94 protein-coding genes and 17 pseudogenes (2 of these 111 only partly in view) are annotated in these 113230 nt (G+C 69.9%); 57 read left to right on the top strand and 54 right to left on the bottom strand.

Features of this window, described 5'->3' with window-relative positions:
- The 6 genes and pseudogenes from OG568_RS49200 to OG568_RS49175 all read left to right on the top strand — a co-directional run.
- Positions 1 to 985 carry the 3' portion of a serine/threonine-protein kinase gene (locus OG568_RS49200; RefSeq protein ID WP_443077503.1) on the top strand. Its footprint begins 176 nt before the window's first position, so only the last 985 of its 1161 coding nucleotides appear in the window; the start codon falls outside the window, past its left edge; the stop codon is at positions 983 to 985.
- A 254-nt stretch (positions 986 to 1239) separates the two neighbouring features.
- Positions 1240 to 2523 (top strand): annotated as a pseudogene (locus OG568_RS49195) (DUF6777 domain-containing protein); the annotation flags it as partial.
- 743 nt (positions 2524 to 3266) lie between these two features.
- Positions 3267 to 3860, top strand: a complete 594-nt coding sequence (locus OG568_RS49190) for a hypothetical protein (protein WP_329529854.1) — start codon at positions 3267 to 3269, stop codon at positions 3858 to 3860.
- Between the two features lie 202 nt (positions 3861 to 4062).
- Positions 4063 to 4527, top strand: coding sequence for a DUF1153 domain-containing protein (locus OG568_RS49185; RefSeq protein WP_329529853.1), 465 nt, complete (start codon positions 4063 to 4065; stop codon positions 4525 to 4527).
- 160 nt (positions 4528 to 4687) lie between these two features.
- Entirely contained in the window at positions 4688 to 5332 is a 645-nt protein-coding gene (locus tag OG568_RS49180) for a hypothetical protein (protein ID WP_329529852.1), read from the top strand.
- Positions 5333 to 6009: 677 nt separating this feature from the next.
- The gene (locus OG568_RS49175) at positions 6010 to 7245 is read left to right on the top strand and encodes a PP2C family protein-serine/threonine phosphatase (protein WP_266578643.1); all 1236 of its coding nucleotides are present in this window, start codon (positions 6010 to 6012) and stop codon (positions 7243 to 7245) included.
- Between the two features lie 167 nt (positions 7246 to 7412).
- Here OG568_RS49175 and OG568_RS49170 read toward each other — a convergent pair whose 3' ends face one another.
- Positions 7413 to 10007 carry a SpoIIE family protein phosphatase gene (locus tag OG568_RS49170; protein ID WP_329529851.1) on the bottom strand — a complete coding sequence of 865 codons (2595 nt, stop codon included), beginning with the start codon at positions 10005 to 10007 and terminating at the stop codon, positions 7413 to 7415.
- A 307-nt stretch (positions 10008 to 10314) separates the two neighbouring features.
- Here OG568_RS49170 and OG568_RS49165 point away from each other — a divergent pair, with 307 nt between their 5' ends.
- Complete coding sequence (locus OG568_RS49165) at positions 10315 to 10545, top strand: response regulator transcription factor (RefSeq protein ID WP_060900198.1); 231 nt, start codon at positions 10315 to 10317, stop codon at positions 10543 to 10545.
- 606 nt (positions 10546 to 11151) lie between these two features.
- On the top strand, positions 11152 to 12420 hold the full coding sequence (locus OG568_RS49160) for a serine hydrolase domain-containing protein (protein WP_329529850.1): 1269 nt from the start codon (positions 11152 to 11154) through the stop codon (positions 12418 to 12420).
- A gap of 156 nt (positions 12421 to 12576) precedes the next feature.
- Here OG568_RS49160 and OG568_RS49155 read toward each other — a convergent pair whose 3' ends face one another.
- Positions 12577 to 14013, bottom strand: a complete 1437-nt coding sequence (locus tag OG568_RS49155) for a DHA2 family efflux MFS transporter permease subunit (RefSeq protein WP_329529849.1) — start codon at positions 14011 to 14013, stop codon at positions 12577 to 12579.
- Positions 14014 to 14126: 113 nt separating this feature from the next.
- On the opposite strand from OG568_RS49155, the gene OG568_RS49150 reads away from it, so the two are divergent.
- Together OG568_RS49150 and OG568_RS49145 are read left to right on the top strand one after the other, a co-directional pair.
- Positions 14127 to 14585, top strand: a complete 459-nt coding sequence (locus OG568_RS49150; protein WP_266658240.1) for a MarR family winged helix-turn-helix transcriptional regulator — start codon at positions 14127 to 14129, stop codon at positions 14583 to 14585.
- A 115-nt stretch (positions 14586 to 14700) separates the two neighbouring features.
- Positions 14701 to 16584: a glycoside hydrolase family 15 protein gene (locus OG568_RS49145; RefSeq protein WP_443077918.1), complete on the top strand. Its 1884-nt coding sequence runs from the start codon at positions 14701 to 14703 to the stop codon at positions 16582 to 16584.
- Between the two features lie 91 nt (positions 16585 to 16675).
- Here OG568_RS49145 and OG568_RS49140 read toward each other — a convergent pair whose 3' ends face one another.
- Complete coding sequence (locus OG568_RS49140; RefSeq protein WP_266638909.1) at positions 16676 to 17149, bottom strand: carboxymuconolactone decarboxylase family protein; 474 nt, start codon at positions 17147 to 17149, stop codon at positions 16676 to 16678.
- A gap of 373 nt (positions 17150 to 17522) precedes the next feature.
- Here OG568_RS49140 and OG568_RS49135 point away from each other — a divergent pair, with 373 nt between their 5' ends.
- A complete protein-coding gene (locus tag OG568_RS49135; protein WP_266578639.1) occupies positions 17523 to 18059 on the top strand; it encodes a hypothetical protein in 537 nt (178 codons plus the stop codon).
- A 96-nt stretch (positions 18060 to 18155) separates the two neighbouring features.
- Here OG568_RS49135 and OG568_RS49130 read toward each other — a convergent pair whose 3' ends face one another.
- Positions 18156 to 18986, bottom strand: coding sequence for a maleylpyruvate isomerase family mycothiol-dependent enzyme (locus OG568_RS49130; RefSeq protein WP_329529848.1), 831 nt, complete (start codon positions 18984 to 18986; stop codon positions 18156 to 18158).
- Between the two features lie 290 nt (positions 18987 to 19276).
- On the opposite strand from OG568_RS49130, the gene OG568_RS49125 reads away from it, so the two are divergent.
- Complete coding sequence (locus OG568_RS49125; protein ID WP_329529847.1) at positions 19277 to 20770, top strand: hypothetical protein; 1494 nt, start codon at positions 19277 to 19279, stop codon at positions 20768 to 20770.
- A gap of 55 nt (positions 20771 to 20825) precedes the next feature.
- Here OG568_RS49125 and OG568_RS49120 read toward each other — a convergent pair whose 3' ends face one another.
- Both OG568_RS49120 and OG568_RS49115 read right to left on the bottom strand, forming a co-directional pair.
- Positions 20826 to 21560 (bottom strand): hypothetical protein, encoded by a 735-nt coding sequence (locus OG568_RS49120; RefSeq protein WP_266578636.1) that lies wholly within the window; start codon positions 21558 to 21560, stop codon positions 20826 to 20828.
- Positions 21561 to 21623: 63 nt separating this feature from the next.
- Positions 21624 to 21796: pseudogene (locus OG568_RS49115) on the bottom strand (histidine phosphatase family protein); the annotation flags it as partial.
- Between the two features lie 383 nt (positions 21797 to 22179).
- On the opposite strand from OG568_RS49115, the gene OG568_RS49110 reads away from it, so the two are divergent.
- Entirely contained in the window at positions 22180 to 22449 is a 270-nt protein-coding gene (locus OG568_RS49110; RefSeq protein ID WP_443077502.1) for a hypothetical protein, read from the top strand.
- A 402-nt stretch (positions 22450 to 22851) separates the two neighbouring features.
- Here the strand turns inward: OG568_RS49110 and OG568_RS49105 are convergent, their stop codons facing one another.
- Positions 22852 to 24777, bottom strand: a complete 1926-nt coding sequence (locus tag OG568_RS49105; protein ID WP_329529846.1) for a multicopper oxidase family protein — start codon at positions 24775 to 24777, stop codon at positions 22852 to 22854.
- Between the two features lie 278 nt (positions 24778 to 25055).
- Here OG568_RS49105 and OG568_RS49100 point away from each other — a divergent pair.
- A pseudogene (locus OG568_RS49100) lies at positions 25056 to 25935 on the top strand (helix-turn-helix domain-containing protein).
- 32 nt (positions 25936 to 25967) lie between these two features.
- Here the strand turns inward: OG568_RS49100 and OG568_RS49095 are convergent.
- Positions 25968 to 27182, bottom strand: coding sequence for an RNA-guided endonuclease InsQ/TnpB family protein (locus OG568_RS49095; RefSeq protein ID WP_329529845.1), 1215 nt, complete (start codon positions 27180 to 27182; stop codon positions 25968 to 25970).
- 52 nt (positions 27183 to 27234) lie between these two features.
- Here OG568_RS49095 and tnpA (OG568_RS49090) point away from each other — a divergent pair, with 52 nt between their 5' ends.
- The gene (gene tnpA, locus OG568_RS49090; RefSeq protein WP_329529844.1) at positions 27235 to 27663 is read left to right on the top strand and encodes an IS200/IS605 family transposase; all 429 of its coding nucleotides are present in this window, start codon (positions 27235 to 27237) and stop codon (positions 27661 to 27663) included.
- Between the two features lie 66 nt (positions 27664 to 27729).
- On the opposite strand, the pseudogene OG568_RS49085 reads toward tnpA (OG568_RS49090), so the two are convergent.
- From OG568_RS49085 to OG568_RS49050, 8 genes and pseudogenes are all read right to left on the bottom strand, one after another.
- Positions 27730 to 27941 (bottom strand): annotated as a pseudogene (locus tag OG568_RS49085) (methyltransferase type 11); the annotation flags it as partial.
- 310 nt (positions 27942 to 28251) lie between these two features.
- Positions 28252 to 28923, bottom strand: coding sequence for an enoyl-CoA hydratase-related protein (locus OG568_RS49080; RefSeq protein WP_329529843.1), 672 nt, complete (start codon positions 28921 to 28923; stop codon positions 28252 to 28254).
- A 132-nt stretch (positions 28924 to 29055) separates the two neighbouring features.
- A complete protein-coding gene (locus OG568_RS49075) occupies positions 29056 to 30267 on the bottom strand; it encodes an acyl-CoA dehydrogenase family protein (protein WP_329538231.1) in 1212 nt (403 codons plus the stop codon).
- A gap of 99 nt (positions 30268 to 30366) precedes the next feature.
- Positions 30367 to 30453 (bottom strand): annotated as a pseudogene (locus OG568_RS49070) (3-hydroxyacyl-CoA dehydrogenase family protein); the annotation flags it as partial.
- 257 nt (positions 30454 to 30710) lie between these two features.
- Positions 30711 to 31478: a crotonase/enoyl-CoA hydratase family protein gene (locus OG568_RS49065; RefSeq protein WP_329529841.1), complete on the bottom strand. Its 768-nt coding sequence runs from the start codon at positions 31476 to 31478 to the stop codon at positions 30711 to 30713.
- Positions 31479 to 31509: 31 nt separating this feature from the next.
- The gene (locus tag OG568_RS49060) at positions 31510 to 32670 is read right to left on the bottom strand and encodes a CaiB/BaiF CoA transferase family protein (protein WP_329529840.1); all 1161 of its coding nucleotides are present in this window, start codon (positions 32668 to 32670) and stop codon (positions 31510 to 31512) included.
- Positions 32671 to 32966: 296 nt separating this feature from the next.
- Entirely contained in the window at positions 32967 to 33875 is a 909-nt protein-coding gene (locus tag OG568_RS49055; protein WP_329536673.1) for a LysR family transcriptional regulator, read from the bottom strand.
- A 221-nt stretch (positions 33876 to 34096) separates the two neighbouring features.
- A pseudogene (locus OG568_RS49050) lies at positions 34097 to 34219 on the bottom strand (transcriptional regulator); the annotation flags it as partial.
- A gap of 140 nt (positions 34220 to 34359) precedes the next feature.
- On the opposite strand from OG568_RS49050, the gene OG568_RS49045 reads away from it, so the two are divergent.
- Positions 34360 to 34866, top strand: coding sequence for a cupin domain-containing protein (locus OG568_RS49045; RefSeq protein ID WP_329529839.1), 507 nt, complete (start codon positions 34360 to 34362; stop codon positions 34864 to 34866).
- Positions 34867 to 34893: 27 nt separating this feature from the next.
- Here the strand turns inward: OG568_RS49045 and OG568_RS49040 are convergent, their stop codons facing one another.
- The 3 genes from OG568_RS49040 to OG568_RS49030 form a co-directional block, all read right to left on the bottom strand.
- Positions 34894 to 35397 (bottom strand): hypothetical protein, encoded by a 504-nt coding sequence (locus OG568_RS49040; RefSeq protein ID WP_329529838.1) that lies wholly within the window; start codon positions 35395 to 35397, stop codon positions 34894 to 34896.
- A gap of 784 nt (positions 35398 to 36181) precedes the next feature.
- On the bottom strand, positions 36182 to 36340 hold the full coding sequence (locus OG568_RS49035; RefSeq protein WP_329529837.1) for a hypothetical protein: 159 nt from the start codon (positions 36338 to 36340) through the stop codon (positions 36182 to 36184).
- A 54-nt stretch (positions 36341 to 36394) separates the two neighbouring features.
- Positions 36395 to 37003 carry a TetR/AcrR family transcriptional regulator gene (locus tag OG568_RS49030; protein WP_329529836.1) on the bottom strand — a complete coding sequence of 203 codons (609 nt, stop codon included), beginning with the start codon at positions 37001 to 37003 and terminating at the stop codon, positions 36395 to 36397.
- Positions 37004 to 37165: 162 nt separating this feature from the next.
- On the opposite strand from OG568_RS49030, the gene OG568_RS49025 reads away from it, so the two are divergent.
- The 4 genes from OG568_RS49025 to OG568_RS49010 all read left to right on the top strand — a co-directional run bounded on the left by OG568_RS49025 (position 37166) and on the right by OG568_RS49010 (position 40710).
- Positions 37166 to 38185: an aldo/keto reductase gene (locus tag OG568_RS49025; RefSeq protein ID WP_329529835.1), complete on the top strand. Its 1020-nt coding sequence runs from the start codon at positions 37166 to 37168 to the stop codon at positions 38183 to 38185.
- A gap of 270 nt (positions 38186 to 38455) precedes the next feature.
- Entirely contained in the window at positions 38456 to 38953 is a 498-nt protein-coding gene (locus OG568_RS49020; protein ID WP_266438656.1) for a winged helix-turn-helix transcriptional regulator, read from the top strand.
- A gap of 177 nt (positions 38954 to 39130) precedes the next feature.
- The gene (locus OG568_RS49015; RefSeq protein WP_329529834.1) at positions 39131 to 39655 is read left to right on the top strand and encodes an SRPBCC family protein; all 525 of its coding nucleotides are present in this window, start codon (positions 39131 to 39133) and stop codon (positions 39653 to 39655) included.
- Positions 39655 to 40710, top strand: a complete 1056-nt coding sequence (locus tag OG568_RS49010; protein WP_266438650.1) for an LLM class flavin-dependent oxidoreductase — start codon at positions 39655 to 39657, stop codon at positions 40708 to 40710. Before OG568_RS49015 ends, OG568_RS49010 begins: the two co-directional genes overlap by 1 nt.
- 50 nt (positions 40711 to 40760) lie before the next feature.
- On the opposite strand, the pseudogene OG568_RS49005 reads toward OG568_RS49010, so the two are convergent.
- Both OG568_RS49005 and OG568_RS49000 read right to left on the bottom strand, forming a co-directional pair.
- Positions 40761 to 41220, bottom strand: a pseudogene (locus OG568_RS49005) (SRPBCC domain-containing protein).
- Positions 41221 to 41509: 289 nt separating this feature from the next.
- On the bottom strand, positions 41510 to 41890 hold the full coding sequence (locus OG568_RS49000; protein ID WP_329529833.1) for a winged helix-turn-helix transcriptional regulator: 381 nt from the start codon (positions 41888 to 41890) through the stop codon (positions 41510 to 41512).
- Positions 41891 to 43114: 1224 nt separating this feature from the next.
- Here OG568_RS49000 and OG568_RS48995 point away from each other — a divergent pair.
- From OG568_RS48995 to OG568_RS48985, 3 genes and pseudogenes are all read left to right on the top strand, one after another.
- Positions 43115 to 45733, top strand: a complete 2619-nt coding sequence (locus OG568_RS48995; RefSeq protein WP_329529832.1) for a glycoside hydrolase domain-containing protein — start codon at positions 43115 to 43117, stop codon at positions 45731 to 45733.
- Positions 45730 to 46419: a hypothetical protein gene (locus OG568_RS48990; protein ID WP_329529831.1), complete on the top strand. Its 690-nt coding sequence runs from the start codon at positions 45730 to 45732 to the stop codon at positions 46417 to 46419. The genes OG568_RS48995 and OG568_RS48990 overlap by 4 nt, the downstream gene beginning before the upstream one ends.
- A gap of 330 nt (positions 46420 to 46749) precedes the next feature.
- Positions 46750 to 47196 (top strand): annotated as a pseudogene (locus OG568_RS48985) (metallophosphoesterase); the annotation flags it as partial.
- Between the two features lie 32 nt (positions 47197 to 47228).
- Here the strand turns inward: OG568_RS48985 and OG568_RS48980 are convergent.
- Positions 47229 to 48403 (bottom strand): IS3 family transposase gene (locus OG568_RS48980; protein WP_266421100.1). Its coding sequence is split into 2 segments (ribosomal slippage): positions 47229 to 48136 and positions 48136 to 48403, totalling 1176 coding nucleotides; the frame shifts between segments, so codons are not numbered across the junction.
- Between the two features lie 54 nt (positions 48404 to 48457).
- On the opposite strand from OG568_RS48980, the pseudogene OG568_RS48975 reads away from it, so the two are divergent.
- The 6 genes and pseudogenes from OG568_RS48975 to OG568_RS48945 all read left to right on the top strand — a co-directional run.
- A pseudogene (locus OG568_RS48975) lies at positions 48458 to 49531 on the top strand (metallophosphoesterase family protein); the annotation flags it as partial.
- Between the two features lie 546 nt (positions 49532 to 50077).
- Positions 50078 to 50941 (top strand): isocitrate lyase/PEP mutase family protein, encoded by an 864-nt coding sequence (locus OG568_RS48970; RefSeq protein WP_329529830.1) that lies wholly within the window; start codon positions 50078 to 50080, stop codon positions 50939 to 50941.
- On the top strand, positions 50938 to 51207 hold the full coding sequence (locus OG568_RS48965) for a hypothetical protein (protein ID WP_329529829.1): 270 nt from the start codon (positions 50938 to 50940) through the stop codon (positions 51205 to 51207). The genes OG568_RS48970 and OG568_RS48965 overlap by 4 nt, the downstream gene beginning before the upstream one ends.
- Positions 51208 to 51960: 753 nt before the next feature.
- Positions 51961 to 52554: pseudogene (locus tag OG568_RS48955) on the top strand (telomere-associated protein Tap); the annotation flags it as partial.
- A gap of 229 nt (positions 52555 to 52783) precedes the next feature.
- The gene (locus tag OG568_RS48950; RefSeq protein ID WP_266438639.1) at positions 52784 to 53401 is read left to right on the top strand and encodes a TOPRIM nucleotidyl transferase/hydrolase domain-containing protein; all 618 of its coding nucleotides are present in this window, start codon (positions 52784 to 52786) and stop codon (positions 53399 to 53401) included.
- Positions 53402 to 53682: 281 nt separating this feature from the next.
- Positions 53683 to 54141: a PPOX class F420-dependent oxidoreductase gene (locus tag OG568_RS48945; protein WP_329529827.1), complete on the top strand. Its 459-nt coding sequence runs from the start codon at positions 53683 to 53685 to the stop codon at positions 54139 to 54141.
- 175 nt (positions 54142 to 54316) lie between these two features.
- Here OG568_RS48945 and OG568_RS48940 read toward each other — a convergent pair whose 3' ends face one another.
- Genes OG568_RS48940 through OG568_RS48930 form a run of 3 tightly spaced genes read right to left on the bottom strand, consistent with a single transcriptional unit; the run spans position 54317 to position 56942 of the window.
- Entirely contained in the window at positions 54317 to 55519 is a 1203-nt protein-coding gene (locus tag OG568_RS48940) for a thiolase family protein (protein WP_329529826.1), read from the bottom strand.
- Positions 55516 to 56160: a CoA transferase subunit B gene (locus tag OG568_RS48935; protein WP_329529825.1), complete on the bottom strand. Its 645-nt coding sequence runs from the start codon at positions 56158 to 56160 to the stop codon at positions 55516 to 55518. Before OG568_RS48935 ends, OG568_RS48940 begins: the two co-directional genes overlap by 4 nt.
- Entirely contained in the window at positions 56160 to 56942 is a 783-nt protein-coding gene (locus OG568_RS48930) for a CoA transferase subunit A (RefSeq protein WP_329529824.1), read from the bottom strand. The genes OG568_RS48935 and OG568_RS48930 overlap by 1 nt, the downstream gene beginning before the upstream one ends.
- Before the next feature lie 417 nt (positions 56943 to 57359).
- Here OG568_RS48930 and OG568_RS48925 point away from each other — a divergent pair, with 417 nt between their 5' ends.
- From OG568_RS48925 to OG568_RS48910, 4 genes are all read left to right on the top strand, one after another.
- On the top strand, positions 57360 to 58415 hold the full coding sequence (locus OG568_RS48925; RefSeq protein ID WP_329529823.1) for a maleylacetate reductase: 1056 nt from the start codon (positions 57360 to 57362) through the stop codon (positions 58413 to 58415).
- 70 nt (positions 58416 to 58485) lie between these two features.
- Positions 58486 to 59355 carry a dioxygenase family protein gene (locus OG568_RS48920; RefSeq protein ID WP_266658192.1) on the top strand — a complete coding sequence of 290 codons (870 nt, stop codon included), beginning with the start codon at positions 58486 to 58488 and terminating at the stop codon, positions 59353 to 59355.
- 343 nt (positions 59356 to 59698) lie between these two features.
- Positions 59699 to 60187, top strand: a complete 489-nt coding sequence (locus OG568_RS48915; protein WP_329529822.1) for a flavin reductase family protein — start codon at positions 59699 to 59701, stop codon at positions 60185 to 60187.
- Positions 60188 to 60324: 137 nt separating this feature from the next.
- A complete protein-coding gene (locus OG568_RS48910; RefSeq protein ID WP_329529821.1) occupies positions 60325 to 62544 on the top strand; it encodes a LuxR C-terminal-related transcriptional regulator in 2220 nt (739 codons plus the stop codon).
- Positions 62545 to 62733: 189 nt separating this feature from the next.
- Here OG568_RS48910 and tnpA (OG568_RS48905) read toward each other — a convergent pair whose 3' ends face one another.
- On the bottom strand, positions 62734 to 63078 hold the full coding sequence (gene tnpA, locus OG568_RS48905) for an IS200/IS605 family transposase (RefSeq protein WP_329529820.1): 345 nt from the start codon (positions 63076 to 63078) through the stop codon (positions 62734 to 62736).
- Between the two features lie 33 nt (positions 63079 to 63111).
- On the opposite strand from tnpA (OG568_RS48905), the gene OG568_RS48900 reads away from it, so the two are divergent.
- Positions 63112 to 64191: an RNA-guided endonuclease InsQ/TnpB family protein gene (locus OG568_RS48900; protein ID WP_329536225.1), complete on the top strand. Its 1080-nt coding sequence runs from the start codon at positions 63112 to 63114 to the stop codon at positions 64189 to 64191.
- A gap of 57 nt (positions 64192 to 64248) precedes the next feature.
- Here the strand turns inward: OG568_RS48900 and OG568_RS48895 are convergent, their stop codons facing one another.
- Positions 64249 to 65763, bottom strand: coding sequence for a 4-hydroxyphenylacetate 3-hydroxylase family protein (locus OG568_RS48895; protein ID WP_329529819.1), 1515 nt, complete (start codon positions 65761 to 65763; stop codon positions 64249 to 64251).
- A gap of 159 nt (positions 65764 to 65922) precedes the next feature.
- On the opposite strand from OG568_RS48895, the gene OG568_RS48890 reads away from it, so the two are divergent.
- From OG568_RS48890 to OG568_RS48880, 3 genes are all read left to right on the top strand, one after another.
- On the top strand, positions 65923 to 68784 hold the full coding sequence (locus OG568_RS48890; protein WP_329529818.1) for a helix-turn-helix transcriptional regulator: 2862 nt from the start codon (positions 65923 to 65925) through the stop codon (positions 68782 to 68784).
- Between the two features lie 369 nt (positions 68785 to 69153).
- The gene (locus tag OG568_RS48885) at positions 69154 to 69672 is read left to right on the top strand and encodes a hypothetical protein (RefSeq protein ID WP_329529817.1); all 519 of its coding nucleotides are present in this window, start codon (positions 69154 to 69156) and stop codon (positions 69670 to 69672) included.
- 714 nt (positions 69673 to 70386) lie between these two features.
- Positions 70387 to 71970 carry an FMN-binding glutamate synthase family protein gene (locus tag OG568_RS48880; protein ID WP_329529816.1) on the top strand — a complete coding sequence of 528 codons (1584 nt, stop codon included), beginning with the start codon at positions 70387 to 70389 and terminating at the stop codon, positions 71968 to 71970.
- Positions 71971 to 72267: 297 nt separating this feature from the next.
- On the opposite strand, the gene OG568_RS48875 is transcribed toward OG568_RS48880, so the two are convergent.
- Together OG568_RS48875 and OG568_RS48870 are read right to left on the bottom strand one after the other, a co-directional pair.
- The gene (locus OG568_RS48875; protein ID WP_329529815.1) at positions 72268 to 72633 is read right to left on the bottom strand and encodes a hypothetical protein; all 366 of its coding nucleotides are present in this window, start codon (positions 72631 to 72633) and stop codon (positions 72268 to 72270) included.
- A 474-nt stretch (positions 72634 to 73107) separates the two neighbouring features.
- A complete protein-coding gene (locus OG568_RS48870; RefSeq protein ID WP_329529814.1) occupies positions 73108 to 75573 on the bottom strand; it encodes a penicillin acylase family protein in 2466 nt (821 codons plus the stop codon).
- Positions 75574 to 76266: 693 nt separating this feature from the next.
- Between OG568_RS48870 and OG568_RS48865 the strand changes: the two genes are divergently transcribed.
- Entirely contained in the window at positions 76267 to 76542 is a 276-nt protein-coding gene (locus tag OG568_RS48865; RefSeq protein ID WP_266438586.1) for a hypothetical protein, read from the top strand.
- Between the two features lie 261 nt (positions 76543 to 76803).
- Here OG568_RS48865 and OG568_RS48860 read toward each other — a convergent pair whose 3' ends face one another.
- On the bottom strand, positions 76804 to 77463 hold the full coding sequence (locus tag OG568_RS48860) for an MSMEG_1061 family FMN-dependent PPOX-type flavoprotein (RefSeq protein ID WP_266594434.1): 660 nt from the start codon (positions 77461 to 77463) through the stop codon (positions 76804 to 76806).
- Positions 77464 to 77546: 83 nt separating this feature from the next.
- On the opposite strand from OG568_RS48860, the gene OG568_RS48855 reads away from it, so the two are divergent.
- Positions 77547 to 77708 carry a hypothetical protein gene (locus OG568_RS48855; RefSeq protein WP_329529813.1) on the top strand — a complete coding sequence of 54 codons (162 nt, stop codon included), beginning with the start codon at positions 77547 to 77549 and terminating at the stop codon, positions 77706 to 77708.
- A gap of 520 nt (positions 77709 to 78228) precedes the next feature.
- On the opposite strand, the gene OG568_RS48850 is transcribed toward OG568_RS48855, so the two are convergent.
- Positions 78229 to 78846, bottom strand: a complete 618-nt coding sequence (locus tag OG568_RS48850; protein ID WP_329529812.1) for a hypothetical protein — start codon at positions 78844 to 78846, stop codon at positions 78229 to 78231.
- A 566-nt stretch (positions 78847 to 79412) separates the two neighbouring features.
- On the opposite strand from OG568_RS48850, the gene OG568_RS48845 reads away from it, so the two are divergent.
- Positions 79413 to 80114, top strand: coding sequence for a trypsin-like serine peptidase (locus OG568_RS48845; RefSeq protein ID WP_329529811.1), 702 nt, complete (start codon positions 79413 to 79415; stop codon positions 80112 to 80114).
- A 115-nt stretch (positions 80115 to 80229) separates the two neighbouring features.
- Here OG568_RS48845 and OG568_RS48840 read toward each other — a convergent pair whose 3' ends face one another.
- Positions 80230 to 80547: a hypothetical protein gene (locus tag OG568_RS48840; protein ID WP_329529810.1), complete on the bottom strand. Its 318-nt coding sequence runs from the start codon at positions 80545 to 80547 to the stop codon at positions 80230 to 80232.
- 350 nt (positions 80548 to 80897) lie between these two features.
- Here OG568_RS48840 and OG568_RS48835 point away from each other — a divergent pair, with 350 nt between their 5' ends.
- Positions 80898 to 81857: a DUF1152 domain-containing protein gene (locus OG568_RS48835; protein ID WP_329529809.1), complete on the top strand. Its 960-nt coding sequence runs from the start codon at positions 80898 to 80900 to the stop codon at positions 81855 to 81857.
- On the opposite strand, the gene OG568_RS48830 is transcribed toward OG568_RS48835, so the two are convergent.
- The 3 genes from OG568_RS48830 to OG568_RS48820 all read right to left on the bottom strand — a co-directional run bounded on the left by OG568_RS48830 (position 81854) and on the right by OG568_RS48820 (position 84503).
- Entirely contained in the window at positions 81854 to 82276 is a 423-nt protein-coding gene (locus tag OG568_RS48830) for a WD40 repeat domain-containing protein (RefSeq protein WP_329529808.1), read from the bottom strand. The genes OG568_RS48835 and OG568_RS48830 overlap by 4 nt on opposite strands.
- Positions 82277 to 82458: 182 nt before the next feature.
- A complete protein-coding gene (locus OG568_RS48825; RefSeq protein WP_329529807.1) occupies positions 82459 to 83097 on the bottom strand; it encodes a TetR/AcrR family transcriptional regulator in 639 nt (212 codons plus the stop codon).
- A 194-nt stretch (positions 83098 to 83291) separates the two neighbouring features.
- On the bottom strand, positions 83292 to 84503 hold the full coding sequence (locus tag OG568_RS48820; RefSeq protein WP_329529806.1) for an acyl-CoA dehydrogenase family protein: 1212 nt from the start codon (positions 84501 to 84503) through the stop codon (positions 83292 to 83294).
- A 176-nt stretch (positions 84504 to 84679) separates the two neighbouring features.
- On the opposite strand from OG568_RS48820, the pseudogene OG568_RS48815 reads away from it, so the two are divergent.
- Positions 84680 to 84968: pseudogene (locus tag OG568_RS48815) on the top strand (transposase); the annotation flags it as partial.
- Positions 84969 to 85086: 118 nt separating this feature from the next.
- Here OG568_RS48815 and OG568_RS48810 read toward each other — a convergent pair.
- Positions 85087 to 86004, bottom strand: a complete 918-nt coding sequence (locus tag OG568_RS48810; RefSeq protein WP_329529805.1) for a LysR family transcriptional regulator — start codon at positions 86002 to 86004, stop codon at positions 85087 to 85089.
- A 100-nt stretch (positions 86005 to 86104) separates the two neighbouring features.
- On the opposite strand from OG568_RS48810, the gene OG568_RS48805 reads away from it, so the two are divergent.
- Complete coding sequence (locus tag OG568_RS48805; RefSeq protein ID WP_329529804.1) at positions 86105 to 87121, top strand: NADP-dependent oxidoreductase; 1017 nt, start codon at positions 86105 to 86107, stop codon at positions 87119 to 87121.
- 182 nt (positions 87122 to 87303) lie between these two features.
- On the opposite strand, the gene OG568_RS48800 is transcribed toward OG568_RS48805, so the two are convergent.
- Positions 87304 to 88101 carry a maleylpyruvate isomerase family mycothiol-dependent enzyme gene (locus OG568_RS48800; protein WP_329529803.1) on the bottom strand — a complete coding sequence of 266 codons (798 nt, stop codon included), beginning with the start codon at positions 88099 to 88101 and terminating at the stop codon, positions 87304 to 87306.
- A gap of 199 nt (positions 88102 to 88300) precedes the next feature.
- A pseudogene (locus OG568_RS48795) lies at positions 88301 to 88510 on the bottom strand (aldehyde dehydrogenase family protein); the annotation flags it as partial.
- 315 nt (positions 88511 to 88825) lie between these two features.
- Here OG568_RS48795 and OG568_RS48790 point away from each other — a divergent pair.
- Entirely contained in the window at positions 88826 to 89668 is an 843-nt protein-coding gene (locus tag OG568_RS48790) for an alpha/beta fold hydrolase (protein WP_329529802.1), read from the top strand.
- A 124-nt stretch (positions 89669 to 89792) separates the two neighbouring features.
- Here the strand turns inward: OG568_RS48790 and OG568_RS48785 are convergent, their stop codons facing one another.
- Positions 89793 to 89996: a YlcI/YnfO family protein gene (locus tag OG568_RS48785; protein WP_266658166.1), complete on the bottom strand. Its 204-nt coding sequence runs from the start codon at positions 89994 to 89996 to the stop codon at positions 89793 to 89795.
- A 28-nt stretch (positions 89997 to 90024) separates the two neighbouring features.
- Between OG568_RS48785 and OG568_RS48780 the strand changes: the two genes are divergently transcribed.
- From OG568_RS48780 to OG568_RS48770, 3 genes and pseudogenes are all read left to right on the top strand, one after another.
- Positions 90025 to 91314 (top strand): RNA-guided endonuclease InsQ/TnpB family protein, encoded by a 1290-nt coding sequence (locus OG568_RS48780; RefSeq protein ID WP_329529801.1) that lies wholly within the window; start codon positions 90025 to 90027, stop codon positions 91312 to 91314.
- Positions 91315 to 91448: 134 nt separating this feature from the next.
- A complete protein-coding gene (locus OG568_RS48775; RefSeq protein WP_266658162.1) occupies positions 91449 to 91595 on the top strand; it encodes a hypothetical protein in 147 nt (48 codons plus the stop codon).
- Between the two features lie 44 nt (positions 91596 to 91639).
- Positions 91640 to 92089, top strand: a pseudogene (locus OG568_RS48770) (IS630 family transposase); the annotation flags it as partial.
- On the opposite strand, the gene OG568_RS48765 reads toward OG568_RS48770, so the two are convergent.
- Positions 92054 to 92845: a MerR family transcriptional regulator gene (locus OG568_RS48765; RefSeq protein WP_329529800.1), complete on the bottom strand. Its 792-nt coding sequence runs from the start codon at positions 92843 to 92845 to the stop codon at positions 92054 to 92056. The pseudogene OG568_RS48770 and the gene OG568_RS48765 sit on opposite strands and share 36 nt — an antisense overlap.
- A 47-nt stretch (positions 92846 to 92892) precedes the next feature.
- Here OG568_RS48765 and OG568_RS48760 point away from each other — a divergent pair, with 47 nt between their 5' ends.
- On the top strand, positions 92893 to 93372 hold the full coding sequence (locus OG568_RS48760) for a DUF6194 family protein (protein WP_329536224.1): 480 nt from the start codon (positions 92893 to 92895) through the stop codon (positions 93370 to 93372).
- Positions 93373 to 93678: 306 nt separating this feature from the next.
- Here OG568_RS48760 and OG568_RS48755 read toward each other — a convergent pair whose 3' ends face one another.
- From OG568_RS48755 to OG568_RS48730, 6 genes are all read right to left on the bottom strand, one after another.
- The gene (locus tag OG568_RS48755; protein WP_329529799.1) at positions 93679 to 94617 is read right to left on the bottom strand and encodes an LLM class F420-dependent oxidoreductase; all 939 of its coding nucleotides are present in this window, start codon (positions 94615 to 94617) and stop codon (positions 93679 to 93681) included.
- Positions 94618 to 95103: 486 nt separating this feature from the next.
- Complete coding sequence (locus OG568_RS48750; protein WP_329529798.1) at positions 95104 to 95541, bottom strand: hypothetical protein; 438 nt, start codon at positions 95539 to 95541, stop codon at positions 95104 to 95106.
- 2 nt (positions 95542 to 95543) lie between these two features.
- On the bottom strand, positions 95544 to 95837 hold the full coding sequence (locus OG568_RS48745) for a hypothetical protein (RefSeq protein WP_329529797.1): 294 nt from the start codon (positions 95835 to 95837) through the stop codon (positions 95544 to 95546).
- Positions 95834 to 96262 (bottom strand): ATP-binding protein, encoded by a 429-nt coding sequence (locus OG568_RS48740; protein ID WP_329529796.1) that lies wholly within the window; start codon positions 96260 to 96262, stop codon positions 95834 to 95836. Before OG568_RS48740 ends, OG568_RS48745 begins: the two co-directional genes overlap by 4 nt.
- A gap of 776 nt (positions 96263 to 97038) precedes the next feature.
- Positions 97039 to 97818, bottom strand: a complete 780-nt coding sequence (locus tag OG568_RS48735) for an anti-sigma factor (RefSeq protein ID WP_329529795.1) — start codon at positions 97816 to 97818, stop codon at positions 97039 to 97041.
- Positions 97819 to 97843: 25 nt separating this feature from the next.
- Positions 97844 to 98446: a sigma-70 family RNA polymerase sigma factor gene (locus OG568_RS48730; protein WP_329529794.1), complete on the bottom strand. Its 603-nt coding sequence runs from the start codon at positions 98444 to 98446 to the stop codon at positions 97844 to 97846.
- Between the two features lie 1033 nt (positions 98447 to 99479).
- Between OG568_RS48730 and OG568_RS48725 the strand changes: the two genes are divergently transcribed.
- From OG568_RS48725 to OG568_RS48705, 5 genes and pseudogenes are all read left to right on the top strand, one after another.
- On the top strand, positions 99480 to 99773 hold the full coding sequence (locus OG568_RS48725; protein ID WP_329529793.1) for a plastocyanin/azurin family copper-binding protein: 294 nt from the start codon (positions 99480 to 99482) through the stop codon (positions 99771 to 99773).
- Between the two features lie 80 nt (positions 99774 to 99853).
- Entirely contained in the window at positions 99854 to 100783 is a 930-nt protein-coding gene (locus OG568_RS48720; RefSeq protein ID WP_329538230.1) for a metallophosphoesterase family protein, read from the top strand.
- Complete coding sequence (locus tag OG568_RS48715) at positions 100780 to 101235, top strand: hypothetical protein (protein WP_329529791.1); 456 nt, start codon at positions 100780 to 100782, stop codon at positions 101233 to 101235. Before OG568_RS48720 ends, OG568_RS48715 begins: the two co-directional genes overlap by 4 nt.
- Before the next feature lie 113 nt (positions 101236 to 101348).
- Positions 101349 to 101834 (top strand): hypothetical protein, encoded by a 486-nt coding sequence (locus OG568_RS48710; protein ID WP_329529790.1) that lies wholly within the window; start codon positions 101349 to 101351, stop codon positions 101832 to 101834.
- Between the two features lie 132 nt (positions 101835 to 101966).
- A pseudogene (locus OG568_RS48705) lies at positions 101967 to 102566 on the top strand (MBL fold metallo-hydrolase); the annotation flags it as partial.
- A gap of 449 nt (positions 102567 to 103015) precedes the next feature.
- Here the strand turns inward: OG568_RS48705 and OG568_RS48700 are convergent.
- Positions 103016 to 103506, bottom strand: a pseudogene (locus OG568_RS48700) (nucleotidyltransferase domain-containing protein).
- Between the two features lie 577 nt (positions 103507 to 104083).
- Between OG568_RS48700 and OG568_RS48695 the strand changes: the two are divergent.
- On the top strand, positions 104084 to 104599 hold the full coding sequence (locus OG568_RS48695) for a hypothetical protein (protein ID WP_329529789.1): 516 nt from the start codon (positions 104084 to 104086) through the stop codon (positions 104597 to 104599).
- 302 nt (positions 104600 to 104901) lie between these two features.
- On the opposite strand, the gene OG568_RS48690 is transcribed toward OG568_RS48695, so the two are convergent.
- Entirely contained in the window at positions 104902 to 105078 is a 177-nt protein-coding gene (locus tag OG568_RS48690; RefSeq protein ID WP_266594409.1) for a hypothetical protein, read from the bottom strand.
- Positions 105079 to 105196: 118 nt separating this feature from the next.
- On the opposite strand from OG568_RS48690, the gene OG568_RS48685 reads away from it, so the two are divergent.
- Positions 105197 to 105898: a DUF6461 domain-containing protein gene (locus OG568_RS48685; RefSeq protein ID WP_329529788.1), complete on the top strand. Its 702-nt coding sequence runs from the start codon at positions 105197 to 105199 to the stop codon at positions 105896 to 105898.
- A gap of 23 nt (positions 105899 to 105921) precedes the next feature.
- Positions 105922 to 106083: pseudogene (locus OG568_RS48680) on the top strand (kinase); the annotation flags it as partial.
- An 88-nt stretch (positions 106084 to 106171) separates the two neighbouring features.
- Here the strand turns inward: OG568_RS48680 and OG568_RS48675 are convergent.
- From OG568_RS48675 to OG568_RS48650, 6 genes and pseudogenes are all read right to left on the bottom strand, one after another.
- Positions 106172 to 106375 carry a hypothetical protein gene (locus OG568_RS48675; protein ID WP_329529787.1) on the bottom strand — a complete coding sequence of 68 codons (204 nt, stop codon included), beginning with the start codon at positions 106373 to 106375 and terminating at the stop codon, positions 106172 to 106174.
- 270 nt (positions 106376 to 106645) lie between these two features.
- On the bottom strand, positions 106646 to 106819 hold the full coding sequence (locus tag OG568_RS48670) for a hypothetical protein (protein WP_329529786.1): 174 nt from the start codon (positions 106817 to 106819) through the stop codon (positions 106646 to 106648).
- Between the two features lie 904 nt (positions 106820 to 107723).
- Positions 107724 to 108422: a 2-phosphosulfolactate phosphatase gene (locus OG568_RS48665; protein ID WP_329536223.1), complete on the bottom strand. Its 699-nt coding sequence runs from the start codon at positions 108420 to 108422 to the stop codon at positions 107724 to 107726.
- A gap of 260 nt (positions 108423 to 108682) precedes the next feature.
- Positions 108683 to 109156 (bottom strand): suppressor of fused domain protein, encoded by a 474-nt coding sequence (locus OG568_RS48660; RefSeq protein ID WP_266594453.1) that lies wholly within the window; start codon positions 109154 to 109156, stop codon positions 108683 to 108685.
- 209 nt (positions 109157 to 109365) lie between these two features.
- Positions 109366 to 109859, bottom strand: a pseudogene (locus OG568_RS48655) (dihydrofolate reductase family protein); the annotation flags it as partial.
- A gap of 112 nt (positions 109860 to 109971) precedes the next feature.
- Complete coding sequence (locus OG568_RS48650; RefSeq protein ID WP_266594405.1) at positions 109972 to 110643, bottom strand: IclR family transcriptional regulator; 672 nt, start codon at positions 110641 to 110643, stop codon at positions 109972 to 109974.
- 403 nt (positions 110644 to 111046) lie between these two features.
- On the opposite strand from OG568_RS48650, the gene OG568_RS48645 reads away from it, so the two are divergent.
- Positions 111047 to 113230, top strand: partial view of an AfsR/SARP family transcriptional regulator gene (locus tag OG568_RS48645; protein WP_329529785.1) — the 5' portion only. The gene runs 693 nt beyond the window's last position; 2184 of the gene's 2877 nt are visible here — the first part of the coding sequence; it begins with the start codon at positions 111047 to 111049; the stop codon falls past the right edge of the window.

Here is a 113230-nt window from a genome sequence, read left to right as displayed (position 1 = left end):
GGAACTGGCCCGCAACGACACCTTCCGGCGCCGTTTCACGCACGAGTCGCGGGTGGCCGCCGCGATCGACCACCCGCACATCGTGCCGGTCTTCGAGGCCGGTGAGACGGACGGGGTCCTGTACATCGCCATGCGGTACGTCTCGGGGCTGGATCTGCGGGCCCTGCTCGACCGGGACGGCCCGCTGCCGGTGCCGACCGCGCTGCGGATCGCCGGGCAGGTGGCGTCGGCGCTGGACGCGGCCCATGAACACGACCTGGTGCACCGGGACGTCAAGCCCGGCAACATTCTGGTGGCCCGGGGCACGGACAGCGATCACCCCGAGTACGTCTACCTCACGGACTTCGGGCTGACGAAGAAGTCGCTGTCGCTGACCGGGTTCACGACCGTCGGCGAGTTCGTGGGCACGCTCGACTACGTGGCCCCGGAGCAGATCTCCGGCCGCCCGGTGGACGGCCGGTGCGACCTGTACGGCTTCGCCTGCGTCGTCTACGAGACCCTCGCGGGCGGCCCGCCCTTCCAGCGGGACGACGACATGGCGCTGCTGTGGGCGCACCAGTACGACCAGCCCCCGCCCCTGAGCGAGCAACGGCAGGGCATCGCGCCGGCGCTGGACGGCGTACTGGCCAAGGCTCTGGCGAAGGTCCCCGAGGACCGTTACGACTCCTGCCTGGAGTTCGTGGCGGCACTGCGGGCCGCCGCGAGCGGCGCCGGCACCGGCATCGCTCGCGGCAAGGACGTGCACGCGCCGACCCAGGTGGTGCCCATGGTCGCCGAAGCCGCCCCGGCACCCGCTCCGGCGCCCGGCCCGGCACCCGCTCCGGCGCCCGGCCCGGCACCCGCTCCGGCGCCCGGCCCGGCACCCGCTCCGGCACCTGGCCCGGCACCCGCTCCGGCACCTGGCCCGGCACCCGCTCCGGCGCCCGGCCCGGTGCCGGATCCGCCCCGGTGGGCCCGGCCGGTCTTCGGCCGTACCCCCGGTTAGCCGCGCGCCGTACCCCCGGTTGGCCGCGCGCCGTACCCCCGTCCGGCCGTGCGCCGTCCGCCTGGGCCGGCCGTGTCCGCTCCTGCCGGTGTGCGGGGCCGTCGGCTTGCGAGGTGTGCGGGAGGGCCGCACACAATGGGGTGAAGAGGAACCGGTGAGGCGGAGGGCGAGGGGGAGGGCGCGGGGCCGACGGCTGGAGGTTGTGTTGCGGGTTTCCTGAGGCTGTGCCGTCGGCCTGTGTGCCGCAGACCCCGATGCCGGGAGTGGAGCTCGTGAGCGTCCTACCGTCGCCGTCCGGACCGTCGTCCGACCGTCCCAAAGGTCCTCCGTCGGGGCCGCTGGCGGGTCCCTCCCAGCCGAACCGGCCCGCACCCCCGGACGCCGAAACCCGCCCCGGCGGCGGCGGGCGGTCGGGACCGCCGCCCCCGCCGCCCGGCGGCGGGGGCCCGGGCGGCGGCGGGGGCCCGCACCATCCGTGGTGGAAGTCCGCGCCCCGGGTGGCCGTGGTCGCCACCGCCATCGTGGCGGCGGTGGCCCTGATCCTCGTGTTCACCCGTTCCGACGGCACCTCGGACCAGCAGCGGGGCGAGGTCTTCCTGCAGTCCGCCGGGAGCACGGGCGCGGATCCGTTCACGGAGTCGACCGCGAAGGAGAGCGCCGCACCGACGGCGACGCCCTCGCTGCCCTCCACAGCTACGGGCAACGCGGCACAGAGCGTGAACGGCGACGCCCCCGGCCTCTACGGCGGGACACGCAACGTCGCCAGCTGCGACGTGGAGAAGCAGATCACCGCCCTCAGGGCGGCCCCGTCGAAGAACGCGGCCTTCGCCTCGGTGCTGGGCATCCAGCCCTCCGCCGTCCCCGGCTATCTGCGCACCCTCACCCCCGTACAGCTCCGGGCGGACACCCGGGTCACCAACCACGGCTACCGCAACGGCTCCGCCACCAGCTACCAGGCCGTGCTGCAGGCGGGCACCGCCGTCCTGGTCGACGACCGCGGAGTACCGCGGGTGCGCTGCGCCTGCGGGAACCCGATGACACCGCCGGCCGCGCAGCAGACCGACCCCAAGCCGGTGGGCGAGTCGTGGTCGGGCTACCGGCCCTCGCACGTCGTCGTCGTCGTGCCCGCGCCCCGCCCGGTGAAGAAGTTCGTCGTGGCAGGCCCGGAGAAGGGCGACTGGTTCACCCGCGACCAGGGCGACCACCGCGGCGAGCACGACAGGAAGACGACACCGCCCCCGCCCCCGCCTCCGACAGGGCCGTCCACGCCGGGCAAGGAACGGACACCCTCGAACGGCAAAACCTCGCCGGGACCGGGTACGCCGTCCAAGTCTTCCGAGTCGGGTAAGCCGTCCAAGTCGTCTGAGTCGGGTAAGCCGTCGAAGTCGTCCGAGTCGGGCAAGTCCTCAGAGTCGGGTAAGCCGTCGTCGTCCGAGTCGGGCAAGTCTTCTGAGCCGTCCGAGTCGGGTACGCCGTCCAAGTCGTCCGAGTCGGGCAAGCCGTCCAAGTCGTCCGAGTCGTCGAAGCCGTCGTCACCGTCGGCGTCCGACAAGGAGTCGTCGCCGTCGAAGGACAAGTCCTCGTCGGAGTCGGGCAAGCCGTCCTCTCCGTCGTCCGGGCCGTCCTCGCCAGGTTCCTCCGAGCCGTCGTCACCACCGTCGTCGCAGCAGTCGGCGCCGTCGTCCGGGGAGTCCTCGAAGCCGCAGGAGCCGTCCTCCGCCCCGTCCTCCTTAGAACCCGGGCCGAAGACGTCCGCGCCCCAGAACACGGCGCCTGAGAATTCCGGACCCGCGCCCGCCGATACAGGGCAGGAACAGCAGCAGGAACCGCAGGAGGACCAGCAGCAGGAACAGCAACCGCCCGGCCCGGAGGGGTCCTAGCAGCGCCGGTCGCCGCCCGGGCCCGAGGGGCCCGTGAAGTGCGGTGAGGCGGGGGGCTGTCGGGGGGCGGCGCGCATACGCCGCACGGTGTCCCAGGACCACCGTGCGGCGTCTTTTTTGCACGCTTTACCCGATTGATTCCGCTTGGTCAAGTCACGACTCCTCGGAACGTGACCGTGCGATGCCTGTGGGGCCTACTTGAAGTGCGGGCCTCACCGGAATGGAAATCCGGAAAAGAAATGAGGCAGGACGGTAGGACGGAAATCCTCGCGGAGGGTTGTCTCTTTCACCGAAACCGCAATTTGTCCCGGTGTGGCGGTCCCGGTAAAGCGGTCCGCCGATCGCCGTCCCGAATTCCCGGGGCGGGCAGAAGAGCCCCCTGTATCGGTAGGAGAAAACCCATGACCCGTATTTTTCACACCCAGAGCGATGTCCGTCCCAAGCGCCGGGGCTTCCGCCTTGCGACACTCGCCGCCTCGGCAGCGGTGATCACCGGGGGCATCGTCCTTCCGGCGTCCGCCGCGATGGCCGCCCCGATGCCCGCCGCGCATGTCGTGAGCTTCGTCCACGGTGGCGGCGCCGGCGGTGACGGCGGTGACGGAGGCGGTGGCTTCATCGGCGGCGGCGGGGGCTCCGGCGGCTCCGGCGGCGGCAGCGTCCTGGGCGTCGGCGGTGACGGAGGCAGGGGCGGCGACGGCGGCGACGGCATCCTGTCCGGCGGTGGTGGCGGCGGCGGTGGCGGCGGCGGCGACGGTGTCATCGGCGGTGACGGAGGCAGGGGCGGCGACGGCGGCACCGGCCTGTTCGGCGGCGGCGCCGGCTCGGGCGGCTCCGGCGGCGACGGTGTCATCGGCGGCAACGGAGGCAAGGGCGGCAACGGCGGCTTCGGTGTCTTCGAGGGCGGCAACGGCGGCAAGGGCGGCGCGGGCGGGCTCGGTGTCCTCTTCGGCGGCCTGGGCGGCGCCGGTGGCGCCGGCGGCGGCAGCATCTTCTGACCGTCCCGCCCCCCTGGTGGGGCGGAGGTCCGCACGGCCTCCGCCCCCACTCACCCCTCCAGGAACCCCACCCCCACCCCCACCCCCACCCCCACCCCTCACCCCTCACTCCCGTACCCCCATTGACCAGTGCGCGGAGCCGGACGGCCGGCGCGGCGCCCGCAGAACCACAGCCTTGCTTCAAGGAAAACGGAGAACCCCCATGTCCAGAACTCGCTGGCAGCGTCCGCTCGTCCTGGCGGTGGCCTCGGTGGCCCTGGCCACCGGCACCGCGTGCGCCGCCCAGGCGGCGCCGGGTGCCGTCACAGGCACCAGCCAGATGGCCCCGGCCGACTTGTCCCACTGCGGGAAGGGCGGGGAAGGCGGGAAGGGCGGGGAAGGAGGCAAGGGCGGTGAGCCCGGCCGGCCGGGAGAGCCCGGCAAGCCCGGCGGACTCGGCGGGCTCGGCTGCTTCACGTTCGACGACCTGCCCGACAAGCCCAAGTCGGAACTCACGGGCGTGGACAAGATACGGATCGTGCTGACCGTGGAGTCGGGCCAGGCGGAGAAGGACGACGTCGTCAAGAAGTACAAGATCTCGGAGAAGGAGTTCGACACCTGGGACAAGCAGGTCCGTGACGGGGACTGGGCCGCGCTGATGGGCCTGAATTCCCTCTTCGGTTCCTGAGGAAATTTTTGAACGCCCCGGCCCGGTGCGGGCCGGGGCGTTCCTGTCAAGCCCCGAATTCACGGGCCGTGACGGCGGGGCCTTCGGCCGGGTTTATTCGATACAGCGGAAACCGCGGTACGGAAAATTATTCTCTGGAAAGACTGGAAAGAGGAATGCCATGCGTATGCGTTCTTGGAAGGTCCGTCTCGGTCTCACGGTCTCGACCGCCCTGAGTGCCGGTGTGGCGGTCGGCGCGCTGGCGCCGGCCGCGATGGCGGCGCCGGTACCGCAGAGCCATACGACCGCGGTGGCCGCCGCCCGGCAGCTTCCCGCCGGCAGCGCCCAGCCGGGCGGCAGCACTCAGACGGTCGGCGGCACTCAGCCGGGCGGCGGCGGCCAGTTCGGCAGCGGGCTGTTCGGCAGTGGGTCGTTCGACGGTGGGTCGTTGGGCACTGTCAAGGTGGGCGACGGGAGTGTGCGGATCGGTGACCGGGTGTGTGCGGGCAACTGCAACGGGACCGTCAACGGGAGCAACGGCGGGCAGGGCGGGATCTGCGCCGGGCTGTGCAGCGGCAGCGCCAACGGCGGTACGGGTACGGCCGGCGCGCCGGGCCGTGAGGGCGGTGTCGGCGGGCAGGGCGGGATCTGCGCCGGGATCTGCGGCGGCAGCGCCAACGGCGGTACCGGCGGGACGGGCGGGGCCGCGGTGGGCACCGGCGACGGCGGCCGCGGCGGCAAGGGCGGCACCGGCGGGATCTGTCTCGGGCTCGGCTGTGAGAGCGGCGGCATGGGCGGCCGCGGCGGCACCGGCGGCAGCGGCTGACGTCTCTCCTGCCCCTGAAGCGGTGGGAGGGGCGGCGTTTGCGGGGTCATGGCGCGGGTCACGGCGCGGACAGGCCGAGCAGGTCCGCCGCGTGGTGTCGAGGATCATCGTGGCTTCCTGCGGGGTGAGCCCCGAGTCGGTGATGTGGTCCACGGCCCGCAGGAACACCTTCCCGTCCTCGTAGGGGAAATCCGTGCCGAGGACGAGGCGGTCCGCTCCCAAGGACGCCGCGGCGGCGGCCGGCGCCGGCGGATGCGCATGGCTGACCGTGTCGTACCAGAGGCGGCGGACGGCGGCCGAGGGCCGCTCGGGTGTCCCGGGGGACTCGAAGGCCAGGTGGTCGTCGAGCCGGCGCGGCAGCAGCGGCAGTGCCCCTCCCCGGTGCGAGGCCAGGATGCGCATCCGCGGATAGCGGGCGACGCGGTCCAGCCGGCGGCGGACCCGGGCCGGGCGGATCGGCCGGCCCGGGAAGACCGCGCGCGGCCGCCGGCGCCCTGCGGCCGCGCACCGGCCTGCGGCTGGTGGAGCTGATCCCGTCCAGGGCGGCGCCGCGGGTGTCCGCCGGCCTCACCGGCCGGCTCCCGCAGCGCGGCCGGCCCCGTGTCGTGGTCGAGTGGGTTCGTGGGCGGGGTGAGGACCGTGCCGTCGGGGCGGCCGGGCGGTAGGGAGAGCGTGTGGTGAGGGAGCGGATCGACTACCGGGGGCTGTTCGCCGCCACGCCCAGCCCGTATCTGGTGCTGGGCCGCGACCTGGTGATCGTGGATGTCAACCGGGCCTACCTCGTGGCGACCAACCGCACGCGGGCGGAACTGGTCGGGCGGTATCTGTTCGACGCCTTCCCCGACAATCCCGCGGACCCGGGTGCCGACGGGGTGCGCAACCTCAATGCCTCCCTGCACTGGGTGCTGCGTTCGAAGGAACCGGACACGATGGCGGTGCAGAAGTACGACATCCCCGTCACCGGCCGTCCGGGCGTGTTCGAGGAGCGGTGGTGGTCGCCGATCAACACCCCGGTGCTGGGGGCGGACGGGCAGGTGGAGTGGATCATCCACCGGGTGGAGGACGTGACCGAGTTCGTCCTCTCCCGCTCCCTGCGCGCGCCGAGGATCAGCGTGCTGGGCGAGCGGGAGGCGATGGAGGCCGAGCTGTATGCGCGGGCGCGTGAACTGCAGCAGCTGAACGAGGAGCTGCGCAAGGCGCACGCCCGGGAACGCCAGGTCGCCGTCACCCTGCAGGAGGCCATGCTGCGCTCGCCCGACCTGGCGGGCCACCAGGACATCGCGGTGCGTTACATGCCCGCCGCCGGGTCCCTGAACGTGTGCGGCGACTGGTACGACGTGGTCGATCTGCCCGACGGCTTCGCCGTGGCCGTCGGTGACGTCGTCGGGCACGGCCTGGAGGCCGCCGCGGCGATGGGCATGCTCCGCAGCGCCCTGTCCGCGGCGGTCCGCGCCCTGCGCGAGCCGGCCAGAGCGCTGGAGGTACTGGGCCTGTATGCCCGCTCGGTGGAGGGGGCGCTGGCCACCACCGCGGCCCTGGCCGTCATCGACAACCGGGGCCACCGCATCCGCTACAGCAGTGCCGGCCATCTCCCGCCCGTTCTGGTGCACCCCGACGGCTCCTTCGGCCTGCTCGACCAGGCCACCGACCCCCCGCTGGGAGCCCGCCCCCGCCACATGCCCCGTCCCCAGGCCGCGCTGCCCTACACCCCGGGAGACACCCTCGTGCTCTACACCGACGGGCTTGTCGAACGCCGGGGGGAGGACATCGACACCGGCCTGCGCCGGCTCACCGACGCCCTCGCCCGCCACACCCGTCTTGCTCCCGAACGCCTGGCTGACATGCTGCTCGCCCGCCTCGGTGTCAGCAGCGGCGGACGGGACGACGTCGCCCTGGTCGTCGTACGGCTTTGACGTGTTCTCCCCGCCGAACTCACCGGCACCGGCACCGGGGGCGGCACCGGCACCGGCACCGGGGGCGGCACCGGCACCGGCACCGGGGGCGGCACCGGCTCCGGCACCGGGGGCGGGGGCGGGGGCGGGGGCGGTCGTTTTCCGGGGTCGGTCGGCCGGGCGGGCGGTCAGCCGGGGGAGAGGGACTGTTCGGCCCAGACGGTCTTGCCGGTGAGGGCGTGGCGGGTGCCCCAGCGCCGGGCGAGCTGGCCGACCAGCAGCAGGCCCCGGCCGCCTTCGTCGAAGGTACGGGCGCGCCGCATGTGCGGGGCGGTGCTGCTGGAGTCGAAGACCTCGCAGGTCAGGGTGGATTCCTCATGGATCAGCCGCAGCTGGATGGGCGGCCGGCCGTAGCGGATGGCGTTGGTGACCAGTTCGCTGACCGTCAGTTCGGTGATGAAGGCGGCGTCGTCCAGTCCCCAGGCGGTCAGCTGGTCGGTGGCGTGCCGGCGCGCCCGGGCGACGATGGCCGGGTCGAAGGCCAGGTCCCAGGCGGCGACCCGGTCGGCGTGCAGGGCCCGGGTGCGGGCGACGAGCAGGGCGATGTCGTCGTCGGGGCGGTGGGTGAGCATGGCGGTGAGGACCCTGTCGCAGACCGTGTCGAGGGTCCGCGCGGGGCGGGCGAGCGCGGCGAACATCTTGTCCAGCGCCTCGTCGATGTCGTGGTCGCGGGCGGCGAGCAGACCGTCGGTGTAGAGGGCCAGGAGGCTGCCCTCGGGCAGGTCGGTCTCGAAGGTCTCGAACGGCAGGCCGCCCAGGCCCAGCGGCGGGCCGGCCGGGACGTCGAGGAAGCGGACGGCGCCGTCCGGGGTGACCGCGGCGGGCGGCGGGTGGCCGGCCCGGGCGAAGGCGCAGCGGCGGGAGACCGGGTCGTAGACCGCGTACAGACAGGTGGTGCCGATGCCTCCGGCGCTCTCGGCGGCGCCGTCCGTGCCGGCCTCGTCGGCGGACAGGTGCAGGACGAGGTCGTCGAGGTGGGTGAGCAGCTCGTCGGGCGGCAGGTCGACGTCGGCCAGGGTGCGCACCGCGGTGCGCAGCCGGCCCATGGTGGCGGAGGCGCGGATGCCGTGGCCGACCACGTCGCCCACGACGAGGGCCACCCGCGCGCCGGACAGCGGGATGACGTCGAACCAGTCGCCGCCCACGCCGGCCCGGGTGCCGGCGGGCAGGTAGCGGGTGGCGATGTCCAGGGCTTGCTGGTCGGGCAGCGTCTGCGGGAGCAGACTGCGCTGCAGGGTCATGGTGCTGGTGTGCTCCCGGCTGTCGCGGCGGGCGGTGTGGATGCCGACGGCCGCCTTGGCGGTGAGTTCCTCGGCCAGCCACAGGTCGTCCGCCTCGAAGGGCTCCGGGCGCCGGCTGCGGCCGAAGAGGGCCACGCCGAGCGTGGCGCCGTGGGCCCGCATCGGCACCACCATCACCGAGTGCGTTCCGTTGCCCAGGAGCCGGGCGGCCCCCGGGTCCTGCCGCGCCCACCGGACGAGGCCGGGGTCGGTGGCGTCGTACAGGGCGCCGTGGCCCTGGGCCAGGCAGCGGGCCACCGGTGACAGGGCCGGGTAGAGGGTTTTCCCGCCCGCCGCGGGGGCGGGGCGGTCCTCGAGGACCGAGCGCACCGCGGCGCGGGTCATGGACAGGGGCCTGGCCGGGGCGGCGGGGGAGGGCTCGCCGCCGTGCCGGGGGGCGTCCAGCAGGTCGACGGCGGCGAAGTCCGCGAGCCGGGGGACGGCGATGTCGGCGAGTTCCTGCGCGGTGCGCCCGCTGTCCGCGGTGGTGCCGATGCGGGCCGAGGCCTCGCTCAGCAGGAGCATCCGCTGCCGGGCGAGGTGCTCCTGGCGCCGCGGGTGCGCCGCCAGGCACACCGCGCGCACCCGGCCGGCGGGGTCCTTCAGCGGGACGAGGGAGGTCGACCAGCCGTGTTCCGCCCCGGTGCCCGCGGGGCCGGCGCCGGGGCGCAGGTGCTGCGGGCCGGCGCCCTCCAGCACCCGGCGCATCTTCGCCTCGGCCTCGTCGCTCACGGGATGCGGCGCGATCTCCGGCAGCCGCAGCCCGCGCATCTGGTCCTCGGTGAGGGACAGCGCCTGCTCCATACCGGCATTGGCCCGCACCAGCCGCAGGTCCGCGTCGAAGACGGCCAGGACGCAGGGCGCCTGACGGAACACCCATTCCCCCAGCTGACCGCTCCCGGGCGGCCCGCCCCCGTACGCCTCGCCCCCGTACGCCTCGCCCCCGTACGCCTCGCTCCCGGACGTCCCGCCCCCGGCTGCTGGTGCGCCAGGCGCTGTTCCTTCGGGTGTCCTTCCTCCGGGCGTAGGGGCAGACGCCTGCCCCTCGGGTGCGGCGCTCACGGCGGACACCACGAGCCACTCGGTGCCGGGGCCGTCCTTCGTACGGCGGTGCGCCAGCAGTTCTTGCCGGAGCCGGCGTCCGTCGCGGTGCCGCAGTGCCACGGTGCCGCTCCACCGCTCCTGTCCGGCCGCGTCCCGCAGCGCCGCCGCGCCGGTGCCGACGCCGGCACCGGCGGCGAGCAGGCGGGCGGCGGGCTGTCCCAGGATCTCCGAGGGCAGATAGCCCAGCAGCTGCCGGGCGCCTTCGCTCCACCCCGTCACGATGCCCCGCGCGTCGACGGTCGCCGTGGCCGTGGCCGTGGCGGTGGCCGTGCGGGCCGGACCGGGGGAGGCGTCCGACTCGTGTGGCCGCTCACCAGGATGGGTGGGAAGTCGCTCCATCGCCGCTCATCTCGTCCTTCGGGAACCTGCACGGCCGGGGCTCTCCTGACAAGCATGATCCCGGGGACCGTGGAGCACCAGCCCGGCGCTGCCGCCGGGGCGCGGCCCGCCGGTCCGTCCGTGACCGCGCCGCGGCAAACCCGCGAGGGTCCCGCTGTGACAGGCCTGTGACAGGCGGCGGACAGCGTCATGAAGTCCCCCGGCCAGCCTTTATGTAAAGCGGACAAAACGCCTTATTCGGTCATATGTCCCCTGCTTTCAAGGGTGTGAGCGGTGACGACCGAGCCGACACGTCGGAGGAAATCCCATGAGCCTCACACTCGCCACGCCGCACGCCGAAGCCCCCGTCCCGGCCCTGGCCCCGCGCGAGCAGGAGACGCTGCGGCATATCGCCGCAGGGCGCACCTACCTGCAGACGGCCCGCCACATGGGGCTCTCCAAGCACACCGTCGACGCCTATCTCCGCCGTATCCGGGCCAAGCTCAACATCAACAGCACGGCCGAACTCACCCGGCTGGCCATCTCCCTGGGCCTGTGACCACCACGCCCCCGCGCCCCCGGGGCTGTGACCGCCACGTCCCCCGCGCCGCCGGGACTGCGATGTGACCGCCGCGCCGCGCCGTAGCGCCGCTGCTCACCGGCCCGGGAACACCGGGCCGCAGACGATCGCGGCCAGGACGGCCGGCGGACAGAGCAGGAGACTCACTTCCTCTCCTCCCGGCTCTCGTCCTCAAGACGTATGTGACCTCGCAGGTGACCTCGCGCCACACGATCCCCCCGCCGCGCTTCCCCGGGGGCGGGGACATCAAGGGAGGGCGGGCGGTTGCACGGGGCGGGTCCGGCCGCCGGCAAGCGGCACCGGCCGCCCCGGCCGGCCCGCGGCAACATGGCTGACATACAGTCAGAAATGTGTGCCCGCAGCCGAGTTGACCGAACGGCCCGGCCGTCCGGACCGTGCCGGCCGCCCGGACCGTGTCGGCCGCCCGAGGGGCGGGGGAGGGGCCACGCTCCTATGCTGGTGAGGCAGGAGTTTGCGTGTGGTGTCCACGGCGCGGCTGTGTGACCTGCGGTGCGCCGCGCAGCTGTCCGGCGCTCTCGGCCGCCACGCTCACGGGCTCCGTCCCCGGCTGCTGGGAGTGGGGCCATGACGCACGCGTGCGGACGACTGCGCAGGGGGGCCGTAACGGCCACGGCGGTGGGGATGCTGACGGTGCCGGTCACGGGCCCGGCCGCGTCCGGGGCGCCGGTGTCCGTGCGCACCGCGTCCACCGCCCCGCAGCCGCTCCCGTCCACCGCCCCGCAGCCGCCCTCGCCGGCGGGCGAGGTCCGCACACTCACCCCCGCCGTGACCCGGCAGCTCGATGGGGCCGTGCGGCAGGTCATGCGCGAGGCGAACGTGCCCGGGGTGAGTGTGGGCCTGTGGACACCCGGCCAGGGCACCTACATACGGTCGTTCGGGGTCGCCGACAAGAGCGACGGCCGGCCCATGTCGCCGGATCTGTACACGCGGATCGGCAGCGAGACCAAGACGTTCACCGTGACGGCCCTGCTGAAACTCGTCGATGAGGGCAAGGTGGGCCTGGACGACCCGATCAGCAGGTACGTCGCCGGGGTGCCGGGCGGAGACGGGATCACCCTGCGCGAGCTCGCCGGGATGCGCAGCGGCCTGTTCAACTACACCGAGGACCCGGGCTTCTTCAAGGCCTTCACCTCCGATCCGCAGCGCCCCTTCACCCCGCGGCAGCTGCTCGCCTACGCCTTCAAGCACCCCGTGCTGTTCCCGCCGGGCCAGAAGTTCTCCTACTGCAACACCAACCTCATCCTGCTCGGCCTGGCCGTCGAGAAGGCCGGCGGGAAGCCGGTCCAGGACTACATCCACGACAACGTCCTCGCCCCGGCGGGCCTGCGCCACACCCTCTTCCCGACCGGCGCCGCCTTCCCTCGCCCGCACGCGCAGGGCTACAGCGACCAGACCGCGACCGGGAAGGTCGAGGACACGGCCGGCTGGAACCCGTCCTGGGCCTGGACGGCCGGCGCGATGATCTCCGACCTGGACGACCTGCGCGTGTGGGCGCGCACGGTGGCCACCGGCGTCCTGCCCGACGGCACCACCCTGATCAGCCCGGCCACGCAGAAGCAGCGGCTGACCACACCCCCCACCACGATCCCGGGCGCCGGATACGGCCTGGGCATCTTCGACGTCCAGGGCTGGATCGGGCACAACGGCTCCCTGCCCGGCTACGAATCCCTGACCGTCTACCTCCCCGCGGCGCGGGCGACCCTCGTGGTCCTGCTGAACACCGACATCGACCACAACGGCGCGGAGCCCAGCACCCTCTTCGGCGAGGCGATCACGAAGATCGTCTCCCCGGGCCACGTCTTCAGCCTGCCCGCCCAGCCCGCGGCCCGCTGACCGCCCCCGCGCGAGGCGCAGCCGGCACGCGGGGGACGGGCGCACGCGGTGCGGGTCTGCGGCCGTCGGAACGCGCACCGTACGGGCCTGCGGTCTGCGGTCTGCGGTCAGCGGTCAGTGGTCTGTGGTCTGTGGTCTGTGGTCTGCGGGCTGTGGTCAGTGGCGGGCGGCGGGCCGGGCGGCGCAGGCCGGTGCGGCGGCCGGGGTGCGGCGGCGCAGCGGCAGGCAGACCAGCGCCCCGGCGGCCAGTACGGCCAGCGGCAGGACGGCGGTGGTGTGCAGGGCGGCGGTGAAGGCGGCGGCGTAGGTCTGCCCGGCGGCGAGCCCGGCGGCGAGGCGGCCCTGCAGCAGGGCGCCGACGGCGGCGGCGCCCGCCACGGAGCCGATCTGGCGGACGGTGTTGTTGACGCCGGAGGCGGCGCCGGCGAGATGGGAGGGGATGGTGCGCATCGCCTCGGCGGACATGGGGGCGATGATGCAGCCCACTCCGAGCCCGGTGAGCAGGGTGGCCGGGACGAAGGCGTACCAGGCGGTGGCGGGCGAGGCGGTCAGGGTGATGGCGAGGATGCCGGCGCCGTAGCAGCCGAGCCCGGTGAGCAGGAGGTACCTGCCGCCGATGCGGTCAGCCAGGCGGCCGGCGAAGGGGCCGACCGTCATGGACACCAGGGACGAGGGGGCGAGCACCAGGCCGGCCTTGACGGCGCTGAGGTGCAGCACGGACTGCAGATAGAGGTTGAAGGGCAGGACCAGGCCGAGCATGGCGACGGAGACGAGACCGACCAGGGCGGTCATCGCGGTGAAATTGCGGTCACGCAGCAGCGCGAAGGGGATGAGCGGTTCGCGGTCCTGGCGGCGGCGCTGGTGCAGCACGAAGGCGGCGCCCAGCGCGCTCCCGGCGGCGAGCAGCGCCCGGATGCCCGCGCCCCACCGGTAGTTCTCGCCCTCCTGCAGGCCGAAGGCGAGGCAGAACAGGGCGGCGGCGGACAGCAGGAGGCCGGTCAGGTCGAACCGGTGCGCGCGGGCGGGCCGGATGTCGGGGACCACCAGGAAGGTCAAGACGAGCGCGGCCGCCCCGACCGGCACGTTGACCAGGAAGATCCAGCGCCAGTTCGCGGCAAAGACCAGGAAACCGCCCAGGGTGGGCCCGCAGAGGGTGGCCAGCCCGGCGACCATGCCCCACACGCCCATGGCCCTGCCGCGCCGTTCGGCGGGGAAGACGGCGACGACGAGAGTCGTCGTCTGCGGGGTGAGCAGGGCCGCGCCCAGGCCCTGGACGGCCCGGGCGGCGATGAGGGCGCTCGCGGTGGGGGCGAGCCCGCAGGCGACGCTGGCGAGGGTGAAGACCGCGAGCCCGGCCGCGAACAGGGTCCGCGGCCCGTGCAGGTCGCCGAGCCGGCTCGCCGTGATGATCAGGACCGAGAGGGCCAGGGCGTAACCGCTGACCACCCAGAGCGTCCGGTCGAGCGAGGCGTCCAGGCTGCTCATCATGTCCGGGACCGCGATGTTCACGATCGTCAGGTCCAGCAGGGTCATGAAGAACCCGAGCGAGAGGGTCACCAGGACGGCCCACGGGTTTGCTCGCCACGTCCGCACGGTCGGTGCTCCTTCTTCTCCGCCCCGGCGGTGCCCGGGGGCCTGCCAGGACAGTAACCCATCTATTTAGATGCATCAAGATAGATGCATCTCTCTTGATGTAATCTGGGGTCATGAACGGAGTCGACCTGTTCCTCCTCGGCCGCACCCTGATGAAAATCGGCGAAACCGCGATGCCGGAACCCGAAGGCGGCGCCGCCCGTCACGGCGGCAGCACCCGGTCCGTCCTCATCGTCGCCAGCGACCTCGCCACCCACCCCGACAGCGCCGTCGGTGAGATCGCCGCCCGCACCGGCCTGCCCCAGAGCCAGGTCTCCACCGCCGTCGCCCGCCTCAAAGAAGCGGGCGCCGTCATCACCGCCCCGGACCCCGCCGACCGGCGCCGCCTCCTCGTCCGCCAGGCCCCCCACCTCTCCGGCCGCGTCGCCGAAGTCCGGGCCACCACCATCGACGACGCCCTCGCCGCCGCCCTCGGCGACAGCACCCCCGAGCAGCTCGCAGAAGTCACCGCCGCCCTCGGCGTGCTGGCCCGCCACCTCTCCCCGCAGACCCCCGCCCGCCCCCGCCCCTGAACCCCCGGGCGTGCCGTCGCAGCCCCCGCTGCAGCCGCTCCGCAGGCCCATGAGGGCGACAACTCGCTAGCCTGGACACCAGGGGGCGGCTCGGGCGAAGCCCAAGGAGGCTGACGTGGCTCAAGCGACTCCTGAGGCCGGAGCGAAGAACACGGCACACACCGGCCCCGGCAGCTTTTTCGGCACCGGCGCCCACCGCTACCTGCCGATCGCCGAACACGGCCTGATCGGCGACCTGCGCAGCGCCGCCCTCGTCGGCACGAACGGCACCATCGACTGGTACTGCTGCTCCCGCTTCGACGCACCCAGCGTCTTCGCCTCGATCCTCGACGCCGAACGGGGCGGCTGTTTCGAACTCGCCCCCGACGTCCCCACCCGCACCAAACAGTTCTACTTCCCCGACACCAACGTCCTGATCACCCGCTTCTTCGCGGACGACGGAGTCGGCGAGATCCAGGACTTCATGCCCGTCGTCGACGACTCACGCGAGGCCGACCGCCACCGCCTCATCCGCCGCGTGGTGTGCGTGCGCGGAGCACTCCCGTTCCGCACCCTCGTCGCCCCCCGCTTCGAATACGGCACCGCACCCCACACCGTGCACGCCGAGGACGGCCAGGCCGTCTTCGCCTCCGCCTCGCTGCGCCTGGCCCTGACCTCCACCGTGCCCATCGAGGTCGCCGGCCCGGACGTGTGGGCCCTGTTCAAACTGCACGAGGGCGAGACGGCCGTCTTCACCATCGACCAGATCGGCGGTGACGTGGCACCCCGCTTCTGCGCCGTCGCCGAGGCGGAAAGAGAATTCAACGCGACCGTGCGCTACTGGCGCCGCTGGCTGTCCCAGTCCCGCTACCGCGGCCGCTGGCGGGAAATGGTCCACCGCTCCGCCCTCACCCTGAAACTCCTCACCTACGCCCCCACCGGCGCCATCATCGCCGCGCCGACCACCAGCCTGCCCGAACAGATCGGCGGCGAACGCAACTGGGACTACCGCTACGTGTGGATCCGCGACGCCGCGTTCTGCGTGTACGCGCTGCTCAGGCTCGGCTTCACCGACGAGGCCGAGGCCTTCATGGGCTTCCTCTCGGAACATGTGCAGTGCACCGGGTCCGGGCCGCCCGGGCCCACCGGCCCCCTGCAGATCATGTACGGCATCGACGGATGCCGTGACCTGCCCGAACGCGAACTGCCCCACCTCGAGGGCTACCGCGGCTCAGCCCCCGTACGCATCGGCAACGCGGCCGTCGACCAGCTCCAGCTCGACATCTACGGGGCACTCGTCGACTCCCTCTACCTCTACGACAAGTGGGGCAAGCCCATCTCCAGCGCCCACTGGGACAACATCAGCGCACTCGTCGACTGGGTGTGCACCCACTGGGACCAGCCCGACGAGGGAGTCTGGGAGACCCGCGGCGGCCGCAAGACCTTCCTCTACTCCCGCCTCATGTGCTGGGTGGCGATCGAACGCGCCATGCGGCTGGCCCGGCACCGCGGCCTGCCCGCCGACATGGTCCGCTGGGGCGCCGCCCGCGACACGATCTACCGGCGGATCATGAGCCACGGCTGGTCCGCCGAACGCCGCGCCTTCACCCAGTACGAGGACAGCGACATCCTCGACGCCTCCCTGCTGATGATGCCGCTGGCCAAGTTCATCTCCCCGACCGACCCCAAATGGCTCGCCACCCTCGACGCCCTCGGCGAGGACCTGGTGTCCGACTCCCTGGTCTACCGCTACGACCCCCAGGCCAGCCCCGACGGCCTCCAGGGCGAGGAAGGCACCTTCTCGATCTGCTCCTTCTGGTACGTCGAGGCACTCACCCGCGCGGGCCGCCTGGACGAGGCCCGCCTCGCCTTCGAGAAGATGCTCACCTACGCCAACCACCTCGGCCTCTACGCCGAGGAGATCGGCCACACCGGCGAACAGCGCGGAAACTTCCCCCAGGCCTTCACCCACCTCGCCCTGATCAGCGCCGCCTTCAACCTCGACCGCATGCTCGGCTAGGCGCGAGCGAACCAGTCACCAGGGCGCATGCCTCATAAATCCTCCTCGCCGCGCACACGCCGGCCGCCCCTTGTCATCCGGGTCATCCGGGTCATCCGAACTGGCCGGGCTGGTAGTCACCGGCGGGCTGCCGCACGATGACGTTCAGCCGGTTGAAGGCGTTGATGAGGGCGATGACCGACACCAGCGCGGCGAGCTGCTCCTCGTCGTAGTACTTGGCGGCGTTCGCCCAGGCCTCGTCCGTGACCCCGCCGGCCGCATCCGCGATGCGGGTGCCCTGTTCGGTCAGCTCCAGGGCCGCGCGCTCGGCGTCGGTGAAGACCGTGGCCTCCCGCCAGGCCGCGACCAGGTTGAGGCGCACCGAGGTCTCCCCGGCGTGCGCGGCGTCCTTGGTGTGCATGTCGGTGCAGAAACCGCAGCCGTTGATCTGACTGGCGCGGAGCCTCACCAGCTCCTGCGTCGCGGCCGGCAGCGCCGAGTCCGCCGTCACCCTGCCCGCCGAGACGAGGTGCCGCAAGGACTTGGTGACGAGCGGGCTGCCGAGAAGGTCCAGTCGGGCTTCCATGAGTGCACTCCTTGCCGTTGTGTGCGGATACACCTCCATGACGGGGCCGGCCCGGCAGGATGTGACATCGAGGACTGTGACGCGCGTCTCCCCGCCGCACTCACCCCGCGGCAAAGCCCCACGACGACGTGCCCCGCCCCCGCCCCCGCGCACCTGCCGGGCCGCCGCGAGCAGCACCACCCGCCCCCAGCGCACCGCCCCGGCCGCGCCGCGACACCGCACCCGGCTGTGACGCAGCTCCTGTCGCCCCCGCGGAAGGCCGCCGTACCGTTGTCCGCCACGCCCATCCCCGCCCGGGCGCGCAGTGCCCGCGACCGGATCACCCCCACCGGCACACCCAGGACAGGCGGGCACACGCACAGGACGGTCCACCATGCCCGCTGATCTCTCGCCCGTCATCACGGCCTCCACGCGCTGGCTGCTGTCGGCCTTCCCCCCGGCCGCCGGCCCGCTGAACCAGGCCCTGGCCGAAGCGCAGGCAGCGCACGCGGCCACCATCGCCGCCGCTCTGCGCTACCCCACCGCGCTGGACGCCGAACTGCTGGACCTGCTCGGCCCCGGAGGCTCGGGCCGGCTGGACTTCGTCACCGGCGCCGACGCACCCCCGCTGACCGACGCCACCCACACCTGGCGCACCCAGGTCGACGAGACCGTCGTCAGCTGGGCGGCCTGCCTGCTGGCCGACGCCGACCTCGCCGCCCTGGCCGCCGCCTGCCTGGCCGCCACCCACCACGGCCCCGACAGCGTGGGCGACGCACGCCGGCTGACCATCCCCAGCCCGCGCGACCACCGCGCGGCCCCCCTGCTGCGCCACCCGGACTTCCTCGGCCCGATCGCGGGCCTCCACCGCGAGACCCTCCTCGGCCTCCTCGGCGCCGCCCCGGCCGTCAGCGCCCCCGAACCCGGGTGAGTCCCGGGCGAACGCCGATCCCCTACGGCGCCAGAGCGCCGATCCCGTACGGCTTCAGAGCGCCGCCCCCGGTCCGGCCGCCGCGGCCCGTGGTGCTCAGGGCGCCTTGAAGAGAGCCGGGAAACGCGGAGCGAGCCAGGGCTTGCGCCCCCCGACCAGGATGCGGCCCTGAGCGAGGGCGCCCCACTGGCCACGGCGCCCGAGCGCCATCAGGAGAAAAGTGACCGGCTCGATGAGGATGGTGCAGTCCGCACGTTCCGGCAGCCGCTCATCGACCGACACCGCACCCCCGGCCACCCGCACACCGAACCGGCCGCCACCCCACAGGCGGATCGCATAGCAGGCGCTCAGCCCGGCCGTGCGGGCCGTGTCGGTCACCCGTGGCATCACCGTCGTCAAGAACGGCAGCGTCAGCCGCACCCGCCCGCGGTCGATCATGTGCGCACGCCCCAGCGCACGGGCGAGGTCGTAACCGTGTCCCAGCATGTGCGTGAGCAGATACGACCCCAGCACATCCGGTCCCATCGGACCCAGCGGAGTGACCACCGTCCCCTCCGCGCCCCGCTCCTCCAGCGCCCTCAGACACGCACCGGCCTGCTCCACGATCATCCCGGCCAGCGGCTCGGCCCCCCGCTCACCGAACGCGGCGAGCCCCTGCTCGTTGGCCGCGGCAAGACTCTGCGGCGTGCCGTCCCCGTACCCGCGCGCACGGCCCGCCGCGATGTCCGCCATCAGCTCGTTGGCCAGCGCCAGATGCGCCGCCGCCTCCCCGACGCTCCACTGCGAGTCCGGCACCCGAAGTTCCATGCCGGCGCCCGCGCGCAGCAGCGCGGCGATCTCCTCGGCCGTATCCCGTATCGCCACGCCGAGACCCTCGGGCACCGCGCCCCGCACGCCAAGCCCCGCCACTGATTCCACGCCGCCCATCCTCACTTCCGTCCCCGTGCCCGGGTCCGCCCGCAGCCGCCGGGCGAACACGCGTCACGGATCACCCGGCGTACAGAAGACCAGGTGACCAAGGCAGCGACAAGCCCCTGGACCACGAGGCCGGACGCGGCCCCGCCCGCAGCACCGGCTGCGCCGGCCCAGCACCTTCGTCCTCACCCGCTCCGCCCACCCGCTCCGCCACCAAGCCGGTTCGCCCCGTCGGTTCGCCAAGTCCGCCCGGCCCAGGCCGCGTTGAGGGGACACCGCAGGCGGATGGCATAGTGCCCCGCATGCCGATACGGACCGCACGCCCGCAGAAGGGCAGAGGGCAAGGAGCCCTCGTCGCACTCCTTGTCACACTTCTGCTCACGGCCGCCGCGCCCGCCCTCGCCGACGAGTCCGACGGGTCCGGCAGATCCGGCGGGTCCGGCGCGGTCGAGCTGCGGTTCGAGGCTCCCAAGACGTTCGTCATGTACAACGCCGACGTGGGCGCGAAGGCCACGAACAGCGGGTTCGTCCTGCCGGTCGCCGTCGTGCCCGGGAACACCGAACCGGCCCGGAACATCAAGGTCGTGGTGGACGCGTCGGGGCTGGCGGGGGTGGCCCGTGTGGAGAAGGGCAGCGGCAACAACTGCACCGGCGGGGGCCGGGTGTGGACGTGCCGGTACGGCACCCTGCGCAACGACGGGGAGAGCATGCCGCCCTTCACCCTCCGCGGCGTGGACGGGGCGAAGCCGGGCGACAGCGGGACCATCACGTACACCGCGAGCGCGGACAACGCGCCCTCCGTCACCGGCACCACCCGCATGACCGTCGGGGGGCCCACGCTGTACGGGCCCGAGGAGCCGGGGAAGATGACCGGGGTAAAGCCGGGGAAGCCCGCGTCGCTGACACCGAGGTTCTCCAACCCCAGCCGGTTCTCCACGCGGCGCGGCATCGCCCTGCGGATCACCGCGCAGGGCGGCCTGGTGCTGACGGCTCGCCCCCGCAACTGCTCCTACAACCCGGCGTTCACCGACGCCTGGTGCACGTTCCCGGCGAAGGCCGCCCCGCGCACCGCGTACCGCACGAGCTCGCCCTTCACCTTCACCTCCGCCCCCGAGGAACTGACCGGCACGCTGGAGTACTCCTGGTCGTCCGACCCGCAGCGGCCCGCCGAGCTCACCATGCGCGGTACGGGCGCCCCGCTCACGCTGACCAGGACGCCCGAAGGGGCCGTCCACGACGGCACCGGCGCGGTCACCGCCGTGGAGACCACCGTGCAGGCCGACTACGCGGCGGCCGCCGGGACCGTGCGGGGCCGGGTCGGCGACACGGTGGGCGTGACGCTCGGGGTGCGCGGCCTGGGCCCCGGCAGGCCGACGGAGGAGAGGGGCCGCTTCGAGGTGGTCCCGCCGGAGGGCACCACGGTCACCTCCATCCCCTACACCTTCGAGGACATGGACGGGAAGTGGGCGTGCGCGCGGCCCGAGAAGCCGGGCGGGGCCTTCGTCTGCGATCTCAACAGCGACGTGTTGTGGCCGGGGGCCGACGGGACGACCAGCGTGGGCTTCCGCTTCCGTATCGACCGGCAGGTGCCCGGCGCCCACGGCACCATCCGCACGTACAACCCCTACGACCGCACGCCCGGCAACGACACCGCCCGCATCCCGCTGGAGGCGTCACCGGCTCCGCCGTACCGGGCGGTCGCGCGGCCCGCGGTGCTGATCCCGGCGGTGCTGGCCGCCGTGGCGGCCGCGGCCGCAGGGGTGGCGTACCGCCGTCGCCGCCGGGCCGTGTCCTGAAACCGGTACCGGTACCGGTGATGCTGCTGCCGCTGACGGTCGGCGTCGCGCCGTGTCACTGCAGGATGTTGACGGCCCGGGCGACCACCAGCACCACCGTCACCAACGAGACCGAGGACTGCAGCATCATCAGCATCTTGGCCCAGCGCGACAGCGGCATCACATCGGTCGGGCTGAAGGCGGTGGAGTTGGTGAACGACAGATACAGGTAGTCCAGGAACGCCGGCTCCCAGTCCGGCGGCGCGGTCTGCGGGCTCTGCATCTGCACGAAGAGGAAGTCGGCGTACTGAACCTGGCCGCGGACCCGCGCCATCGGCCCGCCGCGGTCCCACTCCCAGTACCACAGGGCGAACACGATGACGTTCGTCAGCCAGATACCGCCGCCGGTCAGCAGCAGCGGCCCGGCCTCCGTCCCCTCGGTGCCGTTCACCAGACCCGTCACCAGCCGGACCGCCGACCAGCCGTTGGCCACACTGATCGCACCGGTCAGAGCCAGCCCCCACCCCCGCAGCCACCGGGTGCTCGGTTCGACCCGCCGGGGATTCGCCGCGATCAGGCCGGCCAGCAGCACCAACTCCAGGACCGGCAGAGCCCAGTACGGCTGGAAGGCGAGCCGGTGCGGCAGCATCCACTGCAGAGCGACCGCCACCAGGATCACCGCGGTCACCGCCCAGCGCGGCTCACCCTGCGTCGCCCGCCGCCACGCGGGCGCCACCTCACGCTCACCGCTCTCCAGCAGCCGCTCGATCCTCGCCAGGCGGCTCTCGGCATCACCCGTACCCTCACTCATGGCGACGATTGTCCTCGGCGCAGCCACCCCTTCGAACAGGCCCCGACACACCATCCGCTGCCCTCAGACGAGGAGGCCGGGCGGGAAGCCGGTCCAGCGAAGTTCTGTGGGGAGGCGCCCCAGGGTCGCTGTATGAAGAGCACGGAAGCGGGCCGGCCGGGTGCGCAGCGGATGACGGTGAGCGCGGCGTCGGCGTGGTTGAGGCCCGTCCAGCGCCACTTCGGGGCGTCGAGGGCGTGAGCAGGCTTGCCGGCGGCCGTTGTCCGTCAGGCTGCTTTCGTCCGGGGAAGCCTCACCGTGCCGCGTGAGGCAGAGGCAGCGGGCAGCTGTTCCAGTCATGGGGCGTGATCCTCTGTCAGCGCTCATGATCCTTGCGAACGTCTGGACGGACGCGGGCCCGCGCCGTGTCGTTCCGCCGCCGACGAACGCCTCGCGCAGAGGCAGCGGCCCAAGGCGCCCTTCCGCTGACGTCTCCTTCAGCGAAGTGCGGGGCTGTCCGCGGGTTCTACCTGGTACGACTTGACGTTGCCCCGGGGGGAAGGGTTTATAGCGGCCCATCGCAGGGGTGAAGGTCCGCTCGGTCATACGGCCAGTGTCGATCGCACGACGCAACCCGGTCTTGAACGAACCGCTTGCGCACCGCCCAGCCGCAGCCCGTCCGCGAAGCACCTGCGGAACACTGAGATCGCCTACCTGCAGGTACGCCGGCACAACGTCGCGCGGTACCTGCTCGCCCGTCTCAACCGCGAAGGCGGCCGGGGCCGACGACGACGGCCAGGCCCTCGACGACGCCTGGATCAACGACGCCTGGATCAACGAAGCCGTCGTGGACCTCGGCTCCCAGCGGGGCCGGTACGCATACGTCACCGCCATCGGCTTCGCGGCCTGACCTGCGGCACGAGTGGATTCTCTTCCCCTGGGCAACGCGCAAGGCGCTGCGGGAGGTGATCCGGGCCGACCCGCCCGCCGCGCACTTCGGTCTGGGAATCGTGGTCGTGGCCAGTGTGATCGTGGGCTATTTCTCAACTCCCGTCGCGGCGGCCCTCATCGCCGGAGCCTTCACCGCACTGTTCATCGCGGCGCTCGCAGTCATGTTCCTTCGAGGTGTCCGGGGTGCGGACGCGTGGCGCCGGGAGGGATCTTCCGGCAGTCCGACGGTGCCGGCGCAGGGCCTGGGTCTGGGTCTGGGTCTGGACGGTGTGGCTGGGGTGGGGGAGGGCCGGGGCACGGTGGTGTGTGCCGGTCCGGGCCGTCTGGGCGCGGGCCGGCACACACGGGTCGGTCGATCCCGTCAGCGGCCGTGGCCGCCGTTGCTGCTGCTGCGGCTGTCGTCACCGGGGCTGACGATCGTCCAGGGGCGCATCAGGTCGTCGTCTTCGTGTTCGAGGAGGTGGCAGTGGTGGATGTACGTCGCCGGGAGCGTGGCGCCGCTGTGGGGAATCGACGCGATCTCATCCGTCGGCGGGACGAATTCCTCGATGATGATTCTGGTGACCATCTGCGCGGGCGCCTTGACCGTGTCCTTGCGGGACAGCACTTCGTCCGGGTCCGGCGGAATCGGCGGGCCGGTGAAGTAGTTGGCCAGCACCGGGTGGTCCTGCGGTTTGCGGCCACCGGAAATCCACTTTTCGTAATCCGTCTGGTAGGCGGCCGCGTCGATCGGCTGCCTGTTCAGCACCTGGAAGTTGACGAGGTGGACATGCATCGGGTGGGCGTCGTGGTTGGGGTTGATGTACTCCCAGATCTCGGTCGAGCCCTCCTTGATGAAGTCCTGGGACGGCTCCATGTAGGGCACCGCGTTGAACGTCATCGTCCTGAAGAGCTGGTGCTGGTACACGACCCATTCCCGTCGGCGGGTCTGCGGTTTCACCTCGATGGGTGCGACCGCCGGCAGGCTGAGTTTCTCGGGCGGCGTGCTCTTGTCCCCGCCTCCGGACAGTCGCTTGGCGACCCGGAATTGCATGATTTCTGCGATTTCCGGTCCGCAGCCGGGGATGCCGGGGAAGTGGACCTGCGTCCCCGGGTAGTTCGTCAGTGTGACGTTCGTGCCCGCCACCTGACTGAAGTCGACGATCAGGTCGTACCGCTCGGCCGGACTGATCAGGAAGTCCAGCATGCGCAGCGGAGCGCGGAGGCCGCCGTCTGTGCCGATCAGCCAGAACGGCAGCTGGGGCTGAAGAAGCACGTCTCTGGGAACGTCGAACCTCAGCCGCCAGAAACGCTCGTTCGAAGCGTTGAGAATGCGCAGCCGGTAGCGTCGCGGCTCGACGGCCAGGAAAGGGTATGCCTTCCCGTTGACGACCGGGGTGTCCTCGCCTTCCCTGTCGACCATGGTGTAGGCGAGCGAGCCGTTCTTGTGGAAGGTTCGGTCCTGCAGGATGAGGGGGACCTCGAATTCGCCTTGCGGCAGCCCGAGCCGCTCGTCGGCGGGGTCATGAATGAGGTAGAGGCCGGCAAGGCCCGCATGGACGTTGAGAGCGCTCATCCCCATGGCGTGATCGTGGTACCAGAGCATGCACGAATGGTCGTGGTTGGTGTAGCCGTAGATCGCTTCGTTGGGTTTGGCCCGGCTCGGGTCCAGGGTGGTGTAGCCCTCGGCGTGGAAGCCCTTCGGGCTGAACGACTGCTCCGGCAGGCCGTCGGACTGTGGTGCTGTGTAACCGCCGTGCTGGTGTACGACGTTCCACACGTTGATGTCATCGGGGAACTGGTGTTCAGCCTTGTAGGGAGGCGGAGGGACCGGGGCGACGAGGGGGTTCCCGTCGCGGATCATGTCGATCACGGACTGGTAGATGTGGGTGGTCGGCAGCTCGTTGCGCCACTTGACGACCGTCGGATGGTCCCTGGTCACGCTGAGGGTCGGCCCGAGATAGCCCATGCCGATCGGCTTGTGACGACGGCGCGGGTCCGTGGCCCAGTAACCCCATACGGGTGACGGTCTGAGATCCCGGTGGAAGCGCCACCAGCCCTGCCGCATCGTGAGCTCGTAGTAGTCGGCGCCCGGGTAGACGGAAGGATCCGGGATGGCTGTCTTCGGCCGGGGCAGCGGGTCGACGAACTTCTTCAGCCGGGGGGTGTTCGGCGTCCCCGCGGGGTCCTCACACCCTGCCGGCGGGTGAGCCGGCGCCGCATACACCGGCGTTCCCGGACCGCCCTGTGGAAGCATGGCCGCAGCGCCCAGGCCGCCGGCCATGAGGAATTTTCTTCGCTCGATCATCGTTTCCAGCCTTCCCTCGCCTCGCGTAACGCTCAAGGGATACAAGGCTGGTTCGGCGCGATGCCGGGCAGCGCGCCGGTCCGGTCCGGGAACGCCACTCTTTGAGTCGATCCCGGCAGTAATTCGGCAGACATCGGAATTGGAATCGAATTATTATTCCCAGTCTGAATACATGCAGAATAGGCCGGTGATCTGCTGAGCGTTATTCTGGCGTGTCACATTCTGCTGGGCGGCGGACCGCGGGTCGAAGTTTCACCGCTTCTCTGTGCGCCAATTCAATGCTCGCTGCGGCTCTTTTTGGTATACCCGCAGAGCGCTGGTCGTCTCCGTTCGCCAGCAGCAACGCGCACCACAGCGAACTGGGCGCCTTCCTCACGGCACGGCGCACGGAGCTGAGTCCGGCCCAGGTCGGGCTGCCCGACTCGGCCGGCAGGCGCAGGGTCAAGGGGCTGCGCCGGGAGGAAGTGGCCTTGCTGGCGTCGATCAGCCCCGACTACTACACGCGCCTGGAGCAGGGCCGCCGCCAGGCTTCCGAACCGGTGCTGGACACCCTTGCGCGTGTGCTGCGGCTCGACGACGGCGAGCGTGCCTACATGTTCGAGCTGTCCGGCCGGGACGCCGCCCGGCCCCGCCGGCGCACCACGCAGAAGGTCCAGCCGCAGCTGCGGCGTCTGCTGGACGACCTGTCCACCACGCCGGCCGTCGTCCTGGGCCGGCGCACGGACATCCTCGCGTGGAACCCCATGGCGGCCGCCCTGTTCACCGACTTCGCGCGGATCCCGGAAAAGAAACGCAACTTCGTACGGCTGGTCTTCTGCGACCCGGCCGTCAGAGCGCTGTACCCGGACTGGGACTGGGTGGCACAGACGAGCCTGGCGCAGCTGCGCATGGAGGCCGCCCGGGACCCGAAGGATCCACGGCTGGCGGAACTGGTGGGCGAGCTGTCACTTCAGGACCCCGACTTCCGGCGGTGGTGGGGCACCCATCGCGTCGCGGTTCAGGGCACGGGCACGAAGGTCCTGCACCATCCGGTCGTCGGCCGGCTCACCCTGGACTGGTCCTTCCTCACCTGCACCGCCGATCCCGACCAGCAGTATCACCCTGACCGCCGGGCACGGCACCCCCAGCCACGACCGTCTGCGCATCCTCGCTTCGTGACTCCTCCTCGTCCTGAAGGACGGGGCTTCTCGTTACGCCGGGTTGGCGTAGCGACGGACCAGCCCGGCCCGCAGAACGTTGAGTGCGCCCACTGTGTCGGCGTGCGCGTGGTAGCCGCAGGCGACGCAGTGGAATTTTTCCTGTGTGGGCCGGTTCTCCTTGGCGGTGTGCGCGCATGCGGGGCAGGTGCGGGAGGTGTTGCGGGGGTCCACGGCGATCACGTCCCGTCCGGCGCTTTCAGCCTTGGCGTGCAGGATCGTCAGGAACACCCCCCATCCGGCATCGCTGATCGACTTGTTGAGCCCGGCCTTGGCGGCGGCCCCGTTGGGCAGGAAGGTGCCCGGCCGGCCGGGGTCGGGCTTAGGCGCGGGGGCCTTGCTCATGTTGCGGATCTTGAGGTCTTCGTGCGCGATGAAGTCATGCGCGCGGACCAGGCCGAGCGCGGTCTTGTGTGCGTGGTCGAGTCGCTGGCGGCGCACCTTGCCGTGCAGCTGGGCGACCTTCTCTACCGCGCGCCGGTGGTTGGCGGTGCGGTCCTTGGCCTTGCGGCGCGGGAACCGGGACAGGGCCTGCTGCGCCGCCTGGAGCTTCTCGGCGGCCTTACGCCCGTGGCGCGGGTTGGGCACGAACCCGCCGCCCGAGTCGGCGAGGAAGTTGGCGATGCCCAGGGCGATGCCGGCCACGGAGCCGGTCGCGGGCAGCGGTTCGGGCTGTTCCTGCTCGGCGGTGAGCACGACGAACCACTTACGGCCCTCACGCTTCACCGACACGGTTTTGACCCGGCTGGCCACCGGGCGGTGCTGGTTGACCCTGACGTGGCCGGCCCCCTGGAAGCGGACACGCGTGACGGGGTCGTGCGGGGTGGAGTCCCAGCGGCAGCCGTCCCCGTCCTTCGGGAAGTCCACCGTGTCGAACCAGTTCACCCCGCGAAAGCGCGGGTAGCCGGGACTGTCGCCGGACTTGACCCGGCGGAAAAACGCGGCAAACGCCTTGTCGAGACGGCGCAGGGTGGCCTGCGGCGAACTGAACGACCAGCGGCCCTGACGCTCCGGGTCGAACGCCCGGATGTCCTTGAGCTGCGAGGACTGCGTCCCGTACGTGACGGTGGTCTTCGAGACGTGCCGCCAGGCGTCGCGGCGTTCCTGTATCGCCGCGTTGTAGAGGGAGCAGTGATCCCGCAGCATCTCGCCGAGCGCCTGCTCCTGACGGACGGTGGGCCGCAGGAGGAACTTGTACGCACGGATCATCCCAAGCCCAACCCCTCCGGTTGAGTTCGCTTGATCTTACTACACTTGGCGTATGTCACCACGATGGGAACAAAACCCCGATATCCGACGGGAAAATCACGTCATCCACCACCTTCATGCCCACTTGGTGTTTGTCACGAAGTACCGGCGTGAGGTCTTCAACGACGACATGCTGACGCGCTGCGAGACGATCATGCGGGACGTGTGCGAGAGCTTCGGCGTCCAGCTGCACGAGTTCAACGGCGAAGGCGATCACGTCCATCTGCTCGTGCGCTACCCGCCGAAGGTTGCCCTGTCCAAGCTCGTCAACTCCCTCAAGGGCGTCAGCTCCCGGTACCTGCGGGCGGAGTACACCGGCCGGATCAACCGGACCGGGACGGGGTCCGTGTTCTGGTCCCCGTCGTACTTCGCGGGGTCCTGCGGCGGCGCACCGCTGAGCATCGTCAAGGACTACATCGACAACCAGAAGCGGCCGACCTGACCGGCACCCCCCAGACGCAGAGAACTCCGGCGCTTCGCGCCTCCAGGCCGAGGATCACATTCCCGCCCGGCCTGAAGGCCGGGATTCCCTGCGAAGAACAAGGGATGGATCGCGCGGGGCGAACACATTCAACCCCGCATCGGCCACCCGTCGGCCAGCGGGAAGGCACGAAAGACGTCCCAGGCGGCCACGGCGGCTCGCTCATGTGCTCGGGCCGCCGCGCGAAGCGTGCGCACAGAGGTGTCCAGTCCCAGCCCACGGCCACCGGGCAACTCGTCACGGAGGCATACCCGCCCGCGCGGTGATGGCCCGGTCGGCTGGGCCGTGTCCGCCTGGGCGGCGGCGGGCCGGGGCCTGCTGGCCCAGCAGGCCCCGGGGCCGGGTTTGCGCCGTGGCCGCCGCGGCGGGGCGGCCTGCAGGAGCGAGGTGGTGGCGGTGGTGGTGCCCATGAGGCGTGTGCCCCGTGGTCTTTCCCCGGAGCCGCCATCGGGAGGTTGGACCGGTTGGGCTGTCACCTCGTGGCGGCGCCGCCGTCGGTGTCCCGTGACCGCTCCGGGCCGGGTGGTGTTCCTTGTCCGCGCGGTGGTGTCAGCCGAGCGGGCCGGCCGCACCGCGCAGGACGGCCAGGGCCGGGGCGTACATGCGTGCCTTGATGGTGGCGAGGGTGTCGCCGGCCTTGCTCAGGTTCGCCTGGGCGATCTCCACGGCCGTGGGGCGCACGGCGTCCTCGTCCGTCGCACGGTCGACGATGCCGGCGGCCGCCGCGTCCGATCCGCCGTAGCGGCGGGCGGTGACCATGGCCTCGTGCGCGGTCTGCGGCGCCAACCGGGACTGGATCAGGGCGCACATGCCGGGCGTGAAGGGGATGTTGATGTCGGCCTCGGGCAGGCACCAGAAGCCGCGGTCGGCGCGCATGACACGGAAGTCGTGCGCGAGGGAGAACATCGCACCGGCGGCGAACGTGTGCCCCTGCAGGGCGGCCACGGTGATCACCGGCAGGGACAGCATGCGGGCGAAGAGTTCGTGGACGGAGCTGCGGTAGCTCTGCTGCTGGTCGGCGTGAGCGGACAGCCACTCCAGGTCCAGGCCGTTGGAGTAGAACTTGCCGGTCGCGGTGGTCACCAGGGCGCGTGGTCCTTCGGCCTTCTCCACCTCGCCGAGGGCGGCGTTGACGGAGGTGATCCAGTCGGGGTGGAAGCGGTTCTCACCGTCTCCGAGATCGAGCACGAAGACGTTGTCCTGGCGGTCAAGGGTGGGCATGGTGCGCTCCTGGGGGTTGTGCCGGCCCCATGTCGGGGCCGGACCTTGGTGGAATCAAGCCTGTGTGTTCCTGGCGGGGCCCGTGTGCCCTGTGCGCGAGTGGCCCCTGGCCCTGGGGAGGGCGGCCGTGTCTCACACGAAGGCGCTGTGGCCGGTGATGGACTTGCCGACGATGAGGGTCTGCATCTGGTGGGTGCCCTCGTAGGAGTAGAGGGCTTCGGCGTCGGCGAAGAACCGGGCGATGTCGTAGTCGAGGAGGATGCCGTTGCCGCCGAAGATCTCGCGGCTGAAGGCGACGACTTCGCGCATCCGGGCCGCGACGTACTCCTTGGCCAGCGCGGAGTGCTCGTCGCGGAAGATGCCCTGGTCCTGCAGCCGGGCGAGCTGGACCAGCATGCCCCAGGAGGCGGTGATGTTGCCCAGGCTCTTCACCAACAGGTCCTGCACCATCTGGAACCCCGCGATCGGACGGCCGAACTGCCGGCGCTCCTTGGCGTAGTCGAGCGCGAGTTCATAGGCGCCGATCATGACGCCCAGGGCCTGCCAGGCGACCCCGCTGCGCGTCTGGCGCAGGACCTCGGCGACGTCCCGGAAGCCGTTCATGTTCTGCAGCCGGTTCGCCTCCGGTACGCGTACGTCGGTCAGGGTGATCTCGGCGTTCTGCACGATCCGCAGCGCGATCTTGCCTTCGATCTTCACCGGCTCGAAGCCGGGGGCGCCCTTCTCCACGACGAAGCCCTTGACCTGGTTGTCGTCGGCGTCCCGGGCGAAGACCACGACGTAGTCGGCGAAGGTAGCGTTGCCGATCCACTTCTTGGCGCCGTTGAGGACCCAGGTGTCGCCCTCGCGCCTGGCGGTGGTGCGCATGCCGCCGGAGACGTCGGAGCCGCCGAGCGGCTCGGTCAGGGCGAAGGCGCCGATCTTCTCCATCGAGGCCATGGCGGGCAGCCACCGGTCGCGCTGTTCCTGGTCGCCGCCGTAGTAGATGGAGTAGAAGCCGAGCCCGTTGTGGACGCCGAAGAAGGTGGCGCACGAGGCGTCGACGCGGCCCAGCTCCGCGGCGAGCATGCCGTCGAGCAGGTGGCTGATGGCCGGCAGGTGCTCGCCGTAGCCCTCGTAGGCCAGGGCGGCCAGTCCGCTGCCGCGGAACCTGTCGATCATCTCCTTGGGCAACTCGCCCTTGCCCCAGGAGTCGTTGACCAGGGGCTTGATCTCATCGTGCAGGAAGGTGCGGGCCTTGAGCAGTATCTTGCGCTCCTCGTCCGACAGCAGTGCCTCGTAGAGGTAGAAGTCGGCGGTCAGCTGGTCGTCCAGCTTTGCGAGGGGGGTGGTGGTGGCGGTCATCTCAGTTCTCCTTGGGGTGCTGGTTGCGGCGGGTGTCTTCCAGGGCGGACAGGGCGGCGGGTTGCTTGCGGTCGCGGGCTTCGGCGAGTGGGTGACGACGGTGTCCAGGTCCTCGGGGGTCACGACGCCCTGCTGGACGAGGTGGATGGCCTGGCGGCTGAGCGCGTTCTGGAGCCGGTTGCCCACGAAGCCGGGATTTCCCGGCGTTCGACGACAGGGGCGGCCCACGGCGGTGCAGAAGCCGACGGCTTGTTCGGTAGTGCGTTCGCCGGCCACGGCCCGACCGTCCGTGTGAGTGACCCGTGCCCTGACCACGCCGGTGGTCTCGACGGACCGGCTCCAGGACGCGCGGGGCGCAGTCGTAGCCGGGGATGGCCTTGAGCGGGAAGGCCGGCACCGGTGATCTGCTCTTCGGCGTCGTACGTGCCGAACGCGTCCGCATGTCACTTCCCCGTCCACCGCGGGGCACGGCGCTCGGCGAAGGCGGTCATGCCCTCGCGTGCGTCGGCCGAGGCCGTCAGAGCGCCCATCTCCTTGCGCTGCACAGCGAACGCCTCGGCCTGCGGGACGCCGTCGGCGGCCCGCGTGAGGTTCTTCACCGCGGCCAGCGCGAGCGGGGCGTTGTGCGCGAGCCGCCCGGCCAGCTCGACGGCGACGGCCACCGCCTCGCCGGGCGCGGTGAGCCGGTTGGCCAGTCCCAGCTCCGCCGCGCGGCCACCGCTCACCGGCTCACCGGTCAGCAGCAACTCCATCGCCAGGTGGTACGGGATGCGCTTGGGCAGCCGGAGCACGCCGCCGCCTCCCGCGATCAGACCGCGCTTGACTTCGGGCAGGCCGAATTTCGCGTTCTCCGCGGCGACGATCAGGTCACATCCCAGGGCGAGTTCGAATCCGCCGCCCAGGGCGAAGCCCTCCACGGCGGCGATCAGGGGCTTCGTCAGCGCTGCTTCGGTCAGGCCGCCGAAGCCGCGGCCCGGGATCACGGGCGACTCACCCCGCAGGGCGGCCTTGAGGTCCATGCCGGCGCTGAAGGTGCCGTTCGCTCCGGTCAGGACACCGGAGCGCAGCGCGGTGTCGGCCTCCAGCTCGTCCAGCGCGGCGGCCAGGCCGGCGGCGGCCGCGGCGTTCACCGCGTTGCGTGCGTGCGGGCGGTCGATCGTGATCAGCAGGGTCGAGCAGACCCGCTGGACGCGCACTTCGCTGCTGTTCATGGCTGTACTTGCTCCTCAAACTGTCTGCGGCTCAGCGAGTGGCCGCCAGCTCGGCGAGGACCTCCGCGGTGTCCTGGCCGGGAACCGGGGCCAGGCGGCGGATCGAGCCGGGCGTGGCGGAGAACCTCACCGGGATCCCGATCGTGTGGACCGGGCCCTCGGTCGGGTGCACGACCGTGTCGAGGAGGTGGCCCTCACGGACGTAGGGGTCCTCGTGCGAGTGGTCCAGCTCCAGCACCGGTCCCATCGGGATGCTGTGCTTGGCGCACACCTCGGCCCATTCGGCCGTGGTCAGCGCAGGGGTGCACTCGTCGACCAGGTCGGACAGACCGTCCGCGTCGGCCGGGTTGAGGGCGGGGCCGTTGACGCGCGGGTCCGCGGTCAGCTCGGGACGGCCGGCGGCGGCGAAGAAGTCGCGGTAGTTCTGCGGGTTGTACGGGATCACGGCGGCCAGGCCGTCCTTGGTGCGCCGGGCCTTGTGGTGCTGCGACAGTGACCGCGGGTACCCGGTGGGGCCCGTCGCCGGCTCGAAAGTGTGCCCCGCGAGATGCTCGACCAGGTTGAACGTGATCAGCGTGTCGGCCATGGGGATCTCGATCTGCTGGCCGTGCCCGGTCCTGTTCCGGTGGACCAGGGCGGCGAGCACGCTGTAGGCGATGGTCAGCGCGGAGACCTTGTCGGCGAGGATGGTCGGCAGGTAGAGCGGTGTGCCCAGGGTGCGGTTGGCGATGTCGACCAGCCCGGAGGCGGCCTGCACGGTCTCGTCGTAGGCGGCGGCGTCAGCCCGGTCGGAGTCGCCGCGGAAGCCGGCGCCGTGCGCGTAGACGAGGCCCGGATTGGCGGCGCCGAGGTCGTCGTAGGCCAGGCCCAGCCGGGCGAGCGCGCGGGGACGCATGTTGGTGATCAGCACATCGGCGGTGTGGATGAGCTCCAGGGCCTGGGCGTGCTCGGCCTCGTCCTTGAGGTTGAGGGCCACGCTGCGCTTGTTGCGGTTGACGTTGAGATACAGCGGGGTCATGCCCGGCGTGTTGCGGTATTCGCCCACCCGGATGGTGTCCGCGGGGGATTCGATCTTGATGACATCGGCGCCCAGATCTCCGAGGATCTGGGCCGCGTACGGGCCCATGACCACGGTCGAGAGGTCGATGACCCGCACGCCGTCGAGCGGCCCGGGGGCGTGTGTGTCTGCCATTTTCGCGTCCTTTCATGCCCTTGTTGGGCTATGCCGAAGAACGCTAATGGTGAATTTCGGGCAAGGGAATTATCGTATTGCTAACGTCAGTGTGACCGCAGCGGTCACAGTCATGTCGCATTACTGAAACCGGCACCACTGGAGCGGTCTCGGCACTGTCCGCCGATGTTCGGGTGCCGGTGGACAGCGAAGAGGGCCGAATTCGTGGCAATCGCGAAAGACCGTGTACCCATGGCGTCGTGCTGCTTCAGGACGTCGAGCGTGAGCAGGGCGCCTGCCGGTCCGGCCTGCTCGGCTCAGACGTGAACCGGGTCGGCGAAGACCTCGCGGGCCGCTTCGATGAGTTCATCGAGGTCACCGCCGCAGGCGCGGTCGCGGCGCCAGATCAGGACAGTCTCCAGCCGGGGCTCGAAATCCGTGAAAGGCAGGACCTTCGTATTCTCCATCGCGTAGCGGTGCATGGGGCTGTCCGGGTCGAGTATGGAAAAGTAGAAAGCCATTCCGCTGGAAACTATTTGAGCGATTCCCGCGTATCCGGTATCCGTCAGCTTGATACGTTTCTTGATCCCCAGCTCGAACATTTCCCGGTCGAGCTGGTCGACATGAGCGGCACTGATTTCCTTGGGTGCGACGATGAGGGAGAGGTCGGCCAGGTCGGCCAGTGCCACGGAGTCCCGCCCGGCGAACTGGTCGGCCGGGACCACCGCTGCCAGCCGTTCCGACATGACGGGCAACTGGTCCAGAGCGGGGTCGCTGATCGGCAGCCGGGCCAGCGCGAGCGGAAGCCTGTCCTCGCGCACGCCGATGACCAGAGCCCTGGAACTGCCGGGCCAGCGCAGGAGCTCGCACCGCTTGCTGACGTGCTCGGCCAGCGTGTCGACGAGGCCGCTCAGCCGGGGGTGCACTCCAGGGGGAATGCCCACGAACACGGTGATGCGCCCGGGCCGGCTCACCTCGCGCAACCGCCACGGAATGGAATTGATCTGCTCCAGCACGTCTCGCGCTATCGGCAGCAGCGCCTCGCCTGCCGGTGTGAGCGTGACACGGCGTGTGTCGCGCTCGAACAGCCGGTGGTCGAGCTCCCGCTCGAGGTCCCTGATCCGCTGGCTCAGCGGCGACGTGGCCATATGCAGCCGGCGGGCCGCCGCCGAGAAGTTCAGCTCCTCCGCAACCGCAATGAAATACCGCAAATGGAACATCTCCACTCTTTTACGTTAACTCCGATAAGGGTCTGCGGAGAATCAACTTGCGGGCTTCAGGACCGACTTCGCAGGTCACCGCGCCGATCGCCGCATGCTGTTCCTCTGCGAGGCCGGGGTCCGGCAGCGGTTCGGGTGTCTGACAGTGGGTGGTCGAGCGGACATGCGCGAAGCGTCCCCAGCAGTTCAGCGAATTCTTGAGCCCGTCGCTTCAGTGACGGGTGGGTGACGAACCGGAACGGGATCTGCTGCGAGGAAGTGATGGCCTCGCAGGTGAGCGGACGGGCAGGTTCGCGGGCGAGCTCCAACGGGGTCCGCGTGGCGTAGTCCGCCTTCGCGGAGATATGCATGCGCGCATGCCTGTCCGGCCGGCTGCCCGGCGCGAGGGATTCCACCGGTTCCCCTCCTGCATTGCGGGAACATTGCCGCAGGTGAAGGCCAATGGACACCTCTTGACATCCTTTTATGGACCGCTTTAGCGTCCCCATTCATGAGCGAGCCGCTGACGACCCCCGGCGAAGGTTTCCACCCCCATCTCCACGACGCCGCAGGGCACTCGGCCACCCCCCTGCGCACCCGCCTGCATCACATCCGCGCCGACGCGCTCGACGGCGACACCGCGCAGACCGGAGGCATGCGCAGGTTCGCCGCCGTCAGCGGCAAGGCGGTGGGCTCCGAAAAGCTGTGGATGGGCCAGACCCACGTCGCGCCCTCCACCTCCTCCTCCGACCATCACCATGGTGAATCCGAGACCGCCATCTACGTGGTGAGCGGACACCCCGAGTTCGTGTTCCTCGACGCCGGCGGACCGCGGCCGCAGGAGGTGCGCCTGCGCACCTCTCCGGGTGACTACATCTTCGTCCCCCCGTTCGTGCCGCACCGCGAGGAGAACCCGGACCCCGCCGAAGAGGCCGTGGTCGTCATCGCCCGCAGCACCCAGGAGGCGATCGTGGTCAACCTTCCGCAGCTGTACGCGCTGCCGGCCGGGGACGTCTGACCAGACAGTTCCGGCGCGCGGCGCCGGTCAGGCGTCCGGGGCGGCAGGCTGCGTGCCGCTGCCGGCCGGGGCCCCGGCGGAGGGCCACTGCGCCAACGAGATCATCCCCGCCACCCGGCGGATGAGGTAGAAGGCCAGCGGCAGCTCGACACACGCCGCGAGCACCGCCGACAGCCACACCCCCGAGGTGCCGAAAGCGAGCGACACGTCGAACCACGCGTCGCAGATCAGCAGCACCGCCGTCGTGGTCCCCGCCACGATGACAGCGCGGTGCCGCAGCCAGCCGAGAAGCGCCGTGGACGCCATCGCGACCATGAGCAGGGCGTCGAATCCGACCCACGTCACGCGCCATTGGCGGACCTCGTACACGGACGGCAGCGTCGCCGCCAGCAGGACCGTCCACGGGACGAGACCGGCGGCGCAGACGGTGAGCAGCTTCAGCGTGCGACGCCGGTGCCCGCGTATCGGCTCGGGCAGATCGGCCGCCGGTACCGCGGCCCCTTTCCGGGTACTGGGTCGGGTGTCGCTCACGTCGGCTGCTCCGTTCTCGTCTGTCCCGGACGGACAGTGGCGGGGGTGTTCCGCCGGCGTCGGGCGGTCAGATGTCCGGTGATGATCCAGCCCAGAACTGCCAGGCTAATACCCGGCCCACCGCCGCCGGACGGCGGCCGAGACACCGCCGTGGCGCCTGGTCACAGACGGTTGCGCGCCGGTTTTCGGCGGGTGAGCACATCCGCGTCGCAGCTGCCGCGGTCCGTCAAGTCCCGAGTTTCCCTGCCACGCGTTTAAGGGGCATGACTCCTTCGTCTGCCGGTGCCTGATAGAGATGCGGGCCCGTTCAACAGCAACTGGCCCTCACACATTCCGGAACTGCTCGCGCAGTGCGAATTACCGGACATGCATCTCGTCACCGAAATACCGAATGGCTGCGAATCGGCAGAACTGTTCGGAAACCCTGATCATTTCTCACGGAGGAGAATTCCCATGACCCGTACTTCCCGCACCCAGCGCCTTGTGATGCTCGCCGCCTCGACCGCTCTGGCGGCAGGAGGCGCGTTGATACCCTCCGGCGCTTTCGCCGCCACCCCGGCGACACCGCACACCGGGACCGTGGCCACGGTCGTGGCAGGCCATCAGGGCCATCAGGCCGGCGAGATCACGGGGCTGTCCAGGAACAGCACGACCACCACCACCAGCACGACGGTCAAGAAGGAACTGACCGACGAGGGCCTCGTGGTAGCAGCCGCTGGGGCCGGTCGCGCTCACGGGGGCGCCGCCATAGGGGCGGTGACGGTCCATCCGGCCGCCGCCGCGGTCAGAGTGGCCGCGGCGGCGGCCGGTTGCCGTACGGGGGTGATCCGCGGGTGTCGAACTCGTCGGTCTGGCGGCCCGCCACGCCCGGACCGGCGTGTCCGGCCGCGTACGCCGAGCCGTCGGCGGGGGGAGTTGTCGACCCGGCCGGCTCCCGGAACATGGTTCCGGATGAGCGCGATGGGCGCCCCGGACGGCGTTCCGGTACGTGCGGTGGCTAGCGCGTCAGGCGCAGTCCCGCGATGAGGAGTTCGACCAGCCGGCGTGCGTCGTAGCGGGGATCGCTGTCCGCGCCGATGCAGAGGTTGCCGACGCCGCGCATGAGCTCGTAGGCGTCCGCGTCGGAGCGGATCTCGCCGGCGGCGGCTGCGGCGCCGAGCAGCTGGGCGCACACGGGCACGAGCCGGTCGAGGAAGTAGGCGTGCAGCGCGTCGAAGCCGGCGTCGTCGGACCGCAGCACGGCAGCCAGTCCGTGCTTGGTGACCAGGAAATCGACGAAGAGGTTGATCCACCGCCCCAGTGCGGCATGGGGAGTTGGGCAGGTCGCCAGCAGGGCGGGGCCGGCCTCGGCGCAGGCCTCGACCTGGTGCCGGTAGACGGCGATGATGAGATCCGCTCGCGTGGGGAAGTGCCGGTAGATCGTGCCCGTCCCGACGCCGGCCCTGGCCGCGATGTCGCGTACCGGCGCCTCCACGCCCGATGTGACGAAGACCGCGGCGGCCGCGTCGAGCAGGGTCTCCTTGTTGCGCCGGGCGTCCGCCCGCCGGGGCCGGGCTGCCTGCCCCGCGCCCCCGTCGCCGCCCCCGCTCCCGTTGCCGTCGTTCACCGCGCCGTCCTCTCCGCTGTCGGGCTTGTCAAACGGAACGACGTTCCGTATGTTCTTTCCGGAACAAGGTTCCGTTTGCTCATGATGTCAGAGCAGGGAGCCGGCAGCCAAGCCGCGCAGCGCCCTGCCGCCACGCTTCACCCGCAATGGAGGAACACGCTCATGCAGTACCGCACCTTGGGCCGCACCGGTGTGCAGGTCAGCTCCCTCGCGCTCGGCGCGATGAACTTCGGCGCGATCGGGCGCACCACCCAGGACGAGGTCACCGCCGTCGTCGACGCCGCCCTCGAGGCGGGGATCAACGTCATCGACACCGCCGACATGTACAGCGGCGGCGAGTCGGAAGAGATGGTCGGCAAGGCCATCGCCGGCCGCCGCGACGACATCGTGCTGGCCACCAAGGCGGGCATGCCGATGGGGGACGGGCGCAACCACCGGGGCGCCTCGCGCCGCTGGCTGGTCACCGAGCTGGACAACAGCCTGCGCCGCCTGGGCGTCGACCACGTCGATCTCTACCAGATCCACCGGTGGGACCCGAACACCAGCGACGAGGAGACGCTGTCGGCTCTGACCGACCTGCAGCGCGCGGGAAAGATCCGCTACTTCGGCTCCTCGACCTTCCCCGCGTACCGCCTCGTGCAGGCGCAGTGGGCCGCCCGCGAGCATCACCTGAGCCGTTACGCCACCGAACAGCCCAGCTACTCGATCCTGCAGCGGGGGATCGAGACCCACATCCTGCCCGTGACCGAGGAGTACGGGCTCGGTGTGCTGGTGTGGAGCCCGCTGGCCTCGGGCTGGCTGTCGGGCGCGATCCGCGAGGGCCGGGACATCACCACCAGCCGCTCGACGTTCATGCCGCAGCGCTTCGACACCACCATCCCCTCCAACCGGGCCAGGCTCGACGCCGTCGAGCAACTGGCCGAGGTCGCCGACGGGGCCGGCCTGACCATGATCCAGCTCGCGCTCGGATTCGTGACCGCGCACCCCGCCGTGACCAGCGCGATCATCGGCCCCCGCACGACGGACCACCTGCACGCGCAGCTCGCCGCCGCGGACACCGTGCTCTCCGCCGACGTACTCGACGCGATCGACGCCATCGTCGCCCCCGGCACCGACCTGGCCGCACACGAAAAGCACGACACCCCGCCCTCCCTGCTCGATACGTCACTGCGACGCCGCTGACCGCCCGCGCGGACGCCATGTGCTGCGGCGCTCCGCGCCGCCTGGCCAAGGACGCGGTGCCGGGCGCTTCGCCCGGCTGAGGGCGATCGTGCGCGGCCCCGCGGTTTTTCACGGGGCATCCCGGGCGCGCAGTGGGCGGGCGGTCCGGGCGACGCCGATGGCGGCGGCCGAGGCGTCGCGGACCAGGGCCACGGCGTCCTTGGGCTGGTGGGTGAGCAGGTCCGCCCCGGACTGCTGAGTCCTGTCGTAAGACCCTCGTATGCTGAGGGTATGAGGCGGACTTCCTTTGCGAACTGGCCCTGCTCCATCGCGCGCACGATGGATCTGCTCGGCGACTGGTGGACGCCGCTGGTCCTGCGGGAGGCGTTCTACGGGATCAAACGGTTCGACGAGTTCCAGCAGGAGCTCAAGATCGCCCGCAACACCCTGACCGACCGGCTCCGGCGCCTGGTCGACGAGGGCCTCATGGAGAAGAGGGCCTACCAGCGCGATCCGGTGCGCTACGACTACGTGCTGACCGAGAAGGGCCGCGACTTCTTCGGCGTACTGGCCGCCATGAACGCCTGGGGCAACCGCTGGCTCAGCGGTGAGCAGGGACCGCCGGTCGTCTTTCACCATGACCGCTGCGGCCACGAGAGCGCCGCCGAGGTGGTCTGCGCCGGCTGCGGGGAGCCCATGACGGCGGAGGACACCCACCCGCGCCTCGGGCCCGGCTATCCCGCGCATCTCGCCGAGCGGCCGGACATCCGGCGGCGCTTCACCGCCTGAGCACGGCTCGCCCCCGCCCCCGCCCCGGCCCCCGGGCTCTCGTCCTCGTCCTCTCGTCTCTCGGGCGTGCGCTTGGGGATCTCCCTTGACAGGTGAGTCTATCTACGCAACTCTCAAGGTCAGGGCCCACTTGAAGGTGTTTTCCGGTAGGGATGCAGAGGGAGGCCGAGCGAAGCCATGGAGTGGACGGGCGCACGCTATGCGGACAAGCCGACGGTCGAGGTGCGGACACGGATCGACGCTCCGCCCCGGCAGGTGTGGAGGCTGGTCTCGGACATCCGGCTGATGCCGGCACTGAGCGTGGAGCTGCAGTCGGTCCAGTGGCTCGACGGGGCGGCCGGCCCCGCACTCGGCGCCCGTTTCGTCGGCAGCAGCAGGCACGAGGCGCTGGGGGAGTGGGAAACCACCTCCTACATCGTCGAGTGGGAGCCGTACCGGGTGTTCGCCTGGGCGGTCGCCGATCCCGAACACCCCAGCTCCGTCTGGCGGTTCAGCCTGGAGGCGGCGGACGGCGGCACGGAGCTGACCCAGTGGATGCAGATGGGCCCCGGCCGCTCAGGGCTCTCCTTCGCGATCGACCGGATGCCGGAGAAGGAGCAGAAGATCGTGTTCGTACGGCTGCGGGAGTTCGAGCGGAGCATGGCCGGCACGGTCGACGCGATCAGGAAGATGGCCGAAGGCGCGGAAGGGGCCGGTGCGTGATGCGTACATCGACGACGATCGAGGCGTCGGCGGGGAACTGGCGGGAGAGCGTCGACTTCGTGGTGGAAGCCGAAAAGCTCGGGATGGACATCTGCTGGGTGGCCGAGGCCTGGGGGGCCGAAGCGCCCTCTCCGCTGGGCTACCTGGCGGCACGGACCGAGCGGATACTGCTCGGCTCCGGGATCATCCAGCTCGCGACACGCACCCCGGCCGCCATCGCCCGTGCCGCCCTCACCCTCTCCCACATCTCCGAAGGGCGCTTCCTCCTCGGCCTGGGACCGTCCGGACCTCAGGTGATCGAGGGACTGCACGGCGTGCCGTTCGCGCGGCCGCTGTCCCGGATGCGGGAGACCGTGGAGATCGTCCGGCAGGCCGTCGCGGGCGAGAAGATCGCCTACGAGGGGCGGGAGTTCACCATTCCGCTGCCGGGCACCGGCGCGAGACCCATGCGGATGTCGATACGGGCCGAGTACGACCTGCCCATCTATCTGGCCACCCTCTCCCCGAAGATGCTCAGGCTCACGGGGGAGGTGGCGGACGGCTGGCTGGGCACGAGCTTTGTGCCGGAGGGCGCCAAGGAGGCGTACTTCGACCACCTGGACACCGGGCTCGCGGCGGCCGGACGCACACGCGCGGACCTCGACGTCTGCCAGGGCGCCGAAGTGGCCTTCGCCGAGGACGAGGACGCGCTGCGCACGATGGTGGCCGGCCGGAAGAAGGAACTCGCCTTCAGCCTGGGCGGGATGGGGTCCGCCACGACCAATTTCTACAACAACGCCTACAGCAGGCAGGGCTGGGCGGAGACCGCCGCGGAGGTGCACGAGCGCTGGCAGGCCGGCGACCGGGACGGCGCGGCAGGTCTGGTCACCGACGAGATGGTGCTCGCCACGACACTGATCGGCACCGAGGACATGGTGCGTGACCGCCTTCGTGTCTGGCAGGCCGCCGGTGTCGACACGGTCCGCCTCTACCCCGCGGGCGAGACGCTCGACGCCCGGCTCACCACACTGGGGCGGGCGCTCGACCTCGTACGCGACCTGGGCAGCCCCGCATGAACGGCCCGCCGGCGCCCGGAGCCTGAGCCACCGGCGGCTGCCACGCTGGTCTAGCGCTTGCCCTCGACCAGCCGGGCGAGGTTGTCCAGGGCCATACGGGTACCCAACTCGTTGTCCTCACGGGGTACGTCATCGGGAATGCCCTCATGCACGATCACGACGTCGGTCGCGTCGCCCACCCGGGTGAGCGACGTGGTCATCGTCATCGTGCCGCGCAACGCGTCCTCGGACGTCTCGAACTCGAAGACCTCAACCACCAGTTCGCCGGGAACCAGTCGTGCGAAGCGGCCGTGGTAGGTGTCCGTGTGAGCGGCCGACTTCCCTGAAACGGCCGTGTCCTGGTAGCTGAGCGAGATGCGGAAGGCGCCGCCTTCGCGAGGGTCATTCGTGGACGCGGCTGGTCATGCCGGCGGGCACCCGCCAGGCTGCCACCGCGTCCGGGTCGGTCAACGCCTGATAGACGGCCGCCGGGGCTGCCTTCACGCGTCGCGAAACTCGCGTGGCGTACATGAGAGGCAACGTACTACTCCCGGGGCGGACCCGGCGCTGTTCGACAGGCAGGCTCCGGACCACACCGAGACCGCAGGGGCCCCGGCACGAGGCCACCACGGGCACCAGCCGGACGACCCGGTACGCGCCGCCGGGGCAGCACATCCGCGCGGCCAAGGCCGACGCCCCGCCCCGCTTTGCCTCGCCCCCGTCCTTTCGCCCGCCAGGTCCCGGCTTCCGCGCCTGGAGCGGTCCGACGAACCGCCGGGTGAGGCCCGGCCGATGGCGTCGCGCGCGAGTGCTCCACCCGTCAGGCGCCGAAGCGGCGGCGGGAGGCCTCGATGTGACCGAGGTACTGGTGGGTCCAGGCGCACATTCCGTCGACGGTCGCTCGCAGGGCTTGGCCCGGCCTGGTGAGGGTGTACTCGACCCGCGGTGGCACGACGGGGTGCACCTTCCGCTCGACCAGGCCGTTGCGCTCCAGCATGCGCAGGTTCTGGGTGAGCATCTTGTGACTGATGCCCTCGATCTCGTCCCGCAGCTCGCTGAAGCGCAGGGTGCGTTCGCCGAGGGACTCGATGATCAGGAACGCCCAGTTGTTGGCGACGTCCGAGAAGATCTCCCGCGCCAAAGAGTCCGCGCGCCTGAAGTCCGCTTCCTCGGGGGAGCCCCTGAACTGCTTGGTCACCATACGGTTCCCAGTTGACGAGATCCGGGGAATCGCCCAGGCCATGGATGCCTCACATGCTGTGACCGCGTCGGTCGAGGTCGTCGAACCGGACCAGCACGCCCTGTTCCGGCACGGGGCGAATCCAGTCATGGGACTCGGCACTCCCAGCCACCTGTGAGAGTGGAGTCGGCCACCGGCCAATGAGAATCGGACGATGACCGGGCTCACGTGGTCTACACCCTTCTCACGCGAACGCACCGTCACGTACGTTCCTCCGTGTTGATCATGGGCATGCGGACATGGCCACGGGAATCGGCTGATCGGCTCGGCGTGCCCGCCGGCGTTCTTGAACACCAGATCACGTAAGTGGGGGAAACTTGCCTGCCGTCGTCAAAGTCGCGATCCATGCCGATCCGGCCGTGTTCAGCCGTGCCGCGTTGCTCCTTGACGCGCCGTCGGCGTACGCTGCCGAGTCCACCGCCCCCGGTGTGCTGTGCCGGCCGGTGTGGGCCTCATCTCCGCAACGCGGTGCGTCTGTTGACGGATACCCGTCGTCAGGGCGCCTTTCCCATCTACAGCGACGGCGGCTCGGGGCCGGACAACTCGACCTGCGCCATCCTCGATAGCGACACTGGCGCTCCAACAAGCGGATGAAAACGCAGTTGTGTGAGGACAGAGTCACCAGTTCCCGTTGCTGAGTCGGCCAGGGGGCAGCGCGTACGCGGGGCCGGTCTGTATGCCGTTCGCCCCGGTGCCGCCGGGGATGCTCCGACGCGGACATGGGGAGAAAGACATGACGCCGGTGGCGGCCTCCAAGGGCGGTGTCAGGGTGCACTGACCCGTACTCATGGCTGTCGGTGACGCCTTCCGGGTGGGTGTGTGGATCACCCTACGACATCCGAGTCGGCCCCTGCGCATGCCTTCATCCGATTCACGCGCCCCTCGGTTACAACACCCTGGTCCAAGTGCGGACCGACGTGCTGGAGTCAGGAGTTTCCCGCGATGGCGCCTACTCCGCGCACGACGAAGCCGCAGGCGCGGTCGGTCATGACCACCGGACGGTCGTCGTGCCCGAAGTCACCCGCACTGCGGCGAAACCCGCCGCCTCACTGACTTCCATGTCTTCGCAGGACGCCCTCCGGCCCATCTTTGACACCTGCTGCCGGCGACCCGCCGGCGGCATCCGGGAAGCCACCCAAAAGAGAAGGATTCCGCATTGGATGCCATGGTGCTTGAGGCCCAGAAATGGGTCAACGCGACGTACAGCGGCGTAGCCGGGTACAACAGTGCTCCCGAGGACGGGAAGACCGGCTGGCTGACCATGTACTCGCTGACCCGGCGCTGCAACACGAGCTGGGGATCACGGCGCTCTCGGACAGCTTTGGCGCCGGTACGCTGGCTGCGCTGACCGCACACGGCGGTGTCCCCGCCAACGAGACCAACAAGAACATCATCAAAATCGCCCAGTGCGCCTGCTACTGCAAGGGTTACGACGGTGGGGGCATCGACGGTGACTTCGACTCCACGCTGGGCGTCTCGATCGCCGGGCTGATGAGCGACGCCGGCCTGAGTGGTTACAACGGGTCGATCCAGCCCAAGGTCTTCAAAGCCCTGCTGACCATGGACGCGTACGTCCTGCTGGCCGGTGGCACCGAAGAGGTCCGTTCGATCCAGCGGTGGCTGAACGGCCGCTACATCAACAAGTCGACGTTCTTCGTCATGCCCGCCGACGGCCACTGCACCCGCGATGTGCAGACGGGTCTGATGAAGGCCCTGCAGTACGAGTTCGGCATCCCGGAGGGATCGGCCACCGGCAACTTCGGCCCCGCCACCCAGCAGGGCTTGCGCGACCACCCCGTCTCCCAGGGATCCAGCAGCGTCTTCGTGCAGCTCTTCTCCGCGGCCTGCGTCTTCCCGGGTGACTACCAGACCTGGGCGCAGCTGCTGGTGTCGACCGGCGACCCGGACCGGCCGGCCAGCGCGTGCGACACCAGCAGACGGATCTCGGCGTCGCGGTCGAAGAGCCTGTACGACGCCGGATACCGTGTCATCGGCCGGTACCTCGCCGAGGAGCCGCAGTACAACACGGAGAAGCCCATCGCCCCCGGCGAGCTGGACGCCATATTCTCCGGTGGCCTCAGGGTCTTCCCGATCTGGCAGTACGGTGCCAGGACCCTCGGTGACTTCAAGTACACCGTGGGCTTCCAGCACGGACTGCTCGCCCACGAGAAGGCCGTCGCGAACGGCTTCAACAAAGGCACGGTGATTTACTTCGCCGTCGACTACGATGCGACCGACCCCGAAATCACCAGCAACATTGTCCCCTATTTCAATGGCGTGCAGTCCGGTCTCGCCAGCAAGGGGAAGCGGTACATCGCGGGTGTCTACGGATCCCGCAACGTGTGCTCCCGGGTCACCGACGAGGCGTATGCGCGGTTTTCGTTCGTCTCGGGAATGTCCTGGGGCTTCTCCGGAAATCTCGGATTCCCCATGCCGAGCAACTGGTCCTTCACCCAGATCAAGGAGTTCACGTTCGCGGCGGGCGGCGACAGCTTCCCGCTCGACAACGACGTGCTCCATCCGAAGACCGATCCGGGGGTGGGCGCCGACGGCGTCGGCGGCACCGAATCCCCGACGGATGCCTACCTCCAGTACATCGACGACCTGTACGCCTGCGCGGTCCAGTACAACAAGGGCAATCCGAGCCTGCGTGTCATGGAGTTCCTGCGGTACCCCAACTACGTGGATCTCTACTCCGGTTGGCAGACACTCATCGGCGACGTCGACCGCGACTGGATCGACTACGCGACCGCGAACGGCCCCAAGCGGGTGACCACCTTCAAGGACCCGTCGTACGGCACCAGGTATGGCGTCGACCACTTCGGAGCGACCGCCAACGGCTACTACCTCAAGGGTGCGGGATCGGGCACCGGCGCCAATCGCGGCGACTTCGCGGGCTGGGGCGGCGACCTGACCACGTTCTACGCGGAGTGGCGCAACAACGCCGACGAGTACGCGTCCGGTTACGAGTTCTGCACCGAACGTCTCGCGAAGATCAATGTCGACTCGACCTTCTCCTTCAACGACCTGATCGAGGACGTCGACGGCTACCTCGTCGGCATGGCGGTGCGGGACGGAGCGAGAATCAACGAGGTGATCCGCGCTCTCATCGGGGGGTACCGGCCACCTCAGCCGCTTCAAGGACTACTACACCAAGCGGCACGGCGGCAGCGTCGCGAACGTGGCGGACACTGCGCGCACCATGCTCATCGACGTCGGCGGCGACGACGTCCTGGACGCCATCCGCACGGCAGCCATCCGCAAACTCGCGGGCGTGGCCACCATGCTTCCCGGCTATATGCCCGACGACAAGCTCAACCCGTACCTCAACGGATACGCCGACACCATCCAGCGTATTGTGGGGAACGAGAATGCCAAGATGCGCGCCTACATGGCCAAGAACGGACTGAAGAGCCTGTAACGGGCAGTACGGAGGGCACGATGAAGCCCCGGAGATGGGCCATCGCGGCAAGCATTTCATTCGTCTTGATGGTCCTGATGTACGGATACGGCGCCTCGCACATGTTCTCGCTGGACAAGGAAGAGGAATGCACTGTCATCCTCCACCAGCGTTACGACGCGAAGTACGCCCACGCGAAAGAGCAATTTTTTCCACTGACGCAGAAATGCAACGCGTCGTACGACATGGTGCCTTTCTTCGTCAATCCGTCCGTCGTTCTCCTCCTGGGTGTGACGTTGGCCTGCGCGGGGGCGGCCGTGACCGCGACTGTCCGGCGCCGGCGTGCCGTGCCGCTCCACGCGAAGTCCCCACGACCACCGCACCCCTTGGAGAATCGATCATGACGGAACCCAGCACCCGGCCGGCTCGCCGCACTGTCCTGAACGCAGGCCTCGGCCTCGCGGGCGGGCTCACTCTGTGGGGCGTCGGCGTCCCGAGTGCGAGTGCCGCCCCCTCGGCCGACGTCCGCCACTGGACCGGGAGGAAGAGTGCCAACGGCTGGCCCGTCGTCCCGTCAGCTGCCGAGCACCGCATCGAGGGCAGCCCCGCGTCGCTGACGGCACTCGACGGCGATGTCGCCGCCGTGCTGCTGTACGTGGCCCGACGCTTCCACTACGAGGTCGACTCACTCGGAAGGGACGACGTCCACGGTCACACCACGCAGACATCAGTCGCCGCGGACTACGAGTCCAACTACCTGTCCGGCACGGCGATCTCGATCCGGCCGGAGATGTACCCGGTCGGTGCCGAGGACCGTCTCTTCCCCCAGGAGGTCGCGGTCGTACGGGACATCCTGACCGAGTGTGAAGGTGTGGTGCGCTGGGGCGGCGACGACAGGAGATCGCCCAAGCAGGGGCACTTCCAGATCGACGTTCCGCCCGGAAGCGCCACGCTGAAGAAGGTGGCTGGGAAGTTCAACGGCTGGGACGACAAGCCGGGACAGGGCGCGGGCACCCCTGAGGACATCTTCGGGAAGAGCCGCCGCACCGCGGCCAAGCGGCTCGCCGACCGTCAGCGGGCCACCGCCTGAATCGGCTGAACAGCCGGGCGTTCGGAGTTGCCGGTCACCAGCCAGGCCTGGTGACCGGCATGAATGCCCGGCGCCTCTATGTCTCTATAAGGTCCTCGTCGACGCCATCCGCACGGTGGGCTCCTGCGACTGACGCGCACGCCCCCGGCGTGCCCGCGCACAGGGACCTCCTGTGCGGCGGCACCGCCCGACCCTGTGCCATGGCTTGACATCCGCAGGGGCATCAAGCTCGCCGTCCGCTACGAGGCGACCGTGCTGGCCGCAGCCATCAATGAGTGGTTGTGACCAGCACTTTCGAAGCACACCCTAGATCGTTGCTACGGTTCACCGGTGTCTGACTCTTCACGCGATACCGCCGAAGGCGCCGGCTGGGGCACCCTGGAACACGGCGAGTACCAGCACCTCATGCCGCACCAGGTCGAGAAACTCTCGTGGCTCAACCCGAAGACCCTGTGGGCCGCACGCAACGGCGTGCTGGCCTCCTGGTTCGGAGATCCCACAGGCCACACCCGCAGCCGCTGGGCGGCACAGCGGACGGCCGCCGGAGCACCCGCCACCAAGGTGATCCGGCGCGAGGACCCGGACGAGTTCTCCTTCATGGTCATCGGAGACACCGGCGAGGGCGACGATCCCCAATACGCCGTCGTCCCCGGCTTCCTGAAAGTCAGTCAGGGAACACAATTCGCCGTCATCGCCAGCGACGTGATCTACCCCGTCGGCAGTGCGGACGACTACGGCACGAAGTTCTTCCGCCCGTACCAGAACTACCAGGCACCCGGGCCTTCACCCTTGATCGTGGACACCGGTTGTTATGCGGCGGTGGTCAGCGTAGTTGATCGCTGTTCGTAGTTGATCGGGCTCTGCTGACCGAGGGCTGAGTGCCGTCGCCAGGTGTTGTAGCGGGTGACCCAGCGGAAGACCGCAAGGCGGGCGGCGCGAGCTCCGGGCCAGCGTTTCGCGCCCTTGAGAGTCTCCCTTTTCATGCTGGCGTTGAACGACTCCGCGGCGGCGTTGTCCGCGCTGGTGCCGACGGCCCCGCGTGATCGGATCACGCCGAGGTCCTTGCAGACCTGGGCGAACTCCTTGGAGGCGTACTGGGCTCCGTTGTCGCTGTGGAAGATCGCTCCGCGCAGGTTCCCTCCCCGCGCGCCGGCGGCGGCCTTGAGGGCGTCGGTGACCAGTTCGGTCCGCATGTGGTCGGCGATCGACCAGCCCACCAGACGCTTGGAGTGCAGGTCCAACACCGTTGCCAGATAAAGAAATTGGCCGTCGCCGACCGGGAGGTAGGTTATGTCGCCGACGTACTTCTTGTTCGGCCCAGAGGCGGTGAAGTCCCGCTGGATCAGGTCCGGCACCGGGATGGCGTCGGCTGCGGGGACCGTGGTGCGGACCTTCTTGCGCAGGTGCAGCCCGACGATGCCGAACTTCCGCATGACGCGTTCCACCCGCTTGTGATTGATCCGCAGCCCGGCGCCCTGGAGCTCGGCGGTGACGCGCGGAGCCCCGTAGGTGCCGTCGGACTCGGTGTGGATCGACGTGATCCGCCCGGCAAGTTCGGCGTCCGCACGCGCCCGCCCGGCCCGCGCATCCAAGCCGGCCAGGTGCCGGTAAAACCCGGAACGGGAGAGCCCCAGGATCCGGCACAGCCGCTTCACGCCGAAGGCGTCATGGTGGTCGGCAACGAACTGGAAACGGCTCACCAGCTGGTCTCGCCCGCAAAATACTTCGCGGCCCTCCGCAGGATCTCGCGTTCCAGCTCGAGCTCCTTCACCTGGGCCCGCAGCCGCTTGTTCTCCTTCTCCAACTCGCTGGCCTCCACCGCGCCGGGCACGGCGGCCTGCTCGGCATCCCGCACCCAGGTGCGGAGCGTCTCGTGGTTCACCCCAAGATCCTTGGCCACCGACGCGTACGTCCGGCCCGGGCTGGAGCGGTACAACGCGACGGCATCGGCCCGGAACTCAGGCGAGTACTTCGACGTCCCCAACGGGAACTCCTGTCCTTCGGATCTTCACGATCCAATGATCAGGGTGTCCACGGTCAAGGGGTAACGCCCCCCATATACGCGATACCCGGCAACCACGACTGGTACGAAGACCTCGGCGGCTTCATGCGCGTCTTCTGCGACGACGCCCCGCCACTGGCCCCTGAGCCCGCGCCGCGCCCCCTCTCGCGGGCCTGGCTGCGGTCGCTGCTGTGGCACCGGCCGCACCCGTCCGGCGGACAACGCCTCACCGAAGCACGGAAGTTGCGCTCCGCGCCGGCCCAACAGGCCGTCCAGCCGGGCCCGTACTGGGCGATCGACGCCGGGCCGGTGCGGATCATAGGCATCGACACGGGACTGCTGGGGACCCTCGACGCCGAGCAGGGCGCATGGCTGCGCGAGGTGTCCAAGGGACCTCTCCCCAAGATCCTCGTCACCGGCTCGCCCCTGTACGTGGACGGCGAACACCACCCTTGCGCCATCGAGGGCGGCGGCACCGTCGACGACCTCGTCCGCGACCCGGACCACCGCTATGTCGCGGCCATAGGCGGCGACATCCACAACTACCAGCGCTACCCGGTGCAGGTGGACGGCCGCACCATCCAGTACGTGGTGTCGGGCGGCGGCGGAGCCTTCATGCACGCCACGCACACCATCCCCCGCGTCCGCGTCGCGAACGTCACCGAGCAGGAGTTCCGCTGCTACCCGCTGCGCGGCGACTCCCTCGCCTTCTACAGCAGGCTGTACGGACGCAGGCTCCGTCTGCGCCGCCTGTTCACCCTCACCGAGGCCGAGGCGACGGCCGTTGTCGCCGAGCGGCTCGGCATCCCGCCGACCCGCACCCAGGGCCCGCCCGCCCCCGTCACCCGGCGCACCCGTCTGATCGCGAGCCTGCTGGGCGCGGGCGGCCGACCCGACCGCACCTCGCGCTTCCGCCTGCCCGTGCGGAAGATCTACACCCAGCTCTTCTCGCCGAGCTCGGCGACCTACAGCCCGCCGTTCTTCAAGTGCTTCCTGCGCCTGGACGTCACTGCGGAGGCGGTCCGGCTGCGCTGCTTCGCGGCCACCGGAAACCGCGCGCAGGAACTCGAGCCGCCGGTCGAGGACGAAGTCACCATTCCGCTGCTCTGAACGCCCCGGGACGTCGGGACGCCGCGGCTGCGCTATCATTGATCTTGAGCAGGCCGCCCGAACATGTGGCGGTCGGCCTGGCGTTGGTGGTCCAAGGAAAGACGTCCCGCTTCCTGCGGGGAGATGCAGGTGCAAGGCCTGCCCGGCGCTCCGCACAGCCCCGCCTCCGGTATCCCGGAGGCGGGGCTGCTTTTTTCATGGCCGCTGCCCGCCTGCCGCGTACTGCCGTGTGTTCCGAGTGGCACGGCTCTTGCGCCGGCCTCCTGGGGGCACGGTGCGGGTGCTCGGCTCCGCCGGCGAACCACCGTACGCCGGTGGCGGCATGGGGTGAGCCCCCCGCGGTCTAGCCCGGCGGGATCAACAGGGCGCGGACGGGCGACGAGTGACGTTTCTCCGGTGAACCGCTTGCGCCATTGAGGTGAGTAAAGCCATTCCAAGGGGAGGGTCCAGGATCGATATAGGGATCCTCTTGTCCTGGCAAAGGACGGTCGTGTCGTGACAGTCCTTTCCGTGTGACGTGTTGAACCCCAAGGGAGGAGCCGGACATTGACTTACGGGAAGAAGCTGAGGGAGCAGATCGCCGAGCCGCAGGCCACTCCGCTGATCGGCGTGTACGACATGTACTCGGCGTCGATCGCGGCCGAGCACTACGACGGGATGTTCGTCTCCGGCTTCGGCTTCGCGGCCTCGTACTACGGGCTGCCGGACATCGGCTTCATCGCCTGGCCGGACATGGTGGCGTTCGTCCAGCGGCTGCGGGGCGCGTTCCCCCGGCACCACCTGCTGGTGGACATCGACGACGGATACGTCGATCCCGAGGTCACCTGCCATGTGGTGGAGGGGCTGGAGCGGATCGGGGCGTCGGGAGTGATCCTGGAGGACCAGAAGCGGCCGCGCCGGTGCGGGCACGCCGACGGCAAGCAGGTGCTGCCGCTGTCCGAGTACCTCGCCAAGCTGGAGATGGTGCTGGCGACCCGGCAGGACATGGTGGTGGTGGCCCGTACGGACGCCACCGACGAGCACGACATCCTGCACCGGGCCGAGAAGCTGGCCGCGACCGACGCGGACGTGGTGCTGGTCGACGGGGTGCGCAGCGTGGAGTGGATCCGGCGGATCCGCGAGGTGGTCGGCGACAAGCCCCTGCTGTTCAACCAGATCGCGGGCGGCAAGTCACCCAGGCTCTCCCTGACCGAGCTGTCCGAACTCGGCGTGGACGTCGCCATCTACAGCACGCCGTGTCTGTTCGCCGCCCACCGGGCGATGCACTCCGCGCTCGCCGACCTCAGGGCGGCGGACGGCCGGCTGCCCGTGGTGGACGCGGCGGACGGCGTCGGCGTCAAGACCGCCACCCAGCTTCTGGAGCGCAACATCGCGCGTCTGCGGCCGGAACCCCAGGGCGTGAGCGCGTGACACCGGGGCCCGTCCCACCACGGCGGCTGGGTAGGGCCGCCGTCCTGGCGGCGGCCCTGCTGGGCGCCGCGGCAGCACCGGCGGCCGCGGGCGACAGCCTGATCACCGTGCTCGACAACTCGCACGCCGACTCGATCCTCGAGGTGGACCGGACCGCGAACATCCAGCAGGGCAGCGGAACGGCCGGCAGCGACCACGAGGGCAGCACCGTCGACATGATCGAGGTCCTGGTCGCGGCACACCAGCGCAAGGAGAACGACGACTGACCCGCCGGGCGGCCGGCGACGGGACGGTGAGGACCTGCCGTGCGGGGCAGGCCGCAGGGAAGTGACGGTATGTGCCTGTCCGGGCCGGGTGAGCGGGGTCCGACAGGGACGGCGTGAGCGCGGGCAGCCGGCCGGGCGCGAGGGCGGAGATGTCGCGCGAGGTGGAGGGTGGTCGCACCTGTGCGGCCACCCCAGCCCGGCGTACACGGCTCGCCGGGCGTCTCCACCCGGTTCACGCGCGCTTCGACGGCACCGGAACTCCCTGACTCTCTCGGCGAACATCCTGACGCCCTCGTTGTCGGTGGCCGGCGTCATACTGCCGTGCATGACGACATGGCAGGAAGTCGCGAAGACCGACAGTCTCGTACGGGAGGCCTTACGCGCCGCGCTGCGCCATGTGTGGCTGCGCTTTCCGGAGGTGGTCCGTGAGCGGACGCAGGAGCAGTCCGTGATGGCGAAGGTCGAAGGCGCTTTGCAGCCTCGTATCGATGCAGCCCTCGGCGAGGGTTTCCGCGTCGACTCGGAGTACAACCGCTGGCACGACCGCGACCGCGAGGGCCTTGAGATTCTGCGGACCAAGTATCTCGAGGGATGGGGCGACGACGGCCAGGACCTGCAGGTTCGTCCCGACCTGATCGTCCACGACGGAACGGGCGACCTCAGCCGCAACCTGCTTGTCGTAGAAGCGAAGCAGGGCACCGTACGGGCCTGCGACCGTGCGGGTGACTACCGCAAGCTCGACGGTTTCCTGACCCTTTTCCAGTACCGGCAGGCCGCCTTCCTCGAATTCGACGGCCGGGGCGGACCGCCCCGCCTGCAATGGCTGACAGCCGCAGCACCACCGCCCGACCCGTCGCGTCAGGCGGCAGAGACGGTGCAGCTCTGACACTCCCCAAACCCTGTCGGGACGGCCGAAGCGGGCTCTTGGCTGTCGGTGGTCAGAACCTCCACCAGGGCCTCGACGTCGAAGACGGCAACGTCGTCGCGTACTGCGTCGACGGTCTGGTCCTTGACGTGCCCGCCAGGTCGATCCCGGCGCTGGCCGACTGGACGCTGAAGGAGGCGAAGCCGGGGCAGCCGAAGCCGTCCGGGCCGGGCAAGGACGCCGACCCGCTGCTCGTACGCACCGAGGCCGCGTGCGAGCGCTACGGCCTGCCGCTCACCCTCACCGAGAAAGAGCGGCTCGCCGGGCGGCTCCCCGAGGGGCACTAGGTCATCAGGCAGCTCCCGCCGGCCGAACTCGCCCGGCTCCTGGGCACGTTCGCGTCGCGGGTGATGACGCCGCGCGGCCCCATCGCCGTCACCGGTCTGGAGCTGATGACCGCACTGCACCCGCCGACCTGCGCGTGCGGCACGGTCGTCGGCCTCGGCGCGCCGACGCACGAACGTCGCCTGCCGCGGCGCTAGTTGGCGAGCCGGCCATTGCGTTGGCCAGAGAGCTGAGCCCTGTCTGCTCAAGCGCCATGACCCCGGGTGGGTGGTCAGGCTCAGGTGAGCACGAGGGGGGCGGGCGTGCCGAGTGGGTCCGTCGAAATATTCAGTGTCGTGCCGGTCGGCGGGAGTACAGACTCGCTCCATGGCGGACATGCACGTATTCCGGGACACGGTCAGCCGCTGGGCGGCCGGCGGCCCCGGTGAACCGGCGAGTGATCTGGCGGTGCGGCTGGGGCTGCGGACGGCGGTGCTGGTGGAAGGCCTGAGTGACCTCGCGGCCGTCGAGGCGCTCGCCGCACGGCGTGGCCGGGACCTGGCCGCCGAAGGGGTGTGCGTCGTGGCGATGGGCGGGGCGATGAGTATCGGCCGCTACGCCGGTCTCCTCGGGCCGCCCGGTCTTGGCCTGCGCCTGAGGGGACTGTGCGACGTGGGCGAGCAGCGTTTCTACGACCGCGGCCTGAAGCGGGCCGGGGTGCCGCACGAGGGCTTCTTCGTGTGCGTGGCGGACCTGGAGGACGAGCTCATCCGCGCGCTGGGCACGGCGCGCGTGGAGGAGGCCATCGGGGCCGGGGGCGACCTGCGGGCCTGGCAGACCTTCCTGAGTCAGCCCGCGCAGCAGGGCCGGCCCCGGCAGCAGCAGTTGCGGCGCTTCCTCGGCACGAAGAAGGGCCGCAAGATCCGTTACGGCCGTCTCCTGGTGGAGACCCTCGCTCCCGGACAGGTACCGGGCCCGCTGGAGGGCCTCCTCGCGAGTCTTTGACTGCTCCCCTCCCTGAAGGGAGGGGATTCCTTCCTTCAGGGCTGAGCGGGGATTCCTGGCTCAGGCTGCCTCCGGGAGCAGCGCTCCCGGTGGTCTTACGCCCTCGACACCAGCCGGGTTCAGACCTGCCGGCGGGGGCGTTGCCGGCACAGTGGCGGGAGCGCGGGGTAGCCCCGCAACTCGCGGTCGGGGCAGCGCACGTCCATGACGAGGGCCGGAAGTGGGCGTTGAACTTGCGGCGTTCAAGAAATTGCTGGGCAGCCAAGCGCGTTGATCACGTCATGACTCAAGGACCAGCGCCGCGTCCACTGGACGACGAAACTCTCTCCGACCTGCTTGGCAAGCAGCAGTTCGGTACGCTCGCCACGGTCAAGCGCAGTGGCCACCCCCACCTGACCACCATGCTGTACAGCTGGGACGCCGAAGCTCGCATCGTGCGGTTCTCGACGACAGCCGACCGGATCAAGGTCCGGCATCTGCGGCGCAACCCGCAGGCGGCGCTGCACGTACAGGGCGGCGACGTGTGGTCGTTCGCCGTCGCCGAAGGTGAGGCCGAGGTCTCCGGGATCACGACGGTTCGTGGTGACGCGGTGGGGCGGGAACTGCTCGGGATGATTCCGAAGGCCGCGAAGCCCGAGGATGAAGAGGCGTTCCTGGAGCAGTTGGTTGCAGAGCGTCGGGTGGTCATCCGGCTGAAGGTGGACCGGCTGTACGGAACCGCGCTCAACATCAAGGGCTAGGACATGCTGGGGCCGTGCTGGTTTTGCAGCCACTCGTCGAGGACTGCGACCAGCACGGTCGCCTCGCAGCGGACGGCGGGCTTGATGTCACTCCCGTCGAACAGTTCGCTGGTCTGGAGGCATGGGCAGAGCTGTCGCAGCCGGGATCGACGCCGCCGATGCGGGCGAATCCGTGTCAGCGTTCGAGGATGAGGGCGAGGCTCTGGCCGACGCCGATGCAGAGGGTGGCGATGCCGACTCCGCCGCCCTTGCGGGCGAGTTGGTGGGCGACGGTGCCGGCGAGGCGGGCGCCGGAGGCGCCCAGGGGGTGGCCGAGGGCGATCGCGCCGCCCTGCGGGTTGAGGATCGCGGGGTCGAACTCGGGCCACTCGGCCACACACCCGAGGACCTGCGCGGCGAAGGCCTCGTTCAGCTCCAGGACGGACAGGTCGTCGAAACTCTTGCCCGCCTTGGCGAGGGCCCGGTTGACGGCCTCCACGGGGGCGAGGCCGAAGTACTGCGGGTCGATCGCGGAGACACCGGTGGCCGAGACGCGGGCCAGCGGCTCGCGGCCGGTGGCCTTGAGGCCTTCCTCGTCGGTGAGGAGGAGCGCGGCGGCGCCGTCGTTCAACGGTGACGCGTTGCCTGCGGTCACGGTGCCGTTCTCGGTGCGGAAGGACGGCTTCAGCCTGGCCATCGCGGCCAGAGAGGCGTCCGGGCGGACGGACTCGTCGGCGGCGAAGAGGACCGGGTCGCCCTTGCGCTGCGGGATGGGCACGGGGGCGAGCTCGGGCTCGAACAGGCCGTCGTTGTGTGCCTTCGCGGCCTTTTGGTGGCTGCTGAGGGCGAACTCGTCCTGCTGTTCGCGGCTGATCTTGTGCTTGTCGGCGATGAGTTCGGCGGACTCGCCGAGCGGGATGGTCCACTGGGGGTCCATCTTCGGGTTGACCATGCGCCAGCCGAGGGTGGTCGAGTACAGCTCGGCGTGCCCGGCCGGGAAGGGCCGGTCGTTCTTGGGCAGCACGTACGGCGCGCGGGTCATCGACTCCACGCCGCCGGCGACGGCGATGGAGGCGTCGCCGACCGCGATGGCGCGGGCGGCCTGGATGACGGCTTCGAGTCCGGAGGCGCACAGCCGGTTGACCGTCACGCCCGGCACCGACGTGGGCAGGCCCGCGAGCAGGGCCGCCATGCGGCCGACGTTGCGGTTCTCCTCGCCGGCGCCGTTGGCGTTGCCGAAGTACACGTCCGCGATGCGCGCGGGATCCAACCGGGGGCTTCGGGCGAGGAGTTCGCGGATGGCGTGTGCGGCCAGGTCGTCCGGGCGTACCGAGGCCAGAGCGCCGTTGTGACGCCCGATCGGCGTGCGCACGGCGTCGACGATATAGACGTTCTTCACTTCAGGCCCTCCGCGACGGTCAGCTTGGCATCGGTCTTGGCGATGATCTCCCCGACGCCGACGCCCGGTGCGCACTCGACCAGCACCAGGCCCTCGTCGGTGATGTCGAGGACACCGAGGTCGGTGATGATCCGGTTCACGCAACGCTTCCCGGTCAGCGGCAGCACGCACTCGGTGAGGATTTTCGGTGAGCCGTCCTTGGCGGTGTGCGCCATCACGACGATGACGGTGCGGGCGCCGTGCACGAGGTCCATCGCACCGCCGATTCCCGTGATCATCTTCCCCGGGATCGCCCAGTTCGCCAGGTCCCCCCGCGCGGAGACCTGCATGGCGCCGAGCACCGCCACGTCGATGTGGCCGCCGCGGATCATCGAGAACGACAGTGCCGAGTCGAAGAAGGAGGCGCCCGGCAGGACCGTCACGGTCTCCTTGCCGGCGTTGATGAGGTCCGGATCGACCTGCTCCTCGGTGGGATACGGGCCGGTGCCCAGGATCCCGTTCTCCGACTCCAGGACCACCTCCACGCCCTCGGACAGATGGTTGGGGATCAGCGTCGGCAGCCCGATGCCGAGATTGACGTACTGGCCGTTCTCCAGCTCCCGCGCGGCCCGGGCGGCCATCTCCTCACGACTCCAGGCCATCAGCCGTTCACCGACCCTCGTGCCGCAGGCACGGACACCGTGCGCTGCTCGATCTTCTTGTCTGCTGCCTGTTCCGGCGTGAGAGCCACCACCCGCTGTACGAAGATGCCCGGCAGATGCACCGCGTCCGGATCGATCGCGCCGGGCTCGACCAGCTCCTCCACCTCGGCGATCGTCACCCGCCCGGCCATCGCGGCGAGGGGGTTGAAGTTCCGGGCCGACTTGTTGAAGACGAGGTTGCCGTGCCGGTCGCCCTTCGCGGCCCGCACCAGCGCGAAGTCGGTGCGGATCCCGCGCTCCAGCACGTACTCGGTGCCGTCGAAGTCGCGTACCTCCTTCGGCGGTGACGCGAGCGCGACCCCGCCGGAGCCGTCGTAGCGCCAGGGCAGCCCGCCGTCCGCGACCTGGGTGCCCACCCCCGCCGGGGTGTAGAACGCCGGGATCCCCGCGCCGCCCGCCCGCAACCGCTCCGCGAGCGTGCCCTGCGGGATCAGCTCCACCTCCAGCTCACCGGCCAGGTACTGCCGCGCGAACTCCTTGTTCGCCCCGATGTAGGAGCCGGTCACCCGCCCGATCCGGCCCGCCGCCAGCAGCACCGCCAGACCCGACTCCATCGCCCCGCAGTTGTTCGAGACGACCGACAGCCCCGAGACCCCCCGCTCGAACAACGCCTGGATCAGCACGTTCGGCACACCGCTCAGCCCGAACCCGCCCACCGCCAACGACGCACCCTCCGGCACGTCCGACACCGCGTCCAAGGCCGTGGCGACCACTTTATCCATCTTTATTTACTCTGCCTCTCGCCAACGTGGATCCATCGGACGCTGTTTCCGTAACGCAATGTCAAGAATTCGGCGAGTTCTTTAATGTTTTATGGGCGTTACGCGTGGTGCGGGCGTTGTGCGTGTTGTGGGTGCTACGCGTGTTGCGGGAGTGGCTCCGCCGCAGACACGTCCGTCTCGTCGTGTCTCACCTGGTTGACACCTGGGTCCACAGTCCAACGCCCCGGCATCCGCCGGCATCCCGCAGATGAGTGATATCGCAGGCGATCTCTATGCCGCTCTGTCGGTGTGCGTCGTGCGAACAAGGTATTCCCGCGCCGATCCTCGTTATCACTCACGGATTCCGTTGACGCGCATCATCCGAGTATCGAGGCTTCGTTCCAACAGCGGAGAAACGGCAGGACCGGGGAAATTCTCATGAAGACATTCGTGCATCGGGGACAGATCACCAAGGTGGTCTTCGGCAGCGGTACGCGCAGCCGCATCCCCGAAGAGGCCGATGCTCTCGGATGCCGTCGGGTGCTCCTCCTGTGCACACCTCATCAGGCGGACCAGACAGCGCAGACGCGCGACCTGCTGGGTGCGGCAGCCGTGGGGACTTTCGCGGAAGCGGCCCCGCACACCCCTGTCGAGGTCACGGAGAAGGCGGTCGCGTACGCCGGATCCGTGGGAGCGGACTCCGTGCTCGCCATCGGCGGTGGATCGACCATCGGCCTTGGCAAGGCGATCGCCGCGCGGACCGGCCTTCCGCAGCTGGCGCTGCCCACCACCTATGCCGGCTCGGAGATGACGCCGATCCTCGGCGAGACCGAAGGCCACAGGAAGACGACCCGGCGGCTGCCGGAAGTGCTGCTCAAGACGGTGGTGTACGACGTCGACCTGACGCTCACCCTCCCGGCGGCGACATCGGTGGTCAGCGGCATCAACGCGATGGCGCACGCCGTGGAGGCCCTCTACGCCCAGGACCGGGACCCGGTCGCCTTCCTGATGGCCGGTGAAGCGCTCGATTCCCTCACCCGGTCCCTTCCGGTCATCGCGCGACGTCCGGACGACGGTGAGGCGCGCGCGGACGCGTTGTACGGGGCGTGGCTGGCGGGCACCTGCCTGGGCACGGTGGGCATGGCCCTGCATCACAAGGTGTGCCACGTACTGGGCGGCACCTTCGGGCTGCCGCACGCCGAGACCCACACGGTCGTCCTGCCGCACGTGGTCGCCTACAACGGGCCGGCCGCCCCCGAAGCCATGGCACGCATCGCGCAGGCGCTGCCGGGGGACGACGCCGCGAGCGGTCTCTTCGACTTCGCCGGCGGGCTCGGCGCCCCCAGGGCACTACGGGACCTCGGCATGCCCGAGTCGGGGATCGGGCAGGCGGCCGAACTCATCGTGCGGGACGGCTACTGGAATCCGCGTCCAGTGGACCGGACAGCAATCCACGCCCTCCTGACCCGCGCCTGGGCCGGCGAGACACCGTGAACGTCACCGGGCGACGAACACACCCGGACCGACTCCGTCATCGAACACTCAATGACCAAGGGAGCGCGCCATGCGTGATCTGACCAGCGACACCATCACCGATGCCGTGATCTCGACCATGCGGGACACCAAGGATGCCCGTGTCGCGGAGATCCTGGAATCACTGGTACGGCACCTCCACGCCTTCGTCCGCGATGTCGAACTGACGGAGGAGGAATGGGCGCAGGGAGTGGACTTCCTGACACGCACCGGGCAGACGTGCACGCCGACGCGCCAGGAGTTCATCCTGCTGTCCGACGTGCTGGGCGTCACCATGCTGGTCGACGCCCTGAACAACCGACGCCCCGCCAATGCCACACAGAACAGCGTCCTGGGCCCCTTCTTCAGGGAGGACAGGCCGCAGCACGCCGACGCCGCCGACATCTCCGAAGGTCTGCCCGGCACCCCGCTGTTCTTCGAGGGACGGGTCGTGAACAGTGAGGGAGCACCGGTGACCGGCGCCGGGGTCGATGTCTGGCACAGTGACGCGGAGGGCCATTACGACGTGGATGTGCCCGGCCAGGTCGACCCGGCCATGCGCGCGCTGTTCAGGACCGACGAGAGGGGACACTTCAGCTTCCGCTCCATTCGCCCCTCCAGCTACCCGATCCCCGGTGACGGCCCGGTCGGCGAACTCCTGACCGCGACCAGCAGGTCGCCCATGCGTCCCGCCCATGTGCACCTGCTGATCGACGCCCCGGGATTCCAGCGCGTGACCAGCATGCTGTTCCCTTCGGACGACCCGTACCTGGATTCCGACCCGGTGTTCGGGGTCAAGGAGTCGCTGGTCGAGTCCTATGACACCTACGAGGCCGACGCAGGGCCCTGCCGCGGACTGACCGACGTGCCCTACACCCTGCTGCGCCACACCTTCGTCCTCGAGTCCCTCCCCGCGCAATGAGGGTGACTGGCGCCGTACGCGCAGTCGGTCCGGCGTAGGACGCGATTCCTCCGGCATCAACAGGCGGCGTTGCACGCTTCAGCACAGGCACCAGGGGCCCAGCACGGCACTGGTGCGGCCGGGCCCCGGATACGGGGCCGGCGTGCAACCCCGCCTCGGACGCGGCGAAGCGCGATCCGTCCGCCACGCGGGCGATGACCTCGCGTACGTCATGGGGCAGCCGCCCCGCCTTCCTGCCCAGCTCGAACGACATGCCCGCCAACGCACCCAGCGGCACGGTGAGTTCACCCGGTGTCCTGCGCAACAGGCCGAAGTTCTCCCCGACTTTCACGGAGGTCCTCCGATGGCTGAAACCCTTCACACGCCAGTCGATTTCCGAGCCACGATGAGCCGGCTCGCCACGGGCGTCAGCGTGATCACTACGCGCTCCGGAAGCACGCCCATCGGCATGACGGCGAGCGCCGTGTCCGCCCTCTCCCTGGACCCGCTCCAGCTGCTCGTGTGTATCAGCAACCACCTGTACACACGGACCGCGATCGCGGAACACGGCCGATTCGCCGTGAACGTCCTCGGCGAGGACAGCGAGCACCTGGCACGGCACTTCGCCGCCTCGAAGGCGGACAAGTTCGCGGGCGTCGAGACCATCGACGACCACGGCGTGCCGGTGCTGAAGGACGCCATCGCGGCTGTCGTGTGTGACGTCGCCGAGGCGCTCCCCGGCGGCGATCACACCATCTTCGTGGGTGAGGTCCGCTACTGCGAACACAAGGCGGACTCCCGGCCACTGCTCCACTTCGCGGGCGGCTTCGGCGCGCTCAGGGCTTCGCACTAGTCCTGGTGGCAGCGGTCCGGCGGAGGCCGCTACGGCGCTCGTGACCGGGCCGCTACCGCCCCCGACGTCCGGCTCCCGCGAGGCGAGCCATGGGTGTCGGGGGCTCCGCCCGTCCCGACGACTCGACGGAAAGTGCCATGACCAGCTCCGTTGCGACATTCAAGCTCCACCCTCCGGCCCAGCCTCCGCATCTGCTGACCCGCCCGCGGCTGCTGCGTCGGCTCGACGCGGCGACCGAGCCCGTGGTGGTGGTCTCCGCGCCGGCCGGCGCCGGGAAAACGGTGCTCCTGACCGAGTGGTCGCAAGGCCTGGCGGCTCGTGGAGAGTGCGCCTGGCTCAGCCTGGACGCGTACGACAACGCCCCGGGCCGGCTCTGGACCTGCATCCTGCGAGCGGTGCACCACGCACGACCGGATCTGCCCGCCCGCCTCGACAGCGACGGGTGGACGCTCGACGCATGGCTCGAGGACATCCTGCCGAGTCTGGTGGCCGGACTGGGCGGAGAAAGACCGCTCACGCTGATCCTCGACGGACTGGAATCCATCACGGACACCGACGCGGTGCGCAGCCTGGCGGACTTCCTGACAAGGCTTCCCGCCGGCTTCCGCGTCGTCCTGTCGACCCGGCACATTCCCGGAAGCCCCCTTCCGACCCTGCGCGCCCGGGGTCTGACCGCCGAACTCGACCAGCACGACCTGGCCTTCACCCCTGAGGAAGCACAGACAGTACTCACCGATCTGCTCGGGTCAGCTCCGAGCGCGGACACTTCGAGCGCGCTGTACGAGGCCACGGAGGGATGGGCGGCGGCGCTGTGCATCATGGGGCGCACCCTCGCCCGCTCGGCGAACGAGGCCGACACGGAAGGGAACCTGGCCCGCGGCAGGCAGGCGGTCACCGAGTATCTGGCCACCGAGGTGCTCTATCGGCTCACCACCGAACAGCGCGAGTTCCTGCTGCGTACCAGTGTGCTCGACGAGCTGAGCACCGGGCCGTGCCAGGCCCTCGCCGGGGAGCGGGCGGGTGTACTGCTGCGCGAGCTCGCACGGACCGTACAGCTGCTCGTGCCCGTCGCCGCCGATCCGTCGGCGTACCGGCATCACCGGGCACTGTCTTCGGTGCTGTCCGGCATCCTCAGGTCCGAAGGGTCGGACACCGTCGTGTCCCTGCACCGGGCGGCGGCCCGGTGGTACTCCCGGCAGGGCGAGACGACCGCGGCCGTACGGCACTGGACGCTGGGCGGCGACGAGTCCGCGGCCGTCGCGTCGGTTCTCGACGGCTGGGAGAAGGCGATCTCGGCGGGCCGTAGCGCGCAGGTCGCGCACTGGCTGGACCTCCTGCCGTCCCGCACCGTCGCCGTCGACGCGCGATTGTGCGTCGTGGCGGCGATGGCGGCTCTCTCAGGAGGCGCACCGGAAACGGCCCGGCGCTGGCTGGATGTGGCCCAGCTCAGGCAGACGGGAGCGGAGACGGTCGGCGAAGGCAGCACGGTGTCCGATGCGGCAGCCGCCGCGCAGGCCATGGCCTGCTGTCTGAAGGGGGAGGTCCTGACCGCCGGCCGGCTGGGCGAATCCGCCGTTGCCGGCACCCCGCCGCTGACGTCCTGGCGTGCCCTGGCCTGCACGGCCCGCGGTGCGGCTCTGCTGTGGGCAGGCCGCTACGAGGAGGCGGAGGCGCTGCTCGGCGAGGCGACCCGCGACGCGCATGCCGCCGGGCATGGCCTGGTGCTCGTACGCGCGCTGGGCTCGCGGGCGGTGTGCGCGCTGCTGGCCGGACGGCACGAACTGGCGCGCATCCTGAGCGACGAGGCCCTCGACGCGGTCGCGACGGCCGGCCTGGGCGGGCACTTCGTCTCCGTGCCCGCCTACATCAGCCGGGCCGGCCTGCTCCTCGAAGAGGGACAGGCGAAGGAGGCCGAAGGGGCTCTGGCCGCCGCGGAAGCGGTGCTGGCGGGCTCCTCCCGGACCGGAGGCGAACCCCACATACGGGCCTTGTGCCACTTCACACGGTCGCGACTTGAGAGTGCGCGCCGCAACCCGGACGCGGCGCGAAAGGCCCGCGAGGCAGCCGAGCGGACAGCGGCCCGGTGCGAGTCACCCGGGGTGCTGACGGACCTGCTCGGCCGGACCGGCGAGGACACCGTGGTGCCGTCTGCCGCCCCCCGCCCCCAGGACCTGTCGCTGGGGGAGCGCCGAGTGCTGCGCGCCCTGTGCGGTCCGCTGACACTGCGTGAGATCGCCTCCGAGCTCTATGTGTCCCACAACACCGTCAAGACACAGGTACGCGCGATCTTCCGCAAACTCGACGCGCACGACAGGAGCGAGGCGGTCGCCAGGGCCCGGGAGTGCGGCGTGCTCTGACCCGGGCCCTGGCATCCTGCTACCGGGATTCATTCGCAGCGGATCGGGCATCAGCCCGGTGGTGAAGCGAGTCTTGTCGTGGCGACGCGGAGCGTCGCGGATTCCGGGGCGGCGGAGCCGGATGGCCCGTGTTCACCACCCGTGGTGCAAAGCGTCGTGATGGCTGGTCCTGGCGGAGCCGGGTGATGCTCACACCGGCCGGTTCTGTTGCTGGATGTACTGCTCGACCACGGAGAGTGGAGCGCCGCCGAGGGTTCCTGCGAAGTAGCAACCGCGGGAGGAGACGCCCTTGCGGGAGTTGACGAGCTTGGTGACGGCGACCTTGGGCGGGAAGTTCACCAGGAGGTGGACGTGGTTGTCCTTGCCGTTGAACTCCACCGGTTCGCACGCGAAGTCCGCGCATACCGACCGCATGATCTCGTCCATGCACGTCAGGTGAGTGTCCGTGAACACCTTGTGCCGGAACTTGGTCACGAAGACCACGTGCACATGCATCACGAAAGCGTAGTGCCGGCCAGTTCTGATCTTCTGCATCTCGCACCAACCCAGGTACGTATCGTGGTCGCCCTGCAGCTTCGGTACAGCTTCCGCCTGTACCCGGACACGGCCCAGCGCATCGCCCTGGCCCAGGCGTTCGGGTGCGCCCGCGTCGTGTTCAACGACACGGTGCGCGCCCGTGAGGAAGCCCGGAAGGCGGGCGCGGCGTTCCCGGCGGCCGGTGAGCTGTCCAGGAAGCTGATCACCGAGGCGAAGCGGACGGTGGAGCGGTGCTGGCTGGCAGAGGTCTCCGTTGTGGTGCTCCAGCAGGCTCTGCGCGACGCCGAGGCCGCTTACCGCAACTTCTTCGCCTCCCTCAAGGGGGCCCGCAAGGGCCCCAGAGCTGGTGTGCCCCGGTTCAAGTCCCGCAAGGACAACCGTCAGTCGGTCCGGTTCACCGCCAACGCCCGCTGGTCGATCACCGGTTCCGGGAGGCTGAACCTGCCGAAGATCGGTGCGGTGAAGGTGAAGTGGTCACGCACCCTGCCCGCGCAGCCCTCCTCGGTCACCGTGATCAAGGACGCGGTCGGACGGTATTTCGCGTCCTTCGTCATCGACACGGACCCGGCCGCCGGCGCCCACCGGATGCCCGACAGTGACCAGACGGTCGGCATCGACCTGGGCCTGACGCATTTCGCGGTCCTCTCGGACGGCCGTGTGCGCCGCGAGTTCCACCACCAGCTCTCCACCAGGCTGATCCGCGAGAACCAAGCGATCGGTGTGGAGGACCTGGCGGTCAAGGGGCTGGCGCGCACCAGGCTGGCCAAGAGCGTGCATGACGCGGGCTGGGCGCAGTTCGTGGCCATGCTGGAGTACAAGGCGGTCAGGTACGGGCGCACCCTGGTGAAGATCGGCAGGTTCGAGCCGACCTCCCAGACCTGTTCCGCCTGCGGCGTCAAGGACGGTCCCAAGCCTCTCCACATCAGGGAGTGGACCTGCCCCGCGTGCGGCACGGTCCATGACCGGGACCACAATGCCGCGAAGAACGTGAAAACGGCCGCCGGACTGGCGGTCGCAGCCTGTGGAGCGCAGGTAAGACCCGGACTCCTCCTGGCACAGCGCGACGAAGCAGGAAGCCACGGATTCTCGCCCGAACACCGTGCCGCGTAGCGGCACAGGGTTCGGGCGAGAAGGCCAGAATCCTCGGGCTTCAGCCCGAGGAGCAAGTCAATTGGCGTCCTGGCGCCGGGCGTAGTCCGCCTGAGTCTTGTACGCGGTCTCCCCGTCGTCGCCCACGTTCTCGATGCCGCAGACCTTGCGCGCGAGGTCTGCCATGCTGCCGCTCGGGGACATCTCGGCGCGCTTCATGGTGAGGGTACGGATGGCCAGCAGGGGCGTGCCGTTGAAGTTCTCGAAGGTGGTGATGCGGTCGCCCCAGTCGGACAGGAACATGTCGCGGATCACCCGGCTGATCTTCAGCCGCTCGTAGGGCCTGCCGACCGGTCCGGTCTGCAACGCCTCCAGCCACGGCCGCAGTTCGGGCTGCTGCCACTGACCCTCGGTGGGGAAGATGAGCGCGGCACGACCGGACAGGTCGATGAGCTCGTGGGCCATCTCGGCGATGTGCTCGAGGTAGTACGCCCGCCCGAAGTCGAACATCAGGACGTTCGGCTTGTAGATGCCACCGGGGGTGAAGAACCCCTGGTCCTCCGAAGCGATCAGATGCGCCTTGAGCGTCTGGTGGAAGCCGGCGAACCGGGCGACCCGGGCCTGGACCGGCGGCAGCTGGTAGGTGCCGATGTGCTCGGTGATGAGCAGGGCCAGACCGAGCATCAGCTCGGCCTTCACCATCGCACGCATCGCCGAGTGGTAGTGCAGCCAGTCGAAGACGCGCTGCGGGTACAGCGACGCGTGCTGGGGGTTACCGATGTGGAAGACCCGGTTCCAGGGGATGAGCACGTCCTCGAACACGATGACGCTGTCCAGCTCGTCACCCTGCGAGGCGAGCGGGTGCTCCACCTCCTCGCCGTCCCGGACGTTGCTCTCCCGGCAGATGATGGTGACGCCGGGGGTGTCGGGCTTCACCGCCCCGTAGATGATCTGTTCCGCGATGATGCCGGGGCGGTAGAAGACGCCGATGTGGATCCAGTCCCCGAAGGCCGCGCCGGTGCTGATCGCCTTCACACCCCGCACGGTGATGCCCTCGTCCGAGGTGCCGACCACCTGCAGGGCAGGGGACTCGGCCTGCGCGGAATCGCGCGAGCGGTTCGCCTGCGGGTCGACGAAGGCCGGCGTCGCGTTGAGGTCACCGTCCCGCACCACGTTCCAGAAGTCGAGGATCCCCTCGGTCAGGTCCCTCCCGTCGGTCCCGACGGACTGGCTGCTCCAGGGCTCCGGGTCGTCGACGTAGGTCAGCAGGACGTAGTTGTTGACATCCGGCGTGCGCGGGATGGATCCGCCGCCGAGTTCCCGCTGCACCGTCTCCAGGTAGGTCCGCTTGCGCAGCAGCTCCTCCTTGGAGCGGTGCTGGAACCACGTCATGGACCGTCGGACGCCGTCCTCGTCCACGAACGTCATGACGTCCTGGAGGTCCGGGCGGTGGTGAAGGTCGTAGAACGCCGCGATGCTCCTGGCATACGCCCGGGTCTTCGGGTGCGTGGCCACGTTGTCGACGAGTTCGTCACCCACCCACACCTTGCGGCCGTCGTTCAGTGCCGCCAGGTATTCCTTGCCTGTACGCACGTCGTGCTCCTCTCCAGGGGCAACAGATCCGGATGGCACGGAGCATCCGTCGCGGCAGGGTGAGAGGACGGCGCGCAAGGGGCAATCACCCGGGTGAAAGCGGCGATCACCGGGGAATCCGCATTGAGGGCAGATGTGGCCGTGGGTCATGCTTGCCCCATGAGCAGCACAGACCCCGCTGACGGCCAGGCAGGCGGGCGTGGGCACCAGGCCACGGCCGGGCTGCGCCTGCGGGGGCGGGACCGCGAGATCGCGGCTGTGCGTGACGCGCTGGACGCGGTACGTGGCGGACGGGGTGCCTGTGTCGTCGTGGAAGGCACGCCCGGCGTCGGCAAGAGCCGGCTGCTCGCGGAGCTGGACGAGATGGCGCGGCGGTCCGGCTTCGATGTGGTGTCGGTACGGGCCGATGAGCTCGACCAGTACGCGGCGGGAGCCGCCCTGCAGTCCGCCCTGCAATCCGCCCCGCAGTCCTTTGACGGTTCCGACCGGGCCGCCGCAGCCGTCGACGACCAGCGGCTCTGGCTGCTGGACAGCATCACGGACGCTCTGGAGGACCGGGCTCAGCGCGCCCCGGTGGCCGTGCTCGTGGACGACGCGCAGTGGGCGGATCCGGCCACGCTCTTCGTGCTGCGCACCCTGCCCGGACGGCTGGCCGCCTCGCGGATCCTGTGGGTGCTGGCGGTACGGTCGGACACCGAGCGGCCGACCGTGGCCAGGGTGCGGGAGGACCTCGAGCACCTCGGAGCCCGATGGCTGACCCTCGGCCCCCTGCCACAGCAGGAACTGCAGCACATCGCGACCGACGTCCTCGGGGTGAGGCCGTCACCCGGTCTGGTCAGACTCCTGCGGGGCGTCGGCGGCAATCCCTTCCTGGCGATCGAACTGGTACGCGCTTTCGCCGACACGGACGCCGCCATGGAGGCGGGCGAGGCGAGCCTCCTGCACGACGGCATCCCCGCCAGTTTCCGGCGGAGTATCACCGCGCGCCTGGAACGGCTCCCGGAAGATGCCGTGCGCCTGCTGCAGGTCGGATCCGTCCTCGGCCGCGAATTCGACTTCGGCACAGCCGCCCGGATGCTCGGCAGGCCGGTCGGCAGCCTGCTGTCGGGCGCCGAGGCCGCCCTGAACGCCGGCCTGCTCTCGGCCGACGGCCCGCGACTCGCCTTCCGTCACGACCTCATACGGCAGGCCTTCCACGAGAACCTGCCCCTGGCCATCCGGACCGCCCTGCACCGGGAGGCGGCCGACAGTCTGCGGGGCATCGGGGCACGATCGGCCGAGGTGGCCTGGCACGTCGTCATGTCAGGAGGCCCGGTCGACGACGAGGCCGTGACCACGCTGACCACCGCCGTACGGGAACTGTCGTCGTCGGCCCCCGACGCGGCCGCGGACCTGGCCCAGCGGGTCGCCGGACTGCTGCCCCCACACGACCGGCGTCGCATCCCCCTGCTGACCGATGCCGCCGAGTACCTCGGCCGGACCCGCCGGGTCCACGAGGCACTCGACCTGGTCGACGCCACTTTGCCGGAAGGACTCGAGCCATTGCAGGAGGCATGCCTGCGCCTGGTGGCCGCCGAGATCCACCAGGCCGCGGGCGACGACGCCGCCGCGATGACACACCTCCAGCAGGCACTGGACCTCCCCGCACTGCCGGCCGACCTGCGCGTGCGGCTGCTGAAGACCAAGGCGACGGGCCACGTCTACCTCGGGGACATCACCGCTGCCGAACAGACCGGCCCCTGGCTGGTCGAGGCCTCCTACCGCAGCGACGATCCGGCCGTCGTCGTCAGCGCCATGGTGTTCCAGTCGCAGACGTCCTTCTACCGTGGGCGCCTGCCCCGCGCCCTCGAGCTCGCCGAGGAGGCCACCCGACGCGCCGGCACCCAGTCCGCCGCACTGTACCTGCGGCCCCCGCGGATCCCGGCGCTGTGGCTGGCCACCGTGCTGACCGCCACCGACCGGCTCGCGGACACCGAGCGCATCCTGCGGGAGGGACAGCGCGAAGCGGAGGCGATGGGCCTGGGCTGGTCACTGCCTCACTGGCATGCCGCCCGTGCCTGCGCACTACTCGAACAAGGAGCGCTGGACGACGCGGCCGTGGAGGCCGAGTCCAGTCTGATGGTGGCGGACGAACTCGAGATCACTCTGCCGAATCCGCAGGCCCGCTCCGTGCTGGCGATGGTGGAGATCAGACGCGGTGACCTCACCAAGGCCAGGGACCACCTCCGCGCCGCCGAAACCGCTCCCGGCACGCACACACAGCGCTACGGCCCGTGGGTGTCTCTCGCGCACGCCGCTCTGGCGGACGCGGAGGGCGAAGACGGCGAAGCGGCGGTGGCACTCACGGCAAGCTTCACAAGCCGTGAGCCGACGCGGCTGCTCGCGATACCTCCGTCCCACTGGCCCGGGATCGTACGCATCGCGCTCCGCGGCGAAGACCCCTCGGTCGCGCAGGCCGTGTCCGGCGCACTGCGCGGCCTGACCGCACAGGACGAGAGCCGGCAGATCATCGAGGCCGTCCGCGCCCACATCGACGGCCTGCTCCACCGCGACCCCCGTGCACTGGAGACCGCCATCACCGGCTACCGCAGCACCGGCAGGCCGTTGGCCCTGGCGGCGGCCTGCGAGGACCTCGGCGAGCTCATGACCGCATCGGGCGATACGACGTCGGCGATCCCGTACTTCGAAGAATCGGGTCACCTGGCGTCGGCCTCAGGAGCCGGGCGCGATCAAGAACGGATCAGGGGGCGCCTGCGCCAGCTCGGCGTACGCACCGCCCCCGTGCGCAACCACACGGCCGGCCCCCAGGAGTGGGGGAACCTGACCGAATCCGAGCGGAAGGTGATCCCGCTCGTCCTTGAGGGCATCACCAACCGGGCCATCGCCGACCGGCTCTACGTGTCCGTGCACACCGTCAACACGCATATGAAGCACATCTTCACCAAACTCGGCATCAACTCGCGGGTCGAGCTGACCCGGCTGGCGATCGAGCGGGGCATCAGCGTCGACGGAGCCGACTGAGCGGTGCACCGACCGCAGGACACGGTGGCAGGGATCCCTTGAATGGGTGACGCCCGGCTTGGGCACCACCCGTGATGCTGGATGCCACGGCGTGGCCTCCGCCACGGCACCGTCATTCATCAGGAAGTGACGCCTCATGAACACGATGCGCGCGGCACGCGCCCACCGATACGGAGGCACCGGACCCACCTGGACCGACAGCCTCGACGGATCCGGGCGTGAGTGGTCAGCCGTCATTCCCGCACACGAGGCGTCCGGCGTCGTGGCGTCGCTCCGCCCGGCCCCGGCGCACTCGACTCCACCAGCGAGTTGATCGTCCCCCTCGCACAACCCGCGCCGCGTACAAGGCGCCCGAGAAGGAGCACCGGCGTGACAAGGTCGTCATCCATGTCGCGGAAGGACGGTCAACCGCAGCCCAGGGCGGTCGGGCCCGATGCCCGTACGGGCCCGGAGCGCGGATACCGCGGCCGACTCCGGGCCGCTGTGACCGCGAGCGCGGCCCCGCACGGATACACCCTGGCGCTGTGGACCGCCACCGCGGTGACGTCGTCCGAACGGGGCGCCCCCAGGGCAGCCGAAGTCCTGGCGCTCCTTGCCGGTGCGACGCTCACCTTCGTCGCGCTGGCCGCCGTCGCACACGGCGGCGCCCCCATGATGACGGACAGATCCGCCCCGGCCGGTACGCGGATCTGGGCGGCCTTCCATCTGCCCATGGCGGCTTGCGCCGCGCTGGTCACCCTGTTGCTGACACGGTGTTGCTCAGGTCCCCTCCTGTGGGGGCTCGTCGGGACGACCACGACCGCCGTGTACCTGCTGGGTGTCAGCGCCCAGTTCCTCTGCTTCGCAGTTCGCCATGTCACCGAGAATCCACAGGACACTCAACCATAAGAGGTCCAGCGTCTCCCTCGCGCAATTTCGTCGCGTACCGAAGACTACGCTCTCGTGCTTGACGCCCAGGGTGAAGTGATCGGTGAGGGGTGCGATTTTTCCAGGTGTATAAGTGAATACCTGGGGAGAGAGGACCTCGAATAAGGCCGTGTCCTGTGTGCGGGCGAGTGGGCGGTCGGGATGGCGCCGCTGGTCGATCGCCGTGATGTGCTGTGACGAGCCGGGCGAGGCCTTCCGGCTGATCTGCCGGCCGTGCCGCCACCGTTAGCACCGAGGCAAAGGGCGCAATGCTGGTGGGGCCAGGTCAATCACTAGATTATGCGATGCGCCTCAGCGGCCATCCGGCGCACTCTGGGCGGATGGGGAATGCGCGCCGTTCGGGACGGATGCCGGTCGGAGCCGGCCCTTAGTGAGGGCGTCGACCGCGGCAGGCGGTGACGCGGTCCGGGAGCGGGCGGCCTTGCGGCGCTCGGGCCACGGACCACCGGAGCCCGAGATCGTCAACCGGCCGGCCTCGGGTCAGGGGCCGCGCACCCGCGGGTGGCGGCAGCCGCCCAGCCCTCTACCCCCTCCCCGCGGCCCGGATCTCGGCCCGCTCCACCCTTCGTGCAATCCGCGCACGTCGATCCGGCAGAGATTGCGTCCGCCAAATGTGCCGGATATCGCATCAGTTGGGCATTGTTGTGCATCCCGGGAAGGATGTATGTTCCATGCATGATCAGAATTGCAGTGATCGGATTCATCGGGGTCGTCGCAATCGCCTTTGGTGTCACGGCGTTGACCGTCTCACCCTGGTGGTGGCCGGTCGCCGTATTGTGCGCGGCGATAGCCGGAGTCGGCACTCATGATCTGCTTCAAAGACGCCATTCAATCCTGCGCAACTATCCGGTGCTGGGACATATCCGCTTCATGCTGGAGTCGATCCGGCCGGAGTTGCAGCAGTATTTCATTGAGCGCAATTACGACGGCCGTCCGTTCGACCGGGATGTGCGCAGTCTCGTCTACCAGCGCGCCAAGGGAGACGAAGCGGAGCTTCCGTTCGGAACCGAGCGGAACGTCTACGCCGAGGGCTACGAATACTTCGAATCGTCGATCAGGCCACTCGCGGTGGGGGTGGAGGAGCCCCGGGTCCGCATCGGCGGCCCGGACTGCACCAAGCCCTACGACATGTCCTTGCTCAACGTCTCGGCGATGAGCTTCGGTTCGCTGTCCGCCAACGCCATCCTCGCCCTGAACCGGGGGGCCGCCCTCGGAGGCTTCGCCCACGACACCGGCGAAGGCGGCCTGTCGGACTACCACCTGCGCCACGGCGGTGACCTGGTGTGGGAGGTCGGCACCGCGTACTTCGGCTGCCGCACCGCGGACGGAGGCTTCGACCGCGCGCGGTTCGCCGAAAAGGCCGCTCACGACAACGTGAAATGCGTGTCACTCAAGCTGTCCCAGGGAGCCAAGCCCGGCATCGGGGGAGTGCTGCCCGGAGAGAAGGTCACCGCCGAGATCGCCCGGGTGCGCGAGGTTCCCGAGGGGAAGACCGTCATCTCGCCCCCCTACCACCAGGTCTTCGGCACGCCCCGGGAGCTGATCCGGTTCATCGCCGAAATGCGCGAGCTGTCCGGGGGCAAGCCGGTCGGCTTCAAACTGTGTGTGGGCTCCCGGCGCGAGTTCCTGGCGGTGTGCAAGGCCATGGTCGAAGAGGGCACCGCGCCGGACTTCATCATCGTGGACGGAGCGGAGGGCGGCACCGGAGCGGCCCCGCTGGAGTTCGCCGACCACCTCGGCAGCCCACTCACCGAGGGACTCATCACCGTCCACAATGCCCTGGTCGGCGTCGGCCTGCGGGACCGGATCAAGATCGGTGCCAGCGGCAAGGTGGCCACGGGAGCCGACATCGTCAAGCGCATCGTGCAAGGCGCCGACTTCACCAATTCGGCACGCGCCATGATGTTCGCCATCGGATGCATCCAGGCGCAGAGCTGCCACACCAACGCCTGCCCCGTCGGCGTCGCCACACAGGATCCGCGCCGCGCACGCGCCTTGCACGTCGACGACAAGTCGGCCCGGGTCCACCGCTTCCAGTCCGCCACGGTGAAAAGCGCACAGCAGATCATCGCCTCGCTGGGCGTGAGCGAACCCGCCGAACTGCGCCCGCACATGCTGCGCCGGCGTGTGGACCCGGTCACCGTCCAGTCCTACGCGGAACTCTACGACTGGCTGGCTCCCGGGCAGTTGCTGATCGAGCCGCCCGAGTCCTGGGCAGCGCACTGGAAGGCCGCCGATCCCGACCGCTTCAGCGCATGACACGTCTCGCGGCGGTGAGAGGGCGGGGCCGCCCTCGGGACCCAGCACTGTGATTTCCCGGTCCGTCCGTGCGGGTCATGATGTCTGCGCGGACGAGGGCGGCCGGGTCGCTCGTCCAGCCAGGGCGTCGACGCACGCCGGACTGCTGCCGGCGCCTGTGCAGACGGCGGCGCTCGAGGCGACCCTGCGCGCGCAACGAGGCCGCCCCCTGAGTGAGCGAGGTCGCCTTCGTACGCGGGGAGTTCCTGGCACGCCGGCGGACGTGGCGTCGCACAGCCTGGGCATCCTGGAGATCGGCTACGGGCGGCCCGCGGAGGCGGTGAGGCATCTGCGGTTCGCTCTCACCACCCCCTGCTTCTTCGTCTCCACCCGCGTGCTGCCCGTCCGGCAGAGGCGGCGGCCCGGGCCGACGAGCCGGAACTTGCATGCCGCGCGGCGGACCAGCTGTCTTTGTCGACGCAGGCGAGCGGCACGCCCCTCGGCCTCGGAGTCGATGCCAGAACCCGCGCCCTGGTGGCCGACGACGCCCTCGCGGAAGATCTGTACGTGTCCGCTCTCGGCCATCTGCCCCAGACCCGCGCCGTGCCGCAGGTGGCCCGGACCCATCAGCTGTACGGCGAGTGGCTGCGGCGCCGGCGCGGACGCCGGGAGGCGCGTGAACAACTGCGCACCGCGTACGAGATGTTCTCCTCGCTGGGGACGAGAGGATTCGCCGAACGGGCCCGCGCCGACTCCCGCACCCAGCTCGCGTGCATCATGCTCCGCGCCGACTGCCATTGTTTGGTCGCCGGAACAGCCCTGCCGAACAATGCGCTGGCCGCTGAACTCGGTGTGACGAGCCGACGAGGACCCCGTCCGGCACGACGGACTGCCGGGCGGTCACGTGGCTCGGTTCAGGGGGACGGGGGATGGGGGGACGGGGGACGGGTGACGGGGGACGCGGATCGGTATCCGTCGTGCAGAGATGCCGACGGATGCCGATCCGCGGTAGGCCCCGTGATGCAGCAGGCGGAGGGGTGTTCCGGAAGGCCGACACCAGCAGGCCCGGCGGGAGTTGGGTTCGCGAACGCTTGCGCTCGGGCCGGTTCGGGTGCTGGTGGTCACCGCACCCGAACCGGCCCGCTTCACGTCGCTGGGTCAGCTGTGCAAGGTCGTCACCTTCAGGGCCGGGTCGCCGGCGATCTCCGCTTGTGTGAAGCGTTCGGTGACCCACTGCTTGCGGGAGAAGAGGCGGGTCTGGTCCGCATAGTGGGGTGAGGCCGGGTTGGCCGACTCGCCGTAGGTGAGGAGGGTGTGGGCGCGGGGACCGTCGGCGGTCAGTTCGACGGCCATCAGGAAGCTGGTGCCGAAGGCGCCGGCGGGCGGGGTGCCGGTGCCCGAGTCGGGGCCTGCCTCCACGACGTCGAAGCAGCCCACGTCGCAGCCGGGCAGCGGGATGCCCGCCCACTTCTGTACGGCGCCGAGTTCGGTGTCGACCGGGAGGTCACGGGCGGCGAAGTCCTGGACGGCGGAGGCCAGGGCGCGCTGGACGCGCATGTCGTCGCCGTTGATGCCGCGCGGCGTGGTGAGGGGCTGGGCGGGGTCGTAGGGGACGCGGTGCCAGGTGTCGGGCGGGCCTTCGCCCAGGAGGTGGGCGTAGAAGGTGATCCAGAGCGCGGCGCCCCGGCTGGTGGCGTCGGCGCGGGTGTCCCAGCGGGCGAGGGTCGTGCAGGCCTGCCGTACGTCGACCTCCTTGCCGTCCGCGGCCGTCAGGCTCGGGTGGGCGCGGCACATGTCGACCACGTCGTCGCGGCCCGTCTCGGCCGACAGGACACGGTTGCCGAGCATCGACGCGCGCAGGGTGTCCTCGGTGAAGCCCGGGGCGCCGAGTCCGTCCGTGCCGTCCCGGCGTTGGGCGATCATGCGGAGTCCGAGCTGGGGCCGCTGGTCGAGACGGGGATCGATGTCGTACACGCCGGGGAGGCCGGTGAGGGGCGCCTCGGGGTTGGTGTACTGGGGCCCGTTGTTGGAGTTGGCGACGTAGTCGGTGCGGCTCAGCTTCGGCTGGTGGGAGGGGCCGTAGACGCCCGGCACGAGCGCGTCGGGGTCGCTGCCCCAGGCGCAGGACGACGTCGAACCGTCCAGGGCGGCGGGCGTCTCCTCGCCGGCCGGAAGGGTGCAGCGTCCCAGCTGTGCGTCGGTGAGGTGCGGGACGGCCGAGGAGTCGGTGAAGTACGTGCCGCCGCTGGTGTCGGCCGCGAGGGTGTAGGTCCAGGGGATGCCCTGGTAGGTGTTCTGGGCGGTGCGCAGCTGGGCGAGGTTGTGGGCCTTGCCCATGGCCAGCCAGGCGTTCATGGAGCGCAGGTTGTCGGCGTTGGCGTCGCGGATGGCGTAGGCGGTCTTCGTGGTCCAGGCGGAGGAGAGGACCGGGCCGAAGCGTGAGGTGTACAGGGTGCGGTCGACGGTCGACAGCTTGCCGTTCTCATCGCGGACGCTGACCGGGACCGTGCGGCGTTTCATCCGCTCGGCCTTCCCGTCGACCACGTAGCTGGTCGGGTCGCCGGGCACGAGTTTCAGGGCGTAGAAGGAGGCGTGCTGGGCGTCGCTCGCGGTGTGCGTCCAGGCGAGGTTCTGGTTGTGGCCGATCTCGACCAGGGGAGTGCCGTACAGGCCGGCGCCGGACACGTCCAGGGTGCCGGGGATCGTCAACTGCACCTGGTAGAAGCGGAAGTTGCCGACGGTCCAGGGAAGGTGCGGGTTGGTGAGGACCATCGCGTTGCCGGTGCGGGTGGCGTCCCGGCCGAGCGCCCAGCCGTTGCTGCCGACGTCGGCCGTGGCGAGGCCCTGCGCGTCCGGGGCGCCCGGGGCGATGGGCGTCGCGGCCGTCGCGCCGGAGGTCTCGGAGGGCGCCTCGCCCTTGCTGTCCGGGGTGTTGGGGGCCTCCGTGCCGCCCGCGTCCGCCGTCGGGGGCTTCGCGTCGCCGATGTCCGGCGCCAGCGGCACCTCCGCGGTCACCTTGTTGACGTCGTACACGACGCTCCACAGGTCGAGCGGGGTGATCGGCCGCACCCAGGGCTTGCCCTTGCAGCGCGGGTCCGGCAGCTTGCCGACGTCCGTGTCCCGCAGATAGCGGTTGTACCCGGCGGCGTACCCCTCGACCATCCGGCGCAGCTCCGCCGTCGGTCCCAGCGGTGCCTTACGGTCGAGCAGCCGCTGGACGGTGCCCGCGCGCCGTTGCCCCTTGTAGTACGTGTCGCTCGCGAGGTTGGAGCCCTCGCCGGACTCCCCGTCGGGCCCGAAGAACCGGGACCGCTCGCCCCGTAATGTCACCACCTGGTCGGCGAGTTCGCACACGTTGTCCTGCGCGAACGCGTAGCCGTAGCCGTATCCGAGCCCGTCGAAGTCACGGGCCAGGATGTGCGGGATGCCGTACTCGGTCCGGCTGATTCGGGCCGTGTGCCCGCCCGCGGCCACCGTCTCGCCGCCCGGCCCCGTCGCGGCGGACGAGGGCGCGGGCAGCAGGGCCACGGTGGCCGAGGTGAGACAGAGGGCGGCCGCGACGGCCGCCAACCGGCCTGACAGAGAATATCTTTGATGCTTCGTCAGTGCTCTGGGTTCACCCATGGCTGCCACCCTTCAGGGTGAACCGACGGGTGGCATCGAGCCTCCGGCGGATTTCCGGGCGGCGTGTCAGTCCGGGGATGTACGCCTTTGGGCCCTGCCGGCCGTCCGGCCCGCTGTCTGTCGCGTCCTTCGGAATGTGGACTTGGACCATCGACGCGCCACCACACCGCGAAAGTCGGCGGTGGCGACGTTCTCAACCCAGCGTGAGCCATCGGATGTCGGGGCGGCTGACGTCCAAGGCTTCCTCCCTGGTGACCGGCTCGCGCCCCAGAGCGTCGGCCAGGTCCAGACCGTGCACGGCGACCTCGACCACGCGCGTCAGCAGGAACGCGCGAGGTGCCCCGACTCAAGACGAAAAGCCTCAACCACCCGCCCCTGATCCATGCCGGTCAGGCCACCCAACCAGAACTGGTGCAGCAGCAGATCGCACACGTGCTCCGTGTCCTCGATACGGCCGAGGTCGCGTCCGGTGCATGTCGGGGCTGGTCACTCCTCGCCGTGCGCCGGTTGACCGCGCGCGACCAAGGGGAGCTCAGTCAACCTCTGTTCCTGCAGTAATTGATGCTCTGGTCAGGAGGCTGGTATCAGGTCGTTCCCGTATCTGTTTTGAGACGTCACTATTCGTGTGAGTTTCGGACAAGACGGGTAATCCGTCGCTAGAGTGCCTGCGTTTCGATGCACCCAGGGGGACTCGTGGAACTACTTGTTCGATTTCTGATTGCGGTCATCGGTGGGCTTCTGTGCCTCTTCATGACGTGCTTGCTCGCCGCGAGCGGCTTCCTGCTTGCCGTCGCCTGCATCGTGTTCGCGTGCGTTGTCGGGGTCCTCGCCGGCGTTCTGGGCGGCAAGGGAGGGCGGGAGTTCGCGATGGACACGGCCCGGACTCCGATGAAGACTCTGCGGGCCACGGGCCGTGGAGTTGCGGGGATCTGGGAATTCTGGTCGGAAATGGTCTCCAACAATGGCTGAGTGCTTCTCAGCGTCACTCGTGTGAGAGCCACCCGGCCAGGAAGCCGCGCACATCAGGACGGTTACGTCCGCCACCCGTTCTGAGGCGGACGAGAAGTGCTCAGCCAACTGCGCAGGTACAAGACTGTGTGTCCGTGTCGGGCCCGGGTGACCAGCCCAGCGCGATGCAGGACGCCCAACGGGCTGCCCCGCGATTGATCTTGGGGCGTGCCGGCCTTGAGGTTCGGCCGGCTGGTGGTTCAGCAATCGCAGGTCGGCCCGTTACTCGTACCGGTACTTCAGCGAGTCCGCCTCCGCCTGCTCGATGTCGGCGATCGTCAGCTCCGGCATCCGCAGTTGGGCCAGGGTCACCTCGGCCGAGGCCGGCTGGGCGTCCGCCGGCAGCCACTCCTCCGGCTTCCAGGCCCCGCTGCGCAGCAGCGACTTGGGGCAGTGCGGGTAGACCTCCTCGATCCCCAGCACCAGCGCACTGGCCGGCGGCTTGCCCACGGCGGTCAGCTGCGACAGCAGCTCCGGGCGGGTGGAGACGCAGGCCCGGCCGTTCACCCTGAGCGTCGTGGTGCGCCCCGGAATGACGAACAGCAGCCCGGCCCGTCCGGTGGCGATGACGTTCTGCAGGGTGTCCAGACGCTTGTTGCCGGTCGCGTCCGGTATCGCCACCGTCCGTGTGTCCAGGACGGCGACGAACCCGGCGGGGCCGCCGCGCGGGGAGACGTCACAGTTGCCCTCGGCATCCGCGCTGGCGACCAGGACCAGCGATGAGCAGCCGATCAACCGCCGGGTCTGCTCGGTGAGTTCGGTCATCTGCTTGCGCACGGCCGCGGCGCCGGGGAGTTCGTAGACCCGGCGCAACGCCTCCTGGTCGGGCACGGCGTCGAGGCGGAGCGAGTCGAAGGCACTGCCGGCAAGAGGTGTCGTCATGCCTCCGACCCTAATGGGCCGACCCGCGATCGATCTTGGCCGGTGAGTGTGGGGACAGACATGCCGCGGCCGAGGACGTCTCCGTGCGGATCGACGGGATGCAGACCCAGGTCCGCCGCCCACGCGCGGGCCGTCCCGGCCGACGGCCCTTCGTCCGCGGCGAGCGCAGGCAGAACGCGAGCGACGAGGCGTCCCGGGTTCACGGCGCCACCCTCACCGTCGACGGCGGATTCACCGCGGGGTAGTGGCGCGGCGGTGCGGTGGGGAGGGCCGCGTGCGATCTCTCGGTTTGGTGTCAGTGGTGTCAGTGGAGTCATGACAGTGACGGCGTGTCAGGGATGGGTGCCGGTGCTGGTGGCGCGGTTGCTTGAGCTGGGGCGCGTGGCAGGAGGTTCCGCGTCTGTCCGGAGCGGAGACGGCGTCCGCGGTCGACCGGCTTCCACCCGTTGCGGGAACTGTCCCGGCCCAGGAACTCGAGCGCACCGGGCACCTGCCCGCTCCAAGCATCCCCGCTCCCACGCCGGTCCCGCCACGCGCCCAGCAGGAACGCGGCGTGACGCTTCCGCTGTAGTGCTCACTGTGAGTGAAGCGCCGGCCTTGGGGATTGCGCGCAGTTGCCCGTAGCGGTTGCCGCTCGACGGAACGCGCCACTCCGACGGCCCGGCCCGCGAGACGACGGAAAGGAGTTTGATCGATCCGGCAGGCCCAACCCGATCCACCTGTTCTATCGGCGCAGAACTGTCCTATCGGCACAAGACGCATGCGTCAGAGTCGCTTGACGGCGAGTCGTTGGTCATGGGCGTCGAGGACTATGAGGTTCCTTGCCGCTCCATCGCCGTCGTCCCCGTCCCACCAGTCCGCGAAGGCGGCGGCCAGCGCTTCCGCGCCCGCCTTGTTCGAGTCGGTCCGCAACTCGACGTCGTAGTCGGGATCCACGAGGTCGACGGTGGAAACCTTGGTGACGTGGCGGGCCGCATTCGCCTCGCCACCGTCGCGGGCCCATGCCTTGAAGTCGGCGAGGAGCCGACCGTTCGCCTCCCGCCTGGAGACGGCGTGCGCCGGGGGCCGCTTCGGGCTGTTGCTGACACCGTCATGGCAGCCCTGCACCCACGCCCCGCGGTCCATATCGCCGGCATCGTCGGCTTCCAGGGCCCGGTGGGCGCATCCTCCTCCGACGACCTCACGCACAGCGGCACCCTTGCCGCCCGCGTCGTAGATGTCCTTGCCCGCTTTGTACCCCGCGGCGTAGGCCACCTTGAAGTCGGGCGCGGCTGTGCTGTGTTCGGCGGGCGAGGACGAGGACTCCGAGTGCCCGGTGGGCGGGTTCGTGGTGCCGCAAGCCGCCGCGGTCAGGCAGGTCAGAGTGAGGGAGGCCAAGAGCACGCCTAGGCGATGAGGGTGATGGTGTCCCGATCGCTGATTCACTGTCTGGTCTCCATTCGACTCCGGCGCGCCTGGTTAGAGGGGGCTTGTCGTCCGGTGGTTGCCCCGGTGACCGAACTTGTTTTATTTCCCTCACGCCTTGGATCGAAGGCCATGTATGGTCCATGATCTGCCACTGCGGGCCGCCTGACCACGGTCCGCGGATCGCATCTTCAGTGGGGGAAAAATTGTGGTTGAAGAATGGCCTTCTTTCCATAGCCGTGGCTGTGTCCACGCTTGTTGTCCAAGCGCCGGCGTGGGCTGATCCCACGCCCACGGAAGCAAGTGCCGGCTCGGAGCTCGGGAGACCGTCCCCGGAATCCGGCGTTCCGGGGGCCGGTACACCGTCGACCGGCCAATCCGAAAGACCCTGGGAAACCGAGAATCCGTCTCCGGATGTCACGAACTCCCTGTCTCCGAGCCCGTCACCACCGACGACTCAGAGTGCCGCCCCCTCACCCACCGGACCGGCGCCCACGCCCACGGCTACGCCGAGCGTCGATGAAAGCAGCGCCCCGGCAGGTGAGTTGGAGAAGTTCTGGACCCCGGAACGCATGGCGAAAGCCCAGCCGGTCGAGGAACAGCAGGCAAGGGAAGCGCAAATACCGGAATCCGTCCGCAAGGGACTGCTCCGTTCCCCGGCGCATCCGTTCGAGGGCATCAAGGAAGTCGGTACCTTCTACTGGGCCGACCGGAATGCCGACGGCGAACTGTATTACCGCTTCTGCGCCGGCACGGTAGTGCCGTCGCCGGGGAAGAACCTGGTGTTGACCGCAGCGCACTGCTTCGATAGTGCCGATCGGCAGCAAAACATGGTGTTCGTTCCGCAGCACAGCAAGAACAAGCCCCAGCCGCACGGAATTTTTCCCATCGCAAAGGGGCAGATCTATGCGGACCCGCGCTACATGCGCAGGGGTGGTGACAAGGACTTCACCGATCTGGACTTCGCGATCCTGAAGACCGAGCCCCGGTCGGACGGCAGGGAACTCGACTGTGACGGCTACGTGTCCGGTACCTCCGGCGGCCCGTTCATCACCGCGGGCAGCGAGAACCCGCAGGTCGTCGGTGTGACCGGCGGCTGGATGACCGGCGGGCATTCCGCGGACACGTCGTACTCGTCGTACTTCGACGGCGATCTGAAGCGCATCTACGAAGCCGCGGTGGCCGGCAGGAAGCCGGCCCCCATGCGTCGCTACGACACCCCCATCTACAACGTCCACTGTGGCTGAACAACGCCGTCCGACCCAGCCCACCGCAGCTGCCCGTCGGCCAGCGCACCGGCCCTGCCGCCGTATCCAGTGGGACTGGCACGAACGCAAGGAAGCACAGGGCTACGACTCCTCCTCACCGGCCAGGAAGCCGGGTCGTCACCTCCCGCAGCACCCACCCGTTGCCGTCCGGGTCGCTGAAGGCGGCGAACGAGCCGTAGCTGGTGCGCTGCGGGTGCGGGCCGCCGACCCGCCCCTCTTCCGTGCCGCGGTGGAACACCCCGCCCGCGTCGTGGAAGATCTCGCCCATCGGGACGCCGCGGTCGGTCAGTTCGGCGTGGGCCGCCAGGATGTCCGAGACGATGAGGTGCAGACCCTGCACCGAACCCGGTGCGGCCGTGGTGACCCCGGTGCCGAAACGGAGGCGTGCGCGCCCCAGTTCGTCGCCGGTCAAGGAGGTGACGAGATTCCTGCGGGATCGCGTGCGGCGGGGCGAACGCCTCCCAGGTCAGGCCGTGCTCGCGCCGCTGATGCGGGACCCGCACAGCCACCTCCGCAACAGCCCCGTCCGAGAGGCCACTTGGCCGTCCTCCCGGGCTGACGGGGCGCGAGGTGTCCAGGCGACAACATTTATGCGAACTGCCACAGACGTCTCGTGAGCGGGCGCCGGCCAGGGCCCTCACCGCAACAGGTTGACTCCGGGCGGTCGAGGGTCGGAGGTCTTGATTCCGGTGGCTCCGTGGCTCCGTCGTCGCGTCGAGAACTCGGGAGCGCCCGGGGCCGGGTCCCCGGACAATGATCGTCATGACGTCCCTCCACTCCAACCCACTCTTCACCCGGCTCGCCGATGCCGAACGGATCCTCGTCGCGGGCGCGGGTGGCGGCTTCGACATCTACTCCGGCCTGCCGTTGGCTCTCTCCCTCCTGCATCAAGGCAAGCAGGTATATCTCGCGAACCTCTCCTTCAGCGCACTCGACGGTCTCCCGATCGATGACTGGGTCGCCCCCGACCTGGCCGCCGTCACTCCCGACTCCGCTTTGCACCAGATCTACTTCCCGGAGCGGACCCTCGCTCAGTGGCTGCGCCAACACGGCTACCCGTCCACCGTGTACGCCTTCCCCCAGACCGGGGTGCGCCCGCTGCGCGCCGCCTACGAAGCACTGATCGAGCTGCACAGCGTCGACGCTGTGGTGCTGGTCGACGGCGGTACGGACATTCTGATGCGCGGTGATGAAGCCGGGCTCGGCACTCCGGAGGAGGACCTGACGAGCGTGGCGGCGCTGGCCGCGCTGGAGGGCATACCGACCCGGCTCGTCGTGTCGGTCGGCTTCGGCGTAGACGCGTACCACGGCGTGAACCACGTGCAGGTATTGGAGAACATCGCCGCACTGGAGCGCGACGGCGCGTACCTCGGCGCGTTCTCGATACCGCGCGCCACTCGTGAGGGCGCCCTCTACCTTGACGCGGTGACGCACGCTCAGCACCACACCCCGGAGCACCCCAGCATCGTGAACGGTTCAATCGCGGCAGCCGTGCGCGGCTCGTTCGGCGATGTCCGGTTCACTGACCGCACCCGGGGCAGCGAGTTGTTCGTGAACCCGCTGATGTCCCTGTACTTCGCCTTCGACCTCCCGGGCCTGGCAGCCCGCTGCCTCTACCTGGACCGGATCGAGGACACCCACCTGATGCGCCAAGTCCACTCGCGGATTGCCGAGTTCCGCGAATCCACAGTCACTCGCCCACCCCGCAGCTTCCCGCATTAGGCCGTGTCCCACAGTTCCACCCCGCGGCCGAGGCTGCTGGTGGCGAGGGTGCGGCCGTCCGGGGTGAGCACCGTCGCACCGTAGGCGCTGTCCGGGAAGGTCTCACGGAGCCGGCCGGTACGGGGGTCCCGCAGACGTACCGTGCCGTCGTCGGCGGCACTCACCATGCGGCCGTCGGACCGGAACGCCACCGAGAGCACGGAACCGCGGTGGCCGACGAGACGATGACGCAAGGGCACGGCCAGGAGCACGGCGAGATCGGAGTCGGTGCCGATGAGGGCGTTGGACTGCGCGGCGAACTGCCGGGGCAGGGCGACCTTCCAGGCGGAATCGGCAGCCTGTCGCTGCTGTTCGCCGGCCCGGCTCTGCTGCCAGGCGACCAGGGCGGCGGTGAGGGGGAGGACGAGCAGGGCGGACAAGGCGGCATTGAGGGTGCGCAGACGCCGGGCGGTACGCGCTGCGGCGCGCTCTTCCTGATCATGTGCAGTTGTGCTGGCGGTGGGGAACTGGTGCTCCAGAGCGGTCAGATCCTCAGCAGGACCGCTGCTGAAGCGCTCCTCGGCAGGGACGAGACGACTTCCCCGGTACAGAGCCCCCGGGGTCAGTGGCCGGCTGCGGTGTCCCCGCGGAACGCCCCAGCCACCACGGGGACCAGTCGCCGCTCGATCTGCTCGGCTGACAGGGTGGCCAGCTCGGCGCCGATGGGTGCCAGCGCGAGCCAGTTCAGCAGGCCGGCCGCGCATCGCGTACGGAAGATCAGTTCCTGCTCGTCGATTCCGGGAAGGTTCGCTGTCAGCACCCGGAGAGCCTCCCGGCGACTCCGGTCGAACTTGCCGGCCAGCCGCTCCCACCCCTGGGGCGGCTCGATGCCGACGCGCGCCACGGTCCGCATCACGGCCAGGTCTTGTCCGCCGGCCGCCAGTGCGCGCACCATCGGCCGGGCGAAGGCTGCCGCCACCTCCTGGAGTGTCGAAGTGGAGTCAAGGGGATCGAGTGCCTGGATCTGCGCGTCCAGATACCGTTCCAGCGCGTGCTCGATCGCCGAGTCGCACAGCGCCTTCAGTGATCCGAAGTGGTAACTCACCGCGGCGACGTTGGCTCCGGCGCGGTCTGTGATCTCGCGGAGTGTCACGCCCTCCTGGCCTCGTTGCGCGAGCAACTCCAGGGCGGCCGTCTGCAGGCCGTCCCGCGTGCGCTGACCAGCCTCTCGGCGCAGGTCCGTCTTTTTCGCCTGTATCACAGCATGAACTCAAGCAGCCGCTTGAGTTGTTTGTCAAACAGCCGCCTCGCGGATCGAGCTGAAGCCGAGCGGATCCGGTCCCAGCGTGAGCGCGATGCCGAGCGCGGCACCGGCGCCATGTCGCGGCAGGGCATGTGCCGTCCGTGCTGTCATCGCGCGAGCGGCACACGCTTCCCCGGAGGCTGCCGGACGGCTTACACGAAGGCGCTGTGGCCGGTGATGGACTTGCCGACGATGAGGGTCTGCATCTCGCGGGTGCCCTCGTAGGAGTAGAGGGCTTCCGCGTCGGCGAAGAACCGGGCGACGTCGTAGTCGAGGAGGATGCCGTTGCCACCGAAGATCTCGCGGCTGAAGGCGACGACCTCCCGCATACGGGAGGTGACGAACGCCTTGGCCAGCGACGAGTGCTCGTCGCGGAAGATGCCCTGGTCCTGCAGCCGGGCGAGCTGTACCAGCATGCCCCAGGAGGCGGTGATGTTGCCCAGGCTCTTCACCAACAGGTCCTGCACCATCTGGAACCCCGCGATCGGACGGCCGAACTGCCGGCGCTCCTTGGCGTAGTCGAGCGCGAGTTCATAGGCGCCGATCATGACGCCCAGGGCCTGCCAGGCGACTCCGCTGCGGGTGAAGCGCAGGATCTCCGCGACGTCCCGGAAGGAGTTGATCTTCTGGAGGCGATTCGCCTCCGCCACGCGTACGTCGGTCAGGGTGATCTCGGCGTTCTCCACGATCCGCAGCGCGATCTTGCCCTCGATCTTCACCGGCTCGAAGCCGGGAGCGCCCTTCTCCACGACGAAGCCCTTGACCTGGTTGTCGTCGACGTCCCGCGCCCACACCACGACGTAGTCGGCGAAGGTGGCGTTGCCGATCCACTTCTTGGCGCCGTTGAGGACCCAGGTGTCGCCCTCGCGCCTGGCGGTGGTGCGCATGCCGCCGGAGACGTCGGAGCCGCCGAGCGGCTCGGTCAGGGCGAAGGCGCCGATCTTCTCCATCGAGGCCATGGCGGGCAGCCACCGGTCGCGCTGCTCTTGGTCGCCGCCGTAGTAGATGGAGTAGAAGCCGAGCCCGTTGTGGACGCCGAAGAAGGTGGCGCACGAGGCGTCGACGCGGCTCATCTCCATGGCGAGCATGCCGTCGAGCAGGTGGCTGATGGCCGGCAGGTGCTCGCCGTAGCCCTCGTAGGACAGGGCGGCCAGCCCGCTGCCGCGGAATTTCTCGATCAGCTCCTTGGGGAACTCGCCCTTGCTCCAGTACTCGTTGACCAGCGGCTTGACCTCTTCGCGCAGGAAGGTGCGGGCCTTGAGCAGTATCTTGCGCTCCTCGTCCGACAGCAGAGCCTCGTAGAGGTAGAAGTCGGCGGCCAGCTGGTCGTCCTGCGGTGCGAGGGGGGTGGCGGTGGTGGTCATCTCAGTTCTCCTTGTGGTGTCGGACATGGCGGAGGTCGTCCAGAGCGGTGATTCCCGGCAACTAGTTGACCGGCAAGTCACCTCCCTTGTGACGGCTGAGACTGATCCTTTGGAGTGGGCACCCTGACGATGGATCCTGATGGTCCAGGGAGGGATGTCCGGGGAGGGATGTCCAGGTGGGACGCAGGTCTTCGTATCCGGAGGAGTTCAGGAAGGACGCGGTCGCGCTCTGTCGCGCCGCGGGCGGCAAGCGCGCGCACATACGCGGCGGTGGCGGCGGACCTCGGCATCACCGCCGAGCCGCTGCGGACGTGGGGCCGCAAGGAGAACGAGTTCCAGGCACTGCCCGAGCGCCGCGAGGCCGGCGGGAGTCCGGCTGGGGAGCTGGCCCGGTTGCGGGCGGAGAACGCCCGGTTGCTGAAGGCGGAGAAGGAGTGGCGGCCGGGCGTCCGGGCCGGCGCGCCGGATGCCGTACAGGTCGCGGACCGCTTCCGTGCGTGGAAGAACCCGAGCGAGGCGGCTCACAAGACGGCCGTGGCACACCACGGCTGCCCACGTCAGGCAACTCGCCGAATCGACCTGGTCAAGCCTCGCGGCTGAGAAGGCTGACATCCTGCGGGAGCGTCGCCCGCAGTTCCCTCACCAAGGCGCGCACGACAGCGGATCCGGCCAGTTCGGACGTGGTGACATAGCCGACCTGGCGTGTCGGGCGCTCGGGGCCGAGATCAGTGATCCCGACCGAGTCCGGTGCTCCGACCAAGGAGAGCGCCGGCATGATCGCCATTCCGTGACCTGCGCTCACCAAGGAGAGCACCGCTCCGTCGTCCTCGGCCTCGACGGTTGCCTTCGGGATCCAGTCCTGCGCAGCCCACCAGTCGCGGGTGTACGAGCCGCAGTTCTCGGCCCAGTCGACCAGCGGCAGCGAGCGCGGGGCGGCGTGACCCGTCGCGTGCACCAGGGCATACGGCTCTTCAAGGAGTCCGTTCGCGACCAGACCTGGTGGAAGCAGCACGGAGCCGCCCAGTGTGGCGATGGCTATGTCGGCTTTCCCGTCGGCCACTTCGCCCGCTGTGCCGCGCCCCACCTCGCGTACGATCCGCACCCGCGGCTCGATCCCGGGGTGTCGGGCGCGCAGCCGCTGCAGGACGGCCGGCAGCAAATGGAGAGCCGCGCTGCGGAAAGCCGCGATCCGCAGCGGCCCCTCCGCGGCATCGGACCGGGCCGCGCCGCGCGCCTCGGCGGTCAGGACGTCCAGCAGGCGCAGGATGCGGCGGGCGTGCGCGACGGCCTTGTCTCCGGCGGGGGTGGGGCGGGCGCCGGTGCGGCCGCGTTCGAAGAGGACGGCACCGATTCTGCGCTCGCTGCCGCGAACCGAGTGGGAGACCGCGGACTGGGTCAGACCGAGTACGCCGGCCGCGGCCGAGAAACCGCCCGTGTCCGCGACCGCCACCAGGACGCGCAGTTCCTGCGGGGCGAGATCGGAGTCGGTCGTGCGGGCCACGGGGCGCTCACCTCAACGTATGAGAACTGCTCATGGAACGGTGTGTCGCATGAGCCCAACCGGCTGCCCGGGCGGCGCATTCCCGCCTTACGGTCCGGGCATGAACGAGACCGCGCTCACCGTGCACCAGACCGCCCGCCCCCACGGCTTTCCCACCGCCGAGCACTTCGCCTGCGTCGAATCCACGCTTCCCGACCCCGCGGCCGGCAGCGCGCTCGTGGAGAACCTCTACTGGTCCGTCGACCCCTACCACCGCGAGATGATGGACGACGTGCCCGGCGGCTTCGCACTCGGCGCACCGCTGGAGGGCCGCGCCATCGGGCGGGTGATCGCCTCGCGCACGCCTCGGCTGACCGAGGGCGAGATCGTGTTCCACCGGCAGGGCTGGCGCACGCACGCGGTGGTCACGCCCGAGGAGATCCGGCGACTGCCCCGGTTCGACGGGGTGCCCCTGACCGCGTACCTGAGCACCCTCGGCGGCACCGGCCTGACCGCCTATGTGGGCCTGACCCGGATCGCCCGGCTCCAGGAGGGGGAGGACCTGTTCGTGTCGGCCGCCGCGGGCGGGGTCGGCACGGCGACCGGGCGGTTCGCCGGACTGCTCGGCGCCGGACGGCTCGTGGGCAGCGCCGGCTCGGCGGCGAAGGCCGGCCACCTCATACGGGAGGTGGGCTATGACGCCGTCTTCGACTACCACGACGGGCCCGCCGCCGACCTGCTCGGCAAGGCCGCGCCGGGCGGCATCGACGTGTTCGTCGACAACGTCGGCGGCGAGCAACTGGCCGCGGCGGTGGGAGCGCTGCGCGAGTTCGGGCGCATCGTCCGCGTCGGCACGATCAGCCAGTACAACACCCCCGACGCGCCGTCGCCGCGCTTCAACTACGCGGACATCGTGGAGAAGAGCCTCCGCATGGAGGGCTTCCTGGTCAGCAACTACCGCGCCGTGCAGGAGGAGTTGTACGAGTTCGCGGTACCGCATCTGCAGAGCGGCCGGCTCGCTCTGGACGAGACGGTGGTCGACGGTTTCGAGCACATCGTGGACGCGTTCCTGGGAATGCTGCGCGGCGAGAACACCGGCAAGATCATCGTGCGGGACCGCACGCAGGCCCGTCCGTAAGACGGGCACCCGAACTCCGGTGTCATGAAGGGAATCCGTGCGCGTGGGGCTGGTGCGAGCGTCATCACGAGGTCGAGGTCACAGCGCGAATCATGCGGGCAGCGTATCGGGGCCGGCACGCTGCACGCCCGCCGCCCGGACGGGCACCCAGCCCGAGTTCGTCTCACCGCACAGGACATCGTCTAAATGATGTTGAGGCGGTCGAGGAACGGTGTCGCGGCGGATGTGTCCCCCGTGATGCGGCAGTGGTCGCGCCAGGGTTTGCGGGTGGTGGCCCAGGCGATGAAGGCGAGTGCCGTGCTGTGGACCCGGGTGGTGGCGTCCGCACCGGGTGCCACGGTCAGCTGCCCGTCCGGCTCGGTCGCGGGGAGGAGGGTGACGGTGGTGGCGCCCGGCCCGGTCAGGTCGAGGACGAGAGGCCTGCGGACGGTGGCGGTGAGTTCGGGCCCCTGCATCTGGGGGAGGCTGGCGCGCATGAAGTCGACGGCGAGGGCGACCTGGTCGTCGGTCGGTTCCGGCAGGGTGAACGGGAGCGGGCCGTCCGGGGCGAGCATGTCGTTGCGGAGGTGACAGAAGACGTTGAAAGCCATGGTGTTCGCCAGGAGGTGGCGCGGATACGTCCCGAGCCCGGCCACCTGGACGGCCTCGTCGGCCCCGGGTACCTCCTGGGCCGCTTCCAGGAGGTCCAGCTGGCGAGGTGTGCTGCGCCGCCACTCGTCGAGGACTTCCGCATGGCTCCAGCCACGGCGTTCGTCGACGCGCAGGTCGTGGTAGCGCTCGCGGTTCTTCGGCAGTGAGGGGTCGGGCGGTGGCGGGTCCACCGCCTCGGAGGCGAGGGCCGCGAGGTGGGCCAGCACGTCGATCACGCGCCAGCCGTCGCATGCGGACGGCAGGTCCCATTGCTCGTCGTCCACCTGGGGAATGATCTCCGCCAGTTGCGCCGTGCTCGAACGCGCGGCGGCGATGCCGGCACGGGTCATCGTTCCTCCCTCGCCTCTCTCGAACGGGACGGCCCGGTCAGGATGCGGCCCGGCGGGACATTCGGTAGGTCGCGGCGACATCCGCGCGGCCCAGTCCGCCGTCGGCCGCGAGGTGGAGGCGTTCGCGTACGACTTCCGCGATGCCCAGGCGCAGGCCGGCGGCACGGGCGGTGTCGACTGCCGCCCGCTATCGGGGGGTTCAGGCGTCCTGGCCGATCCAGACGGTCTTGGCGTTCATGAACTCCCGCATGCCGAGGTCGGACAGCTCGCGTCCGTAGCCGCTGCGTTTGACGCCCCCGAAGGGGATCTCGGGGTAGCTGGCCGTGTTGCCGTTGATGAAGGCCATGCCTGACTGCAGGGTCAGCTCGGCGAACCTCCTGAGGACCTCACCGGTCACCGGACTCGTCGTTGCCATAGCCATGAATCCACGCTAAGACCGGCCGATAAGACCTGCAATTCACCCATGTGCACCCCTCCTGACCTGCGAAGCGGCGCGCTCGCCATCGGGAGCCGTACCTTCCGCTGCCGATCACCCAGCAGGGCACCGGATGCGCGGAAAACGCAGACACGCGAACATTGTGATATCCGAAGCGGCGGCAGCGGTGACCGCGGCCGCCACCAAGTACCCACCGTCGGCTCTCCGCGTTCCGCGCCGCACGATTCTTACTGTGCTCAGTCGCCGAAGAAGCCGAGTTCACCTGGTACGCCGAGGAAGGGGAAGCGCGTGACCGCCTCTGGGATCTTGAAATCAGGCAAGGGTGGACTGGCCCTCGGAGCGGCGGTGCTCTCCGTCCTGACCGTGGTGCCGGCTCACGCCGCAGACGACCTCGGCAGGGCCCCGGGGGGCCAGAAGCCGACCGTGGTGCTCGTACACGGAGCATTCGCCGACGGGTCCAGCTGGAACGCAGTGGTGCAGCGCCTGCAGCGGGACGGCTACCAGGTCATCGCCCCGCCCAACACGCTGCGCGGCATACCCCAGGACTCGACGTACCTGAACAGCCTCCTGAAAACCATCAAGGGGCCGATCGTCCTCGTCGGACACTCCTACGGCGGCGAGGTGATCTCGCAGGCGGCCGCCGGGCTCGACAACGTCAAGGCGCTGGTGTACGTCAACGCGATCATGCCGGACAAGGGTGAGTCGTTCGCCAGCCTCTCCGGCAAGTTCCCGGCCGCCCCGCTCACCAAGGCGCTCCAGCAAGTGCCCTTCCGCAACGGCGACGGCACCACGGGCACGGACATGTACATCCAGGCCGCCAAGTTCCACGCGACCTTCGCCCAGGACCTCCCGCAGCAGCAGACGTCCGTCATGGCGTCGACGCAGCGCCCGATCGCGCAGTCGGCGTTCACCGACAAGCTCACCGCAGCGGCCTGGCGCGACAAGCCGGTCTACGTGCTCGTCGGCAGGCAGGACCGGGCCATCGACCCAAGCCTTGAGCGGTACGAGGCCAAGCGCGCACACGCGCGCAAGACGGTGGAGATCAACTCCTCGCACGTGTCCCTGGTCTCACACCCCCAGGCGGTCACGGATCTCATCGTGAGCGCGGCCCGCGACTCCGGTCACCAGTAGGCGAACAGACATCTTGCTCAGCTGCCCCTCTACAGACACGGGCACACGAAAGGGCCCCATGCAGCGGATTGCGCCCTATGAAAACGGCTCATCCACCTCGTTTTCGGGCAGGGTGCCCGGTCCTTCAGGGTCGGGGTGAATGCTCGCTCCCGCGGAGCGGGGCAGGGGTGGCCGAATCGCCTTCAGGGCGATTCGGCGTCTTGCCCGGGGTGACGGCGCGTCGCACGGCGGCGATCAGCCAGGAGTTCAGGGAGCGGTCGTCGGCCTCGGCGGCGGCTCGGGCCTGTTCGTGCAGGTCGTCGGGGAGTCTCAGGTTTACATGCTTCATGGGACCATGATTGAGCTAGATTGGTCCTATGGCAAGGTTTCGGATGTACCCCACGGGCGAGCAGGAGCAGCAGATGCTGCTGCACTGCGCGCACGCCCGGTACGTGTGGAATCTGGCCGTCGAGCAGCATTCGTACTGGTACAGGGGCAGGAAGGCCGCGCCCGGTTTCGCCGAGCAGTGCCGCCAGCTCACCGAGGCCCGCACCGCCAGTGAGTGGCTGCGTGAGGGCAACGCGGATGTGCAGCAGCAGGCGTTGAAGGACTTCGGAAGGGCCAGGCAGGCGAGGTTCACCTCCGGGTTCGGCGAGCCGACCTGGCGCAGGAAGCACCGGCACGAGGGCTTTCGCGTCATCGGCACCGACCGCGTCCCGGAGTTCGACACCGACGGCGGCCCGAAGCTGAACGCGAAGACCGGCAGGCAGGTCATGGGCCGCTCGGTGGTGGTCCAGAGGCTGAACCGGCGATGGGCGCAGGTGATGGTGCCGGGCTGCGGCTGGGTCCGCTTCCGCCTCACCCGGACCGGGCTGCCGCAGGCGAAGACGTTCCGGGTCACTTGGAAGAACGGGCAGTGGCACATCGCCTTCGCCGTCATCCCCGCCCCGGTCACGGCGCCGGGCACCGGCGAGGTCATCGGCATCGACCGGGGCGTCACGATCACCGCGGCCCTGTCGGACGGCCGGATGCTGAACTGTCCCCAGCTCACCACCCGTGAGCGGGCACAGATCCGCAAACATCAGCGGCGCGGCGCCCGCGCGCCCAAGAACAGCTCGCAGAAGACGACCGAGTACGCGAAGGTCGCCGAGCTCAAGGCCCGCGAAGCCGACCGGCGCAAGGACTGGTGCGAGAAGACCTCGACCATGCTGGCCAGGTCGTACGACCTGGTGCGGTTCGAGAAGCTGAACATCAAGAACATGACACGCTCGGCGAAGGGGACCAACAAGGAGCCGGGCAAGCGGGTCGCGCAGAAAGCAGGGCTGAACCGGGCGATCCTCGCGCAGGGCTGGGGCCTGCTGCGCCGGCGCACCGAGCACAAGGCCCCCGGTCGGGTCGAGGACGTACCCGCCCCCTACACCAGCCTGCGGTGCAGTGCCTGCGGATGGATCGACAAGAACTCGCGCAAGAGCCAAGCCGAGTTCGTCTGCTCCTCCTGCGGCTTCACCTGCAACGCGGACACCAATGCAGCAACCAACGTCGCGGCAGGACAGGACGGCGATAGCCGCCCCGGGTGCCAAGCCCGTGCCGGAGGGACAACACCGCCCAGACAGCGGTCGAGTGTCCGTGAACCGCAACCCACCCGGGTTGGAATCCCCCTCTTTTAAGAGGGGGAGGATGTCAATGTCAGAGACAGGAAACCGCCTGCCCCAGCTACATACATCGACGTATCGCGTGCCACGAGGAGGCCGGCCCCGACGGGGAGCGGCAAGCGCACACGTGACTCGGGTGCCGAGGGGGTGTGCAGGATCAGCGTGTCGCCCAGCAGATGGGCCGTCAGAGCGCGGCCGTGACGGTCACGTACCGTACGCGGACAACGGGCCTCGCCCTCGCCGGAGCAGGTGTGCTCGTGGCGCAGAAAGCCGGTGCGCGCGTCCCGGACACGTAGGGCCGCCCCGTCTGGGAAGACATGCGTAGGGGTGAGCACGGGTTCCGGACTACGCGGCCAAGAAGGCGCGGGTCGAGCACCTGTGCGCGATCGCTGACTGCGAGGTTGTACCCGACGAAGACGAGCCAGAAGTGGTGTTTCGCCTGGACGAGTTCCGTCCGCTCAACCTCCAGTCGCGTCCGGGTCGGCAGTGGGCCGAGCGCGGCGGCAAAGGCAAGGATCCCGACCGTGAACCCAGGCCACGGCGGCGCGCGACCTGCACCCGACCGTACGACATCCGGCGCCTGCTCGCCGCCTGCACCCCGACCAACTCCTCATGGTTGAACCGCATCGAGGCCCAGTTCACCGCGCTGCGCCACTTCACCCTCGACAACACCGATCACGCCAGCCGCAAAGAGCACGGCAGCATGATCCGCCTCTACCTCATCTGGCGAAACCGCCACGCTGACGACCGGCGCCTACGAGCCGAGGTCGCCAGGGCAAACGTTGCCTGATACGGACTGGGTGGCCGTCGGTTCCCGGGCGGCCGTAACGACGGCTGTCAGGTCTGCGCCCGCTCGGAGCAGTGCCACGGTCCGTGTGGCGATCTGGTCAAGACGCTGTTGCAGGATGCGTTGGGTCTCTCCCAGGCCGTCGAGTCGGTGCAGGGAGCCCATGATCTCGCGCACTGCGGGAATGCCGTAACCGGTGTTGCGGAGGGCCGCAACGATTCGGGCCGCTCTGGAGGCTGAAAGACCGTAGCGGCGTGCTTGCAGTGACGTCACTCGCTCGGGGGTGACGAGCCCTTCCTGCTCCCAGAACCGCAGGGTGGAGGGACGTACATTGAGCGCTCCGGCGAGCTCTGTGATCGTCATCGCGTCACTGTCCTGCTCGAACTCGGGTGCGTTCGCTTCGGCCTGGATCGCACGCAACGCTTGTTGAGCGTGCAGGGCCTCCTCTCGTTCCCGCGCGAGTCGAACATGGACCGTGTTGATCGCCGAGGCTGCCTCCGCGAGGGTTTCTGTCCGCAGTTCCGCGAGCATCTGCCGGGCTGTGACAGGGCCAACAGCACCTGCGAGTCCCCGGTAGGCGCGAAGGGCGTGGACGTGCAGCGGTGTGTAGGAGCGGTAACCGTTGCTCGATCGAGCGGCTGGGGGAATGACTCCCAGCCGCTCCAGGTCGCGAACCTGTTGCACCGAGTACCCCGACTCCATGGCGACGTCGGTGGTTCGGAGCGGTACCCGTTGCGAACCGCTCACCAGCTCGCCCATCAGCCAACCCCACATAAGCACTTGAAGGTGATGCTTGAACCATGAGTATGGAACAGATCATCGCGACCGTGCGAGGCTTCGCCGGCGCGCTCGTGGTCGTCCCGGGGCCGGGCGGCGACTTCCCCGAGCTCGCGTGGGGGGATGCGTTCTTCTACTACGCCCCCGACGGTCGGATGCCCCAGAACGTCCAGCCTTACGGGACGATCGTCATCAAGAACTACCCCGACGACGCCGCCTCCGACCTTGACCCTCCGGGCCGCTGGCGCGTGAACATCCACGCCGACCGTGCGACGTTCCGGGCGCTCACGGGGGAGGAGTCGCGCAGCCTCACCCGGCCTCGCGACTACGCAGCCGTCGACAGCGTGATGCCGCACCCGGTGTACGGGGTACTCGGCTGGGTCTCTGTCGTCAATCCTGGTGAGAGGACAACGGACACGGTGGTGCAGCTTCTGCGCAGCGCCCACGGCGCTGCTTGTGCCAGGTTCGCGCGGCGACATGAACCGGGAAGGTCTCTGGAAAATGACTGACACGGTTCCAGGCCAAGCGGACTTGAGGGCGAACGTTGCCCGATGCGGCACTGGCGGGCGACGAGACGGGGCCGGGTGTAACCGCGAGGAGCGTGTCCCGCGGCGTCGAGACCCGGACGGCGGGGAGTACGACGCCCACGTATACGGCGGTGAAGACGTACCCTTCGGAGACATCTGCCGAACCGCACCGAAGGGGTCGGGAGTTGGCCGTACCAGCGGTAGGTCCGATCGCGGACTTCCGCGCAGAGCTTCGGCGCCTGGTCCGCGCAGGCAAATTACCTGCTCTGAGTACCTCAGGAGCGCAGGTCAGTCATCTTTCCTTTGAGGACGCCTTGCGGGCGTGAACCCATCGGCCGGGGCCCCGGCCGGCCCTGGCTGTTGCTCCGGGCCAATCCAGGTTCGGGCGATTTCCGCGACCCAGGTGGCCGCCGCCTCCGGAGCGGGTGGGGGTGCGCCGACGACGACCAGTTCGGTGACGCCTGCCGCACCGAGTGCGGGGAGGTGCTCCGGTGTCCCGTCGCTCAGCGCGACGGCGACTGTGAGCTCGTCAAAAGCGCGACCGTGGCGGGCGCACTCGTCGGCGAGAACGGCGATGCGCGCCGGGACGTCGGCCGCCGGGACGTTGAAGCCGTACCAGCCATCGGCGAGCGTGACCGCGCGGCGCAAGGCGGCGTCGCTGTTGCCGCCGACCACGACCGGGAGCCGGCCGCCGCGCAGCGGCTTCGGGTTGACCCGGATCGCGTCGAAGCGGGTGAACTCCCCTGAGAAGGAGGCCGGGTCCTCGGCCCAGAGGGTGCGCATCGCGGCGAGGTACTCTTCGGTGCGCTGCCCGCGCCTGGCGAAGGGGACCCCGAGCGCTGCGAATTCCTCGGCCGACCAGCCGACTCCGACCCCGAGGCTGAACCGCCCGGCGCAGAGCACATCGAGTGTGGCGGCCTGTTTGGCGGCCAGGACGGGGTTGTGCTCAGGCAGCAGGAGTACGCCGGTGGCGAGCTCGATGCGGCTGGTGACCGCCGCCGCGAAGGCCAGGGCAAGCAGCGGGTCCAGCCAGTCCGCGTCCGCGGGCACGGCGATCCGGCCGTCCACGGAGTAGGGGTAGCGGGAGGCCGGTTCATCCACGAGTACCACGTGCTCGCCGCACCAGAGCCTCGCGAAGCCGTGCGTCTCCGCGGCTGCGGCCACCGCACGGATCACCTCGGGACGGGCACCGTCACCGATACCGAGCGCGTGCAACCCCACTCGCATTCTCCACCTCCGGGCGTCACCTTAAGCACGAAGCCCGGACGCGCTCGGGTGACGTGGCGCGCCGCGCGCGGAGCCGGCGGGGCGTGTCGTCCGGACGAGTGAGACCACCGCCCCCGTACCGGCGCTGTGATGCTTGCCCGACTCCGGTCGTCTCCTGGGATGTTGAGCCCGTAGGTCAGTCTGGTGCGGGGGCTGTCGAGGGGCCACGCACTGTTGCTTCGAGCACGCCGGTCAGATTCTCGTCTCCCCTCGGCCCCTACGGGCGGGCACCGCTTCGCGGTTCCGGTTCCGGTTCGGGAGTCGGGAGTCGGGAGACGAGCAGGTCCCTGGCCTCTGGTCGACGGCGGCGTTGCGGGTGAGGGTGGACAGGGAGCTGCGCGGGGGACTTCGGCGCCGTGGAACGTTCCCGCGGCAGAGGCATCCAGCGCTCACGAACGCCGGACAGGACGTCCTCGGCGTTGTGCTTGCTGAAGCCGAACTTGTACATCAGCAAGCGGCGCAGCCGCGGTTGGGCGTCCAGCATCTCCTCGACGGCCTCGGGCACGACGACGTCGCATCCCCGGAGCGTGGGCGGGTTCGCGTCCTGGGCACCGGCGAGACGTTCGCTCGCAGGCATGACCACCAGCCGAACGCGAGCCGGCGCCCGCCGTTCCTCCGCTCGAGCGCCACCCGCTCGGGATGGCGGCGGTCGTGCAGTACGCGTTGTCCGGCGGTTTGTGCGGCGGCGCCGACCGGGCCGGGGCCGGGGCCGGGGTCGTGCAGGGCCATCCGGGCCATGAGAGCGACCCTGCGCAGCAGCCAGGCGCGTTCGGCCCCGAGGGCGAGCACCCGGTGCATCTCGCGGCGCAGGTCGGGGGCGTTCGCGTACGCCTCGTGCGGAGGCGGCGCGTCGATGACCTCGGCGGTGTTCGGGGTGAGCCCCACGCTCACACCTCCACCGGTACGCCGGGGCCGGCGCCGCAGCGTTTGCAGAGCACCGTGTCGGGGCCGGGGCCGGGGTCGCCGTGGTTGAGGGCCGACGGGTTCGCCGGGGAGGGCACGCGCACCTGCGCCGGGCCCGGGCAGACGTCGATGGGGCACGGCTTGTGGGTCGCGAAGGCCCACTCGGTGGGGTCGTCGGGTGATCCGGCGCCGCAGCCGCCCCCGGTGGCCGGTCGCCGTGCTGTGGTGCCGGGCCTGGCGAGGGGCCGCAGCTCGTACGGAACGCCGGGGCTGGTCATGCCGAGCACCTCAGGCAGGCGCGGACTTCGCGGCCGCTGCGTGTCTGGTGGACCTCGGTCGACTGTGCGAGGTACTGGACGATGCCGGTGCCGCGGCCGTGTTCGTCCGGGGCGATGTCGGGGCGAGGGTGCTCCACGGCCATTCCGGAGTCACTGACCACTATGTGCAAAGTGCCGTGGTCGAGGACGAGCTGCAGGGTCATGTGCTCGCGGCCGTACTGGGCTGCGTTGGCGGCGAGTTCGTCGACGATGAGAACGGCGGAGTCCCGTTCGCTCGCGGGGACACTCCATGTCTCCAGCAGATCGGCCGCGAAGTGACGGGCGGCGGAGACGTGCGCCTCCTGCGCAGGCAGGGTGAGCAGCGCCTGGTGGCTGCAGTGCCGGGAGAGCAGCGAGCTCGGGCGGGGGGAATCGGTCACAAACATGGTCTTCTGGCCATTCTGTGGATGTGCGGAGACCGGAACGGGGGAGACCGCCAACGATTTCGAGGGGTGGTCGGTATGCCGGATCCTGCATGGGAGCGCTCATTCAATTCCACGGGCGGCGCCTGCCGAACGGTTCGAGTTATGCGCGGCTTTTGTTCAACTTCTTGCGGGTCAGGTCAATGCCGATGGCAGGGCTGGGCTCACTCGCCTCTGGCAGAGCTCGATGCCGTACCCGGCGAGCCGGGCGGCGCAGTTCGGCTCCCCCCACGTCCGTGGTCTTCTTGGCGGCCCTCGGCGTGCAGATGCCCTGGATCCCCTTCTCCGCTCCGGGCTGCACGGACTTTGGAAGAGAGGGAGAGGCGGGCCGAGGGATGGGCGCAAGCAACTGTCCGGGCGATCCTGCCGCTGTGGTGCCGCACGTCCCCAGGGCCGGTGAGGTGCTGCAGCTGCTTCGCCTGTACAGCTGTCGTCAGGGGACTGTGTCGGCACCAGGGGCAGTCCTGCGGCTCGGCCGCGGGGGCCACCGCGGGCATCCGCCGGGCGCCCTTGTCGGACGATCTTGATCTCGCCGATTCCGGAGCCGTACGGCGTGGTGGGGTCGGTCGGCGACGGTGACCACGGGCGCGTCTTTGCGGCCGATGCGACGAGCACTGGCCGCCTCGATGACCATCGGCCGGACGCCCCGTGCGTGCTCACCAACGTGATCCACCGGCTTTGAGGACGGTCGGACACGCCGGAAGCCGGCCCGCCGCGGCGTCGGGCCGGCTCCCGGCACCTCATGCCCGGATCGTGACCAGCTTCTGACCGTTGTCCGCGTAGATCTCGAAGTGCTCGATGGCTGCCGGAGACATGGCAACCGCCCCGGGGATCGTGGTGCCGGGAGGGTACTCGCCCGCCCGCCAGGTAGCGGCGTCCGCCCGGGCCCCGCCGGGCCCGACCGCCTGCAGCCGGCAGGTGATGCCGGCGGGTGCCCCCTTGGCGGAGACCTGCAGGACACTGCCCCAGGCAGAGGGTGAGACCTTCACCGAGGCGGTGACGCCAGTGGCGGGATCGCTTCCGGAGAAGGTGCGCGTTGCGGCCGGTGCGGTCGGTGCGGGCCGCGTCGCCTGAGGGCCCACGGATCCGACGACCGCCAGCCATGTGCCGCCGGCCGCTGCTGCGATGAACATCAGGGAGGCGGCGGCGCCGGCCAGTTGCAGACGCCAGGTCCTGCGGCGCCGGGCCGCGGCTCGCTGGAGCAGCCCCTCCAGCACACCCGACTCGGGCGCCTGCGGCACCGCAGGCCGTGCGGGCGGGGAGCCCTGAGCGCTCTCGGCTGCCCGCGCCACCAGTCGATCGGCCAGGTCCCCGCCGACGGCCGGCACCGTCTGACCTGCGGCTTCTGCTGCGGTCACCGTCGCGAGCAGTGCGGGCAGCCCCGCCAGCTGGGCGTGTTCTGCCCGGCACTCGGCGCATCCCGCGAGGTGGGCGCGCACGTGTTCCATTTCCGCCGGGGGCAGCGTGCCCAGGACGTATCCTCCCAGCGCCACCCGGAGGGCGTCGTGCTCCGCGCTCATGGTCGCCACCTCCTGCATGCCGCGGTCATGGCTCGATGCCCCGTTCCTGCAGCACCAGCCGCAGGGCGTGCAGGGCGTAGTACGTCCGCGACTTCACGGTGCCCAGCGGGATGCCCAGCACCCGGGCGGCCTCCGCCATGGTCCGGCCCTGGTAGTAGGTCTCCAGCAGGACCGCGCGGTGGTCCGGGGACAGCGTCCGGATGGCATCGGCCACCGCCCAGCTTTGCAGTGCCTGCTCGATCTCGTCCTCGCCCGGTGCCTGCTCGGCGGCTCGCTCCAGCGCCTCGCCGCCGGCCTCGGCCGGTCTGGCCTGCCGGGCCCGGTGGGCGTCGATGACCAGGTGCCGGGCGACCGTGCACAGCCATGCCCGCGCCGGGCCGCGTGCCGGGTCGAACGCGGCGGGATGCTGCCACGCTCGCAGCAGCGTCTCCTGCACGACATCCTCCGCCCACTGCCAGTCTCCTGAGGTCAGTCGCAGCACGTAGTGGAACAGGGCTCCTGCGTGCTCCGCGTACAGAGTGCGCAGCAGTTCCTCGTCTGCGGTCGAAAGGGTCCCTTTACCGGAGACACGGTGCGCGGAGCGATCCGGATCGGTCCTTGGACCACGCTTTCGGGAACTCCAGGACATAAGTCGATCATCGCTCATATGTATTGCTTTGTCGTGCAACGTACGGCGTGGTGCAGGTGACGCTCTGCGAGCACCGCGGGCGCACGCCCCTGCCGGGCCTGACGGCACCGCCAGGGCCAAGCCGGGCGGAGCGCCGGGGGCCGGCTGGGCCGCGGCGACCGCCAAGAAGAATCACAAAAAGTGCATATCTTCCGAACCGGTCGCCCCTCGCCGCCCGTGGAGTCAGACAAGAGCCGGCTTACGCGGCATTCCTCCGCTATTCCGCTGTTCCCCGCGCGACAAGGATGGATCAGAGGTGACCGAGATAGGCAACGCGGCGCACGCGCTCACGGTGTCGGCCACGCCCGCGCCGCCCCGGCGCACCGGGCTCGGCACCACCGGGCAGCCCCGTGCCGGGCCCCGCGCACACCACGGCGACGGCCCTGCGGAGCGCTCGACGCGTACGGCGAGACAGCGATCGAGGGCTGCGCAACCACCAGGGCGGAACTCCACCCGCCCAGTGAGCGCAGCACCTGCACAGGCACCGCCGCACGGCGATACGTCACTCGCGGCCCCGGACGGGGAACTGCCGCATGTCGCCTGCGACTTCGCGGCATGCAAGGGCCGATGCGCAGCGCGGGGCCTGTCGAGGCCACCGGCCGGCACAAGGACAGCACCAGCGCTCGTTCGCAGGGGCCGCCAGGGGTACGCGGCCGTGACACGGCATCCACCACGCATCACTGCGGTTGCGTGTGCTCAGCCGGCGCATTCCCCATCTCTGCCTGATCAGTGAGGAACGAACACCATGTACCTGAACTTTCGTATGCCAGGCCGGCGATCACGCGCCGCGGCCGGGCTGGCCGTCGCCACCGCCGGCGCGTTGGGGCTCCTTGGCGCATGCGGCCAGTCGTCGCATTCCTCGTCCACCGGAACCGGTGCCATCAAACCCGGTCCAGGTCAGCACCAGACGGCCGGGATGCCCGGTGCCACCGGACCGGGGAATGCGGCGGGCTCCGCTCCCGGCGCCTCGCCGATGCCCGGCATGAGCATGCCCATGAGCCCCCCGAGCACGGGCACGTCGGCCGCGCCGGTGACCGGGGACGCCGTGGCGATCAAGAACTTCGCATTCTCCCCGGCCGCGCTCAAGGTCAAAGTGGGCACGACGGTGACCTGGACCAATCAGGACACCGATGCCCACACCGTCACCAGCGCGGGATCCGGCGGCCCGTTGCATTCGACAGCCCTGAACACCCACGCGACGTACAGCTACACGTTCACCAAGCCCGGCACCTACTCCTACCTCTGCACCATCCATCCGTTCATGACCGCCACCGTGGAGGTGACCTGATGACCAGCTACTACGACAGCCACGACAACCACGACAGCGCACCGGCCGGCGATGCCGAGCAGCCCGCCACGGAACACGGTATGACCCGGCGCCAACTCCTCCGCCACGCGGGCTGGTTCGGCGGCGCCGTGGTGCTGACCGTGGCCAGCGGAGAGGTGATCAGCCACATCGCCGACTCCCGGGAGACCAACTCCGTGGCCGCCGCCGGCGCCGCCGCAGCGGCGAACGGCTCGCTGCGGTTCGTACAGGTCTCCGACAGCCATATCGGGTTCCAGGGCCCGGCGAACATGGACGTGACCGGCTCATTCACCGAAGCGATCCACCAGGTCAACTCGCTCGGATTCAGACCCGACTTCGTCATGCACAGCGGCGACCTGACCCACCTGTCCACGGCCGGGCAGTTCGACCAGGTCAAGCAGCTGATGACTGGTATACAGACAGACCGCGTCTTCACCGTACCGGGCGAGCACGACTCCATCGGCGATGCAGGCCGCGCCTACCGGCAGACCTTCGGCAGGGGCACGCTCGGTGATGGCTGGTACAGCTTCGACACCCACGGCGTGCACTTCATCGCCCTGGTCAACACGATGAGCCTGGAGAAGCTCGGCCATCTCGGCAACGACCAGATCGACTTCGTCCGCAAGGACATCGCCGGACTGTCGTCGGACACCCCCATCGTGGTCTTCAGCCACATCCCGCTGTTCGCCATGTACCCGCAGTGGGGCTGGAGCACCGATGACGCCCTCAAGGTGATCGCCCTCCTGCGCCGCTTCTCCTCCGTCACCTGTCTCAACGGGCACGTCCACCAGCTGTTCACCAAGACAGAGGGCAACATCACCTTCCACTCCGCCACCACCACCGCCTACCCCCTGCCCAAGCCGGGCCATGGCCCCGCCCCCACTCCGCAGGTCGTCCCCGCCCGTCAGCTCAAGGACGCACTCGGCATCCGCACCGTCGGCTACCGCCAGGGCGACCGCGAACTGGCCATCAAGGATCGGAGGCTGGCATGAACACCCACAGACTCCTCGCCCCCACCCTGCGATCGGCGAGCGCCGCCACCCTCGCCGCCGGCGGATACATACACGCCCAGCTCTACGTCGACGAGTACCGCTTCATCCACATCATCGGCCCCCTGTTCCTGCTCCAGGCCAGCGCCTCCTTCGCCCTCGCCGCCCTGCTGCTGATGGGGACGCCACCCCTGCTGCTGAGAGCCGCCGCAGCCGGCATTGCGCTCGGCGCCCTCGCCGGCTTCACCGCCTCACGCACCGTGGGCGTCTTCGGATTCACCGAACACGGCCTGCAGCCCGCCCCACAAGCACTCCTCAGCCTCCTCACCGAGACCGGCACGCTGCTGCTCCTCGCGATCTGGCAGATGACCGTGACAAGACAACACCGCGCTGCCCGAACACCCGTCAGGACACCCGTCTGGGACCGGGCCACCATCCGCACACCACCCAACTGAACCACCACCGCCAAGGCGCCCGGGACGGCAGCGTCCTGGCTCGGGGGGCCCCTATGTCTTTGGCCAAGGGAAACGGGAGTGCGTTGGGCCGGGGAGCCGGGGAGCATGGTGGGGTGGCTGATCTGCTGTGGGATGACGTGAGCTGTTTCTTCGACCCGGACTTGATGGGGTCGCTGCCGGACGTGCGTGTCCCGAATGCCTCGGTGGAGGACTGGCAGGCGATCCTCGATCTTGTCGTGGAGCGGGGCTGGAAGTGCCAGTACTCCGAAGGAGAGACGGTGCTTGCAGTGCCCCGAGCAGAGGCTGTGCTGGGCCGCCCGGCGGATGCCGAGTGCCCGGAGTTGCGGGTCTGGCCGACTGCCGATGTGTTGGCGATCTTTCGTTTCGGTGCCGACGATGAAGTCGACTTCGACGTCGACCTGCGGGAGTTGCAGGGCCAGGAGCGACTTGATGTGTTCTGCGACTTCCTTCGCAGGATCGGGCGGCGGTTGGGCAAGCCGGTGCTGATGGATCCGGAGGGCGACTACGGGCATCCGGTGCTTGGCTTCGATGTCGAGACCGATCGCGTCGTGCTCCTCGCTGAGCCGCCGGTCAGGTGACTGCGGTGGGCGGCTGGGGTTCGTAGAAGGTGCCGTCGCGGAGCATGACGAAGAGGCCGTCGGCCCGACGCCTGGCGAGGCAGAGCAGGGCCTGGTGCTGCCGTCGCCGACCTCGATGAGGATGCGGGCTCCGCCCGGGCAGGCGTTTGCCCGCAGGACGTGGACACGGTGATCCGCGCCCATATCCACGGCGACCACGTCGGCTGGAACAGCCGCCTGACGGACGACGGAGAGTGGCGGCCGACCTTCCCCGACGCCCAGTACGTCATCCCGCGCGCCGGCTTCGACTCCTGGAACCCGGCCAACGGACACCGGACCCGCTCCGGCCCCCGGATGGCCAACGTCTTCGAGGACAGCGTCGCCCCCGTGCACCGGGCCGGACAGACCGTGCTGTGGGAGGGCGACCACTACGACATCGACGCCCAACTCCGTATCGAGCCCGCCCCCGGCCATACGCCCGGCTCCTCCGCGGTATGGCTGCGGTCGGGTACGGACCGGGCGGTGTTCGCCGGGGACCTGCTGCACAGCCCACTGCAGATCTCGGAGCCGGACGACTGCCCCAGCTTCGACGAGGACGAGCCCCGCGCACGGGACAGCCGGCGCCGGGTGCTGGGGGAGGCCGCGGACCGGGGCGCCCTGCTGCTTCCCGCGCATTTCCCCGGGCCGGGCGCAGCCGAAGTACGACGCGTCGGCGACCGGTTCGCGGTGAAGGAGTGGGCGGCATGGCGATGAGGGCGTTCTGCGGCACCGGCATCCCGGAGCGCACCGGCTGGTGAGCCTTCCCGAAGAGCCCGCGGGTACATCTGCCCGGGTCCCTTCTCGCTGAGCTTGGATGAGTCTCACTGACCTGAGCGGGGGAGCCTCGAATCTCATGTCCGAGGGCTGTTGTCGAGGGGGCGGTCACCCACTGGGGTGACTCGCGTCCCGCTCCATGTGGCTTGTCTCCCGGCATCCGTGATGGTCGAGCCACGGGTGGGGCACCAATCCTGCGGGGTGGGGCTCCGCCGGAGGTCTCGGGTTTCGATCTGGCCTGGCTGGAGCGTGCCCCACGAGATACGGAAGCCGTTGGGGTACGCGGTGGAGGTGCTTTCGAGGCCGTTGCTCCGGTCCGGGACTTCCCGTCGTACCGGAGAGCACAGCCACCTGCCCGCCGAAGCGGCACGGCGGCTTGGCCTTGCTCCTCAGAAGTGGGTGGGATCCCGAAGACTCGGCGGAGTCGAGCCATGTCGTGCCGATCGCGGTCCGTGGGCGCGTATCCCTGATGGAAGTAGACCTGCTGCTCGGCGGACAGACACGGGACAGCCGTCCTCTTGATGGTGCCTGTCACGAAGCATGAGGAGGGATAGATGAAAGGACGCTCCGCTTCGGGCGACGCCTGCACCGCCGAGCCGTCATGGGCGAAGGCCAGCGGATGGAGGTCGATCTCGCGCCCATCCGGCGCCGTCATGACGAATCGGATCGGCCTCCAGTCAAGGCTCTCCACGAAATTCGCGTCGGAGAGGGCCGCCACCGCAGTGTCCTCCTGGTCCTGCCGGTGCATCAGATCCAGGTCGCGATGGTCTCGGGTCTGCTCGCCGACCAGAGCGTCGATCCCCCACCCTCCACCGATCCAGACATCCACCTCTGCCCGTCTCAACAGGGCCAGGACGAACAACACGTCGTCAGCTGTCATCACCTGAGGCAGGCTAGAAGCGGTCACCCCGGACAGCGAACGGTTTCCTTCCGCCCGCGGCCGGCGGGCGGTGGGCGGTGGCTGGGGTGGTCATCCGCTCGTGGAAGGCGCGGGGAGTGGGTCGAACAGGGCGCATTCCTCGGGCGTAGGCCGCTGAAAGAACCGGATTGCGTCATCAAGCCGCGAGTCCGTGATGTGGAACGTCCCTGACGGCAGTGGGGCGTCCAGCACACGTAGGGCGACGCTCCACCGCACCCGCTCGACCGGACTTGGGCGGCACGCGGCGAGGTTCACCGGCGCGGGCCGGCTCTCGCTGAACGTCAGACCTGACCTGGAAACCGCCCCCTCCCATGAGAACTCTGGAAGCAGGCATCTCAGCAGGGGCGGCCTTGACGGTGACGGTGGTCCAGCCGGCGGGCACGGCCGGCTCGGGGCGTGCCCCCGACTCCAGTCCGTTGAGCAGCTGATCACGGTCGATGCCGGCGGCGGCGTATCGCCGCACCGGTTTCACCACCGCCGGCACCCCTGAGAACGCTCTGAAACCGCGCTGAATGGGGGGTCGGCCACGCTCCGCGGCATGACGACGACGACCCCGCCAGGGGCAGCGGACCGGGAGGGGATCACCATGAACGGCCTGCGACTGATCCGTCGGCACGCGGCGGCCTTCGGGCGCTTCGCCGGGCTGGGCAGCGGGATCACCCTGGCTGCCTCGGCGACCCTGGTCCTGCTGTCGCAGTGGATCCCGTGGATGGCGGCGAACGCACTCACCACCCTCGCCTCCACCGTGGTCGCCACCGAGCTGCACGCCCGCGTCTCGTTCGGCCACGGACGGCCCGGTCTGGCCGGCCACCTGAAGAGCGCGGCCACCATGGCCCTCGGCTGGCTGCTCACGTCCGCCGCGGTCGGCTCGCTGGCCGCGCTCCGCCCCGGCGCCGGACTCGTCCTGCAGCAGACGGTGTACCTGTCGGCCACCGCGCTCGTCGGGATCGGCCGCTATCTCGTGCTGCGTCTGACGGTGTTCGCGGAGCGCGCCCCGCGGCCCCGGACCGGCGGCGGCCTCCGGTTGCGGGCCGCGTACGACGCGGCGGCGTGAGGGCCGGCGGAAAGTACCGCGGCCCGGGGTCGGGGCGGGCTGTGTGTCCCTCGGGGGTCGGCAGGAGCGGATGGACGTGCGGCTGGCCGTCGGCCTCGTGGGTCGACGGCCAGGCCGGACACGTCGGCCCGCTCTGCAAGGCGGCGGCTGTCGGGGGTGGATCAGGTCGCGGGTGCCGGCGAAGACGAGAATTCCTGAGCCACTTCGAACGGCGGCGGGTTGCCCTCGGCGACTGTGGCAGATCCTATTCGGCCCCGTGCATTCATGAGCACAACTGTCTTCGCTGCCCCCTGCTCCACCCCTCACCGACCCAGCGGGCCCGCACCCTCCAGATCCGTGACAACCTGCCCGCCCGGATCGCCGCAGCGGAACGCGAAGGACGGACCGGTCAGGTCGAAGGGCTCAAGGTCAGCCTTGCGGGCGCGAAGGAGAAGCTCGCCCAGCTCGGCGAGATGGCCCGGCGAGCGAGCACCGTCCACCTCGGTATCCCCGAGTTCCGCGCTATCGCCGGCCGCACTACCGAGCTTCCGGGCACCCGCCCATCGGCCGCGGCCCTGAGGTGTGCTCTGCCACAGGCCCCTGGCAGCATGGCCGCTCATGAACATTGAGTCGTCCGATCGCTCCTGGCTTCGAGACTTCCACGGTGGTTACCTGCTCGAGGGATACACCCTGACGCTGGTCCGCGGGCTTTCCCCGCAAGAGTTCCTCGACCGCATCGGCGCTGACCCGACAGGAGACTTCACCGGTTTCAAAGCGTTTGCCGCCCGGGATCGTGAGTTCCAGGGGGATCAGACGGACTGGGGCGACTTCATGTTCGTTGGCGCCACCCACGTCCGGGGCAAAGACGCTGACTGGGTCCTCGCCTTGGAAATCAACGGCGGCATCGAGATCCAGACCGACGGCATGAAGAACGCTACCCGTGGCACCCGGGGCGTCTCCCACTTCCGCAGCCCTAACGCCATGACCCTGTTCTCCTGGTGGGAGGACGGCGAACTGCGCACCCGGTTCGAAGGTCCTCTCCACCGCGACGGCACCACTCCCGACGAGCTCGTCGACCTCATGCACCAAGTGGGCTTCGACTTCGAAGACGGCGGATGTGGCCTCGAGGAGTACGTTGCACTCGCCGAAGAGCTCACCGGGGTCCACGTGACCCCGGGCATGCTCGAAAACGGCACATACTCCACGGGCATCGTCGAGGTGCCCACCGAAGACTGGACCCGTGTCATCGTCGACGTCACAGACGCCCATGGCACCAGCACCTACGTCGAAATCCCCAACCCCTCGCATGATCAGCGTTAGATCATGCGGTAGTTCAGAGCATGAACGCCGGGTACCACGACGTCGTCGTCGAAGGCACCCTCTACGCCGACCGCTACGGCGACATGCTCGCCCAATCGCGCGCCGACCACCGTGGCCCGACCCACGGCTACTACCTGGACGTGCCGTTCGCCGAAACTCTCGCCCGGCACGCCACTGAACCGATGCTGCTGCTTTCGTCCCTCCCTGCTGGAGTTGATGGAGAGGGAGGGCGGGATGGGCGGCGCGGGTCGCGGCCGGGGATCGGGGCCGCGCTCAGCCGGCTGCGCGTCGGCCGGGGCTGTCGCGCTCGGGCCGCACCAGCGCGACGTTCAACGTCTTCCTGGTGCCCCACCCTGTGGAGAACGCCCAGCCCGTCCAGGGATGGCCGCGCCCGGCCCGAGCGAGCAGGCCGACGAACGTGCTTCTGGCCGTCCGGGTGGGATCGGTGGTACGGCCGCGGTGTACTGGGGCCCCCATCGTCGTCGTACCTGCCGAGCAGCAGACTGCGAGGAGCGGCCACAGGGCCGGTGACCGCACCGACGACCGCCTGGGCACAGCGCGCAGCCGGTTCTGCGACCGTCCGGAGGCGAGTTGACCCTCCTCCCACACGATCAGCTCACCGTTTGTGCGAGTTACCACGGGAGTTCTGGCATGCCGACGAAGGTCGCACAGAAACAGCAGGGGACGGTTTCCCACCGGATGAACTTCTGGGGACCACCCGGCAGGCCCGTCCACCGTGGCATGGGACTACGGGGGCATGCCGTGGGAGATCGTGCAGCCCGACGACGGGCTCTCGGCGGCCCGGCGATCGGTGCGCTGCCGGGCGTGCGGCAAGGAGCTGACCTTCACCGTGTACAGCGTCACGGGTACCGGACGACGGCAGGCGCGCTGGCGGGCGTTGGCCAGGGGCGGTCTTGGCACCGCTTGGAGCGGGAGTCGCGGTCTTGTTCAGCGGCGCCATTGTCGGTGTGGGAGTCGCGCTTGTGATCGCGGGTCCTATCCTCGGGTTGGTGTTCGGGATGGCCGCCTCGGATATGTTCGGGAGCAGTACGAGGCAGCAAGAGACCGGTTCGCGAGGCACGTCTGCCTGGCTTCGGGTGGTACCGGTCCGAAGTAGTGACGAACGCCTTGAGAACGATCAGTCCCGCTGGGCCTCGCGGGGTGGTCCGTGCAGGGGCCTTTGCGGGTGAGGCGCCTGCTCATGAGGGTAATGAGTGACCAGGTCAGTTGGGCTTCGCCGTAACGACAGCGCCTCGCCGCGCGCGCCATTGAGGACGAGCTCTGGGCGGAATGTGCCGCACGCCCTGGAGCCGCCGGCCGGCTCCGGCTGAACGGCTACACCCCGGACATGCTCGACCGTGACATCAATGGCAAGACCGCGCCGATCAGATGCTGCGCGAGGGGCGCTTGAGCGCCGGCCCTGTCCAGATCGTCATCAACACCTTCCGCGAAGCCGACATCTGAGAACAGTGGTCCCCCCGGTCGAAAGAGCCGCTTCACGCATCAGCCAGGGCTCAGCCCGACGAGAGCCGGACGGGCGACTGGCGGCATCGATGCTGACCTGGGGTGACGCGTTACGTGAGGCGTCCGGGACGCACTCAGACGGTTCAGAAGCTGTGAATGAACTGTCTGCGAGTGCGGCGATGGATTCAGGACTCACCCCCGATCCACGGGCGGGGGCGATGGGTTGGGACGCGCTGGGGCTATTGCCAGGGCAGCATCATCGACACCGGCACCGGCATTGGATCCTGGCGACTGGCGCGGGCGGCAGAGCCCGCCCGGACCGGGTGAGATCTGCCGCCTGAGAGTCCAAAGTTCCAGCAGGTCAGCGGAGACTGGACGGGATGTCAGGCACCGCAACGGGACGGAGCACCGTGAGAGAGTCTTCCTGACGAGCCATCATCGCAAAGGAGAACTTGTCGATTTCCAAGCAGAGATCGACATCGTCTGGGTGGTATCCGCTCCGCAGCCCGCCGGCGAGGTCTGCCGCGGCACGAGAAGTCCTCGCGCGGTGGAGATACGGGGCCGCCTCAACTTCGCCTCCGGCCATACATTGACCAATGTATTCAGCGCAGGCCAGGTCCTCGTCGGCCTGGCCTCCCTCACCGGTGACAACGAACGTCACCGGACCGGAATCCTTGGCCTGCAGGAACCGCGCGGTCGGGCCGGCCACTACGAAGCTCGCGCACAAGACCAGCGGCGCGTTCGCGACGGCCAGCGCGCCCACGGTTCCTGCCGTCGTCTTCTGCACCAGCGTGCGGCCAGCGAAATCGCATGACCTGAGCAAGCCAGGTGAGTTCACCGCGTCGAAGCCCTCTGCTGGAGCTCCGTCCTTCAAAGCCAGCCAACCCGAGCGGCTCTCCTTCAAGGCAAGTGCCTCACTCTCCGTCGAGGCCAGGATGATCCTCTCGACTCCACGCGAGAAGGCCCAGGCAGCCACGGTGAAGGCGCGCATGACGTCGATGACGACTGCAACACGGGGAACGCCGGTCAACTCCGGGATGCCAACGAAGTGATGGTCCATCGCATTATTCTGACGCCCCTGGATCATCCGAAGGGCACGATAGATCGGGCTGCCGTCGGGATGACGGTCAGCGAAGCGGTTCTGGCACCAGCCGAATCCCGTCGTCAAGACGAGCAGTGGGAAGAGTAACTGGGCCGACAGTTCGGGGCTGTGAAAGAGGTCTTGCTCCGGCTGGAGGAGTTGCTGTTCCAAGCGGGTCCTGCCCGCCTGGCATTCCCGGCGAATGAGTCATCCAGATCAAGGCTGGTGTACCACTGAGGTCAGACCGCGGGGCGGCGCAGCACGTCCGTGGGCTCCCAATCGCTCTTCCAGAAGGCTTCGAGCCCGTGCTCGTTGATGAACTGCCGCTCAATCTCGTGGATGGGGTACATCCCTTGGATGTTGATCACGTCGTGACCCTCGTGTCCCGGAACGCCAACGTCAATGCCCAGGTAGTCATCTCTGTCGAGGACCATCGGCGCGAAGACGCAGAACGCCGTCATCTCCGACTCTGGCACGATCCGCTCGCCGAAGTTGATGGTGCTGCCGTAGCTGAAGGGACAGGTGCCACGGAGCTGCTCGGCAAGGAAGCCCACCGCGTGCGCCCAGATCACGTTGGTCGAGTTCACGCTGAGACAGAGTTCCGGCGAGCCGTGCTGCCAGTCCGGATGTTCCGCCAGCGACAAGCCGTAGGTGAGCGTCGTGAGAAGTCCATCCGGCAGGTCGTCGTACACGATCTCTGTCACGCCACGCATGCCCTGTTTGGTCGACTCGACAGGGAAGAACCGAGGCTCCCTTGCCCCCGAAAGCCGATCAAGATGGGCGAGGTACTTCTCTACGCGACTGACCATGCAACCAGCCTGCACCATCACTCACAGGTGGACGCCACCTGGGGCGTCACCAGTAACGCTCCGCAACGGGTCCACAGAACTTGAGCCAGAACCCGAACTCCTGCGCAGCGGGGGATGTGCAGAGACAGTGTGTCGACCAGCCCGGCGTCGAGTGCCGAGCGATCGTGGCGCCGCCGCCCATGAGGACGACGTCGAGTTCCTTGCCGCTGTCCGACGACGCCGCCTCGGAGCGCTCGCGGGCGGCGGTGACGGCGTCGGGCAGACCGGTGGTGACGAACGTCCAGCCGAGGTCGGTGAGCCGCACCGGCTTCGGCGGCGAGCTCGTCACGACGACGAACGCGGGCTCGCCGACCTCGTCGGCGCCGTAGCCGGTCGTGTCGTCCCAGCCGTTCGGTCCGTCGACCACGTCGAGGAGACGGCGGCCGAGGACGACGGCGCCCGAGCGTGCGGTGCCCTCGCGCAGGACCCAGCGGTCGTCGCGGTCGTCGGAGAACGCCCAGGTGTGCGGGGCCTCGCCGCCGGTGCCCAGACCGTTGTCCGGGCCGGGGCCTGGCCCGGTGACGAAGCCGTCGAGGGAGACCGAGATGTCAGCGATGACGCGAGTCATGCCGGGGCAGACCCGATCCCCAGCCCGAACTCATCGCGCACGCATGAGGCATGTGTGGGATGCGAACCCGATAGCCGCGGAGCAGAGGTCCGCCGGTCCGTCAGTTTCCGGTTCACCGGCCGCGCAGGCCCACGCTGATCACGCGGCCGGCCTGCCGGGCGGCTTCCGCCAGCCGTTCCAGGCGGTGCGCGGGATCGGTCAGGACGCAGAGGGCCGCCACCGGGGCGCCGTCCGCTCCAAGCAGCGGTACCGCCGTGCAGCACACCCCGCTCATCACTTCCTCCTGGTCGAATGCGGCACCCCGGTCCCGGATCGCGGCGGCCTCCTGGAGCCAGGACGCGGGAAGCGGCCCCAGCAGGGGATGGGGATGGGCCCCGGCCACCAGCACCTTGCCCGCCGCGGTGAACCACGGCCAGGTCGTACCGGTCCGCAGCGGGACCGGCTGCTCGGCCTCGCCGGGACTCCACTCCACCATCAGGGTCTCGCCCCTCCACAGCACGGCGATCCCCACCGTCATCCCCGTGATCTCCACCAGACGCCGCACCGGTTCCCTCGCGGCGGACCTCAACCGGGGATGCGGCTGCCACTCGCGCCCGAGGCGGAACATCCGCAGGCCCACCCGGTAACTCCCGCGGCACCGCTCCACCGCACCCAGGTCCGCCAGCTGTTCCAGCAGCCGGTACGCGGTCGTCTTGGGCAGCCCGCATTCGGACGCCAGCCTGGTCGGCCCGGCCTCCACGGCCCGTTCCACCGCTTCCAGCAACGCGAAAGCACCTTCCAGCACGCTCCGTCCGCCAACGCCCGCCGCCGAAGGCGCACCAGCCGTGGCAGTCGCACCAGCCGCGCCTGCGGCCACACCTGCGGACTCGGATGCCGGTGCCGGTGCCGGTGGTGGCGGCGGTGGCGACGGAAGATTTCCCGGCATGACCTCCGGCATGACCTCCGACCGCTGCACCGCCACCAGCATCCCCGGTGCGATCACTCCACGTCCGGTCACGCTCCCGCCTCCCCCGTCTGCCCGTTGCGCGGCCGGCAGGCGACGGCCCCTGCCGCCGTGCTCGGACGGGGCGCGGTCATGGCCCGTCCGTTCGACCGCACCCCAGCAGACTGGCACTGGAGTGTGGCTTGAAACCTTGTCGAATGCTTGTCGCCCAGGGGAGACGCTTCCCGGAGGGGAGGCAGACGACATGGTGGACGTGCAGTTGCTCGGTCCTGTGGAACTGTCGGTGGGGGGCCACGTGGTGGAGGTGGGCCCGCCGCAACGCCGTACGGTGATGGCCGCCCTGGCGGTCGACGTCGGCCGGCCCGTCGCCGTCGACGTGGTCATCGAGCGGGTCTGGGGCACGCGTGCGCCGAACGGGGCGCGGGCCGCGGTGCACGCCCATGTCGCCCGGATCCGGCGGATGTGCGAACAGGCCGCCGAAACGGCGAGAGAGCCCTTACGCCTGGTGCGGCGCTCAGGCGGGTACCTGCTGGAAGCCCGCCTGGACCAGGTGGACGTGTACCGGTTCCGGCAACTGATCGACCAGGCACGGGCGGTGGAGCGGAGCGACCCGGCGCGGGCGGCGCGGCTGCTGGGCGACGCACTCGGCCTGTGGCGCGGAGACCCCCTGTCCGGTCTGCAAGGACAGTGGGCGGCGCGGATGCGCGAGGCCTGGCGGCGTCAGCGCCAGGACGCCGCCGTCGGGTGGGCCCGCGCGGAGCTGCGCCTGGGTGATCCCGCGTCCGTCATCGGCCCGCTGACTGGCCTGCTCGGTGAGTATCCACTGGCGGAACCCCTGGCAGAAGCACTGATGCGAGCGCTGCACGACACCGGGCGCAGCGCGGAGGCACTGGACTGCTACGCCGCCGTCCGTGAGCGGCTGGCGGAGGAGCTGGGCACGGATCCGGGAGTGGCGCTGCGGCAACTGCACCAGGCGATCCTGCGGGGCCACCAGTCCGAGTCCGCTTCGCGGCCCAAGCCCCCGATGCAGCCGCCGTCCGCGGCGGCGCGACCGGGCGACCGTCCCGCCCAACTGCCCATGGCCGTACGCGGGTTCACCGGACGTGACGAGGAACTGGCCCACCTCGCGGCGATCCTCGCCTCGGCGGAGGGAGAATCCGCGGCGGTGGTGATCTCGGCGGTGTCGGGCATGGCGGGGGTCGGGAAGACGGCGCTGGCGGTGCACTGGGCGCGCCGGGTGGCAGGCGCGTTCCCCGACGGGCAGCTGTATGTGAACCTGCGGGGATTCGATCCGCAGGGGGCGGCGGTGCCTCTGACGGAGGCGGTACGGGGGTTTCTGGACGCCTTCGGGGTGCCGCCCGAGCGGGTGCCGCCGGGGCTGGAAGCCCAAGTAAGCCTGTACCGGAGCCTGTTGGCGGGGCGCCGGATCATCGTGGTGCTGGACAACGCGCGGGACGAGGAACAGGTCCGTCCGCTGCTGCCGGGCGCGGTCGGCTGCATGGCGCTGGTGACCAGCCGGAACCGGTTGACCGGGCTGGCGGTGACGGAGGGTGCGCATCTGCTGGCGGTCGACTCGCTGAGTCCGGACGCGGCGCGGGACGTGCTGGCGGAGCGGCTCGGAGCGGGACGGGTGGCGGCCGAGCTGGAGGCCGTGGCGGACATCGTCGCCTCGTGCGCGGGACTGCCGCTGGCGCTGGCGGTGGTGGCGGCCCGTGCGGCCGTACAGCCGCGCAGGCCGCTCAGAGCGCTGGCGGATGAACTGCGGCAGGCGGGCGGCCCGCTGGACGCACTGGACGGGGGAGAGGAGGCCAGCCAGGTGCGGGCGGTGTTCTCCTGGTCCTACAGCGCGCTCAGCATCGGTGCGGCCCGGATGTTCCGGCTGCTGGCGCTGCATCCGGGGCCGGACGTGGGAGGGGCGGCGGCGGCCGCGCTGGCGGGGGTGTCGCCGGAACGGGCCCGGGGACTGCTGAGCGAACTGACCGGCGGGCACCTGCTGGCCGAGCACGTACCAGGACGCTACACGTTCCACGACCTCCTGCGGGTGTACGCCGGGGAGCTGGCGGCCGCCTACGACGGTGAGCGGGTACGGCGGTCGGCGCTGCACCGGATGATGGATCACTACCTGCACACCGCGAGGGCGGCCGATGTCCTGGTGACCCCGCAGCCCAATCCGGTGGCGACGGGGCCGGCCGCGCCGGGGTCCAACGTGGGGGAGCCCGCCGACTACGGGCAGGCGCGGGCCTGGCTCGTCGCCGAGCACGCGGTACTGCTGGAGATCGTGCGGCAGCCGCCGCCGGACTTCGACGGCCATGTGTGGCGGCTGGTCACGGTGCTGACCAGCTTTCTGGACCGGCACGGGTACTGGCAGGCCTTGCTGGCGGCCGGGCGCAGCGCGCTGGCGGCGGCCCGACGCGAGGGCGACCTCGCC

The organism is Streptomyces sp. NBC_01450 (assembly GCF_036227505.1).
Lineage (GTDB): Bacteria > Actinomycetota > Actinomycetes > Streptomycetales > Streptomycetaceae > Streptomyces.
Note: the sequence above shows the minus strand (reverse complement) of the source record. Positions and strands in the feature narration are given on the sequence as shown.

What these genes read in the sequence shown, in the direction of transcription:
- OG568_RS49190 (WP_329529854.1), top strand. Translation starts at nt 3,267, where the DNA reads ATGACCCGTATTTTTCACACCCAGAGCGATGTCCGTCCCAAGCGCCGG.
- OG568_RS49185 (WP_329529853.1), top strand. Translation starts at nt 4,063, where the DNA reads ATGTCCAGAACTCGCTGGCAGCGTCCGCTCGTCCTGGCGGTGGCCTCG.
- OG568_RS49180 (WP_329529852.1), top strand. Translation starts at nt 4,688, where the DNA reads ATGCGTATGCGTTCTTGGAAGGTCCGTCTCGGTCTCACGGTCTCGACC.
- OG568_RS49170 (WP_329529851.1), bottom strand. Translation starts at nt 10,007, where the DNA reads ATGGAGCGACTTCCCACCCATCCTGGTGAGCGGCCACACGAGTCGGAC.
- OG568_RS49165 (WP_060900198.1), top strand. Translation starts at nt 10,315, where the DNA reads ATGAGCCTCACACTCGCCACGCCGCACGCCGAAGCCCCCGTCCCGGCC.
- OG568_RS49160 (WP_329529850.1), top strand. Translation starts at nt 11,152, where the DNA reads ATGACGCACGCGTGCGGACGACTGCGCAGGGGGGCCGTAACGGCCACG.
- OG568_RS49150 (WP_266658240.1), top strand. Translation starts at nt 14,127, where the DNA reads ATGAACGGAGTCGACCTGTTCCTCCTCGGCCGCACCCTGATGAAAATC.
- OG568_RS49140 (WP_266638909.1), bottom strand. Translation starts at nt 17,149, where the DNA reads ATGGAAGCCCGACTGGACCTTCTCGGCAGCCCGCTCGTCACCAAGTCC.
- OG568_RS49135 (WP_266578639.1), top strand. Translation starts at nt 17,523, where the DNA reads ATGCCCGCTGATCTCTCGCCCGTCATCACGGCCTCCACGCGCTGGCTG.
- OG568_RS49130 (WP_329529848.1), bottom strand. Translation starts at nt 18,986, where the DNA reads ATGGGCGGCGTGGAATCAGTGGCGGGGCTTGGCGTGCGGGGCGCGGTG.
- OG568_RS49125 (WP_329529847.1), top strand. Translation starts at nt 19,277, where the DNA reads ATGCCGATACGGACCGCACGCCCGCAGAAGGGCAGAGGGCAAGGAGCC.
- OG568_RS49120 (WP_266578636.1), bottom strand. Translation starts at nt 21,560, where the DNA reads ATGAGTGAGGGTACGGGTGATGCCGAGAGCCGCCTGGCGAGGATCGAG.
- OG568_RS49105 (WP_329529846.1), bottom strand. Translation starts at nt 24,777, where the DNA reads ATGATCGAGCGAAGAAAATTCCTCATGGCCGGCGGCCTGGGCGCTGCG.
- OG568_RS49095 (WP_329529845.1), bottom strand. Translation starts at nt 27,182, where the DNA reads ATGATCCGTGCGTACAAGTTCCTCCTGCGGCCCACCGTCCGTCAGGAG.
- tnpA (WP_329529844.1), top strand. Translation starts at nt 27,235, where the DNA reads ATGTCACCACGATGGGAACAAAACCCCGATATCCGACGGGAAAATCAC.
- OG568_RS49080 (WP_329529843.1), bottom strand. Translation starts at nt 28,923, where the DNA reads ATGCCCACCCTTGACCGCCAGGACAACGTCTTCGTGCTCGATCTCGGA.
- OG568_RS49075 (WP_329538231.1), bottom strand. Translation starts at nt 30,267, where the DNA reads ATGACCGCCACCACCACCCCCCTCGCAAAGCTGGACGACCAGCTGACC.
- OG568_RS49065 (WP_329529841.1), bottom strand. Translation starts at nt 31,478, where the DNA reads ATGAACAGCAGCGAAGTGCGCGTCCAGCGGGTCTGCTCGACCCTGCTG.
- OG568_RS49060 (WP_329529840.1), bottom strand. Translation starts at nt 32,670, where the DNA reads ATGGCAGACACACACGCCCCCGGGCCGCTCGACGGCGTGCGGGTCATC.
- OG568_RS49045 (WP_329529839.1), top strand. Translation starts at nt 34,360, where the DNA reads ATGAGCGAGCCGCTGACGACCCCCGGCGAAGGTTTCCACCCCCATCTC.
- OG568_RS49035 (WP_329529837.1), bottom strand. Translation starts at nt 36,340, where the DNA reads ATGTTCCGGGAGCCGGCCGGGTCGACAACTCCCCCCGCCGACGGCTCG.
- OG568_RS49025 (WP_329529835.1), top strand. Translation starts at nt 37,166, where the DNA reads ATGCAGTACCGCACCTTGGGCCGCACCGGTGTGCAGGTCAGCTCCCTC.
- OG568_RS49020 (WP_266438656.1), top strand. Translation starts at nt 38,456, where the DNA reads ATGAGGCGGACTTCCTTTGCGAACTGGCCCTGCTCCATCGCGCGCACG.
- OG568_RS49015 (WP_329529834.1), top strand. Translation starts at nt 39,131, where the DNA reads ATGGAGTGGACGGGCGCACGCTATGCGGACAAGCCGACGGTCGAGGTG.
- OG568_RS49010 (WP_266438650.1), top strand. Translation starts at nt 39,655, where the DNA reads ATGCGTACATCGACGACGATCGAGGCGTCGGCGGGGAACTGGCGGGAG.
- OG568_RS49000 (WP_329529833.1), bottom strand. Translation starts at nt 41,890, where the DNA reads ATGGTGACCAAGCAGTTCAGGGGCTCCCCCGAGGAAGCGGACTTCAGG.
- OG568_RS48995 (WP_329529832.1), top strand. Translation starts at nt 43,115, where the DNA reads ATGGGTCAACGCGACGTACAGCGGCGTAGCCGGGTACAACAGTGCTCC.
- OG568_RS48990 (WP_329529831.1), top strand. Translation starts at nt 45,730, where the DNA reads ATGACGGAACCCAGCACCCGGCCGGCTCGCCGCACTGTCCTGAACGCA.
- OG568_RS48950 (WP_266438639.1), top strand. Translation starts at nt 52,784, where the DNA reads ATGGCGGACATGCACGTATTCCGGGACACGGTCAGCCGCTGGGCGGCC.
- OG568_RS48945 (WP_329529827.1), top strand. Translation starts at nt 53,683, where the DNA reads ATGACTCAAGGACCAGCGCCGCGTCCACTGGACGACGAAACTCTCTCC.
- OG568_RS48935 (WP_329529825.1), bottom strand. Translation starts at nt 56,160, where the DNA reads ATGGCCTGGAGTCGTGAGGAGATGGCCGCCCGGGCCGCGCGGGAGCTG.
- OG568_RS48930 (WP_329529824.1), bottom strand. Translation starts at nt 56,942, where the DNA reads ATGGATAAAGTGGTCGCCACGGCCTTGGACGCGGTGTCGGACGTGCCG.
- OG568_RS48925 (WP_329529823.1), top strand. Translation starts at nt 57,360, where the DNA reads ATGAAGACATTCGTGCATCGGGGACAGATCACCAAGGTGGTCTTCGGC.
- OG568_RS48920 (WP_266658192.1), top strand. Translation starts at nt 58,486, where the DNA reads ATGCGTGATCTGACCAGCGACACCATCACCGATGCCGTGATCTCGACC.
- OG568_RS48915 (WP_329529822.1), top strand. Translation starts at nt 59,699, where the DNA reads ATGGCTGAAACCCTTCACACGCCAGTCGATTTCCGAGCCACGATGAGC.
- OG568_RS48910 (WP_329529821.1), top strand. Translation starts at nt 60,325, where the DNA reads ATGACCAGCTCCGTTGCGACATTCAAGCTCCACCCTCCGGCCCAGCCT.
- tnpA (WP_329529820.1), bottom strand. Translation starts at nt 63,078, where the DNA reads ATGCAGAAGATCAGAACTGGCCGGCACTACGCTTTCGTGATGCATGTG.
- OG568_RS48890 (WP_329529818.1), top strand. Translation starts at nt 65,923, where the DNA reads ATGAGCAGCACAGACCCCGCTGACGGCCAGGCAGGCGGGCGTGGGCAC.
- OG568_RS48880 (WP_329529816.1), top strand. Translation starts at nt 70,387, where the DNA reads ATGATCAGAATTGCAGTGATCGGATTCATCGGGGTCGTCGCAATCGCC.
- OG568_RS48870 (WP_329529814.1), bottom strand. Translation starts at nt 75,573, where the DNA reads ATGGGTGAACCCAGAGCACTGACGAAGCATCAAAGATATTCTCTGTCA.
- OG568_RS48860 (WP_266594434.1), bottom strand. Translation starts at nt 77,463, where the DNA reads ATGACGACACCTCTTGCCGGCAGTGCCTTCGACTCGCTCCGCCTCGAC.
- OG568_RS48835 (WP_329529809.1), top strand. Translation starts at nt 80,898, where the DNA reads ATGACGTCCCTCCACTCCAACCCACTCTTCACCCGGCTCGCCGATGCC.
- OG568_RS48820 (WP_329529806.1), bottom strand. Translation starts at nt 84,503, where the DNA reads ATGACCACCACCGCCACCCCCCTCGCACCGCAGGACGACCAGCTGGCC.
- OG568_RS48805 (WP_329529804.1), top strand. Translation starts at nt 86,105, where the DNA reads ATGAACGAGACCGCGCTCACCGTGCACCAGACCGCCCGCCCCCACGGC.
- OG568_RS48800 (WP_329529803.1), bottom strand. Translation starts at nt 88,101, where the DNA reads ATGACCCGTGCCGGCATCGCCGCCGCGCGTTCGAGCACGGCGCAACTG.
- OG568_RS48785 (WP_266658166.1), bottom strand. Translation starts at nt 89,996, where the DNA reads ATGAAGCATGTAAACCTGAGACTCCCCGACGACCTGCACGAACAGGCC.
- OG568_RS48780 (WP_329529801.1), top strand. Translation starts at nt 90,025, where the DNA reads ATGGCAAGGTTTCGGATGTACCCCACGGGCGAGCAGGAGCAGCAGATG.
- OG568_RS48765 (WP_329529800.1), bottom strand. Translation starts at nt 92,845, where the DNA reads ATGGGCGAGCTGGTGAGCGGTTCGCAACGGGTACCGCTCCGAACCACC.
- OG568_RS48760 (WP_329536224.1), top strand. Translation starts at nt 92,893, where the DNA reads ATGGAACAGATCATCGCGACCGTGCGAGGCTTCGCCGGCGCGCTCGTG.
- OG568_RS48755 (WP_329529799.1), bottom strand. Translation starts at nt 94,617, where the DNA reads ATGCGAGTGGGGTTGCACGCGCTCGGTATCGGTGACGGTGCCCGTCCC.
- OG568_RS48745 (WP_329529797.1), bottom strand. Translation starts at nt 95,837, where the DNA reads ATGACCAGCCCCGGCGTTCCGTACGAGCTGCGGCCCCTCGCCAGGCCC.
- OG568_RS48740 (WP_329529796.1), bottom strand. Translation starts at nt 96,262, where the DNA reads ATGTTTGTGACCGATTCCCCCCGCCCGAGCTCGCTGCTCTCCCGGCAC.
- OG568_RS48735 (WP_329529795.1), bottom strand. Translation starts at nt 97,818, where the DNA reads ATGAGCGCGGAGCACGACGCCCTCCGGGTGGCGCTGGGAGGATACGTC.
- OG568_RS48730 (WP_329529794.1), bottom strand. Translation starts at nt 98,446, where the DNA reads ATGTCCTGGAGTTCCCGAAAGCGTGGTCCAAGGACCGATCCGGATCGC.
- OG568_RS48725 (WP_329529793.1), top strand. Translation starts at nt 99,480, where the DNA reads ATGAGCCCCCCGAGCACGGGCACGTCGGCCGCGCCGGTGACCGGGGAC.
- OG568_RS48720 (WP_329538230.1), top strand. Translation starts at nt 99,854, where the DNA reads ATGACCCGGCGCCAACTCCTCCGCCACGCGGGCTGGTTCGGCGGCGCC.
- OG568_RS48715 (WP_329529791.1), top strand. Translation starts at nt 100,780, where the DNA reads ATGAACACCCACAGACTCCTCGCCCCCACCCTGCGATCGGCGAGCGCC.
- OG568_RS48695 (WP_329529789.1), top strand. Translation starts at nt 104,084, where the DNA reads ATGACGACGACGACCCCGCCAGGGGCAGCGGACCGGGAGGGGATCACC.
- OG568_RS48685 (WP_329529788.1), top strand. Translation starts at nt 105,197, where the DNA reads ATGAACATTGAGTCGTCCGATCGCTCCTGGCTTCGAGACTTCCACGGT.
- OG568_RS48675 (WP_329529787.1), bottom strand. Translation starts at nt 106,375, where the DNA reads ATGGGGGCCCCAGTACACCGCGGCCGTACCACCGATCCCACCCGGACG.
- OG568_RS48665 (WP_329536223.1), bottom strand. Translation starts at nt 108,422, where the DNA reads ATGGACCATCACTTCGTTGGCATCCCGGAGTTGACCGGCGTTCCCCGT.
- OG568_RS48660 (WP_266594453.1), bottom strand. Translation starts at nt 109,156, where the DNA reads ATGCGTGGCGTGACAGAGATCGTGTACGACGACCTGCCGGATGGACTT.